75 protein-coding genes and 1 pseudogene (1 of these 76 running past the window's edge) are annotated in these 115,343 nt (G+C 47.9%); 26 read left to right on the forward strand and 50 right to left on the reverse strand.

Going from position 1 to position 115,343, the window contains the following annotated elements:
* Positions 1-3 precede the first annotated feature (3 nt).
* Positions 4-120: an Acyl-CoA dehydrogenase C-terminal domain-containing protein gene (locus B7991_RS08085; protein WP_254917908.1), complete on the forward strand. Its 117-nt coding sequence runs from the start codon at positions 4-6 to the stop codon at positions 118-120.
* 284 nt (positions 121-404) lie between these two features.
* On the forward strand, positions 405-1,034 hold the full coding sequence (locus B7991_RS08090) for a hypothetical protein (protein WP_088630368.1): 630 nt from the start codon (positions 405-407) through the stop codon (positions 1,032-1,034).
* 23 nt (positions 1,035-1,057) lie between these two features.
* Here the strand turns inward: B7991_RS08090 and B7991_RS08095 are convergent, their stop codons facing one another.
* Together B7991_RS08095 and B7991_RS08100 are read right to left on the reverse strand one after the other, a co-directional pair.
* Positions 1,058-1,735 (reverse strand): hypothetical protein, encoded by a 678-nt coding sequence (locus B7991_RS08095; protein ID WP_088630369.1) that lies wholly within the window; start codon positions 1,733-1,735, stop codon positions 1,058-1,060.
* 102 nt (positions 1,736-1,837) lie between these two features.
* Entirely contained in the window at positions 1,838-4,666 is a 2,829-nt protein-coding gene (locus B7991_RS08100) for a hypothetical protein (protein ID WP_088630370.1), read from the reverse strand.
* 502 nt (positions 4,667-5,168) lie between these two features.
* Here B7991_RS08100 and B7991_RS08105 point away from each other — a divergent pair.
* The 3 genes from B7991_RS08105 to B7991_RS08115 all read left to right on the forward strand — a co-directional run bounded on the left by B7991_RS08105 (position 5,169) and on the right by B7991_RS08115 (position 6,201).
* Entirely contained in the window at positions 5,169-5,381 is a 213-nt protein-coding gene (locus B7991_RS08105) for a DUF2281 domain-containing protein (RefSeq protein ID WP_100424726.1), read from the forward strand.
* On the forward strand, positions 5,381-5,785 hold the full coding sequence (locus tag B7991_RS08110) for a type II toxin-antitoxin system VapC family toxin (protein ID WP_088630372.1): 405 nt from the start codon (positions 5,381-5,383) through the stop codon (positions 5,783-5,785). The genes B7991_RS08105 and B7991_RS08110 overlap by 1 nt, the downstream gene beginning before the upstream one ends.
* Positions 5,786-6,039: 254 nt before the next feature.
* Complete coding sequence (locus B7991_RS08115; RefSeq protein ID WP_254917890.1) at positions 6,040-6,201, forward strand: Acyl-CoA dehydrogenase C-terminal domain-containing protein; 162 nt, start codon at positions 6,040-6,042, stop codon at positions 6,199-6,201.
* Positions 6,202-6,284: 83 nt separating this feature from the next.
* Here the strand turns inward: B7991_RS08115 and B7991_RS14845 are convergent, their stop codons facing one another.
* Positions 6,285-6,437, reverse strand: a complete 153-nt coding sequence (locus tag B7991_RS14845) for a hypothetical protein (RefSeq protein ID WP_176421784.1) — start codon at positions 6,435-6,437, stop codon at positions 6,285-6,287.
* Between the two features lie 363 nt (positions 6,438-6,800).
* Between B7991_RS14845 and B7991_RS08125 the strand changes: the two genes are divergently transcribed.
* The 3 genes from B7991_RS08125 (at position 6,801) to B7991_RS08135 (ending at position 9,018) form a co-directional block, all read left to right on the forward strand.
* Positions 6,801-7,676, forward strand: a complete 876-nt coding sequence (locus B7991_RS08125) for a TIGR02172 family protein (RefSeq protein ID WP_088630373.1) — start codon at positions 6,801-6,803, stop codon at positions 7,674-7,676.
* Positions 7,677-7,678: 2 nt separating this feature from the next.
* Entirely contained in the window at positions 7,679-8,308 is a 630-nt protein-coding gene (locus B7991_RS08130) for a GNAT family N-acetyltransferase (RefSeq protein ID WP_073424915.1), read from the forward strand.
* Between the two features lie 143 nt (positions 8,309-8,451).
* Positions 8,452-9,018, forward strand: a complete 567-nt coding sequence (locus B7991_RS08135; protein ID WP_254917891.1) for a DUF4230 domain-containing protein — start codon at positions 8,452-8,454, stop codon at positions 9,016-9,018.
* A 1-nt stretch (position 9,019) separates the two neighbouring features.
* On the opposite strand, the gene B7991_RS08140 is transcribed toward B7991_RS08135, so the two are convergent.
* The 6 genes from B7991_RS08140 to B7991_RS08165 form a co-directional block, all read right to left on the reverse strand.
* Positions 9,020-10,093, reverse strand: coding sequence for a hypothetical protein (locus B7991_RS08140; RefSeq protein WP_088630375.1), 1,074 nt, complete (start codon positions 10,091-10,093; stop codon positions 9,020-9,022).
* Positions 10,094-10,173: 80 nt separating this feature from the next.
* Positions 10,174-11,244, reverse strand: coding sequence for a hypothetical protein (locus B7991_RS08145; RefSeq protein WP_088630376.1), 1,071 nt, complete (start codon positions 11,242-11,244; stop codon positions 10,174-10,176).
* 178 nt (positions 11,245-11,422) lie between these two features.
* Positions 11,423-12,304, reverse strand: a complete 882-nt coding sequence (gene tsf / locus B7991_RS08150; RefSeq protein ID WP_088630377.1) for a translation elongation factor Ts — start codon at positions 12,302-12,304, stop codon at positions 11,423-11,425.
* Between the two features lies 1 nt (position 12,305).
* Positions 12,306-13,046 (reverse strand): 30S ribosomal protein S2, encoded by a 741-nt coding sequence (gene rpsB / locus B7991_RS08155; RefSeq protein ID WP_015731872.1) that lies wholly within the window; start codon positions 13,044-13,046, stop codon positions 12,306-12,308.
* A 404-nt stretch (positions 13,047-13,450) separates the two neighbouring features.
* Positions 13,451-14,260, reverse strand: coding sequence for an alpha/beta fold hydrolase (locus B7991_RS08160; RefSeq protein ID WP_088630378.1), 810 nt, complete (start codon positions 14,258-14,260; stop codon positions 13,451-13,453).
* Positions 14,261-14,272: 12 nt separating this feature from the next.
* Positions 14,273-14,971, reverse strand: coding sequence for a DNA alkylation repair protein (locus B7991_RS08165; RefSeq protein WP_088630379.1), 699 nt, complete (start codon positions 14,969-14,971; stop codon positions 14,273-14,275).
* Between the two features lie 148 nt (positions 14,972-15,119).
* Here B7991_RS08165 and B7991_RS08170 point away from each other — a divergent pair, with 148 nt between their 5' ends.
* Entirely contained in the window at positions 15,120-15,896 is a 777-nt protein-coding gene (locus tag B7991_RS08170; RefSeq protein ID WP_088630380.1) for a hypothetical protein, read from the forward strand.
* 82 nt (positions 15,897-15,978) lie between these two features.
* Here the strand turns inward: B7991_RS08170 and B7991_RS08175 are convergent, their stop codons facing one another.
* The 8 genes and pseudogenes from B7991_RS08175 to B7991_RS08205 form a co-directional block, all read right to left on the reverse strand.
* Entirely contained in the window at positions 15,979-16,698 is a 720-nt protein-coding gene (locus B7991_RS08175) for a DUF5915 domain-containing protein (RefSeq protein ID WP_369597610.1), read from the reverse strand.
* 21 nt (positions 16,699-16,719) lie between these two features.
* Positions 16,720-16,785 (reverse strand): annotated as a pseudogene (locus tag B7991_RS15115) (class I tRNA ligase family protein); the annotation flags it as partial.
* Between the two features lie 199 nt (positions 16,786-16,984).
* Positions 16,985-17,509 carry a hypothetical protein gene (locus tag B7991_RS08180; protein ID WP_088630382.1) on the reverse strand — a complete coding sequence of 175 codons (525 nt, stop codon included), beginning with the start codon at positions 17,507-17,509 and terminating at the stop codon, positions 16,985-16,987.
* Positions 17,510-17,600: 91 nt separating this feature from the next.
* Positions 17,601-21,092: an FISUMP domain-containing protein gene (locus B7991_RS15120; RefSeq protein ID WP_254917892.1), complete on the reverse strand. Its 3,492-nt coding sequence runs from the start codon at positions 21,090-21,092 to the stop codon at positions 17,601-17,603.
* Between the two features lie 438 nt (positions 21,093-21,530).
* Positions 21,531-22,031 carry a DUF3368 domain-containing protein gene (locus B7991_RS08190; RefSeq protein ID WP_088630383.1) on the reverse strand — a complete coding sequence of 167 codons (501 nt, stop codon included), beginning with the start codon at positions 22,029-22,031 and terminating at the stop codon, positions 21,531-21,533.
* The gene (locus B7991_RS08195; protein ID WP_073306418.1) at positions 22,028-22,303 is read right to left on the reverse strand and encodes a UPF0175 family protein; all 276 of its coding nucleotides are present in this window, start codon (positions 22,301-22,303) and stop codon (positions 22,028-22,030) included. The genes B7991_RS08190 and B7991_RS08195 overlap by 4 nt, the downstream gene beginning before the upstream one ends.
* A gap of 98 nt (positions 22,304-22,401) precedes the next feature.
* Positions 22,402-25,587: an isoleucine--tRNA ligase gene (gene ileS / locus B7991_RS08200; RefSeq protein ID WP_088630384.1), complete on the reverse strand. Its 3,186-nt coding sequence runs from the start codon at positions 25,585-25,587 to the stop codon at positions 22,402-22,404.
* 76 nt (positions 25,588-25,663) lie between these two features.
* Positions 25,664-26,404 (reverse strand): hypothetical protein, encoded by a 741-nt coding sequence (locus tag B7991_RS08205; RefSeq protein WP_088630385.1) that lies wholly within the window; start codon positions 26,402-26,404, stop codon positions 25,664-25,666.
* A gap of 372 nt (positions 26,405-26,776) precedes the next feature.
* Between B7991_RS08205 and B7991_RS08210 the strand changes: the two genes are divergently transcribed.
* The gene (locus B7991_RS08210; protein ID WP_088630386.1) at positions 26,777-28,171 is read left to right on the forward strand and encodes a sugar porter family MFS transporter; all 1,395 of its coding nucleotides are present in this window, start codon (positions 26,777-26,779) and stop codon (positions 28,169-28,171) included.
* Between the two features lie 113 nt (positions 28,172-28,284).
* Positions 28,285-29,556: a polysaccharide deacetylase family protein gene (locus B7991_RS08215; protein ID WP_088630387.1), complete on the forward strand. Its 1,272-nt coding sequence runs from the start codon at positions 28,285-28,287 to the stop codon at positions 29,554-29,556.
* A gap of 220 nt (positions 29,557-29,776) precedes the next feature.
* Here the strand turns inward: B7991_RS08215 and B7991_RS08220 are convergent, their stop codons facing one another.
* Together B7991_RS08220 and B7991_RS08225 are read right to left on the reverse strand one after the other, a co-directional pair.
* Positions 29,777-31,960, reverse strand: a complete 2,184-nt coding sequence (locus tag B7991_RS08220; RefSeq protein WP_088630388.1) for a glycosyl hydrolase family 8 — start codon at positions 31,958-31,960, stop codon at positions 29,777-29,779.
* Between the two features lie 144 nt (positions 31,961-32,104).
* Entirely contained in the window at positions 32,105-34,315 is a 2,211-nt protein-coding gene (locus B7991_RS08225) for a response regulator (protein WP_176421785.1), read from the reverse strand.
* Between the two features lie 306 nt (positions 34,316-34,621).
* On the opposite strand from B7991_RS08225, the gene B7991_RS08230 reads away from it, so the two are divergent.
* Together B7991_RS08230 and B7991_RS08235 are read left to right on the forward strand one after the other, a co-directional pair.
* Positions 34,622-36,151, forward strand: coding sequence for an HD-GYP domain-containing protein (locus tag B7991_RS08230; RefSeq protein WP_088630390.1), 1,530 nt, complete (start codon positions 34,622-34,624; stop codon positions 36,149-36,151).
* A gap of 15 nt (positions 36,152-36,166) precedes the next feature.
* Positions 36,167-36,517 carry an Hpt domain-containing protein gene (locus tag B7991_RS08235; RefSeq protein WP_088630391.1) on the forward strand — a complete coding sequence of 117 codons (351 nt, stop codon included), beginning with the start codon at positions 36,167-36,169 and terminating at the stop codon, positions 36,515-36,517.
* A 78-nt stretch (positions 36,518-36,595) separates the two neighbouring features.
* On the opposite strand, the gene B7991_RS08240 is transcribed toward B7991_RS08235, so the two are convergent.
* Positions 36,596-38,980 (reverse strand): hybrid sensor histidine kinase/response regulator, encoded by a 2,385-nt coding sequence (locus tag B7991_RS08240; protein WP_088630392.1) that lies wholly within the window; start codon positions 38,978-38,980, stop codon positions 36,596-36,598.
* A 116-nt stretch (positions 38,981-39,096) separates the two neighbouring features.
* Entirely contained in the window at positions 39,097-40,245 is a 1,149-nt protein-coding gene (locus B7991_RS08245) for an acyltransferase (RefSeq protein ID WP_088630393.1), read from the reverse strand.
* 154 nt (positions 40,246-40,399) lie between these two features.
* On the opposite strand from B7991_RS08245, the gene B7991_RS08250 reads away from it, so the two are divergent.
* Complete coding sequence (locus B7991_RS08250) at positions 40,400-41,917, forward strand: HD-GYP domain-containing protein (RefSeq protein ID WP_088630394.1); 1,518 nt, start codon at positions 40,400-40,402, stop codon at positions 41,915-41,917.
* 147 nt (positions 41,918-42,064) lie between these two features.
* Here B7991_RS08250 and B7991_RS08255 read toward each other — a convergent pair whose 3' ends face one another.
* The 12 genes from B7991_RS08255 to B7991_RS08315 all read right to left on the reverse strand — a co-directional run bounded on the left by B7991_RS08255 (position 42,065) and on the right by B7991_RS08315 (position 72,836).
* Positions 42,065-45,700, reverse strand: a complete 3,636-nt coding sequence (locus tag B7991_RS08255; RefSeq protein WP_088630395.1) for a response regulator — start codon at positions 45,698-45,700, stop codon at positions 42,065-42,067.
* Positions 45,701-46,109: 409 nt separating this feature from the next.
* Positions 46,110-47,879: an endo-1,4-beta-xylanase gene (locus B7991_RS08260; RefSeq protein WP_088630497.1), complete on the reverse strand. Its 1,770-nt coding sequence runs from the start codon at positions 47,877-47,879 to the stop codon at positions 46,110-46,112.
* A 349-nt stretch (positions 47,880-48,228) separates the two neighbouring features.
* Positions 48,229-50,055, reverse strand: a complete 1,827-nt coding sequence (locus B7991_RS08265; RefSeq protein WP_088630396.1) for an endo-1,4-beta-xylanase — start codon at positions 50,053-50,055, stop codon at positions 48,229-48,231.
* Positions 50,056-50,484: 429 nt separating this feature from the next.
* On the reverse strand, positions 50,485-52,362 hold the full coding sequence (locus B7991_RS08275; protein ID WP_088630398.1) for an endo-1,4-beta-xylanase: 1,878 nt from the start codon (positions 52,360-52,362) through the stop codon (positions 50,485-50,487).
* A gap of 197 nt (positions 52,363-52,559) precedes the next feature.
* On the reverse strand, positions 52,560-54,218 hold the full coding sequence (locus B7991_RS08280) for a carbohydrate-binding protein (protein WP_088630399.1): 1,659 nt from the start codon (positions 54,216-54,218) through the stop codon (positions 52,560-52,562).
* 314 nt (positions 54,219-54,532) lie between these two features.
* Positions 54,533-57,532, reverse strand: a complete 3,000-nt coding sequence (locus B7991_RS08285; RefSeq protein WP_088630400.1) for a glycoside hydrolase N-terminal domain-containing protein — start codon at positions 57,530-57,532, stop codon at positions 54,533-54,535.
* 293 nt (positions 57,533-57,825) lie between these two features.
* A complete protein-coding gene (locus tag B7991_RS08290) occupies positions 57,826-61,320 on the reverse strand; it encodes a glycoside hydrolase family 2 TIM barrel-domain containing protein (protein ID WP_088630401.1) in 3,495 nt (1,164 codons plus the stop codon).
* A 274-nt stretch (positions 61,321-61,594) separates the two neighbouring features.
* Positions 61,595-63,661, reverse strand: coding sequence for a family 43 glycosylhydrolase (locus tag B7991_RS08295; protein ID WP_088630402.1), 2,067 nt, complete (start codon positions 63,659-63,661; stop codon positions 61,595-61,597).
* 18 nt (positions 63,662-63,679) lie between these two features.
* A complete protein-coding gene (locus B7991_RS08300; protein ID WP_088630403.1) occupies positions 63,680-66,277 on the reverse strand; it encodes a carbohydrate-binding protein in 2,598 nt (865 codons plus the stop codon).
* 263 nt (positions 66,278-66,540) lie between these two features.
* Entirely contained in the window at positions 66,541-68,433 is a 1,893-nt protein-coding gene (locus B7991_RS08305) for a carbohydrate-binding protein (RefSeq protein ID WP_088630404.1), read from the reverse strand.
* 239 nt (positions 68,434-68,672) lie between these two features.
* Positions 68,673-70,169: a carbohydrate binding domain-containing protein gene (locus B7991_RS08310; RefSeq protein WP_088630405.1), complete on the reverse strand. Its 1,497-nt coding sequence runs from the start codon at positions 70,167-70,169 to the stop codon at positions 68,673-68,675.
* Between the two features lie 330 nt (positions 70,170-70,499).
* Positions 70,500-72,836: a family 43 glycosylhydrolase gene (locus B7991_RS08315; protein WP_088630406.1), complete on the reverse strand. Its 2,337-nt coding sequence runs from the start codon at positions 72,834-72,836 to the stop codon at positions 70,500-70,502.
* Between the two features lie 332 nt (positions 72,837-73,168).
* On the opposite strand from B7991_RS08315, the gene B7991_RS08320 reads away from it, so the two are divergent.
* Positions 73,169-74,671, forward strand: coding sequence for a prolyl oligopeptidase family serine peptidase (locus B7991_RS08320; RefSeq protein ID WP_088630407.1), 1,503 nt, complete (start codon positions 73,169-73,171; stop codon positions 74,669-74,671).
* A 480-nt stretch (positions 74,672-75,151) separates the two neighbouring features.
* Here the strand turns inward: B7991_RS08320 and B7991_RS08325 are convergent, their stop codons facing one another.
* The 8 genes from B7991_RS08325 to B7991_RS08360 all read right to left on the reverse strand — a co-directional run bounded on the left by B7991_RS08325 (position 75,152) and on the right by B7991_RS08360 (position 90,572).
* Positions 75,152-76,792, reverse strand: coding sequence for a sialate O-acetylesterase (locus B7991_RS08325; RefSeq protein ID WP_235003010.1), 1,641 nt, complete (start codon positions 76,790-76,792; stop codon positions 75,152-75,154).
* 198 nt (positions 76,793-76,990) lie between these two features.
* Positions 76,991-78,601 (reverse strand): sialate O-acetylesterase, encoded by a 1,611-nt coding sequence (locus tag B7991_RS08330; RefSeq protein WP_254917894.1) that lies wholly within the window; start codon positions 78,599-78,601, stop codon positions 76,991-76,993.
* Between the two features lie 85 nt (positions 78,602-78,686).
* Positions 78,687-80,762 (reverse strand): carbohydrate-binding protein, encoded by a 2,076-nt coding sequence (locus B7991_RS08335; RefSeq protein ID WP_088630410.1) that lies wholly within the window; start codon positions 80,760-80,762, stop codon positions 78,687-78,689.
* Between the two features lie 525 nt (positions 80,763-81,287).
* Complete coding sequence (locus tag B7991_RS08340; RefSeq protein WP_088630411.1) at positions 81,288-83,480, reverse strand: carbohydrate-binding protein; 2,193 nt, start codon at positions 83,478-83,480, stop codon at positions 81,288-81,290.
* Between the two features lie 157 nt (positions 83,481-83,637).
* Entirely contained in the window at positions 83,638-85,860 is a 2,223-nt protein-coding gene (locus B7991_RS08345; RefSeq protein WP_088630412.1) for a carbohydrate-binding protein, read from the reverse strand.
* Positions 85,861-86,134: 274 nt separating this feature from the next.
* Positions 86,135-88,366, reverse strand: a complete 2,232-nt coding sequence (locus B7991_RS08350) for a carbohydrate-binding protein (RefSeq protein ID WP_254917895.1) — start codon at positions 88,364-88,366, stop codon at positions 86,135-86,137.
* 122 nt (positions 88,367-88,488) lie between these two features.
* Complete coding sequence (locus B7991_RS08355) at positions 88,489-89,709, reverse strand: hypothetical protein (protein WP_088630414.1); 1,221 nt, start codon at positions 89,707-89,709, stop codon at positions 88,489-88,491.
* Positions 89,706-90,572, reverse strand: a complete 867-nt coding sequence (locus B7991_RS08360; protein WP_073424853.1) for a DUF4423 domain-containing protein — start codon at positions 90,570-90,572, stop codon at positions 89,706-89,708. Before B7991_RS08360 ends, B7991_RS08355 begins: the two co-directional genes overlap by 4 nt.
* Before the next feature lie 363 nt (positions 90,573-90,935).
* Here B7991_RS08360 and B7991_RS08365 point away from each other — a divergent pair, with 363 nt between their 5' ends.
* Entirely contained in the window at positions 90,936-91,427 is a 492-nt protein-coding gene (locus B7991_RS08365) for a hypothetical protein (RefSeq protein WP_141099855.1), read from the forward strand.
* Positions 91,428-91,496: 69 nt separating this feature from the next.
* On the opposite strand, the gene B7991_RS08370 is transcribed toward B7991_RS08365, so the two are convergent.
* Positions 91,497-92,687 carry an FKBP-type peptidyl-prolyl cis-trans isomerase gene (locus B7991_RS08370; protein ID WP_088630416.1) on the reverse strand — a complete coding sequence of 397 codons (1,191 nt, stop codon included), beginning with the start codon at positions 92,685-92,687 and terminating at the stop codon, positions 91,497-91,499.
* A 72-nt stretch (positions 92,688-92,759) separates the two neighbouring features.
* On the opposite strand from B7991_RS08370, the gene B7991_RS08375 reads away from it, so the two are divergent.
* Both B7991_RS08375 and B7991_RS08380 read left to right on the forward strand, forming a co-directional pair.
* Positions 92,760-93,323 (forward strand): hypothetical protein, encoded by a 564-nt coding sequence (locus tag B7991_RS08375; RefSeq protein ID WP_088630417.1) that lies wholly within the window; start codon positions 92,760-92,762, stop codon positions 93,321-93,323.
* Positions 93,316-95,484 (forward strand): PorV/PorQ family protein, encoded by a 2,169-nt coding sequence (locus tag B7991_RS08380; RefSeq protein WP_088630418.1) that lies wholly within the window; start codon positions 93,316-93,318, stop codon positions 95,482-95,484. The genes B7991_RS08375 and B7991_RS08380 overlap by 8 nt, the downstream gene beginning before the upstream one ends.
* 156 nt (positions 95,485-95,640) lie before the next feature.
* On the opposite strand, the gene rsmG is transcribed toward B7991_RS08380, so the two are convergent.
* Complete coding sequence (gene rsmG, locus B7991_RS08385; protein ID WP_235003007.1) at positions 95,641-96,408, reverse strand: 16S rRNA (guanine(527)-N(7))-methyltransferase RsmG; 768 nt, start codon at positions 96,406-96,408, stop codon at positions 95,641-95,643.
* 82 nt (positions 96,409-96,490) lie between these two features.
* Between rsmG and B7991_RS08390 the strand changes: the two genes are divergently transcribed.
* The 5 genes from B7991_RS08390 to B7991_RS08410 all read left to right on the forward strand — a co-directional run bounded on the left by B7991_RS08390 (position 96,491) and on the right by B7991_RS08410 (position 102,529).
* A complete protein-coding gene (locus tag B7991_RS08390; protein WP_088630419.1) occupies positions 96,491-97,828 on the forward strand; it encodes a hypothetical protein in 1,338 nt (445 codons plus the stop codon).
* Between the two features lie 180 nt (positions 97,829-98,008).
* The gene (locus tag B7991_RS08395; protein WP_088630420.1) at positions 98,009-98,398 is read left to right on the forward strand and encodes a hypothetical protein; all 390 of its coding nucleotides are present in this window, start codon (positions 98,009-98,011) and stop codon (positions 98,396-98,398) included.
* Between the two features lie 54 nt (positions 98,399-98,452).
* Entirely contained in the window at positions 98,453-99,130 is a 678-nt protein-coding gene (locus tag B7991_RS08400; RefSeq protein ID WP_088630499.1) for an epoxyqueuosine reductase QueH, read from the forward strand.
* 50 nt (positions 99,131-99,180) lie between these two features.
* A complete protein-coding gene (locus B7991_RS08405; RefSeq protein WP_254917898.1) occupies positions 99,181-100,155 on the forward strand; it encodes an FISUMP domain-containing protein in 975 nt (324 codons plus the stop codon).
* A 76-nt stretch (positions 100,156-100,231) separates the two neighbouring features.
* Complete coding sequence (locus B7991_RS08410; protein WP_088630422.1) at positions 100,232-102,529, forward strand: YgiQ family radical SAM protein; 2,298 nt, start codon at positions 100,232-100,234, stop codon at positions 102,527-102,529.
* A 180-nt stretch (positions 102,530-102,709) separates the two neighbouring features.
* Here B7991_RS08410 and B7991_RS08415 read toward each other — a convergent pair whose 3' ends face one another.
* Complete coding sequence (locus B7991_RS08415) at positions 102,710-103,552, reverse strand: 50S ribosomal protein L11 methyltransferase (RefSeq protein ID WP_088630423.1); 843 nt, start codon at positions 103,550-103,552, stop codon at positions 102,710-102,712.
* 84 nt (positions 103,553-103,636) lie between these two features.
* Between B7991_RS08415 and B7991_RS08420 the strand changes: the two genes are divergently transcribed.
* Positions 103,637-104,695: a Fic family protein gene (locus B7991_RS08420; RefSeq protein ID WP_088630424.1), complete on the forward strand. Its 1,059-nt coding sequence runs from the start codon at positions 103,637-103,639 to the stop codon at positions 104,693-104,695.
* 96 nt (positions 104,696-104,791) lie between these two features.
* On the opposite strand, the gene B7991_RS08425 is transcribed toward B7991_RS08420, so the two are convergent.
* The 6 genes from B7991_RS08425 to B7991_RS08450 all read right to left on the reverse strand — a co-directional run bounded on the left by B7991_RS08425 (position 104,792) and on the right by B7991_RS08450 (position 112,834).
* Positions 104,792-105,949, reverse strand: coding sequence for a hypothetical protein (locus B7991_RS08425; RefSeq protein WP_088630425.1), 1,158 nt, complete (start codon positions 105,947-105,949; stop codon positions 104,792-104,794).
* A gap of 313 nt (positions 105,950-106,262) precedes the next feature.
* A complete protein-coding gene (locus B7991_RS08430) occupies positions 106,263-107,732 on the reverse strand; it encodes an McrC family protein (protein WP_088630426.1) in 1,470 nt (489 codons plus the stop codon).
* Entirely contained in the window at positions 107,729-109,630 is a 1,902-nt protein-coding gene (locus B7991_RS08435) for an McrB family protein (RefSeq protein WP_088630427.1), read from the reverse strand. The genes B7991_RS08430 and B7991_RS08435 overlap by 4 nt, the downstream gene beginning before the upstream one ends.
* A 184-nt stretch (positions 109,631-109,814) precedes the next feature.
* Positions 109,815-110,498: a hypothetical protein gene (locus B7991_RS08440; protein ID WP_088630428.1), complete on the reverse strand. Its 684-nt coding sequence runs from the start codon at positions 110,496-110,498 to the stop codon at positions 109,815-109,817.
* A 22-nt stretch (positions 110,499-110,520) separates the two neighbouring features.
* Positions 110,521-112,398, reverse strand: coding sequence for an NACHT domain-containing NTPase (locus B7991_RS08445; protein ID WP_141099856.1), 1,878 nt, complete (start codon positions 112,396-112,398; stop codon positions 110,521-110,523).
* 31 nt (positions 112,399-112,429) lie between these two features.
* The gene (locus B7991_RS08450; RefSeq protein ID WP_088630430.1) at positions 112,430-112,834 is read right to left on the reverse strand and encodes a hypothetical protein; all 405 of its coding nucleotides are present in this window, start codon (positions 112,832-112,834) and stop codon (positions 112,430-112,432) included.
* Positions 112,835-112,989: 155 nt separating this feature from the next.
* Between B7991_RS08450 and B7991_RS08455 the strand changes: the two genes are divergently transcribed.
* Complete coding sequence (locus B7991_RS08455) at positions 112,990-114,726, forward strand: class I SAM-dependent DNA methyltransferase (RefSeq protein WP_088630431.1); 1,737 nt, start codon at positions 112,990-112,992, stop codon at positions 114,724-114,726.
* Between the two features lie 135 nt (positions 114,727-114,861).
* Positions 114,862-115,343: the beginning of a restriction endonuclease subunit S gene (locus B7991_RS08460; RefSeq protein WP_088630432.1), read on the forward strand. Its footprint extends 658 nt past the window's final position; 482 of the gene's 1,140 nt are visible here — the first part of the coding sequence; the start codon lies at positions 114,862-114,864; its stop codon lies beyond the right edge, outside the window.

The raw sequence follows: 115,343 nt of genomic DNA on the forward strand, positions 1-115,343 counted from the left end.
GAACTGTTCGACAAGAGCATGAAGGTGTACTTGAACCTCGCCGAAGCCGAAGTCGCAAAGCACTACAACTTTGTGAAGAGCCTCCGCGTGGAATCGATGGAGAGCTACAAGCAGGCGTAATTGACGGTAGGGCGGTCGCGCGCCCTGGTGTCAGCCATAAAACTTAAAGGCCTCGGTGATGAACCGAGGTCTTTATTTGTTTATGGGCATTTTTCATACCCACAAGTTTCTCCACTCGAATCATTCTTTTGGACATATATTTTACAATCCACATTCCATCTTGACCTTTCCTCTCTTTTTTATTACGTTAAGTTGAGGTGGAAAACATCTGCTATTCAATAAAAAACATACAAACTCTTTTCAAAAAGATTGTATTAAATATCATTTAGACGAGGTAATTAATTATGAGTACAAGCAAAACAATAACAACAATTACAGAATTGACTCAATACATAAATGAACTGGCAAAAGGATCCGGAGTTCCAGGCATCAGCTTAGTTGGGCATGTCAGCGACATACTTTTTCATATCCATCTAAAATCACGTTTTAATGATTTCATAAGAAACGCCAATATCGATATTGAATTCTTAAAAAAAATTATAAACAATGAGGATTATACAAATTGTTTTTACTCATCTCTCGAAACGGTTCGGCGAACCCATTCAAAAATCGGTTTAGTTGTTCTAGCCTTACTCTACAAAGATTATTGGGACGAACCTGATTTTCTATCCTCCGCAATGAGATCTTTCGCAGAAATATCTGATAGAACGATAAGAACTTTTGTTAAATTGTATGAATCGATTTCCCCAAATGAAGGATTTTTAAAATTAACTGTCACCAAAGACAATAGTGAATATTTTCACGACAACTATAATGAAGCTGTAGAACTGATAAATAGAAATATTTTCGTACAAACAGCTTATACTGGGATGGCAAACAACATGCCCATACAAGGAATGATTTGGGAGCATACAAAAGAATATTATAAATACTGCAAAGAAGCTATCGCTATTATAGACAATCCCCTATTATAAGAATGATCGAATTTACCTATTCTTCAGCGATTCAATTTTTCGGATAGCTTTTCTTTTTCTTCTACCCAATATGTTTTTGCGTCGTGTCCCCAAGCTATTGCTTTATCACAAACACTTATGGCTTCGTCAAACCTTTTTTGTTCCATGTACAATGATTTCAGTTCTCGAAACGCGATTATATTTCCTAAAAAGCCCTCTTGTTTTATTCGACGAACATTCTCCCGAAACTCTTTTGCAGAAATGACATCACGCAAATCTTCGTATCTTTTTATTTCTCTTGCAATTTCTTGTTTTTCCATATCATAGATACTTGCGATATCATCCAAGCAATATTTTTCACAGAGTTTCGCGTATTTATTATCTAATTTTCTATATCTATAGTAAAAGCGAAGAATATCATTGTAAACAAAGTGTCTTTCTACAAGATCCCTCTTTTCTTCAGATTCGGCCAGCTTTCTAATTAGACTATTTTCTAGTATTTCATCAAATACGGGTATAGGCTTAACAGTCTTTTCTTTTTTCTGTTTCTTCTCGGAGGACCTTCGCTTTGTCGCTTTTTTTGCCGAAACAGAATTTTTTACCAACGAATCCTCGACATTAGATTCCTGTATCCTAAAAGACTCTTCTTGTTTAACCCGTGTATCAACGGATTTTTCAGACTCTTTTTTGAATATGCTTTTGAATATTCTTAAAATTCCCATATAATACTTATTTTTCGAATTTTCATTATATAATATAGTCAATAAGTTTAGAACCTAAATAGAACTACATTCCATCTGAACCATATGTATGGAATCGTACAATCACTTTATCCTAACAATTCTAATCTGACTTCCTATTCGTATGAAGAAGGAACCCGCACGCGGTGCTACGATACTGAAATTTGCAGAGTCAACGCGCCCCTTTTGCAATACACGACCTTGCATATCTAAGAGTGCATAAGCCTTACCTACCGGAGCCGCAGAAATTTGAATATTTCTCGAATTCACTTTTATCAGTAGATTTGAATTAACTAGACGAGAAACAAGTATTCCAGTTAATTTTGTACTATCGAAAACAGCCTTGTAAACAGCATCCTCTGTCACCGCAGCCAACTTCGGTGACCATCCTGAAAAATTAAATTCATATTTATCTGAACTTGTTTTTGTTGGAGTTTTACCTTTATATTCAGGAGTATTGCCATAAGAAACAGCTGTCGATTGCAAGGTATCTTTTCCATTCATAAATGTTACGACAAATGTCTTTGCAACACTATCAAAGACTGCGGTATATACAGCCTTATCTTTAACCATTGCAACAGACGGATTCCAGCCCTTAAATGAATAAGTAAAGCCTTTAGATTCTTTCTTTGACGGCTCATTCCCCTCAAATTTGGGCAACGTTCCATATTCATATTCTTTAGCCAGCAAAGTTTCGCCCTCGCTGACAAAGGAGACTTCATAACTTCTTAAAGTGCTATCAAACAAAGCTGTATATGTCGCCTCATCGGTCACTTTAGTCAAAGCCGGAGACCAACTAGAGAACGAATAATCATATTTTGCAGTTGAAGTCTTTTTAGGTGTTTCGCCTTCATAAACCGGGACCTTTCCATACTCAATCTCAGAACCTTGTAAAACTTTTGCACCATTCTGGAACACGACCATATACTTATTTAATGAACTATCAAATTTTGCAGTATAAGATGTTGCTTCGGTCACCTTAGCGATTTCCGGTTCCCATCCAGCAAAGGAGTACGAATACGCCTTTGTAGCAGGTTTTGTTGGAGTCGCATCCTCATACTTCGGAACAGAGCCATAATCATAATCCTTAGAAAGCAGAGTTTCTCCATTTGCCTTAAATTCAATTGAATACTTCTGCAATACAGAATCATAAACAGCTTTATAAACCGCTTCACCCGAAACATTCTCTACAGCTGGCGACCATCCTGCAAAGGAATAAAGATATGCAACTGTATTTGTTTTCTTAGGTATTGTTGAATAAGTTGGTTTTGTGCCGTAATCAAACATTGAAGAGAACAATTCCGTTCCATCATAATCAACATAGCTCACTTTATACTGATTGATTGTCGAATCAAACATAACAGTGTAGTCCGTATGCCACACAGCAGGAGCTATTTCAGGAGACCAGCCTACGAAGGCATAGGTATAGGCAACAGTAGCCTTCTTTGTTGGCTCAGAACCACCATATACAGGAATTTCACCCGAATGAACGGATTGCATATCAAGGACATTTCCTTTTTCATCAAGGAATCTAATGGAATAAACAACATTTTCCCAATCCAAGAACTTCGCTGTAACCGTTTGATCCTTCAAGAAAATCGTTGTCAAATTAATCTCTTTGCCATCGCTATTAAACCATCCTGCAAACGCCTTGCCTTCAGGTGCACGCGGAATTTCTGGAAATTCTGGAACAATTCCTTTATAATTTGTGTAGAAAATAGTTGAATTTTCGCCATCATCAAAAACAATTCTTCGAGTAGGCAAAAGTGAGTCATTTGCGAAAACAGGATACCCATCATATCGGCTCCAAGCACCACTATTTTCATCTGAACCATTTGTTGTGTTCAAAATCCAAGCAAATTGGTCTTTTTGCATAGATTCAGTTTGCTTTCCACTTGAATTTACGACTTTTCCGCTTGCCGCAGAGAAAAAAACTTTCAAAGTTTCATCAAAAGATAAATCGTAATAGGAATTATTCACAACCGCAAGTGTCGTATCGACTCCGGCAATGCCACCTCTTAGATTGCTGCTATTACCTACAGTGTGACAACCATTTATTTGCTCTGCGACACTAAATGAATTAACCAACAGTGCAGTTTTTGATTGGTTCAAGCCAACAAGACCTCCTGCAAAACAAGTGTGGTCAGCAGAGTTTGAGCTAACATTTCCCGAATTGAATCCATCAGAAACGACTCCATTATTTACAGCAACAAGTCCTCCTGCATATGATGAATACAATCCATAAGTCGCGGCTGAAACTTTTCCGTTATTCATACTTCTATTTATAGTCCCATGATTGACCGAGACAAGTCCTCCTGCACGACATACGGAATTGTGCATACTGCAACTTACAAAACCATAATTATGACAGTTTTCAATCACTCCGTTATTACTAACAACTATTCCAGCAGCATAATGTCCGCTTGAAACGTTCACAGTAGAATAATTGAAACTATTTCTTATCATTCCGCTATTACTTATAGCTACACTTGCGGCGCTCCATGTATCATTAAAACTTGAAGATTTTATAGTGACATTTTGCACTATTCCGTTTTTTTCAACAGTTCCAAACAACGCACGTCCTATTATACCATATATTACATGACCATTCCCCTCAAACAAGCCCTCATAACTATTTTCAATTCCAATGGAAGTCCATGTCAATTTAGATTGAGAATCCTTATCCGCCCCCATAACAATGTCATCACCGATGTACACATTTATATCTGTATTACCAATATTCACTTGATTTGCAATCCAAGCCAATTCATCAGGCGTAGAAACGACATAGAATTTTTTACCATCAATGGTCTTTGTAGAAGCAGGTTCAACATTCGCCCCGGTCCATTCTGCAAAAGCATTTAAGGCAAATGCAAGAAGAAGCGTAAGGACCTTATTCTTGGAGGTCATCATATTAACTCCTTGGTTAATTTTCTCGAGGTTAGCCCCACTCCGCAAAGAACTTCGCCAAATTTTGTATGGATACAAGAAAGGCGTAGATCGTTGCATTTACCTAAGTGGGGCTCTCGACTGCCTCTGAACGATAAACACAAACGACCCTCGCCCCAAAAGGGCTTTTGCTCTTTGGCTATACGACCAAAGACCGGCTAAAAGGCCGGTACAGCAAACCGAGATACACCGCAAAACGGCATACCTGCGTGAGCGTTCGCCTTATTCTCGTTCAGGGAAACTGTTGAGATTTCACTTAGAGAACAAGAGCTAAACTCTCTAATATGTCCAATTTAAAAATAACTTAAATGCAACCCAGACGCACGGAAAATTTACAGAAATGCCCAGTTTTGTGACGAAAACGGCTTTTTTGAGCTAAATTGTAAAGGAAGAGGGGTATTCCAAGATGGAAGGGGGTTGCCTTTTTAGCGAGCAAAAAGGTATATTTAGAGTGGAGGATGCTCTTATGCCTATCGAACTACTGGAAAGAATCAAGACCCTTCCCGAGGGATACGAACAAGAAATCGTCGATTTCTTGGAGTCTATCCTATTGAAAGCTGCTCAAGACCACAGGGCATCCAGCAGTCGCAGGATTGGCATTGCCAAGGGTGAATTGAAGTATCCTGACGATATTGACTTCTGCAACGACGAAATCGCAGAACTGTTTGGAGTGAATTAATGAAGGTGCTGCTAGACACCCATATTGCTCTTTGGGCTTTGAACGACGACGAAAAGTTATCCGAAAAAGCAAGAGCCATTATCAGCGATTGGCGAAACGTTATCTACTTCAGCAGTGTTTCCATTTGGGAAATCGAGATTAAGCACATCATTCATCCCAATGAAATGATTAGTTCCGGTTCCGAAGTTGCCGCAAAATGCAGGCGAGCCGAATTTGTCGAACTGCCACTACGAAGCAGCCATATACAGCAACTGCACACCCTGAATAGAAAGGAAGGATGCCCTTCACACAAAGACCCTTTCGACAGGATTCTTATCACGCAAGCTAAATCAGAAGATATGGTTTTCCTAACGCATGATTCTTTGCTCGCCGATTACGAAGAACCTTGCGTAACTCTTGTCTGACAATTCATCAAACAACCGACAAATAAAAAAGAGTCCCAACAGCGGCTAGGTTTCCAAAGAAACGTACGGCATGGAGCCGACCTTCACCTACCAAGGACTCTAAAATCACAATGTCCCCTCTGGGACACTTCTGCGAGAGGTGCGAGGGGTCCTGTTGATGCAAATATACATTCTCTTGTTCTCGGATGCAATGGGAGGAAGCTTCAGCTGATTTCTGCATATGAGCCGAACGGTCTTATAAGGCCGCCAACTGCGTGATGACCCAGTTGCTCCTCCGCGACGCCACCAAGGCACCAGAACTGTTCGACAAGAGCATGAAGGTGTACTTGAACCTCGCCGAAGCCGAAGTCGCAAAGCACTACAACTTCGTGAAGAGCCTCCGCGTGGAATCGCTCGAAAGCTACAAGCAGGCATAAGCCTGCAGGATGTCATCCCCGCGAAGGCGGGGATCTCCCTTTACAAAAGAACCTCGGTGATAAACCGAGGTTTTTTCTTTAATTCACAAATCGGAGAAAACATCTTCCATCGGTTTTCCACAGCCTTCTATAGCATCGGCATAACCGCGTTCCATTTTGCGTTCGAACACTTCGTCTGTTTCTAATAGAGCATCGCAACGCAGTTCATCGCTTGTATTATTTTCAGCATCACTCATACAACAACTACTTGGGAAAATCCCTAAAATAAAAATGTCTCCCACTGGGACACATCAACGAGAGGTGCGGGGAGTCCTGTCGCTACAAATATACCCCCATTTATCATTACACGCAAGAGGGCTTGCATTACGAAAAGGCGCCGACGAACATTGGAGCAGCGTTGTTTCTTTTCTAGGGGCGGGTGGGCGGGACAAGCCGGGCGTTGCGGGTGCGGCACCTGAGCACCCGCTCGAAGGGGTAGCGTAAGACCCGGCCGGGGCGGGGCTGAAGCGAGGGGGATTCCTCCCCCCTTCAAAAAAGTTCCATCTCACGCGCTATCACCCGAAAAATTGTATAGCTTTATAAATAGATGGAGAAATTTTATGGGAGCGAACAACGATTTTCAGAAGATTGATCTGAATGATTACATCCAGACGGGCGAAGGCGGGACTGCGCTCGCGTATACGCATAGGAACGGCAAATCGCTTGCAAAGTTGTACAATCCGGATTTTGACGCAAACACAATAAAAAATGAATTTTGGGCATCGCGGACGGCTTTCGAGTTGGGCATTTCTACACCGGAACCGTTTCGTTTGATTACAGACGGCAAGCGTTTTGGCGGTGAGTACGAGCTCATTGAAGGCAAGCGTTCTTTTTCGCGAATCATTTCGCAGGAGCCCGAACGGCTAGAAGAGATTTCCTTGGAATTTGCACGCATGGCACGAGAGCTTCATGCGACAAAAGCAGATACTTTGCGGCTCAAGTCTTACAAGCAGATGATTACGCAGTTCTATTCCGAAAGGGATTTTGTACCGGAAGACTACAGAAACCGCATCTTGAAATTTTTGGATAAAGTTCCAGATACCGAGACTTGCCTCCATGGCGATTTGCAGATTGGCAACGCCATCACCGACGGAAAGAGGACTCTCTGGATTGACTTGGGCGGGTTCGGTTACGGCGCTCCGGAATGGGACCTTGCACTAATGTGGAACTTGGCTCACATGCCAGATGCAGACAAACTAGACTTTCTTTTCCATCTGCCATCTGAAACGATGAAGGCCCACTGGAACATTTTCTTTTCGGCCTATCTCGGGACTAACGACAAACAGCAAATCGAAGAAGCGACCCGCCGGCTTCCGCTATTTGCTGCAGCGAAAATTCCGTACATGTTCGGAATAGCGTTCCATAAAAATGTGCCCGAGGAATTTTTCGCTCTTCTCACTCAGATGTTGGACCAGTCAGACACAGGTAAGGAGTAACCATGAAACTCGAATTCGGTTTACAGACTCGCGAGGAACTCGACGAAGCGAGCGCAATTATGGCCAGGGCATACGAGGATTACGACTATGTCACACTCTATTTCCGTGATGCAGAAAAAAGCCGAAAGGGGGTGCAGATTTTCATGAACTGCGTCCTAAAAGCAAATTATGGAAAAGCAGATTTACTGGCAGCGCATCGGGACGGCAAGCTGGTTGCCCGCGCAACACTGGAGGCACCCGGCTTCAAGAAACCTTCCGCATTCCAATACATCATACACGGTTTTTGGCGAGTATACCTTAACACGAAATGGAGCGAAATCAATGGATTCGTGGCCATGGACGAAGGCGCCAGCAAGCCCTGCCACGATTTTCAGAAATCAGGGCCGGACATCTGGTATCTCAGCATGCTCGAAGTAGACCCGTCCGCACAGGGGCAGGGCGTCGGTTCGCAATTTTTAACTTATATAGAAGATTATGTACGAGAACGCGGCGGCAAGCAGTTGGCGCTATTCACAAATTCAAAAGAAAACCTCGCTTTTTACAGCAAGCGAGGATACGAGGTTTTCCACGAATGTGAAATCGAGCACGACGGCCGAAAAATCGGCAGCTGGAGCATGAAGAAGACGCTATAGACGAAAGAAATGATGACAAGAAAAAACCGATGAGCTTTACCTTTCGCATCTTTTTTGCATAAATTTATAGCATGAAACCCGCTCTAAAAATAATTGCAATTTTGCTCATCATTTGCGTTACAAGTGTAACGACTGCGCTTGTCATGAAAAAGCTGTACTCCGACACAAAACGGACGAGCATCACAAGCGAGTTTGTGGAGCAGCAAATTAGCGAGATTTCGGAGCTTGCGACGCTCCACCACCACTACCGCAAAAACGCGAACTACCAGGACGCCAAAAAGCTTCTCGAATACATGCCTGACTGGAGAATCAACAAGTCCATCAAAGAATTTTCGCTTGTTTATGAGGGCGATGTCAAGCTGGGTTATGACTTGAAGGATATCAAGATTCTTGTCGAACCGAACTCGCAGAACATTTTCATTTATCTGCCGGAGCCCAAGATTCTGAGCCACAGCATTGATTTCGAGAGCATACAAATTCTTTGGGAAAGGCAGGGCTGGTTCAACAACATCCGTTTTGAGGACTTCAAGCAGTTCTTTATTTCTGAACAAAAGAAATACGAACAGGAGAACAGCGCCGAACTCAAGCGCAGGGCCCGCGAACACGCGATGAAGTTAATCCAGTTGCGGCTCGGGACAACCATAGAACACGGCTACAAGGTCAATCTGGAACAGCGCGACCCCGTACAAGAAATTCCGATTTCAGAATAAATCAATCTTTGCTTAATTCTGTCGGCTTTTCGCCGTCGAGAATGCACCAAACATCGCTCTGTCTATACCTATGAGGTTCAGGACGGCATAACCTTGCGAACATATATTTCGACAAGCCCATATTGCGTTGGATACATTTAGCGCCTTCGTTATAGTGCTCAATAAAGGCTCTACAAGATTCTGCCGGGGTTATCCCAGGGGCAGCTTTATAACCCAATTTGGTACAGGTTTCATTTTCAAAGATCCATGTCTTTTCGAAATCAGTGATTTTCAGATTGTATTTTTCAATGAAAATGGTATCCACATAGTCGGAGTTCGGATTTGCGCCGACAAAGGTCACCATTGAATCGTCCTCGAACCAGCTCTTTTTCCAGCCATGAATAGTCGTATCTTGAGCAGGCGGAACATAGCTGGGATTTTTCACTGTCCACTGAGTAATTGTAGAATCGGTCAGTTTATTCAGAATCAATAGGGATTCATACACTCCATAATAGAAGGTGTCTGCGCCAACCGTAATTTTTTGTGAGTAGGCATACTCATCTCTATGGCAGTCCCCCCATTCATAGGTAGAACAGTACTGATATTCAGTAAACAGAAGTGAATCATTTTGTTCGATAATTATATATTGATACGGTGCATTAGTTATATAACCACCGCCCAATTCTCCTTCCGGTTCATCGATGGTGTAGCAATAGCCATCATCTTCAGGCTGGACCCAGAAAGCGTCCTTTACTTTTTCGCCAAAGATTTCTTTAAAATAGGTCGAATCCTCATCTTCTAGAAGAGGTCCATAGTGATAAATATCGGGTTCAACGCCCGTGGTATCGAAAGGCAGCTTATCGAAATGCGTTTTTTTGGCAGTCGTATCTTGAAGAGGCAATTCCTCGGACGAGGAACTTTCAGTCACATTTTGCGAAGAGGAACTTATTACAGAGGCTTCAGAAGATGAACTTTCCGTGCTGACTTGCGGCAGGTTTCGTTCCGGAGCCTGAACCGAATTAGAATCATCATCACAGGCAAAAAGAGCTAAAGAGACAAGCCCCGTTACGGACAAAGACAAAAACTTTTTCAGCATAAAATTCTCCCGTTTCACAAAATATAATTTATTTAAAACTTTAATGGATGGGGCTAAAGCCCCATGACGCCGAGACTTTCCTATTCATCCGCGGTTGGCATTTCGCTATCGAGAATACACCAGACGGTGTAATGGTCTATTTTACTTGGACGGCACAATCTAGGATAAACGCCTTTGGGAGTTTTCATGTTGCGGGCGGTGCAATCGACAAAACTATTGCGGTAATTTTCCCAGTCCTTGCACTGTTCCTCCGGAGTTCTCGCAGCGTCACGTACAAAATCTTCGGTCGTGCAAGTTTCATTTTCAAAAATCCATGTACTGCCCCAATCCGTAATAGTCAAGCCGTACTTTTTAATGGAAATTGTATCGACATAACTTGAATCAACTTTATTCGCAACAGATGTCACCATGGTATCTTTTTCGAAGACGCTTTTTTTCCATGTACTTGGCGTAGTTTCCTTGGGTTCATAAGACGGATTTGCGGCAATCCAAATAGTCATCGTCGAATCCGTCAACTGCGTTAGCTGCAACTGCTTTTCAGATACGCCAAAGTAGTATTCATCATCTCCGACCTTAATTTTTCGCGAGTATGCTTCCGCATTTTGGCACGATCCCCAAATTGGGACATTTCTGCAATTCCGGATATTCGAGAACATAAGCGAATCCTCTCGAACGACAAGTACGCAATTCGAAACATCACGAACGCCCATATAATCTGTAACGATTTTGCCGTTTTCATAAACATGCATGACCATGCAGTACGGATTAACTATTTCATCGGTCGTGATGAAATGTCCAAGGAACTGACCTGCTTTTTCTCTGGTTTCATTCGAGAATGTATCCGGGTCGATCGTATATTTTATAAGCTGAGGTCTGATTCCCGTCGTGTCAAAGGGAAGCGTTTCGGATACAGAGCTTTGCAATACAGATTCTTCGGACGAAGAGCTTTCTGCCACATCTTGCGATGAAGAACTTGCAGCCGAATTTTGTGAAGAGGAACTTATTTCAGTGGCTTCAGAAGAAGAACTTTCCGTGCCGACTTGCGGCGGGTCTTGTTCCGGTGCTTGGAACGAATTAGAATCATCATCACAAGCAAAAAGTGCGAGAGCGACATAACCCGTTAACGCGAAAGACAAGAACTTTTTCAGCATAAACTTCTCCTGTTTCACAAAATATAGTTTATTTAAAACTTCACTGGATCCTTCGCTACGCTCAGGATGACGCTGAAGTTCAATAAAAAAACTGGCCGCCCCGCGAGGGACGACCAATTTAATTTTCGGTCTGGATCCTATCGCCTCTATCGAGGCTCCAGGATGACAGCAGGCGAACTTAGTTACCGCGTTCGAAGCGGATGAAGTTCACGACCTTCAAGCTGGTAAGGCCGAGCTGCTTTGCAACGACTTCCTGGAGGTAGTCCTTGACAGAGAGCTTCTTCGGGTTCTTTTCAGACATGAAGAATTCCTGGTCTTCGAGAACGATTTCCTTAAGGACCTTAGCCACGCGGCCATCAATCTGGCGCTGCATGAATTCAGGCTTGGTCTGCTTGCCAGAAGCTTCGATCTGAGCCTTGGCAATTTCCTTTTCCTTTTCGATCGTTTCAGCCGGAACTGCAGCATCGTTCAATGCAACCGGAGCAAAAGCAGCGGCCTGCATAGCGATGTCCTTAGCAGCCTGCTTGAGAGCAGCTTCGTCAGCAGAGCCTTCGAAAGCGAGTTCAGTGATAACACCGATCTTGCCCTTCATGTGGCTGTAAACGCCAAACACGGAGTTCGGGACCTTCTTGATTACTGCAAACTTGCGGAAGTCAATGTTTTCCTGAATCTTCACGAGGACGTCCTGGAGGCGGTCATTGATCTTGACGCCATCGACGACAGCGTTCTTGAGATCTTCGACGGAAGCGATATCCTGCGTTTCAACAGCCTTGGTGGCCATAGCAGCGAGGGCAACGAAGTCGTCGTTGTTGGAAACCGGTTCAGTTTCGCAGGTGAGTTCGAAAGCGGCAGCCTTGTCAGCAGTTTCGATAAGGTAAACGCGGCCTTCCTTAGCAGCCTTGTCTGCGCGCTTTGCAGCGACAGCAGCACCGTGCTTGCGGAGGAGTTCAACGGCCTTGTCCATGTCACCGTCAGTTTCGACGAGTGCCTTCTTGCACTGCATCATGCCGACGCCAGTCTTCTGGCGGAGTTCGTTAACGAGGGATGCGGTAATCTGCATATTACTTGTCCTCGCCGTTGTCGAACTTCTTCACTTCTTCCTTGGATTCCTTCTTGTCAGCAGCGACGCGCGGCTTGACGTTAGCAGCGATGTAGTCCACAATGAGCTTGAGGGACTTCACAGCGTCGTCGTTTGCCGGAATCGGGTAGTCCACGAGGGTCGGATCGACGTTCGTGTCGCAGATGCCGATGATAGGAATGTGGAGACGGCGAGCTTCTGCAACAGCGATCTTTTCGTGAGCGAGGTCGGTCACGACGAGAAGGCCCGGGAGGTTCACCATTTCGCGGATACCACCGAACACGTCGAGGAGCTTGGCGCGTTCACGAGTCTTGTCGAGGACTTCCTTCTTGGAGAGAGCCTGGAAGGTGCCGTCCTGTTCCATGGTGTCGATCTTGTCAATCTTCTTGATGGACTTGCGGACAGTCTGGAAGTTCGTGAGCATACCACCCAACCAACGGTTGGTGACGGAGAACTGGTTGCAGGTAGCAGCAGCGTCGAGCACGCACTGACGTGCAGTCGGCTTCGTGCCAACGAAGAGCACGGTCTTGCCAGATTCAGAAATCTTGGCAGCAGCCTTAGCAGCTTCTTCGAGGAGGTCACGAGTCTTGGAGAGGTTGAGAACGTAGATGCCGTTCTTTTCTGCCAAGATGTACGGTTTCATTTTCGGATTCCAGCGCTGAGTCTGGTGACCAAAGTGGGAGCCTGCAGCAAGCAGATCTTCGACGGAAGGCAAATTAGCCATAGTATATTTTCCTTTTCGGTTGTTACTACCCGGACTGCAATTAAGCCACAAAGCGAAGTCAATATTAATTGTACTGCGCCACCGAAGCGACTCTTGCAAGCCGGTGATTGTTTACGCCCAGGCGATATTGCCTGAGCTAGCGCAAAGATAGAAAAGATAGACGAAAGACGAAAGACGAGAGACGAAAGAATATGCTTAAAAACAATGAAAATAGTTGGAAGTAGGAAGGAAATGCAGGAAAAAGGCCGTTTTAGGGGGTAGGAAGTGCGCAAAAATACGCTTTTTATTTTATTGGAGGGGGAAGAATCCCCCTGATTGCAGCCCCATGTCATCCCCGCGAAAGCGGGGATCTCCATTGGTCTTACATCACCCCCACGAGCGGGGAGTTCCCCGCAACGCCCCCACTACTTTTTCAAGAACTCCAAAATCCTTGCACGGTAATCCGGGGCTTCGTCATAAGCTGCGTGGCCGTAGTTCTCGTAAACGTAGAGTTCCACCGGTACGCCATTTTGCTTTAGCACTTCGGCAATTTCACGGGATGCAATTACGCCCAGAACCTGGTCAAGTTCGGCGCCCAAAACAAACGTCGGGCACTTGAGCTTTTCGAGTCCTGCAAAAGCATCGTATTCAAGGCAGGCCTTTGCCAAAACGCAAAATCGAGCCATGTCCTGTTCAGTCGCATTCGTATTCATGCGCATCAGGCTCTTTTTGTACTTGCGGATTGTTTCAGCAGAAAAAACTTTATCTATAAAATTCGAGCAGAGGGCTTCGATATCGCGAGCTTCGGCGAGGCGTTTCCATTCCGTCATCACCGCGCGAGACATTTCGTTCAAGCGAGCAGCACTGCAACCGAGCGCCAAGCGTTCGACCTTCTGCGGGTATTGTTCAGCAATGATTTGCGAAATCATGCCACCCTGCGAAATTCCAATGAAGCAGGCGCATTCAATGCCAAGAGCATCCATCGCTTCGGCAGTGTCAGCAGCCATCTGTTCCATCGGATACGATTCACCGAAATTCTTTTTGCGGTCGAATAGGTAAACCGTAAAATCGTCTGCGAATATTTTGTACGAATCCACCACCATCGAGGCGAGGCCCATCGTACTCTTAAGACTCATCCCCGGCAGCAACACGAGCGTACGCGCGCCCGTGCCAAACTTGAGGTAGTCCATTTCAAAATTGTCAGTTTTTACGGTCTGTACGGTATAATCAATCATATTTTAAAGATACTATAATTTTAAGGTCTTCAGATACGCTTTTTGCTCATCCGTGATGCGATAGCTTTCAATCGCCTTCTGGATAGTCTTGTTATGCGTCCATGTATCGAGCGCATGTTTTTCAATGAACGGGAGTGTCGCCTCGTACTGCTTTGCAAGTGCCGTCGCAAAGAACCACGCCACCATCATATTGAGGTAATATTCCTCGCTGCGGATTTTCGCAACCCATTTCAAAAATTTCGGATCAAAGTCATCGTCCAAAAAGAACGACATCAAAGTTTCAATGCCAAAACGTACCGTGTAGACATCGGTCACGGGAGCTTTCATCCAGCGCTCAACATCTTTCAAAAGTCGCTTGCGGTTCGCAGCCTTCGCAAAAACCTTGGGGCGCATCTGGTCACACGTTGCCCAGTTATCCACGTACGGCAAAAAAGCATCGATATGCGATACACAATCATCATAATCTTTAATTAAAGACAAAATAAACGCATGTATTTGATTTTCGTCGTAATACTTATGCGGGAGCGTGGTCAAGAATTTTTCCACATCGGGGTGATTTGCAAATTCCTTTGCAATCGCACGCAAGTCGGGAGTGCGCACGCCGATAATCGACTTTGCATCCGTCGTCGGGATCAGCTTGCTATGGAAAGCCTTGAACTTCAAATCCTGTTTTTCAAAAAGTGCTTTTTGAATTTCGTTGATGATAGACATAAATTCTCCTCGAACCACAAGATAAAAATTTTCTGAAACGACATTTTATGACACTCGATATTTGTATATTAAGTTTTAGATTTATGCATAAATACACATACATGCATAAATCTAAAAAAAATAGGATTCCATTAGCAGGAGGCTTCCAATGGCGACCATCAAAATAGACGACACAAAACCATTCCCAAACTTCGTAAAAGAACCGGAAAACAAACGCGAATCAGCCCTAGATTTCTTCAAGCGGCAATCGAACGGTCTAAAGCTGATCAGTGATGAAATGGAACAGGAGAAAAAGGAACAAGACGAGATTCGCGAAATCCAGAAAAAAAGCTTCGAACGCAAGCGCAAGCTGTTCTATGACAATTTGGACCTTATTTTGCGGCATAAGGACGAAATTCTTGCATCACCTCGGTATGCAAATATCGACGTGCACTACGCCATCAAGGGTGGCGGTCTTTACGTGGGCCCACTACAGACTTCAAGGCGATTCTGCATCGCAGGCAGCATCGTTACCGTCAACCTCAGGTTAGCAACGCTCCTCCGCATTTGGGAAACCGACCAATTCCGCGTGGACTGTTCATGCGGCGGGACCGCCCTTATCCGCAGCTTTACAGGTTCACCGCTTTCAGGAGGCTCGCAAGCAACATCGTATTGTCCCGAATGCAAAAAAGAAACGCGCGTTGCGAACCGCAATTTCGGCAAGTATTTCTGGTTTCTACAGACCAGACTTTCCGAAGATGTCGAAACTGTCGCGAAAGATTTCATCGGCAAATGGGCACTTGCCGAAGTAGAATACGGGAAGAAGATTGCCGAAGGCAAAACAATAGACCCGAAACCCGGAGCCGAATTTCACGGCGATGAGCAATACTGCAACCTAGAAACAATGATCCAAGAGCTCAAGCTAAAGGAGTTCGAGGAAGGTTAATTCATTTTTGCTAGACAAAGGAACAAAAAAAAGAGGCGCCCCGTTTGGAACGTCTCTTTTAAATTGCGCGACTTTCGCCTTATTAAGCGCGGACCGTCGTGAAGCTGAAAGCTTCGCCGTCGGCGTCGTTGGCTTCGAGGCCATCGACGGCGGCAGCCCAAGCAATCTTCACAGCTTGCGTCTCTCCGGCGATGTAAGCCTCGTTCTCCGCAACAGCCTGCTTGAAGACGTCACTTGCAGAGAACAGCGTCACTTCGATCTTGTCGGTGATGGCGTAGTTCTGGTCCTTACGGCGGTTCTGGATGCGGTTCACGAGTTCGCGGGCCACGCAGGCGCGGCGGAGTTCGTCCGTAATCTTCAAGTCCAGAGCCACGGTGAAGTGCTGGTTGGCTTCCACAGCCATACCGTCGGCCACGATGCGGTTGAGCATCAGGCAGTCGGCACCGACTTCACCAAAGTCGAACTTGATGGTTTCGCCATTCTGCAGAGCCTTGATTTCATCGACGCTCAACGAATTCAGCTTGGCAGAAATCACCTTCATGTTCTTGGCATAATCCGGGCCCTTCGCCTTGATGGCAAGGAAGTTCGGCTTGGCGGAGAGCTTCACGAGCTTCGTCTCATCTTCGAGGAACTTCATTTCACGAACGTTGAGTTCTTCGAGGATCAAGTCCTTCATGGTCTCGGCAACGTTCTTTTCTTCGGTGCCGTGAGCAACCACCGTCATGCTGGCAATCGGCATACGGTTCTTTACGTTGTTCGTAGTGCAAATCACGCGGCCCATTTCGACCATGCCACGCACCATGGCGATGCGTTCCACGAGATCCTTGTTTTCGAACGGATAATGGCGGCTAGCATACGGCATAGAACCGGATTCAAACCAGCAGTCGAAAACTTCAGGCGTTCCCTTGCCTTCGGCAAGGTCGGGCTATATTGCAAGGCAACCCGTGCGCATCTGCGGCACACCCGCGTCGCTCTTACAACCAAGCCTCGCTTCGCGAGTCTTGTCCCCAAGGGGTCACTATCCCTAACGCAGAAGCGATAATTTGTTCACTCAGCACTGTTCAAATTAGAAATACTCTCCGCATTTATTATGGAACTCTTGTGATTTCTTTGGCTCTTGTAAAGGTAAAGAAGCCATTTTTACAATCACTTTTGTACCTTGACAATTTCTTTAAACCACAACTACTGAATGCAAATTCAAGAAATTTTTTTAGGTTTTCCTCTGATAATGAACTCAAATAGAGGGTTTTACCCTCATTACTAAAGCCATAATTTGTTCCAAATTTAACATTTACCGCATTAAGAATTGCTTGACAATTTTTTGTATCTGTAGGACAATCTATTTTATGGTTGTCTTTTCGTTTAAAGCCCAAATTAAAGAACGTTCCCCTAGGTTCTTCCCTACTAACACAAATATCAAATTTGTATTCATTTTCACCATATTCAAAATAGTAGGCCAAGTAAAGTCTTCGATTGTCTTTACAATCTGAAACAAAGGTCCCTATTTCAGAATCACAGGCAATTTCAAGCTTATCCCTCAAATTGCAAAGGGTTAGTAAGTGCTCGTGACAAAGCAATATATATGCCATAGCAAGTTCAGCGTCAGTACTCAAAATCGCACCTCATTTTTTATGAATTTTATAAAGATTCAGATTCTATTTTATCTTTTCATTATAAGTCTTTAGCATATTAATGATTGCAGGCTTAATCCTTGAGGCAACGAACAAAAACTTTGCCAGACTTTTCTGCGCCACTAAAAGTCACTCGATCCGTTGCCAAGTATAGGTAAAGAGCTGTAGTTTTCCCATTACTGAAAGTCGTAACCTGAGTTGTACTCCAAAAGCGAGCATAATACTCATCACGATCTCTGCCGATAGGAAGTGCTGAAAAGCCATAAGCATCTGTTGCATCGGGCCACTTTTCAAGACCTTTTATTTGCAAAGCGTATGGAGAAGATTCTACAGATGAATACAATCTACTCCATTCTTCACCTGTAGGCAAATGCCATCCTTCAGGGCAAACTCCACGCACAGGATGTGTAGGCGTGCAAAAATTTCCATATCCGCATTCTTTCCCGTTGGTACTAAATGTTCCTGCACTATCCATAGCAATAGCCCATGAATAAAGGCGTCCATACTTTACGCAACTATCTGCAGAATTGCCGAGACACGAAGACCGTCCCGTCATGCTCGGATACGCCGAACTGTCAGCATAATTCAGGTTTTCAGCCATCCATGTTTGCGTTCCGATAACAATAGTCTTATAAATTTTACCATCTCTTGAATCAGTTAAAAAGCCATAAGTAAACTCTATAGAAATATTCCACAAACTTTTATTGCAATGAAATACAGAATCCCGAGCAACTGACACATTTTTCCTTATTTCGGTTCCTTCAGTATAGCTGACACAACCTTTATCAAGAGAGATTTCAATGTCAGTAGCAGTTCTGAAGGAACCTCCATCGCAAACATATCTATTAGACGATTCAATTTCACCATCAACAATTGTACCATCCATCAAACAAGTTTTGCCGTATGTATCATACTCCAAAGCAGTTGCCGTTTTCCAGTTTTTTGACTTACAAATGTAATAAATACCCTTAGACTCGCCAACTTCTTTTTCTCGGCTAAGAACGCAACCGCCCAAGTCAATTTCAGCACTAGTCGCAGTAGTCCAAATTTTCGACTTACAGATATAATATGCACTACCGTCTTTAGCAACCTCACTTTCGCGGGCAGTTGTGCACCCTCCCAAATCTTTTTCCACACTTGTCGCAGTTTGCCATTTGTCATTTTTATAGATGTAATAATTACTTGTATTTACGCTTCCAGCCTTTACTTCGCCTTCAGTTCCAGCGTTCCAGCCATAAGTATCATACTCAAACGCAGTTGATTTTGCCCATACAGAAGACTTACACGTGTAATACATTTCAGCAGATTTGCCAACCTCGCCCTCACGACTTGTTACGCAAGCACCCAAATCATATTCAACATCATTTTTACACGCTCTCCAAGTTCCATTCTCATAAACATAATGATTGTCCACATACACATTTCCGGGCTTTACTTCGCCCTCGGTTCCTGCCGCCCAACCATAGGTATCATATTCCAACACACTCGCTTCTTCCCAATTTTTCGATCTACAGATGTAGTATACACCACTAGCCTTGCCAATCTCGTCTTCACGACTAACTAGACATGCACCAAGGGTATTTTCAGCTTCATTTTTCGCAGCACGCCAAGATCCATTTTCGTACACATAGTATTTACTTGTGTTCACTTTACCTTTGCGAACTTCACCTTCTTTGCCCGCACCAAATTGATAAGTATCATACTGCAATTCTGTTGCTACTGACCATTTTCCACTAGAACAAACATAATACGTTTCATTAATCTTTCCGATTTCGCCACTACGTTTGGAATCACATATACCCAATGCCGTTTCATTTTTCGCAACACCCCATTTCCCATTTTCAAACACATAGTAGGTTTCCGTCACATTACCTTTTTTGACTTCACCCGACTTTCCATCACTCCATTCGTATGTATCTTTTTCAAAGTCCGTAGCCTTACGCCAGCCATTGGCTTCGCAAATGTAATGAACATTGTAGTTTTGGCTGGACTTATTCGTATTCAGAGAGACCACGCCATAACGCGTCGAAGCACAACCGCCCAAGCCATACGCATTATTCCAGAAGATTGTCAGGTAATTTTCGTAGCTAGGAATATCCACAATGTTCCAGGTTTTCACATTGGCACGCACTGGAGTTGCGTCGAAGCTTTCCGCCCAGTCTGCCATTTTCGCCTTGGTCGCTCCAGCACTTGCACCGTTCCATTCGCCATCATCCGCAACATCTTTGCGGAATTCATCCACAACCTTCTGAATTTCGGCTTCACTACGGTTGCCAATGAACAAAAGCGATATCGCCATCAGCGTAGAGTTCGCATCGTAATAGGAATTCGTCGATGCAACGAAGGTTTTTAGATTTTCGGAATATTCCACCGTTGTCGCAAAACCGAGAGCAGTCATAATTTCATAATCTGCCTGTTTCTTGGCGGCATACACGCTATAGCCCTTATTCACAAGAGTCACGGCACGATCATATTCAAGATGCGTGAGCAAGTTGATATTCACATCGGTACGTTTGGTCAAATCAGTCAATACACGAAGCGTCATTGAATCTTTGGACCAGTCGCCAGTAATTTCGTTACGCCACAAACCACGTACTTCTAATTCCGCATAAGGGTAAACCATATTCACCTTCGGAATCACGAAGTCGCCCTTGTTGCTGGAGATTTCATCGACATATTCGCGTCCCGAATAAATCAGCGAATCATTTCGCAGTAGCATTTCACGCAACAGGAGCGGAGAATCAAATTTGAACGGACCCTTGTGAGCCGCACCTAGAATAGAGGCGTTCTGGACAAGATATCCTTCAGCAAGTTCAGGCTCCCATTTCACGGAATCGCAAACAAAGAAAACAGAATCCTTCTTTGCAAGAACCCTCTGTTTGGCGTTACCCACATTACATAATGGAAGATTTTCTCTGTCAGCGACAACATCGTAGCCGAGGTAACCTTCATCCTTTTCCCACTCCTTCGTATTGCATGTGTAATACGAAGAATCTGCAAGTATCAAAGCACGAACATCTTTGTTGGACGAATTGCATTCAATTAGATCAGATTTTGCCTTTACCACAACATAGCTTGTTTTCGCCGAAGAACTGCTAGAACCATTTTCTGAACCCTCGTCAACATCACCAGATGAACTCGGCGAAACCGATGACGAACTTTCTTTAGGTTCATCTGAACTAATAGGAGTTTGTTTTTGCCATTTTTCATTCTTACAGACAACAAAGCCCTCGGTTGAACTCAAGTAAGCAACCGAACCCTCGCGTTTGTCCGTACAACTCGGCAAATCTTCCACTTCATCTTCCGTATAGTCAATTTTCTTCCACGAATCATCGTAGCAGACATACATCTTGCCATCTTCAGTCGATTCAACTTCGGCCATGCGCTTGGAAGTACAACTCGGCAAGTCTTCTTTTGACGCATAAGATGTCTCCATAGATGGTTCGGCAGCACTCGACTTGTCGCTGTCATCACCACCGCATCCGGCGAGAACAGCAAGTACGGAACCCGCCAGGAGAAAGCCCATCCAAGAATACTTTGCAAGAGAAACTGTCCGCTTTTTCATAGTGCATCCCTTTGACCGACATCTTTCGGCAGCCCCAAATTGCACAATCACAACGACCTCGTTAATGTTTAGAATTTGTACTAAACAAAAAGCGTGAGCCGTTGTCAGTGCAATTCCACTTGAGGCTCTGGAAAACCCATCTTCGAAATGCACAAACGGCCCATGCCCAGAGGGCGTGAACCTTTGCGACTTATTCTCGAAGATTTCGAAATTTTCCAGATTTCCAAGTGGAGAACAAGGGCAATGCTCAAACTATGTCAATTCGGTTTATTCTATAAACACCTCGTTAAAATTCTACCAATTTAAAAGTAACTTAAAAATGGGCCAAACTCTCAAAAAGTTTACAAAAACGAGCGTTTTTGTCATAAAAATGGCGAACTCGGGCCAATTTGTAAAGAGGAAAGGGTGTTTTTAGGGAGAAAAAGGAATAGAAAGGGCCTATTTCTTATTGTGAACCAGCGACAACAGAAGGTTGAAAAGTTTTTCGCCGATAAAGCGGTTCATGCCCCTAAGCATCGTAACACTTTGGTCAATTTCATCTGCAGTAAGCAACTTTTTCTGATATGCTGCAAAGAGAATGCCTATACTTCCGGTAATCGTTAGTTTCATGCTCTCTGCAACAACACGGCCCTTGCTTTCATCAATCAGCAAAAGACTCGGTTGCTTTTCGTCTGCCAAGATAATCGCTTCGCTTTCGCCCAGGTCCAACCCCGTCGCCCGCAGCAATAGGGAAACTCTATCTGCTGAAAGGTCCGAATGGACTTCTAAAAACGGGCAATTCCTAAAATACTCCGCTTCTTCAGGGTATTCAGTATTGCGAGTCAATTCTTCAAACACAGCAAAAGGGATGTGTACGGAATTATATAGTTTATTTAAAACATCAATCCGTCCAATTTTGAACAGAGTCAATAATGGAGTCGTGTCAGAGACAACTATCACTTAGACTCTCCGCAAGCAGCTAAAGCGTTTGCAATATCGCGTTCAAGTTCCGCTTCGTCCATGTCAATATACGGGATGCCCATAGAGCCATACAGCTGGATAAGAGACCACTTGTCCATTTCAAGAATCTCGGCAGCACGGCCATGCGAAATAGTCCCATTTTGAATATAGGGGTACAGGAGCATCGCACGTTGTTTCAGCCACATATCACGCTTATTTACATAAGGTTCCATTGCAGCTGTTATTTCAATTGTAGCGGTTTGCATATTCATACCTCACCCATAAATATACACTTTTTAAAACAAAAGACCAAATAAAGAAAGCGCCCTTTCACAAGGAAAGAGCGTTTTTAGAATCTTTTTGAGAGTATTTAGGCTTTTACCGTCGTGAATGCGAAAGCCTCTCCATCGGCGTCGTTTGCTTCGAGGCCATCGGCAGCGGCAGCCCACTTGATGGCGACAGCTTGCGTCTCTCCGGCGATGTAAGCTTCATTCTCGGCAACAGCCTGCTTGAAGACGTCGCTTGCAGAGAACAGCGTCACTTCGATCTTGTCGGTGATGGCGTAGTTCTGGTCCTTACGGCGGTTCTGGATGCGGTTCACGAGTTCGCGGGCCACGCAGGCGCGGCGGAGTTCGTCCGTAATCTTCAAGTCCAGAGCCACGGTGAAGTGCTGGTTGGCTTCCACGGCCATGCCATCGGCCACGATGCGGTTGAGCATCAGGCAGTCTGCACCGACTTCACCGAAGTCGAACTTGATGGTTTCACCATTCTGCAGAGCCTTGATTTCATCGACGCTCAGCGAATTCAGCTTCGCAGAAATCACCTTCATGTTCTTCGCGTAATCCGGGCCCTTCGCCTTGATGGCGAGGAAGTTCGGCTTGGCGGAGAGCTTCACGAGCTTCGTCTCATCTTCGAGGAACTTCATTTCGCGAACGTTGAGTTCTTCGAGGATCAAGTCCTTCATGGTCTCGGCGACGTTCTTTTCTTCGTTACCGTGAGCAACGACCGTCATGCTAGCAATCGGCATACGGTTCTTTACGTTGTTCGTTGCACGAATCACGCGGCCCATTTCGACCATGCCACGCACCATGGCGATGCGTTCCACAAGCTTTTCGTCCATGAGGGACTTGTCAGCGCTCGGGAATTCGCAGAGGTGTACGCTCACCGGAGCGTTATCATCGACTTCGCGAACGAGAATCTGGTAGATTTCTTCGGCGAGGAGCGGGAGGAACGGAGCGAGAATCTTGGAGAAGTCCACCAAGACCTTGTACATGGTGGCGTAGGCGGCGTTCTTGTCGCCATCGTTTTCGGACTTCCAGAAGCGGCGACGGCTGCGACGCACGTACCAGTTCGTGAGGTCATCAACTGCGGCAATCACGGCAGGCACCACGTTGTACAGGCGGTAAGCCTTCATTTCGACTTCAACCTTGGCAGCGAGATCCTGCAGCGTTGCAAGCATCCAGCGGTCAAGTTCATTGTCGCTCTTTACTTCCTGACCCGGCTTCCACGTGAGCTGGCCCTTGGCGGCGTCAGCATTGTGGTTCGAGACAAAGAATGCAACAGCGTTCCAAAGCGGGAGCATCACCTGCTTCACGATGCCCTTCACGCCTTCTTCGCTGAAGCGGAGATCTTCGGCCTTCAAAGCGGCGGAGTTGATCATGAACAAGCGGATGGCGTCGGCACCCGTGCGTTCGATAAGATCGTTCGGGTCCGGGTAGTTGCGCTTGGACTTACTCATCTTGGAGCCGTCTTCGGCCAAGATAATACCGTTCACAATCACGTTCTTGAATGCCGGCTTCTGGAACAATGCGTTAGAAAGTACGGTCAAGGTGTAGAACCAACCACGAGTCTGGTCGAGGCCTTCGGCAATGAAGTCGGCCGGGAAGCTGCGTTCCACGAGTTCCTTGTTTTCGAACGGGTAATGGCGGCTGGCATACGGCATGGAGCCGGATTCAAACCAGCAGTCGAACACTTCAGGCGTGCGGCGGTAAACCTTGCCGTCCTTTTCAATCGTGAGCTTGTCCACAAAGTGCTTGTGCAAGTCGTCGAGCTTCACGCCGGTGAGCTGCTGCAGTTCTTCGATGCTGCCCACGGCAATCATGTCGCCGTCGTCGCTGAGCCACACCGGAATCGGCGTACCCCAGAAGCGGTTACGGGAAAGGTTCCAGTCGCGGGCGCCTTCGAGCCACTTGCCAAAGCGTCCGTTCTTGATGTGATCCGGAACCCAGTTCACAGTCTGGTTGTTTTCGACCATCCATTCCTTCAGAGTCTTGGTCACGCCGTCCTTGCTAGTAACAGGCGCATCAATCTTGAGGAACCAAGTCTTGAGGGCGCGGTAAATCAGAGGAACGCCGGTACGCCAGCAGTGCGGATAGCTATGCACAATCGTGTCCTGCTTGAACACGCGGCCCTGTTCCTTGAAGAAGCGGATAATTTCCTTGTCGGCTTCCTTAGCGCCAAGGCCCTTCCACATCGGGACCTTGTCCGTGAACTTGCCTTCGGTATCGAGCGGGTCGAAAAGGCCGAGGTCGAGTTCTGCGCCCTTCTGGAAGTCTTCTTCACCGAAGGAAGGAGCGGTATGCACGGCACCGGTACCGTCTTCGGTACTCACGTAGTCGGCGGGGTAAATCTTGTAGTGGCGGGACAGCTGGTCCGGCGTCACGAATGCGTCGGAGATACGGGAAAGCGGCTCGTAGTCCTTGCCCACGAGTTCAGAACCCTTGCAGGTATCGACGATGTTCGGGTTCTTGAAGTAGGCCGCGGTACGGCTTGCGGCAATCCAGTACTTCTTGCCATCCTGTTCCACAAGGTTGTAGTCCATGTCCGGACCCACAACAATGCAGAAGTTGGAATAAAGTGTCCACGGAGTCGTCGTCCACACGAGGATGCTCGTGTCCTTGAACTTGGCTTCGTCCGTGTTGAGCGGGAAGATGAGCGTCAGAGACGGGTCCTGACGGTCCTTATAGCCCTGGTTCGTTTCGAAGTTCGAAAGCGGAGTGGCAAGCGCCGGGCTGTACGGCTGGATGCGGTAGCCCTGGTAGATGAGGCCCTTGTCGAAGCACTGCTTGAACACCCACCACACAGATTCCATGAAGTTCTTGTCCATGGTCTTGTAGCCCTTGTCGAAGTCCACCCAACGGCCCATGCGGCGAACGGTCTTCTTCCATTCGCTCGTGTACTTGAGCACCTTGCCGCGGCAAGTTTCGTTGAACTTGTCGACGCCGAGCTTCTGGATTTCGGCAACGCCAGCGAGACCAAGTTCGTTCTGCACGAGAGATTCAATCGGAAGACCGTGGCAGTCCCAACCGAAACCACGCGGAACCTTCTTGCCCTTCATGGTCCAGTAACGCGGAACGATGTCCTTGATGGTACCGGCAAGCAAGTGACCATAGTGCGGAAGGCCCGTTGCAAACGGAGGGCCATCATAGAATGTATACGGTTCGGTTTCCGGACGGGAGTCCAGCGACTTCTTGAACGATTCATCCTTATCCCACAAGCCGAGCACACGCTCTTCAATCTGCGGGAAGGTCTCTTCTTTCTTTACTTCACGAAACATGATTGAACCTCAGGGGCAAACGCCCCACATTAAATTTTCGAGAGCAAATTTAGCAAATTCCCCTTTTATTATCAAATCAATACAAGAAAATCCAGCCACCCTGAAGCTTACCGCGCTTGTCATTTAGCGGGATTTCTTCCGGTGCATATTCCAAATACAAACCCCAGGGATGTTTCTTTTCCCAAAAAGCGCTGATGCCAAACGTCAACACATTCGTTCGATGCGCATACCCCGGGTAGTTTTCCCTGCCCTTATCGCTCGTCCAATCCGAAAATATCTCGTTTTTAGCATTCGATCCGCCGCTATTGAAAGCGACCCGTTCGTAATTGACGTAAGCTCCCAAAGAAAACACTTCACCGAGATCAAACATTGCACCGCCGCCAATGTTGTACAAAATAAAGCCGTCAAAACGTCCCTTCGGATTATTCACTTTAGGCTCATAATTTTCTTTTTGTTCATTGGAATAATAGCCACCAACAAAAGAGACTCCCGCCCCTAAATATGCAGGGCCAATCCATTGCACAACACTCGGACGCACCCCAATATCCATCGGAATGGAAATCGGGACAGACAAGAACAATCCCCCTTTTTGCCCAGCCAACGAGTAATCAAATGACAAAAGTTCAACTTTCGCATTGACAGCAAGCCCTATCATAGATTTCGAATGATGCGGCGACGAAACTTCCCTACTTTCATCACCAGCATAGACTCCCCCCGCTTCCACATAATGGTACTTTTTCTGGTCCGTTGAATACTTGAGGACAGCGGCTTCTCCCAGCAAGTTTCCAGACGAAGTCGCAGCGCATCCCGAGAACATCAAAGACGACAAACACAAAAACAAAAATTCCGCACAAATTCTTTTTATACTAGACAAATTCATTTATTTTTCCTTCCGCAAAAAGGCGTTTTTTTTACAAACCACAAAATAAAAATTCATCGGCCACATATTCCAAGTTGGAATATATAAAAAAGGCCGCTTTTAAAAAATTCTGTTCCAATGTAAGAAAATTATATATATCTATTTACAAATAGGACGGGAGCAGTGAAGCTACAACTTTCGACTTATGTAAGAAAACCGTTAGTCCTTTTTGGACTATCGAGATTAATTGTAAACCTTGAATTTACAATTTCTTGATAGCTATATTAGCGGCTAATCCATTTGAAAAATTCAAAAAACAGAGGTACGAAAATGGCAGTAGAAGACAATTACAAAGTTGGACATGTCATCATGATAACCCTTTCCGCCGCCATCGGAGGGTTCCTATTCGGTTTTGACTCGTCCGTGATTAACGGCGCCAACGTTGCACTTAAAGGTTACTTCAATTGTAACGACATGCAGCTTGGTCTTGCGGTTTCTCTCGCATTGATTGGCGCTGCCATCGGTGCATATTTCGCCGGCCGTCTGGCAGATAAATTTGGACGTGTACGTTGCATGCTCGCAGCGTCCGTCCTTTTCTTTATCAGTGCAATCGGTTCCGGTCTCCCGTTCACCATCTACGATTTCATCGCCTGGCGTGTCATCGGTGGTGTCGGTATCGGTGTGGCATCCATCATCGCCCCGATTTACATTGCCGAAACTTCACCGGCGCATTTGCGTGGGCGTCTAGGATCCATGCAGCAGTTCGCCATCGTTATCGGTATCTTCGTGGCGCTGCTTTCGAACTACATCATCGTCCGCATTTCGGGTTCCGCAAGCAACTTGATTATGGGCATTGAATCCTGGAAGGTGATGTTCTGGGTCGAAGCTATCCCGGCATTCCTCTACGGTGTCGCCGCCTGGCAGCTCCCGGAATCCCCGCGTTTCCTCGTGAGCAAGGGCCGCATGGAAGAAGCTCAGAAAGTGCTTTCGATGATTGCATCCGTCGGCATCAAGGAAAAGGCTCAGGAAATTGAAGACTCCTTCAAGACTCACAAGCCGGCTATGCTTTCAGACCTTCTCGAAACGGTCGCTGGTAAAAAGCGCATCGCTCCGATTGTCTGGGCAGGTCTCGGTCTTGCCATCCTCCAGCAACTCGTGGGTATTAACGTGATTTTCTACTATGGTTCCATGCTTTGGCAGAGTGTCGGTTTCGGTGAAAGCGACGCCTTCCTTACGAGCGTGATTTCCAGTGCTATTAACTTGACCATGACTATCGCTGCTATTCTCCTCATCGATAAGATTGGTCGTAAGCCGCTCTTGCTCATCGGTTCTGCAGGCATGACGCTAACGCTTGGCATTCTCGCGTGCTGCTTCATCTTCGGTTCCGACGCAAGCGGCAACCTCGTTGGCAATAGCGGTATTTTCGCCCTCCTCGCAGCAAACTTCTACGTGGCATTCTTTGCCGCTACATGGGGTCCGGTGATGTGGGTGATGCTCGGCGAAATGTTCAACAACCGCATTCGTGCCGTGGCTATCGCAATATGCGGCCTTGCCCAGTGGGGTGCAAACTTCTTGGTCAGCTGGTCTTTCCCGGTTCTCGTCGGCAAGGACGGCATCGGCATTGGCCCGACCTATTTGATTTACACGACTTTCGCAGCAATAAGCTTTGTGTTCGTCGCCAAGTTGGTGAACGAAACCAAGGGCAAGAAGCTCGAAGCCATGTAATCACAAGATTTGCTATAAATCAACCCATCGAAGGTCTCGGATTTTCCGGGACCTTTCCTTATATAACTATTTTGATTTTTATTGGGTATTTTAATTGTTGTTGGACTAGGATTATGAATTACAAAACATTAGCACTTACTTCTGGACTCGCATTCGGACTCGCAGGCATTACCATGGCAAACCCCATCAAAACCATTCCCTGGAACGGCCATGTCGGTGCCGTGAGCTTCACTTTCGATGACGCCCTCGAAAACCAAATTGAAAATCTAAAGCCTGTGCTAGACAAGCAGCCCGATGTGCATGTCACGTTTTTCCTCACTAGCATGGGGAGCGGCTATAGGCAAAAGGCCGACGGTTTTGCGGCACTCGCAAACAATGGCCATGAAATAGGCAACCACACCGAATCGCACGGACATTTGACTTCGATTAGCGACAACAGCGAATTGGAAAAAGAAATCGTCCAGTTCGCCGAAGACATCGAAAAGACACTCGCAAAGAACGGAGCCAAAATACACGTGATTTCATTCGCCACTCCGTTCTGCGAAAACAACGCCAAAGTTAAAGACATCATCAACTCGCGACACTTCATCAACCGCGACTGCGGTTGGCACGGTCGTAATGAATGGGACGTGGAACCGGACTGGTTAAGCCTCAAGGCCAAAATCTGGACGCGTTCAGGCGCCACGGTAGAAGAAATGCTATCGTCGCTTGACACGGCAGCCTTCATCGGTAACTTCGAAGGGGCGAATCCGTGGGATGTTCAAGTGCAAGGCGGTTCCTGGCTCGTCGTCTTGAACCATGGCGTCACCAACGATCAGGGTGACGATTACGCCATCGACCCTGTGGATATCGAAAAGCAGTTCAAGCACGCCATCGAAAACAATCTTTGGATAGCCCCCTTCGGCACCGTAGGCGCCTATTATCGAGCCCACTTCATCGTCGATGCTGCAAAAGAAACCGCAACAGATGACGGATTCACGGTAGAATGGGCCATTCCAAATGAGCACATGCCCGCAAGCATCCCGCTCCGCGTGAACATCGACACCAAAAGCGTTAGTGAAAATGCAATCGTAGAACAGGGCGGTAAAGCTATCAAGCGCGAAAGCGACGGCAGCTATGTTATCGAATTCACGGAAAAGAGCCTCAAAGTTCGAAAGCCAAAACCTGGCGAGAATCCCGATTCGGTAACGTCAATTCCGGGTTCAGCGACACGCGCACTTGCAACGGCCCCAAACTACACAAAGTACACGCTTTTTGACCTGAACGGGAATAATCTTGGGAACGTCAGTGGCTTTGAAGTGCCTGCAAAATTTCCAAAAGGCACATATATCATCCGCGCCGAAGCGGCCGGTCAAACACCTTTAATCAAAAAAGTTCATCGATAGCCTTCTTGACCTAACGAAAATACAAGAAATAACTGGATCCTTCGGGCTTAAGCCCTCAGGATGACAGGCCGGAATGACAATGTGAAAAGAATTGTGTAAGACGCCCCCGGCACCCTTCGACTGCGCTCAGGGCAGGCTCCAGGATGACAGGCCGGGATGACAAAGCAAAAAGCCGAGGCATTCGCCTCGGCTTTTCGCTTTTTAGGAATTCAAAGTTGAATTACTTGACGTTGACGCGGTTCATTTCGGAACCAACGCGAACGATGTAAGAACCCGTGGTCGGGACGCGAACCGTCATATTGCTGCTCATGAGCATGCCACCGGCAATTGCCTTGCCCTGCATGTTGTAGACAGCGAACACGCTACCAGCCTTAGCACCGTTGATTTCGACCTGCATGCCGTTTGCACGGACGCTGAAGGTCGGCATCATGGAGACCTTGTAGAGGCTGACCGGCTTGATTTCCACGCCAGTGAGCTTGACCGGGTCAATAGCAGTCTTGCTTGCATCGAGGAATTCGATAGCCTTGATGGAGATTTCACCAATGCCACCCTTAGCATCCTTGACTTCCCACTTGAGACCCTTGATCTTCTTGATGATTTCAACACCTTCCGGAGCATTGTTTCTGCTAACCCAGTCGAGAATGTCGATTTCGAGGCCAGCACCAGCACCCTTGAAGCCGTAGTCGCTCGGGGTCATATCGTAGAGCACTTCCTTGTAGTCTTCGGTGTTGTCAACATAGACACCCGGTTCAGAACCAGCACCAGCATTTTCGACCTTCTTTTCTTCGTTTTCATCCGTGATGGTATTGAGGATAGCCATGCGGATCGGGCCAGTAGACTTAGCCGTCACGCGGATGTACTTGATACCGAGAGCAGAGAAGTCCACACCGCAGCTCTTGTCCTTCTTGCAATCATCCTTCTTGAAGGAAACTGCGATACCAGCAGACGGGTACTTGAGCGTGCCAGCGGCAGCTGCTTCAGCAGTCCATTCCGGTTCCGGACCAATTTCCATAGAAGCACGAGCAATGACAGTGCCGTCATCCAATCTGTAAAGCGGAGAATCGCCAGAATCCGGGACCATCTTGGTGCCGATACCGAGCTTGTCGTGGTATGCACCCCAGTTCCAGAGGCCAGAAACGCCAACAGTCGTATCACCGAATGCCAAGTGTTCACCGGCGCCTTCCTTGATGGACGGAGCCTTGCTCGGATCCGGAGTGAACGGAGTGAAACCAGTGGTATTGTAGAGGTTAGGCATGTTACCCGTCACGAGGAGGAGGTAAATCATGTTCAAAGTTGCCGGATAGTACTTTTCACCGGCGACAGAGCCTTCACCGCAACCCTGAGCGGTAGAGCAGCTCTTCTTTTCCTTGAGAACCTTGTAAACGGTACCGAGGTAGGTCTTTGCTTCAGCACTTTCGATAGAAGAAGTAGCAAGGCCGAGACCACCAGAGAACGTAGAAGAAACAAAGTTGCGAATATCGCTTTCATCAGCATAGTACTGACCACCGTCGTACTTATAACCAGAATTCACGCCACTAGCAGTACGAGTTGTCGGGAGGAGCCATTCCACAACTTTCTTGTTGAAAGCCTGAGCCTTGGTATCACCGTACCAGTAATAAGCCATAGCCATACGCCACGGAGTACGGGCAGCGTCATCGTAGAAACCGATATCGTTAGAAACGGCAGCAGACGTCAAAATCGGCTTGTGAGAATTCCAGTCGCACCAGTCCGGAACGAGACCAGTCTTAGAATCCTGGCAACCGTTCAAGTCAGTGTAAGCCTGGGAGATAACGCTAGACCAAGAACCGCCAGCAACATCCTGGAAGAGCTGGAAGTTAGCAGTCGTTGCATAGCTCGGGTTGAAACCGTCATTCCACTGGTTACCCGGCTTAATCTTGTTGCTTGCGATATCGTTGGAAGCAATCCAAGAAATGAGGGACTTACCTGCAGTGAGGTAAGAAGCGTCATTCCACTGCTTGGAAGCCATCACGAGAGCAAGAGCAGCGTCGAAGTCAGCGTCAGATGCAGTACCAGTACCGCCTTGGCAACCGATACGCCAGTTCATACCGCCATTGGCACCAGCGCTGTTGCCCGTCCAAGTCTTATAAAGATTTTTGAAAACTTCCTGATCGTCCATGTAGACGGAAATCAACATACCGTATGCAATAGCTTCGGAAACAGTAGAGCAAGTTCCTTCTGGAGCGAGCACCCAACCATTGCTAGCCTGGTACCAAGCCTGTTTCCACAGCTTATAATGTTCCTTGATCATGTCCGTATCGGCATATTCAATGATATGACCGTGCGGGTACTTCATGTTCTGCGGGAACGGGAACTGTCCTGCAGCAGAAGCCGTCACTGCAGCAGCTGCAGCAACGCCAAACATAACTTTTGCCAAATTCTTCATATGAATTCCTTTTAAAAAAAGATTTCACCCATCCAAGTTAAAAGATAGTTTGATAGCATATAAAAAATCAACCCTTCTTTTGTAAAAGGATTGACATAATGCGGTAAATCACATCAAAAGTGTTCTTAAAATGTTCCTAAACTACTATTTTTCGTTAATTTTTCTTTGCATTAAAGAATACATTGAATCAAAGACTCTCGCAACAACAATCGGCTTTGCCAAATGGTCATCCATTCCCGCGGCCAACGACTTTTGCCGATCTTCTTCAAACGCATTTGCCGACACCGCAATAATCGGAATTTTCGCCTGCGGGAAAGCCTGGCGAATTGCCCGAGTCGCCTCATAGCCATCCATGACAGGCATTTGAATATCCATCAGGATACAGTCATAATAATCAGGGGCGTGTTCCTTGACTTTTGCCACAGCTTCCAAACCATTTTCGGCAATTTCGACCGTCATCTGCGCATCCTGCAAGAAATCCAGGGCGACTTCCCTATTAAATTCATTATCTTCAACAAGCAAGACGCGCTTACCTTTCAGGAAATCCCCAACTTCAACAGAATTGTGTTCGCAGCCGTCAATGGAAACATCGCTTTCGGTCGCAATCTTGAACTGGGTCCGCACACGTACAGTAGTGCCAAGCCCAACCTCGCTCTGGATGGAAATTTCAGCGCCCATCATATCGACAAGGTGCTTGACAATGGACATGCCAAGGCCAGTCCCTTGCACACCGCTCTGCGTCGAAGACTGCTCGCGAGAGAATTCATCATAGATGTGGTCCAAAAACTCCTTGGACATGCCAAGGCCATTATCGCTTATTTCAAAATCATATACAGCATAGCCATCGACTCGGCAAGGCAATTCCTCAATCGTAAAAACAACGCGTCCGCCATAAGGCGTAAACTTTTGGGCATTCGAAATAATGTTATATAGAATCTGGCGCAAGCTACTGACATTCGCTATTACAAATTTATTCTTGATGACCGAGAAATCCCAAATAAATGAAATATTCTTATGATTCATCATGGGCATGCAGCCCTCGCAAAATTCAGTCATGCAAGAGGTGATGTTCATCATGCGTTCTTTCAGCAAAACCCGTCCAGACTCAATTTTTGCCATATCCAGAACTTCTTCAATCAGCTGGAGCAAATATCCGCCCGAAATACGGATCTTTTTCAAAGCATCCAAGACATCCGTCTTGTTTTCGAGATGGCGTTCAGCACGTTCCGAATAGCCGATAATGGCGTTCATCGGCGTACGAATATCATGGCTCATGTTGAGCAAGAACTTCGACTTCGCCTCTTTAGCTTCTGCAGCAAAGGCTTCGGCATCGCGCAACCTGGAATCCAGCACTTCTTGACGATTTTTCAGTTTGCGCCTGACCGCAATCCAGACGAGAGAGGCAATCAGGGCTAGCCCAAGAATTCCCAAAACGGCACCAAACACGGCAGCAGCACGAGAGTGAATTCGCAAAAGCTCTCCGGAATAGTTCGGCATACGGAACCCCGCATACTTGACTACATATTCACGCATGCTCTTTGGCGAAAGCATCAAAACGCCCTTTGTCAGGATAGACGCAACTTCACGTGGAGCATCACGCGGCACAGCGATACGCATCCCGTAAAGCAAACTATCGTAACCGTCGAGCACTAGGTCCCGCAAGTACAACGGAGTAAACACCCACCCGTCATCGCCACCGGCCATGCCATAATGACCATCAAGGACAATATGCCATTTTTTTATTTTCGTCACATTGTCCGTATCGTTTGCCGCCGGTACCACAAATTCATATTTCAGGTCATGCGGACGCGCAATTTCAGCAAAAATATCTAAAAGGATTCCCTTGGCTACCCCGTTTTCTACGTAAGCATACGGAGCCTTGGCATTTTGTACGGTAACCTTGAGCGTTCTATTTTGGCGAAGAAAATCCTTCAAGAAAACACGTTCACGCTCGTTAAAAACTGAATACGCCAAATTTTCAGAGCCATAATATTTGAGGTAAAGCCTGTTTTTCCAGTTCGGTTCCACCATATCCATTTGGCGAATGCCATAATTGATTTCATCAAGCAGCGCCTTATCGGACTTGCGGACGACGATATAATTGGAGTCCGGTCCCACCGGCAACGAATAGTCAAAAGGAGTTCCATCCTTAATTTTTTTCTGCGCCGACGAGACTAGATCAATTTCACCTTTCCGGAGCATCTCCAACATATCATCCCAGTTTTTGTCGTAGCCGACAAACTCGTAATTCAAGTCTGCAAACCGGGATATTTCGGAAAGCAATTCATAACCGTAACCACTTTTTTGGCCATTCGACAAGATTTCGTGATAGCCAGAATTAGCGAAAAACCCCACTTTTACAGAACGTGGAGAGGCGCATGCATAACTAACCAGCAGCAGGGCAAACAAAAAAATCAGTTTTTTCGCACGCATAAACATTAGCCTGCCTAAGCTTATTATATTTATATTACAATATATATACAATTTTTATATATATTGCAATACTGATTAATTTTGAATACTACAATTTGGTCTAATAAAACCCCAAAAACAGTGATTATGAGCAACAATCCCAAAGAAGTTATAATTTTCTTACGTTCCGTTTTTAAAATTATATACATTTAAAATGTATTGTATTTGGGACCTAAAGGAATGTGTGGTATGGTTGAAAAGCGACCTCTTATACTGATTGTTGACGATGTGGCTTTAAATAGAGCCCTGTTATCGGACATACTCAGCGACAAATACAATATTATCGAAGCGGAAAACGGCAACGAAGCTTTGCTTTTACTCAGGGAAAAGACCTCTGAAATTTCGCTCGTGCTACTCGACATGGTCATGCCCGAAAAAGACGGCCTGGAAGTGCTCGCTATCATGAACAAAAACGGTTGGATCAATGAAATACCGGTCATCATGATTTCAGCAGAAAACGCACACGCCCTGATCGAAGGCGCCTACATGCTCGGAGTCACGGACTTTATTGCACGACCTTTTGACGAGATGGTTCTCAAGAATCGCGTGAACAACACCATCCGCCTGTACAAAAAGCAAAAAAGTCTCTCCGACCTCGTTTTAAACCAGATTTACGAAAAGACGCGCAACAACAGCATGATGGTGACCATGCTGAGCCACATCGTGGAATTCCGCAATGGAGAAAGCGGAATGCACGTGCTGCACATCAACACCATCACAGAAATGCTTTTGCGAGAGCTCCTGCACCGCACAAAAAAATACCAGATCAACAGAAACGACATAGGCATTATCTGTACGGCATCGTCCATGCACGACATCGGGAAAATCACAATCCCCGATGAAATCCTGAACAAGCCAGGCAAGCTCACGCCAGAAGAATTCAACATCATGAAAGGGCACACAATCAATTGCGCCCAGATGCTGAATGCAGTGCCGGTCGGTAACGACGAGCCCCTGATGAAATACGCCTACGAGATTTGCCGTTGGCATCATGAACGCTGGGACGGCAGGGGTTATCCGGATGGACTCAAGGGCGACGAAATCCCCATAGCGGCACAGATTGTTTCTATCGCAGACGTTTACGACGCGCTCACGAGCGAACGTTGCTACAAGCATGCATTCTCTCACGAAAAAGCGCTCGAGATGATCCACAACAACGAATGCGGCGTGTTCAATCCGGTTTTGATTGAATGCCTTGATGCCATCGCTGACAAGCTTGTTGTCTCGCTCCAGACATTCGACTGGAGCAAGCAGGCAGACAAGGACTTTTTCTACATCGCCGATGCGATGATGAACGACCACAAGTACCCGATTTACAACCAAGCGTTTAGGCAGTTCATTGACGAGCGCAAGAAAAGCCACTTCTACGAGTCCATGATAAACGGCATTCTTTTTGAATACACTTACTCGCCTTCGGTCATTAAGCTTTCGCCAAAAGCATCACAATTGCTCGGGCTTCCAAAGACAATCGTTGACGAAGATGGCAACATAGGCAGCCTTGCACATGACGCAACAGCAGACGAAAACCTGTTGAAAATCAGGAAAATTCTGCACCGCAAAACCGCCCCCAAGGACAAGCCGGTCCTTATCAAACAAACTTTCAACATAGACGGCAAGAGTACCCCCTGCACAGTCAGGTTGCTTCAGATCTGGAACCAATCGACAAAAGAAAATCCCGTACTCGAATCCGCTTATGGACACATCGACATTTTACATTAAGGTTAGGATGAACTTATGACACTCTCTGAATTTTACAGCTCTCTCGGTGAATCGTTGAACGAAGTTCTTGAAAGACTCCGCATGGAATCTCGAGTTGCAAAATATTTGGGACTTTTTTTGAACGACCCGAGCTTTAACGAACTCAAAGCAGCCTTTGCAAACAATGATGCAAAGACTGCATTCCGTGCAGCACACACGCTTAAGGGCGTTGCCGCCAATCTAGGGCTGAACAAGCTCTCCGCATCGAGCAGCGAACTCACCGAAGACCTGCGTCCGGAAGCATTCACCGCAAACTCGCAAGCACTCTTGGAAAAAGTCGAAGCGGACTACAATGTTGCAGTCAATGGGATAAAGCAATTGGAATAATTACTTAGATTCACTGGATCCTTCCGCTTTCAGCGTCAGGATGACGGAGACGTTTTCAGCGTCAGGATGACGGAGACATTATTTCTTGAGATATTTTTTTAACGAGTCTTCGAGTTGGGCAATGACGATGGGCTTTGCCAAATGTCCATCCATGCCCGCTTCAAGGGACTTACGACGGTCTTCATCAAATGCATTTGCAGAAAGCGCAATAATCGGAATGCGCTTGTCCGGGAACATCTTGCGGATGGTGCGTGTCGCTTCAAAGCCATCCATCACCGGCATCTGGATGTCCATCAAAATGCAATCGTAATAGTCCGGGCCTTTTTCTTTTAAACGTTCTACAGCGATAGAGCCGTCTTCGGCAGATTCTACGACGACACCTGCACTTTCCAAAATATCCTTGGATATTTCGAGATTCAGTTCGTTGTCCTCGACAACTAAAATCTTGAACCCTTCGAATGAAACAGGCTCTTCTTCCGAATGAGCAAAACGCACCTGTTCAACATTTTCGGGATGTTCCTGAATGCGCATCGGGATACGGATAGTAAACTTGGATCCCTCACCCACCTTGCTTTCCACTTCGATAGAGCCTTCCATCATATCGATAATGCGCTTGGTAATGGCAAGCCCAAGGCCTGTTCCCTGCTGCTTACTCACCGTAGAAGTCCGCTCGCGGGAGAACTCGTCAAAAAGGTGCTGCTGGTATTCGGCGCTCATGCCGATTCCCGTATCCTGAATGACAAACTGGTATAGTCCAAAGCCTTCGCGATCCGATGGGATTTGGCATACGTCAACAGTGACCGAGCCGCCCGACGGCGTATATTTCACCGCATTCGAAACCACATTGATAATCACCTGGTTCATGCGCAGAAAGTCTACATACACATAGGCATTCGTGATATCGTGGTGACTGAACTCGAAATGCACGTTTTTCTTTTCGGCAAGGGAACGGAGCATCGGAACATAGTCTTCGCCATTCTCGTTCAAGTTGACCGGATTCAAGTCCAGTTCCACCTTGCCGCTTTCAATGCGCGACATATCCAGCACATCGTTGATCAAGGACAAAAGGTGTTCACTCGAAAGTTTCGACTTGCTGAGGCAATCCAGCGCCTTGGCCTTGTCATCAATATTCTTGACCGCCATATCGGTAAAGCCAATCATCGCGTTAAGCGGCGTGCGGATGTCATGAGACATGTTGAAGAGGAACGCGCTCTTCGCCTTGTTTGCAAGTTCGGCTTTTTCAAGGCTCGCCATTTCGCGTTTTGTTTCGGCATCGACGCTATGGAAACCGGCAATTACATGGTTCTTGAAATTTTCGTCCTTGACAAATTTAATCTGGTAATAAACATCTTCACCATTGACCTGCAATCTGAAGTTGACGAAGTACATGTGTTCATGTTCGACCATGTCAAGTACTTTTGCAGGTTCAGTCGCGGCGCAGAACGATTCGCGATCGCTCGGGTGAACAACGGTATTAACAAGCACTTCCAGACGTTTACCGAAGTTGTCGATTTTGGACCACCCCGGAACCATCTCATCAAACATGGGGTCAAAGCGGTAATGCACCTCGGAAAGCGTCTCGTAATCCACGTACACCACGCAGCCGAAGTCATCGGACAAGCCTGAAATCACAGCCATGTCGCGGTTTGCAATCGCCTTGCGTTCGGCCTTGGCGGATTCCTCTTCATCGACGTTTTCAAGCGTCACGACGATGTGATTTTCTGAATCAGGAGTCTTCGCCGCTTTTAAACGGTAATATACTAGACGCCCGTCAAACGAAAAACGGAAAGAGACAGACACCGCTCGGTCTTTTTCCAAGCCGTGCAACAGCTTTTCCTTGTCTACAAAATTCTTGACTGCATCCCAGTCTTCCCTGTACACAACCTTTTCAAGAGCCTGTTCAAAACCCACAAAAAAGTCATTGCAGTTCTTGGCATCGAGAGTCTTCACGACACCTTGGGCGTTAAATTCAATGAACGAGTTGTCGTTGATATCGACGTAATAAATATTATCGAAACCATCGCCAAGCGTGTTTGCAATATCGGAATACTGGTCGAGTTCGCGCACGTGCATCTTGAATTCGACCTGTTCCGTCACGTCGGTGCAACAGCCTTCAAGACGCATGCCGCGCGTGTACTTGTCATTTCGCTTGCCATGATTTTGCAGGAATATCACTCCACGAGTCTGGTGATTCCAGGCGTACTCCAGTTCGGACATTTCACCGCGAGTCATCTGGTCCACAAATTCAGCATAAGCCTCGTAATATGAGAGGTCTACGTTATTGCACCATAAATTGTAGAGGTCTTCAGGGAGAGTTTCTTCAGGGAATCCAAGAATCTGGAGAAGAGCTTTATCGGCATACATTCGTGGAGGGCGGCCTTCATCTACTTCGATGACCCATAAGCCAACGCCTGCACTAGACAGAATCGCATGAGTCAAGTCTGACGATTCAAGACAGTCCATGATTTGTTGATCCTCCAACAAGAATTCCCTTCCAACGGGCGTCTCCAGTCGCCCTAGTGTATAAAATACACATATTTTTAGGACTTGTTTGAGAAAAGACGAATAAAGTCTCGGATTTAGGCCTTCGCTTTTGCTTTTTTACGGCGCCAGATTTTAAATTCCATGTAAAACGTGCTGACCGTATAGACAAAGAGGAGCAAAAGGATGGTATTCTTCGGACGGTTCAGGTTGCAAATGCCCCATGCAAACGTGATGATGGGCAGATGGATCAAGTACGGGTAGAAAGACGCACGGCCAACACGACGCACAAGCGGGATGCAGAAAAACCTTGCCAAGAAACCTTTACCCGAAAGAAGGCTCACCACAAACATGCCGTAAATGAAAATCGGAAGGCTGTGGTGGATAAAGTAATTATACCCAGGGTTAATATCCGGACGCATGAGGAAGAGGCTTCCGTAAAGTGCGAGGAGCAAAAGCGCCTGAGCAACGCCACTTACATAATCCTTTTTGAAGACCTCAAAAACGCCCTCGTTGTAAAGGCGGTAAAGCACCATGCCAAACAAATATTCAAAAACGCGTACAGGCGCAAACATGTGGAAAAAGCGGTACTTGGCATCGAAACCATCAAACCATAAATTGCCCGAATTGCCATATACAACCGCCCAAAGAATTCCCGGAACAAACACACCGCCAAAGAGAATCCAGAGCGTACGACGGTTCTGCTTGATAAGCCAACGGCTGAACCACGGCGTAATCGCATAGCAGAGGAAAAAGCTCGTCAAGGACCAGGACGGTTCATTCAACTTCATGCCAAGATCCGGGGCGATCGACCACGTGAGCGTGAGGTGCATGAGCAAGCTCCGCCACGGGTGGAACATCTTAGCTAATCCCGCCGAAGCACAATCACCAATTTCGGAAAACGCAGGCAAATGCGTGTAGCCACTCATCTTGAATACAATCAGCACAAACATGAGAAGCGTCATGAAGAAGTGCAAGCGGTAAAGTTTTGCGATGCGACTGAACATGAACGGGATCACCGGAATGCTGCGGTCCGGGTCGCTATACTTGCTTGCAAAGAGGAAACCGGCCAACACGTAGAAGATGCCCGCAGCAAAGGCAGGCGCCGAGATAATGGGCATCACCCACTTGCAATCGGACATGTACATAAGGGCGTTAGAACTGCCCAAATGGAGCATGACAATATTCAGGCTTGCGAGGAGACGGAGACCGTCTATTGCGGGGAAGTAATTTGCTGGTTTCGGCATTTCGAGAAAAATTTAGAAAAACATGGTGATTTTGCGCAAATGGAAGGGGTATTTTGATTTTTCAAGAGATAAAACGCCCTTTTTCGTTACATTTTTCTTAAATTAGAGAGGTACAACCACTTAAGAAAGAGAAAATAAAATTGGTGCTTCGACCATGAGCAACGAACGTGCAAAAATTTTGATTGTCGATGATGACGCCATGAACAGAGTCGTACTTTCGGATCTGCTCTGTGACGAATATGATATCATCGAAGCAAAAGACGGTGACGAAGCCATCGAGATTCTCGGTACAAAAGCCAAAGATATTACGCTTGTCCTGTTGGACATGATTATGCCCGGGCGCGATGGACTCGAAGTTCTCGAAGTCATGAACGATAAAGGATGGATCAAAGGAACCCCAGTCGTCATGATTTCGGCAGAGACATCTACGCCACAAGTAGAAAGAGCATTTTCGCTCGGCGTGACCGACTTTATTTACCGCCCGTTCGACCAGATGGTCGTGCAAACGCGAGTCCGCAACACAATCAATCTATACGTGAAGCAGATGCAGCTTTCGGAACTCGTAACTGACAAGATTTACGAGAGAACTCGAAACAGCGACATGCTGATTTCCATTCTGAGCCACATCGTTGAATTCCGTAACGGCGAAAGCGGCCAGCACGTCTTGCACATCAAAAAGATTACCGATATTCTTTTACGCGCGCTCCTCAAGCGAACCAACGAATACAACATCACCGAAGAAGAAATCGGCACCATAGCAACGGCTTCTTCGATGCACGACATCGGGAAGATTACAATTCCTGACGAAATTTTGAACAAGCCCGGCAAGCTCACGAAAGAAGAATTCGAAATCATGAAGCAACACTCCATGAACGGCGCCAAGATGCTTGACGCCATCCAGTTCTTCAAGAACGAGCCTCTGATGAAATTTGCTTATAACATTTGTCGTTGGCATCACGAACGTTGGGATGGACGCGGTTACCCAGACGGCCTCAAAGGGAACGAAATCCCCATCAGCGCCCAAGTTGTTTCAATCGCCGATGTGTACGACGCACTTACTAGCGAACGTTGCTACAAGAAGGCGTTCAGCCACGAGAAGGCTCTTGAGATGATTCGCAATAACGAATGCGGCGTCTTCAACCCGCTCCTCCTGGAATGCCTCGGCGATGTCGCCGACACGCTGCCTAAGGAACTGAACGACCAACGCACGAGCAAGTTGAGCGATGCGGACTTTGCTAAAATCGCACGTTCCATTTTCGAAAGTACCGAAGACACAGAAAGCCACATTTTCCAGCAATATGTCAACGAGCGTAAAAAAAGCAAGTTCTTTGCATCACTGCAAAGAGGAGTTACGTTCGAATACACGTATGAACCGCCCCTACTCAAGCTTGAAGCCAAAAATGCCAAGTCCTTGAGTTTTCCCAAGACTATGACCGAGCCTGAAAACAACAGCGAATTCTGGAATATCTTTGGGCGCGAGAACTGGGATGAATTTGTAAAACTGCTGCACGACCCGCAATTGAACAACGATTCGTTCACGTTCAACAGCGAGATGCTCGTCAAGGGCGAAAAGCGCCCGTGCAAGATTAGGGTCCAACAGTGCTGGAATAGGCGCGACCCGGAGCACCCAGAGCTCATTTCGGTGTACGGGTGCGTGGAATTCTTTAAATAATGGCGATCCCGGCACAGAGGCCGGAATGACAACGGAGCCGAGCGATGCAGAAATATGCTTGCATGTTTCTATATCCGAGGCGAACAAGTCAAGCCCCGTTAGGGGAATGACATTGTAAAAAGCACGGGCATGACAATGCGCGAGAATTTATCCTAAGAATTTACGAAGGACTTTCTTTAGTTTTTCAACGTCAATGGGCTTTGCGATATGCTCGTTCATGCCAGCATCCATAGCAGCCTTGCGGTCTTCTTCAAACGCATTCGCGGTCATCGCTATAATTGGGACATTCTTGAAGTAATCGTCGCGCAAAGACCTAATCTGGCGAGTGGCTTCGAGGCCATCCATCACAGGCATCTGCACATCCATCAAAATCAAGTCATAGGCGCCCTGCTTTGCCATTTTGAGCATTCCTAAAGCGACACAGCCGTCTTCGGCACAATTAACAACAAAGCCCAATTCTTCAAGGACGCTTTGTGCAATTTCACGATTGAGCTCATTGTCTTCGACAAGAAGGATTTTCTTACCGACAAAATTCTCAGATTTAACGCACTCCACTTTCACATCGTCTTTCAGAACACCTGTGGCACGGGCCAAAACATCATGCATTTCCGTGAGGAATAGCGGTTTACTTATAAACGCAGTCACACCCGCTTCGCGCGCACTTTTTTCAATATTTGCACAGTCATAGGACGCCATAACGATAATCGGATTATCATTCCCTGGAATCATGCGCAATTGTTCCACGGCGTCAATACTTTCCATATCGAGCAACAAGTCGTCAAGAACAATGACTGAATAGCATTCGTGACGGTCAACAGCTTCTTTTGCACGCAGCACCGCTTCACGGCCATACATTGTCCATTCTGCACGCATTCCCAATCGACGCAAAAGGTTTGTCGCACTGGAGCATGCATTATAATCGCTAGCGACAACGAGAGCGCGGGCATTCTGCAACGCATCGAGGTTCGTCAAATCCGCAGAAGTATCCTGGATTTTCAGTTTCAGATGAATGATGAATTCCGTTCCCTGATTAGGGGCGCTCACAACATCTATAGAGCCTCCCATCATATCGACAATTTTCTTGGTAATGGACATGCCAAGCCCAGTCCCTTGCGTCTTGGAAATCGTCGAAGTGCGTTCGCGTTCAAACGGTTGGTACAGGACTTTCATGAATTCCGGGCTCATGCCGATGCCATCATCCTTGACATGGAACTCGTACGTTCCCGTTTTTTCATCACTAGCGGTCTGACGGACAAACACGTGGATATTACCGCCCACCGGCGTAAACTTGACCGCATTTGAAAGTAGGTTGATCAGCATCTGATGCAAGCGCAGCTTGTCACAAATAACAAGTTCGTTCTCGATATTGAACGTATCCATGTAAAGGTTTTGCTGTTTTTCACTCGCCTGACCTAAGACAATCGTATTCAGGTCATGCATGATTTCGGACAAGTTGCAGTTTACCTCTTCAAGGCGAATCTTGCCCGACTCAATGCGGCTCATATCGAGAATATCATTGATGAGCGAGAGCAAATGCGTACTCGAAACAACAGTCTTGTTCAAATAATTCTTGACCAGCACAGGGTCATCCAAATTATTCAGCGCAAGGTTTGTAAAACCGATAATGGCATTCATCGGCGTGCGGATGTCATGCGACATGTTCGAAAGGAACATCGTCTTTGCATTGTTCGCCTTTTCAGCCTGCACAAGAGCCTGTTCCAGAAGTTTCTGCTGTTTCTCAAGTTCCTGCTTTTGTTCCGCAATCTTTGCGTCCAGTTCCATCTTTTGAGCGGTTATATTGTCAATGAACATGAACGCCATAATAAAGGTCACCGGCACGCCATTTCTACGTTCCAGGACAAACGTCGTCACGCGACGCCATTCACCCTTGAGCGCACGGTAGCTGTACTCGCGCTTATCGACATCTGCCAAGTATGAACGCATAAAATCAACGTTCGCCATGTTTTCCCAAGTTTCGCGGAACTCCGGCAAGACCTCCTTGCTGAACTCAAGAATAGCGCTACTGTACTTGATAAAGCCGCCATAAGTTTTACCTTTCTCGTAAACCGCCGATTCACGGATACTGCGGACAGTATCGTCTTCGAGATTCACAAAATAAACGCCAAAATAATCTTCATAAAGCTTGCTATCAACATAGCGGTTTAGAATTTCGGCATCCTTGTCGGCAAAGCAAACTACAACAGCACGCGGCGTTTCATTTTGCGAACCGACTTTCACAAACTTTATCTCGCTAAAACGGGTTCCTCCAGTATCGTATTTTCTGTAGTGCGCTATAAACGATTTTTGGCCTTCAAGCAATTTCTTGATATGTTCAATAGAAGCAAAATCACCAATTCTTTTCTTATCGAGTTCATGGACAAATCCGTTGACATACGCCTTGAACACTTTAGAATAACATTTATCGTGTTGATACAGCTTTCCGTAATTGACTTCAGCATAGTCGCTCACCGTGTAAGGCGTAAACGTATCCGTATCAAGATCGACATAGTAGACTGAGGTGAATTCCGTCGCAAGCACATTGATAATGTCGAAGTTGCGTTCCATGTTGCGTTCGCGCTCTTTACGGGCAAGGACTTCCTTGTGGATATTGGCAACAGCGATAATAATGTGGTCATCAGCAGCTTTGGACCAAAGCGCCTTGAGGCGGTAGTATTGAGGCTCGCCATTGACCATAAGCCTGTATTCGGTTGAAAAGGTTTTGTCGCCCTCAAGCTGAGAGAGCAAAAAATCCTTATTCATGACCGAAGTCAACCGTTCAACATCTTGCGGGTAGATAATCTTCTTGATGTCTCTCGTACATTCTTCAAAAAAGTTTTGGCGGCTCATCAGGAGCTTGAGCTTGATATAGCTACTTTCCTGGTTGAACACGTCGTACGAATTGTCATTCAAGTTCACATAGTAAATAATTTCGTATTCAATGCTCAACGCATTTGCAATTTCGGAAAATTCGCGGTTCATCACGTCCGAACGTTTTTCTTCGTCGCGGTCTGCAATGCCAAGCACTACCACAGGCGATTTTTCATCGGAAACCCGGACGAATTTCATCTGGAAATAGCGTCCATCCTTATTTTTGTAGTCCACCTCGAAGTGGCTCTGCCTCGAAAATCTTTCACGAATGCTCTCAATAGACGCCAATGTCAAGACTCGCTTGGCATCTTCGCTACTTACAATTTCTCTTGCGTATTTCTCTAAAGCCTCGGAATAGAGCATCTCGCCGCGAAGCTCTTTTTCAAAAATGCGTGCCGTCTGCGACTTGACATAGGAATGCATTTTTTCCGAATCCAAATCGATGCGATAAAGCGCATTGAATTCCATGGCAAGGGCCTGGATGACGCGGTAGCCTTCCTCGACCTTCATGCGTTTACGGATTTCGTCATCGACATTCAAGAAGCAGATGGCCATGTGGTCTTCATCGCGGCCACGGGTAACCTGGAGCTTGCAATAGCGTTCCTTGCCGGTCACAATTTCACGCACTACAAACGAGAAACTGCTTTCTTTTTTAAGGCGGCCACGGACATAAGCTACAGATAGCATATCCTTCAGCACATCGCGGTCATCGGGATGGACATCTTCGGAAATAAACTTCTGGAGAGCGGATACGGCATTTTCGCCATTGCCATACTTTTTTTCAAGGCCTTTTTTGCAATAGTAAACGACATACGAAAAATCCAGCAAATTGACATAATATGCGGAAATGAACTGTTCGTAAAATATTTCCGAGAACAGTTCAGCGTATGCAACCTGATTTTCACTATCACTCATAATTGCTCCCTTTCTGCAATTAATTAAAATACATCAATTTTATGGATTAAGGTAATATGAGCCCTAGAAAATCCCGATTTTTCGGATTTTTTGCGTTTGCTCACAAAACGAGAGGGAGAAGTCCTCCCCATACGCGGATCATGACTACTAAGCAGCATAGCTGCAAGTAGTCAAAGAGATCAAGTCGGGCATGACACATATGGCAATTCCAGAATAACGAGAATTCAAGAAATAACTGGATCCTTCGCTTCGCTCAGGATGACAAGCCGGAGTGATAGGCCGGGGTGACAGGTCGAGAATGACGTATTTCGGGGTGACACTGCAAAAAAAGAACCTTCGAGGGGGGAACCTCGAAGGCCTTTGGGTGTAATAGGCTCCCTATTGGGGAGTTATGGATTAGGAATTCTAGTTAGCGGGCGACACGGACCGACTTTACTTCACCATTCTTGACAGAACGGAGCATATAGATGCCCTGGACCTTGATGGCACTCGAGTTCTTGAGCGTCGTCACGGCTTCGTCCATGGTATAAGCACTCATACGACCGATACGAACACCATTCACGTCAAAGACGTAGTAGTCGCTGACTTCCGGGTATTCGTAGCGGATCTGAGTCTGGATAGCGATAGGCGGTTCATCACTAGTACCCTTTGTGAAGTTGATATAGTCGATATCGAAGTATTGTGCCGTCACATCCAAACGGAGAGTATGCTTACCGGCCGGGAGCGTCACCTTTTTCTTCACGTCAATGAAATCATCGTAGCTTGTGCCAGTCACATCGAATTCGCCGACAGACTTTCCATCAATGGAGAGCTTAAAAGAGCCTGATCCATTTGCGGCAACAGATGCCGTAGCCGTGTAGTCGCCCGCGTCCGCGATGTCGACAGAGTATTCCAGCCAATCACCAGTCGTATTATAGCCGACAATGTTTCCAGTTGCCTTCTTGTAGATATCGACATCCGCCGCATCGGTCTTGCGGTAGTCGGAGTCGCCGTGGTTTTCCGGGTCGCCATCGCTGTAAGTAACATTGCTTACACCATCCGTTTCACCGACGCCGGTAATATCAAAGTCTTCAACTTCAATCTTGCCCGGGATTGCCAAAGCAGAGCCCTTGAACGGCTTGCGCGGCACCGGCTCAGGCGGGACATACGGAGCAAAAAGGCCCGTATTGTCCTTACCGTCCTTGAGGTGTTCCTTGAAATACTGCTTGAGCCAGGTCATTGCCGGACGGTCGCTACCATTCTTGATAAGACCGGAGTTACCGTTCGTGGTCCAAGTGGCACCGTAAATGTATCCCCAGAGGGTAATGCCTGCGACCTGCGGAGATTCCCAGAATGCGGGAATCTGTTCGGAGTAGCGCTGTTTCTGCTGGTTGTCATTATCCGTACCGATATCGTATTCGGTAATGAAGAGCGGCATCGGTTCGCCCTTCGCGTTTTTGACGCTGTTCTGGATCTTGTTCAAGGCGCTCTTGAAATCGTTGGCGTTCATGTCGGTCAAGTCATGGGCCTGCTGACCATAAGCATCGACCGGAGCACCCTGCTTCACGAGCTTGTTCACGAGGTCGATACCTTCGTTAATCTGCCACCTGAACGTGTTATAGTCATTATAGATAAGGATAGCCTTCGGCCAACGTTCGCGCGCCATCTTAAAGGCAGTCGCCACGAATTCGTAGTTGCCGTTATCGCCGCCGAGAGCAGGAATAATATTATTGTTTCTGCCATAACCGGAATGGTAGCTGCCACCCGACTTGATAGCTTCATTCACCACGTCAATCATTTCGAGATCGGGGTAATGAGCGGCAACGGCATCGAACCATGCGGTAATCGCCTTCTTGGTTTCGTCCGTGCTAAGGCCATTGAGCCAGTTCGGGTACTGGGAGCCCCACACAAGAGCGTGGAACTTGAACTTGCCACCATTCTTTTTTGCCCAGTTATAGCAAGCATCGCAGCCCGACCAATTGTAACGACCGCGAGTGCCTTCGATGGACGCCCACTTGCATTCGTTTTCGGCGGTAATCTGGTTCCAGTAAGTCCCGAAATCGGACTGAACCTGGCCGCGAGTTGTAATATTTCCTAGAAACTTTGCACCGCCATCGGCCATGCCGGGGCCTGCAAACGAATTAACTGCTCCACCCATAAGTGCAGCATACAATATACCCTTAATGAAATTTGATTTCATTTCCAACCATCCTCTTAGGTTAGTACTCTAACACCACTATAAACTTATTCTCAGTTTATCCAAATAGGAGAAAATTTATCATTGCCAAAATGTCTAGATGGAGATGCCCGGTCAAGCCGGGCATGACAAAGTAATAGGAAGATTGAAAAACGAGATGGTGACCCCGGCACGGAGGCCGGGGTGACAGGCCGGGGGGACAAAGCAATCGCAAGTGTGTATGCCGCCCCCACCCGGAACGGAGGCCGGGGTGACAAAGTACAAAAAAAGAACCTTCGAGTGTTACCTCGAAGGCCTTTGGGTATTTAAGGCTCCCCGTTTGGTTTAGGGGAGTTATGGATTAGGATTCCTTTTAGCGAGAGATACGAACAGACTTCACAGCGCCATTCTGGACGGAGCGGAGCATGTAGATGCCGTTGTTCTTGACTTCGTTAGAGCTCTTGAGAATCTGCATGGCTTCGTTCATGGAGTATGCGTTCATACGGCCAAGACGGACACCATTTGCGTCGAAGACGTCGTAGCTGCCAATTCTCGGAGCCTGATACTGAATCTTCTGGTTGATGGAAATCGGCGGTTCATTGCCACCACCCGGATTATCGGCAACTTCGCCCTTCACAAAGTTGATGTAGTCGATGTCGAAGTACTGCTGGGTCACATCGAGGCGGAGCACGTGCTTACCGGCCGGGAGCGTCACCTTCTTCTTCACGTCGGAGAAGTCGTCGTAGCTTGTGCCAGTGACTTCGAATTCAGCGAGAGACTTGCCATCGAGGGAGAGCGTGAATGCGCCCGTGCCTTCGGTAGCAACAGAAGCGATTGCGGTGTAGTCGCCAGCTTCGGCAATGTTGATGGTGTATTCGTACCAGTCACCCGTAGTGTTGTAGCCGAGAGCAACGCCAGTAGCCTTCTTGTAAAGGTCTGCACCGGTATCCTTGCGGTAGTCGGAGTCGCCATGGTTTTCGGAATCGTCGCCATAGGATTCGTTGCTCGTACCGTCTTCGTTCTTGCCCTGGCCCGGCTTATCGAAATCTTCGACTTCAATCTTGCCCGGAACAGCGAGAGCTTCGCCCTTGAACGGTTCCTGCGGAACAGGGTCAACCGGAGTGAGAACACCAGTATTGAGGCCAGTCGTGTTCACGCCCTTGTTGCTCTTGAGGTACTCCCTCATCCACTTCAAAGCGGCGCGGTCCTGGCCATTCTTGACAATGCCGGAGCAGCCACTCGCAGTGCCGTTACAGTCGAGCCAAGTGCGACCATAAATGTAGCCCCAGATGGTAATGCCGGCAATGTGTTCGTTTTCCATGAAGTGAGAAATCTGTTCGGAGTAGCACTGCTTCTGGATATTGTCGTCGGTAGTTGCAATGTCGTATTCGCTGATGAACATCGGGGTCTGGGTCTTGTCCCAGATTTCCTTGAGAACACTCTTGAGCGTATTGATGCTCAAGCAGGAGCCACCACCACCAGTACCACCAGCGCCACCGCCCTGGCTCATCATGTCGTGGGCCTGCAAGCCGTATGCGTCAACCGGAGCACCGTTTTTCTTGATGGTCTGGATAAGCTGAATGCCCTGATCCTTGTTCCACTGAACCGTGTTATAGTCGTTATAAATGAGGATAGCCTTCGGCCAACGTTCGCGCGCCATCTTGAAGGCGGTCGTTACGAACTGGTAATTGCCACCATTATCGCCACCGAGTGCCGGAATGATGTTGTTGTTCTTGCCATAAGGAGAATGATAGCTGTTGTTGCCCGTGCGGATAGCTTCGTTCACCACGTCGATCATTTCGAGATCGGGGTAATGTTCCTTGACCGCATCGAACCAGGCGGTAATCGCCTTCTTCGTTTCGTCTGTGCTAAGGCCATTGAGCCAGTTCGGATACTGGGAGCCCCACACCAAAGCGTGGAACTTGAAGTGACCCCCGTTCTGCTTTGCCCAGTTATAGGCAGCATCGCAGGCACCCCAGTTGTAACGGCCACGAGTACCTTCGACGGAACCCCACTTACAGCCGTTTTCGGCCGTAGCCTGGTTCCAGAGCGCAGTAAAGTCTGAGCCGACACTATTACTCTGGGTAATGTTACCAATGAACTTGGCTGCGCCATCGGCAAGGCCTGGACCTGCGTAAGAACTTACTGCGCCACCCAAAAGTGCAGCAGCCAATAAACCTTTCAAACATTTTGATTTCATATTCCACATCCTCATAGGTTAAGAGTCCCATACAACCATTATAAACATATCTTTGTTTTTAAAAATTGCCCCAAAAAGTCCAAAATTTATCATTGACAAAATGTCCATAATGGAATTTTTACAAAAACATGTTTTTTAAGTTAAAACCTTTTAAAATTCCATTACTATTCAAAAAGTACGTCATGCGGGCGGGGCCCCAGCTCGGAGTTGCGAAGGCCGCACGGGCCCCTCCCTGCACCCTCCCCATCCTTGGCCGACGCTTTATTCTCACAACGACAATAAGCAATCATTTAATTACACAAAAATCTCGCATTATACCGAAAAAAAATGTTTTGTAATTAACGCAAAAAAAGGACCTTCGAGGGTGAGCTCGAAGGCCTTTGGGTATTTAAGGCTCCCCCATTCGGGGAAGTTATGGATTAGGATATTTTAACGGGTCACGCGGACGGACTTTACCATGCCGCTCTTGACGGAACGAAGCAGGTAGATTCCCTGGACCTTGATGGCGCTCGTATTCTTGAGGGTCATCACGGCTTCGTCTACGGAGTAGGCGCTCATGCGGCCGAGACGGACGCCGTTCATGTCAAAGACATCGTAATCGCTGAGAACCGGGTAATTCATGCGGAGGTTCGACTGAATGGCATCCGGAATTTCTTCTTCGATCGGTTCGGGGTCGGTAGCGTCCTTGCCCTTCACGAAGGTGAAGTAGTCCACGTCAAACCAGGCGCCGGTTACATCCATGCGGAGAACATGTTTGCCTTCCGGGAGAGTCACGTTGGCCTTGACCTTGTTGTAGTCGTCGTAATTTTCTTCACCTTCCTTGGCAGCGGGGACAGTAATCTTTTCGGTAAGCGCCTTGCCATCGAGAGAGAGTTGGAAGCTGGAGGTAGAACCCGCGGCAGCCACGGCGGCAAACATCGTGTAGTCGCCCGCTTCCTTCACGTTCACGGTCCATTCGAGCCAGTCGCCTTCACTGTTGTAGCCCACGATTACGCCGGTCGCCTTCTTGTAAAGGTCAACGCCCGTGTCCTTGCGGTAATCGCTATCGCCGTGATTTTCGGAATCGTCGCTATAGGACTGGTTGCTCGTACCGTCTTCGTTGACGCCCACACCCGGAATATCGAAATCTTCGGCTTCGACCTTACCCGGAATGGCAATCGCTTCACCCTTGAACGGAAGCTGCGGTTCGGGTTCAACCGGAGTGAAGGTCACATCGTTCTTGCCCTTGCTCAAGTTCTTGGCGAAGTAGTCTTCGAGCCAATTCATGGAAGCGCGCTTGCGACCATCCTTTTCGATAAGACCCGTGTTCTGGACCCAGGTAGAGCCGTTGATGTAGCCCCAGATGGTGATGCCAGCAACCCACGGCGTTTCCCACATGAACGGAATCTGGTTTGCGTAATCGTTTTTCTGCTTGGTATCGTCCGCTTCGCCGATATCGTATTCCGAAACGAGGAGCGGAAGGCCCGTCTCGTTATGGATACGGGTCATCTTGCTTTCGAAATCGGACTTGCTCATGCCCTTACAGTCGTGAGCCTGCTGACCGTAGGCATCGACCGGAGCGCCATTCTTGACGATGGTCTGGATAAGTTCGATACCTTCGTTGATCTGCCAGGAGAGCGTGTTGTAGTCGTTATAGATAAGTACAGCCTTCGGCCAACGTTCGCGGGCCATTTTGAAGGCATTCGTGATAAAGTCGTACTGGTGCTTGCCATTCACCACGCGGTCACCGCCAAGGGCTTCGATAATGTAGGAGCCGCCGCATTCGGTATCGTCGGTGCTGTGCCCTTCGGCACCTGCAGCAGGCTTGCCGTAACCAGAGTGGTAGTTGTTACCCGCCCAAATAGCTTCGTTCACCACGTCAATGTATTCGAGGTCCGGGAACTTCGCGGCAACGGCATCAAACCATTCGGTGATGTACTTTTTGGTGAGTTCTACGGTAATGCCCGGATTTTTCTTTTTGCAGAGGAAGTTCGGGTATTGGGAACCCCAAACGAGAGCGTGGAACTTGAAGTGGCGTTCGCCCGGTTTTTCCTTGGCCCACTTGTAGGCGCTTTCGCACTTGTCGAAGTTGTCCCAGGCGAACTTGCTTGTACCGCTGTTGCCGTTAGAAAGGGAATGGATGGAGCCCCATTTACAACCATTTTCGGGTGTAATCTGGTTCCAATATTGAGCAAAGTCGCTACGGATTTGGCCACCCGTAGTAATATTGCCCAGGAATTTTGCACCGCCATCGGCAAGGGCAGCGTTAGCAACGGAGACAAAACCAGCAACGGCTACTGCAGCCAAAGAGAGAGACAGTTTTCTCATATACCTAATCCTCGTACACGGTTAATACCCATAACCATTCTAAACTTATCCTCTTTTTTGAAAAGTGCTCCAAAAAAGCAAATACTTATCATTGATAAAAAGTCCATAATGGAATATTCGTAATGGAGATGCCCGATCATCCCCGTCAAGCGAGGACAGGCGTCGGGCATGAGAGGCTTCGGCGGGCATGACAATGCTTACTTGATGCGGTGGCCGGTGAGGTCGAAGTGGCGGCCGTTTTTCTCGACGAAAAGCTTGTTGTTTTGGACGCGGAGGCGCGGGGAGGAGTTTTCGAGAGTGCGCACGGAGGAAGCGCGATTTGCGCGGATTCCGACCGTTTCTTCGCATTTTTCACCTTCGCAGAAGCGAATATTGTCGATATTCACGTAATTGCCCACAATTTGCATCTTGAAGACGTGTTCTCCGGCTGCAATTTCACCCAATTGGGCTTGCACAGCGGTATAAGTGGACCAATCCTCGCCCTGTTTTGCGATGATGCTGTCAGAAACAGCCTTGTTGTCGACGAAAAGTTGTACACCGGCCTTTTCGGAAGCGGTCGCCATCTGGACGGCAACGCTGTATTCAGCCGTTTTTGCCACATTGACGGTATATTCAAGCCATTCGCCATCCTGCGTGTAGCCTAAAGCGTAGCCCTTCGAGAGATCCGCGGAATCAAGGACAACGATGTCCACAGCATCCTTGCGGTAAGCACCGCCTTCATTTGCGGAAGACTTGTCGTAGAACGAGACGCGGCTACCGCCGAGGTCATAGTTTTCGGCTTCGATTTTACCAGGGATTGCGGCAGGCTTGCCTGCGATTGCTTTTCCATCCGCATCAAAACCGCCAAACGGATCCTGTTGAGGAGGCGTTGTTTCAACAGTATCGGCCCAGGCCATCTGCATGCGGTCCACGCCAGACTGGTTCACTATCTGGAGCTTGGTGTTTACGCCTTCCCCGCTGCGCTTGGTCATACTGTACCAGTCGCCATCGCGGAGACCCGGCCAGTAGAAACTGCCCATTTCCCATTCGCGGAGCTGATCGGACATGCCGCGGATGTAAGCGGTGAAGTAGTTGGTCGGAGCCTTGTTGTAATCCTGATAGTCGTAATGCACGCCCGCCTTGTCGCCAGGACTCATGGCGCCGCCCCATTCCGTGCAAACGGTGCGGTCAATGTACTTGCCAACCTTGCCCTTGAAGCTGTTTTTCCAACCCTGTTCGGTAGTGATGCTCATGTTCCAGAACGTGTATTCGTGAACGGCAAAGAGGCAGCCTTCAAAGCGCGGGTCGTCAGCGATGTCCGGAACGTTCCAAGCGAGGCCGGAGCCATCGAGCAAAATGTGGTCGCGAGGGACGTTCGGGAATTTCTTGAGCCAGTCCGCATAGAGATTGCGAAGGTCCGTCTTGTTATACATGTGCGGTTCGTTGAAAATTTCAAAGTAGGCGTTCGGATGGTCGCCGTATGTTTCGACGAGTTTCGCCCACATTTTCCACCAATCGTCCATGTTTTTGGGGCCCGCAGGCTGCGCAGGGCCCCAGTAGCCCATAGCCACTCGACCATGTTCAAGAGCAGCATCCAAAGCACCCGAATACATGTCAAAAGCTTTAAGAATGGTCGGTTCGTTCACCGGCATGCGCACGCTGTTTGTACCAAGCACTTCCTGGAACTGCCCGACAATACGGTCGGCAATGGCATAAGCCGATTCATGATTGTCGGAAAGGCTTAAGCCCGAAAGTACGAGAACGTCCGAGACGAAGTTGTCGCGCTTATCAGCCCAATTGACGCCGCGGAATTGGCTTGTAACGGCGAATGAGTTTGCACAAAGAAGAAAAGCTAAACCAAGAACTCTCTTTTTCATGAGATCCTCCCTTTTTTTATTAACCTACTATCCCCACCCATAAATGTATGCTATTGGATGTGGAATGTCGTATGCGTGAATGCAAATTGTTTTGTCAATTTATCAATAGGAAGAATCTGTAATTGCGAGTGTGTATGGCGACCCCGGAATAAATCCGGGGAGACATAACACGAAAAAGCCCGGGGCTACGAGAGTCCCAGGCTTTGTGAGTGAGGAGGAAAGTGTGTAAGGTGCCCCCGTCCCCATTCGCGGATCATGACTACTAAGCAGCAAAGCTGCAAGTAGTCAAAGACAACAAGTGCGGGGTGACAAGCTTAATGAACGGTGAGTTTCATGGTCTTTTGCAGGGAGCCGCTCTTGACGATGGCAAAGTACATGCCGGGTGCAAGAGGAGCGTTCTTGCCGAATTCGGCGAGGCCTTCGCCGTGGCCGCGCTGCGAGCCAATGAACTTGCCGTTCACACCGACGAGATGGACAACGTAATCATTTGCAGGGGCATTCACCATCAGCGCAATGGAGGCGTGAGAGTACGGAACACGACTTACGGAAAGCGAAGCATTATGCATTTTGACCTGCGGGAGTGCCGTCAGATCAGACTTCAAATTATACCAGTCTACGTTGCCAAGGTAAGTATCTTCGCCTGTGTACGTGAACGTAAGCTTTTGCTTGCCCGCCGGGAGCGTAATCTTCGTAGAAGTTTCGTACCAGTCGTTCCAGCCCTTAGACTTTGCCGGGTCCACAGAGAGTGTTCCGAGAATCTTGCCCGAAGAATCCGTGACCGTGATGACACTTTCTTTTTCGGAGCCTGTCGCAACGCGACCCGTCAAGGTGTAACTGCCAGCCGTTGGGATATTCACGTAATACTGCGTCCAGTCGCCGTCATTGATCCAGCCGATGTTCGGAGTACCCAAAGAATCTTCTTCGATCTGCACGCCATCCATAGCCACATAGTTTTCGGCCTGAATCTTGTCAGTAATTTCAAGCGGTTCGAACGGAGCGTTCGTCACCTTGAGATTGCCATCGAATTCATAAACCTTGCCCGCAACCGTTGCAGTCGAGTACTTGTTAGAGCCGGACACGACATTCAATGTTCCACCAACGAGAGACTTGATAGCGACATACGTGAGCTTGCCACCCTTCCATGCCATGGAATCAATTTCGAAACCACCGCGAGCGCGGATGCCCTTCACGGAGCCGTTTGCCCACTGCGACGGGAGTGCCGGAAGAAGATTAATTCTGTTGTTGTGGCTCTGCATGAGCATTTCGTTCACGCCAGAGACTGCACCGAAGTTACCATCAATTTGGAACGGCGGATGCGCATCGAACAAGTTATTGTAAGTCTTGCTCGGCGTGAGAAGCATGCGAATCATTCTGTAAGCATGGTCGCCATCGTGCATGCGCGCCCAGAAGTTGATTTTCCAAGCCAAGGACCAACCGGTAGCATCATCGCCGCGCTGTTGGAGCGTAACGCCTGCACCCTTGATCAAGTCCGGAGTTTCTTCCGGAGTAATCTGAGAACTCGGGAAAAGGCCGTACAAGTGAGAAATGTGACGATTCTTGTTGTTCGGATCATCCCAATCTTGGAGCCATTCCGTAATTTGTCCGTACTTACCCGTCTTTGTCGGTGGGAGGCGCTTGACGGTTGCTTCCATCTTGGCTCGGACATCTTCGTCAACGCCGAGAATCTTGGAAGCTTCAATCGTGTAGTTCAAAACGTCGCGGATAATCTGGTTGTCCATCGTCGGGCCAAAGCAAACGTTGTATCCACTGTGGTCATTTTCCGGAGAATCGCTCGGAGCGGTGACTAAATACTTGTTGCCCGTAGTCGGTTCTTCGACGAGGCTGTTCACGAAGAAGAGTGCGGCACCCTTCATCGTCGGGTAAACATCCTTGAGGTATTCCTTGTCGGTCGGATTGTAGAGGAAGTGTTCCCAAAGGTGCGTGCTGAGCCAACCAGCGCCACTCGGCCAAAGACCCCATGCGCCATCAATCGGAGCAGAACGGTTCCAAAGGTCGGTATTGTGGTGTTCGACCCAGCCTTCGTCAACGCCCCAGTGGACCTTAGCGGTCTTTTCGCCCTGCGGCACCATGGACTTGATTTTGTCAATGAGCGGCCAAACGCATTCATCAAGGTTGCCGGATTCTGCCGGCCAGTAGTTCATTTCGAGGTTGATGTTCGTGGTGTACTTACTACCCCAAATCGGGTTCGTGTCCTTGTTCCAGATGCCCTGCAAGTTGGCCGGCTGGCCACCCTTACGGGAGCTTGCGATGAGCAAGTAACGACCATATTGGTAATGAAGCTCTACAAGAGACGGGTCATTTGTGGAATTGAAATTTTTCACGCGAGTGGAGGTGATGTCGCCTGCGCTCTTGTCAGCCGTGCCAAGGTCGAGCTTAACGCGGTTGAAAATGGTCTGGTAATCCTTGAGATGTGCTGCAAGCAAATCTTCATAGGACTTCTTAGCAACTTTCGACATGATATCGGAAGCGATGGCACCCGGATCACCGCTCACATCGTTATAGGACTTGAAGTTTGTAGCGGTCGTGAGGATAAGCGTTGCGCTGTTTGCACCTTCGACATTGATGTTGCCGTTTACGACGCTGACCTTGCCGCCATCGGTAACAACAGTCAAGCGATTCTGAAACTTGATGGAATTGACGGTAACATCGTAAATGAGCGTGTTGCCGCTGTTCGACATTTTATTATTGCGATGCGGCGTGGTCATGGTTGCACCAAAACTCACCGAGCCATCCTTGTCCGCAGACAAATGAACGACAATCACATGGTCCGGGTAGCTAGCGAAATATTCACGGGTATGCTTGACGCCGCCCACCGTGTAGGTTGTCTTTGCGATTGCAGTCTTAAGATCAAGTTCACGGCGGTAATTGGAAGAACCCTTGTGCGAAGTAGAAATCACAAGATCGCCCACCGGCTGGAAACTTGCAGGCCCCGGTCCAATCATGTACTGGCTCACGATGGATTCTGCCGTGCGATAGTCGCCACGCCACAAGGCATCACGGGCATCTTTCAAGTGGTTTGCAGCACCCTGCTTATTGTTGTCGCCAGGGCCGCCCGACCAAACCGTACTTTCGTTAAGGCCGATGTAATCCTTTTCAACACCACCGTAAATAAGGCCACCCATGTAGCCGTTACCAATCGGAAGCGCGTTCGTGAATTCAGAACCAGCATCGCTATTATACCAAAGCGTAAGCGGATTGTCCGTTGTTGCAAAAGTGCTTGTAAAGCCGACAGCGCAAACAAGCGCTGCAGTACCAAGGATTCGGCTTGCTAAAGATTTCTTTGTTTTAAACATAGTATTCTCCTCATAACCAAAACACACTGTATTCTTTTCCCTTATAAAAAATACCCCTCGGAGAGGGGTTTTCATATAGGTTTAGAATTCTTCTCATTGATTTTTTATCAATGCATTTTCTATAAAAAATTTCACTGGATCTTCTTAAATGGTGACCCCGGAATAAATCCGGGGTGACATCAAAAAAGTCTCAAGAAGGTGACCCCGCAACAAGTGCGGGGTGACATAATAAAAAAGTCATCGCGGGGCGCTGTTGGAAGCCTCGCGATGACAGTTCTTCAATCGATTATTTCTTACTTCTTAACGGTGATGCGGAAAGCTTGGCCGCCGTTTTGAGACTTCACGATATACACGCCGGAGTTCTTCACAAGTCCAGATGTAATCGCATGGAGGTCCTCGACACCGCGAGTCGTAAATGCACCGACCTTCTTGCCCTGAGCATCAAAGACATTGTAGTTCTTTTCTGCGACAGAGAGGTCACGAATCTTGCCCGGGAGCGCTACAGGAATAAGCCCTTCCGTATCAGGATTTGCACCTTCCGTAATGTCCTTATCCGGCTGATTTTCGTAAATCTTATTGATTTCATCCAGGCCGTACTTAGCAGGTGGAATTTCCTTGTTCCAGCCAAAGTTCTTGAAACCAAGCAGCGAGTATTCTGTCGGATCGTTCAACTGCTTACGAATCGGAGCTATGCGGAACTTGTGAGAGTATTCGCGATTGGCATTCAGGCGGTAAGCGTTGAGCGGTTCGGCTCCCCAGGAGTTGATGCCACCGACACCCATCTGGTGCAAGTCCACGCGGAGCGTGATATCCTTGTCGCGCTTGAGTTCCCACGGCAGCTTCACATTGGTGAGCTGTTCCGGAGTGTAGTGCTGGGCGCTGAATTCCATGCGCGGGTTACCCACAATCATAAGGCCCTTGCCGGTCTTTTCGTTTGTAAGCGTAGCCCACTTGACATCGGTGCGCTGGCCCGTTTCGCCAATTTCCATGTACATGACGGTCATAGAGTCTGCATACGTCGAATAAAGTCCCATAAAGCTACCGCGGTTACGGCCGATGTAGTTTTCGTCCGGGCCACGTCCAAAGTAACGGACCTTTTCATAGCCGCCCGGAACCGTGAAGAGCGTACCCACGTTCGGCAAATAGCTCTTGGTGCCATCCGGGTTGAGCGTGTATTCCACAACGATATCGCCACTGCCGTAAACCGTGTACGTAAGCTTCATGCGGGTGCTGCCGACATCCGGGAAACCGAAATTGAACGTCACCTGCGTTTCGCGAGCGGAAACTTCCTTGACTTCGGAAGTGACAGAGCGGTTGTTGCTTGCCTTGCGCCATTCGCCATGGCCGCGTTCCATGTTGAAGCCCTTGTCGTTATCAATCGGGGCGCGCCAGAAGTTCGGACGGCCGCCGTTCTTGATAATCGTATCGCCATCAAGAACGTAGCTTGCAAGCGTACCGGACTTTTCGTCAAACTTAATCTTGAAATCAGAGCCTTCAATCGTGAGACCATTGTTCTTAGTGACCTTGTGGGCCTCCATGGTGCTCACATCAATTTCAGTAGACCAGAGCTGGCCTAAATCAATGCCGAACTGTTCATGACCGATGCTGTAGCCCGCCTTAGCCCAGAGTTCATCTTTTTTGAGGCGGAAATCGATATCCAGGAAGTACTCGGCACCGACTGTCGTTTCAATCTTTGGCATGTCAATCGTTACGGTTTTCTTCTGGTTCGGACCGATGTTCATCTGGGAACCGTCAATCTTGCCTTCCTTAATCACCTTACCGTTTTCCTTGATCTGCCAGAAGGCATCGAGGAAGTCGCCAAGATTCTTGTAGAGGTAGCGGCTTTCAATTTCAATCTTGCCCTTTGCGGCGTCTACGTTGTGGACGCGAACTTGACTGTACTGGTACTTGACTTCCCACATTTCCGGCTGGATTTTACGATCGGGGAACACAAGGCCGTTTGCACAGAAGTTGTCGTCGTTCTGCCAGTCGCCCCACATGCCACCAAATTCGAAGTACGGAGTTCCCTTGTGACGGAGACCCTGGTCGATGAAGTCCCAAATGAAGCCACCGAAAGCACGCGGGTTGCCATAGAAGGCATCCATGTATTCCTGCAAATCACCCACGGAGTTGCCCATAGCGTGCTCGTATTCGCACAACATAATCGGCTTGTTAGCATCCCTATAATTTTGAATTGCATCCGGACCGAAGTACATCCAGCTGTTCACATCGGCGTTGTTCCAGTCGCCTTCGTAATGCACAAAGCGAGTGGAGTCAATCTGGTGGGCGCGTTCACGTTCCGAGGCAAACACATTACCGTTACCCGCTTCGTTACCGAGGGACCAGAGAATAATGGACGGATGGTTCTTGTCGCGCTGCACCATGGAATTCATGCGGTCCACAGCGGGGGCGCGCCAGTCGTCGCTATTTTTCGGAAGGTCGTTGTTGGCGCCATGGCTTTCGACGTTCGCTTCGTCAATCACGTAGATACCATACTTGTCGCACAAATCATACATCACCGGGTTGTTCGGGTAATGGGACATGCGGAGCGCATTGATATTGAAACGCTTCATGAGAATCACGTCTTTTTCCATGCGGTCGTAAGTGACTGCACGGCCATCATCCGGATCGAGTTCGTGGCGGTCAACACCGTGGAACTTCACCGGCATGCCGTTCACGAGCAAACGCGGAGCGCCGTTTTCTTTCTTGATTTCAATCTTGCGGAAGCCAATCTTGTTACTTTCAACCTGGATAATCTTGCCGGACCCGTCCTTGAACGTGAGCACTGCGGAATAGAGGTCCGGAGTTTCGGCAGACCAGCGCTTCGGAGAAGAAAGCGGGAGATCGAAATGCACGCTCTTTTCACCAGCAGCACCAATGCCAGAAACCTTCTGGGCAGAGGGCTTGATGACTTCGGCACCGGAAGCATCGTACAAGGAAAGCTCGACAGTGTATTCGCCAGACTGCTTACCTGTAGAATTATAGACCCAAACGGTCGTCTTCAAGAGGCCATCTTTATAATTATTCGTGAGAGTAGCATCAATCTGGAAGTCCTGAATGTGGACCTCAGGCACTGCGTAAATATAAACGTCACGCATAATGCCAGAAAGACGGATAAAGTCCTGGTCTTCGAGCCAGGAGCCGTCGCACCAGCGGAACACCTGTACGGAAATGTTATTCTCGCCCTTGCGGAGGTACTTGTTGATATCAAATTCATGGCCCGTGAAAGTATCTTCACTATAGCCAACGTAATTGCCGTTCACCCATACGTAATAAGCGGATTCAACGCCTTCGAAATGCAAACGGATGCGCTTGCCGTTCCAGCTTTCGGGAACCGTAAAGTTGCGGCGATAATGGCCGACCGGGTTAAAGTCTGTCGGGGCATAAGGCGCAGAAACGCGGTTATTCTGGGACCACGGATAAATAACGTTGGTATAAATCGGATGGTCATAGCCTAAAAGCTGCCAAGAACTCGGAACCTTGATTTTATCCCACTTGGAAACATCATAGTTGTCCTTGTAGAAATCATTGTTACGCTGGCTAGGCTTATCGACATGGTAAAATCTCCATTCGCCCGAAAGCGTCTGGTACCATTCCGAAGCGTGACGGTCGCCCTTCACAGCTTCTTCGACTGTCGTATATGGCATCGAAGTCACGTGCGGATTCAACCTATTCACACCAAAAATTCTTGGCTTGCCATTCCATTCATCGTTGGGCTGGGCAAACAAAGATACTGCGGACAATAGTCCAGCAGACAAAACCAAAGACAAACTAGAACCAAAGTTCATAAGTCCTCCCTTATCATATTCCTAATTCAAAGATACCCCCAAAAACGAATTTTTTTTCACCTCTAAAACAAGGTTCTGTGGACATTTTATCAAAGGTCGAACGCGCAGGAAAGTTTTTATTTATTGCGATTTGGAATGTTCTAATTCGAGATGTCAGGACTTTTTATGACAAAAAAATGGCGGCCCGGAGGTCGCCATTTTGGAATGTTACTGGATCCTTCGCTTCGCTCAGGATGACGTGGTCGCTAACGGGTTCAGGATGACACTTTCTGTGTCACTTCACGAGGACGCGGAAGGTCTTGGACTGACCAACGCTGCGGACCATGTACACACCCGGCACAAAGCCTGCGGCGCGGATGGACTTTGCAACGCTCTGACCGTTCACTTCAACATTGCCGAGGAACTTGCCCGTCATGCCAAAGACTGCGTAAATCTTTTTAGGAATCTGGAGTTCCACGCGAGATTTCGGGAGAGCAATCGAGCTTTCTTCGCAATCAAAGCCCATGCAGAATTTGAACCAGTCTACGTTCACGAAGTTCCCGACAATCTGCATTCTGAGTACATGTTCGCCCTTCGGGATTTCCTTGGTCTTTGCTTCAACCGTAGAATAATGATCCCAATCTTCGCCCTTTTCGGCCTTGATGACATCGGTAATTTCCTTGTCGTCAATGAAGAACTGGACGCCGACATCATCAGATGCCGTAGCCATGTTCAATACAATGGTGTATTCCGAAGCAAGCTGGTTATTGATGGTATATTCCACCCATTCGCCATCTTCGGTGTAACCGAGAGCGTAGCCCTTAGACTTGTCCGTAGAATCAATCTGCACGATGTCCACTTCGTCTTCGCGATAGGCGCCGCCCTTGTTTTCGCGGTCGTTATCGTAGAAGGCCTTGTTGTGACCACCGACATCGTAATCTTCTGCTTCAATCTTGCCTGGGATTGCAGATGCGACTTCCTTAAACGGGGTCTGCGGAACAGCAGTCTTTTCGCTTTCCATGTACCAATAGTCGAAATCGAAACCACCCTGCTTGACAACAAAGAACAAGTCTTCAACGCCTGCAGCATCCTTCAAGTCGAAGGTGTTTTCTTGCCAGCTAGAACTTGCCGGAATATTCATCGTTGCAAGCGTTGCACCTGTTTCGGACTTGGCGTGGAGTTCAATCTTACCGCCATTACCTCTCGTGCAAACGATGATGCGGTCTGCGCCATCACCCATATCCACGGAGCGAACCTTTGTATAGAAGTTCGAGCCCATGTTGGTAAGGTAGACATTATCGCCCTGCTTTGCCACATGCTTGATGATGGTGTATCCACCGCTCTTGTCGACGTTGATGCCACCGACCCAAGACTTCGTTTCGGCTTCAACGCGCGTGAACGGGTCAAGGTTCTTAATCGGTTTCTTGACGCCATCATTCGTAGACTTGATGGTCGGAATCGAACCGTCAGCATTCCAGGTAAATTCTTCAACCGCAGTAGAACGGCTATAGCCACCGCCACTCACGTTCTTCTGGTTGTGATAGAAGAAGAAGCTACGGCCCTTGAAGTCAATGAGACCGGAATGGTTTGTGAACGCAGTCCCGTTGCCCTGATCCATGATGACGCCGCCCCACTTCCACGGACCCGTCGGAGAATCACTTGTCGAATATGAAATCTTTTCGGGCACGCCATGGGAAGCGTAAATCATGTAATACTTCTTATCGCGCTTGTGAATCCACGGACCTTCAGTGTAAACGGAGTTTCCGCTCGGAGAGAAGCCACGACTCATGTCCGTCACCTTGATGTCGCCATCGAACTCAATCATGTTTTCTTTGAGCTTGGCGTAATAGAGCTTCGGGTTACCCCAGTAGAGCCAAGCCTGGCCATCATCGTCAATCCAAACGGTCGGGTCAATGTAATCCCAGTTTGGGCCAGCGAGATGCTGTCCATTGCGCGCATCCTTGAACGGGCCTTCGGGCTTGTCGGCCACGGCAACGTTGATAGCGCGGCCACCGCGAGTCGATTCTACAGTCACGTAGTAGTAATACTTGCCATTGCGACGAACAACTTGAGCAGCCCAGTCACCGTTTTTCTTGGCATTGCCACCAAAGCTTTCATTCGTGAGGATGAGTTCGCCCATATCGGTCCAGTTCACCATATCGGTGGTGCAAGAGACGCGCCAACCGTGCATGGTAAAGAAGGAACCGCCTTCGTCGTTTCCCGTGTACACGCAAACGGTATCGCCAAACACGACCGGAGCCGGGTCCGGCGAATAGTACGTCTGGATAATCGGATTTTCAGCAAGCGCATTGGACGCAAAACCAAGTCCAAACGCGAGCAAAAGTTTATTTGTAAGTTTCATAGTCATCCCACTCCAAAATTATTTTACCTGAATCATTTTGCCAAATGCCTTGTTCACGCTCTGGACAAAGTAGACACCAGACTTGAAGTTCTTTGCATGCATAGCCTGCATTACAGAGCTCGTTGTCGGCATGCCCATCACGCGGATGACGCCCATGTGCTGACCACGGACATCAAACACGTTCAGCGTGGAACTGCGAGAGATATCCATGTTCAAACCGTAACGGACGCTCGGCTTGATGGAAATGATTTCATCCTTGGACTTGCCGAACTTGATCCAGTCGATGTTCAAGTAAGCACCCGTGATGGCCACACGAAGCACATGTTCACCAGCTTCAAGAGCGGTGGTCTTACCTTCAACCGTGCCGTAAGTATTCCAGTCTTCGCCCTTCGGGGCAACAATCGTATCGCTGATAGCCTTGCCATCCATGAAGAGCTGGAAGCTAGAGCCTTCGAGACCGGTAGCCACGTTTGCAAGGAACACGTATTCACCAGCTGTGACATTCACGGTGTATTCCATCCATTCGCCAGCTTGCGTGTAACCCACAGCGTAGCCCTTAGTCTTGTCGGTAGAATCAATCTGAGTGATGTCCACGCCATCTTCGCGGTAGACGCCGCCTTCGTTCACAAAGTCCTTATCGTTGAAGGAAACGCTCTGGCCACCTTCATCGTAGTTTTCCATTTCGATGGTGCCCGGGATTGTCATGTTTTCGACAAACGGAGCCTGCGGAACCACGTTGGAGAAATCCGGAAGCGGGATAGTGTTGATGCGATCCCCGATGTTCTTGAATTCGCCCTGAAGGCCAGCAGCTTCGGCAACAGAAGCGATGTAGCCATTGTTGTTCTTTTCGGTAAACTGACCCGGAGCGTTACGGCCAACGCCGCTCGGAGCGTTTTTGTAAGAGTTGTTTTCGACAGCAAAGCCACTAGAGCCTTCGTCAAGATAAATCGGCAAAATCCAGTAATCCGACCACTTGGACTGGGACATATCATGGATGTAGTTTTCCTTGATTTCGCTACCCGTGCCCTGGTTACTCAATGTATAAATCGGACCGGAGTCGCAAAGCAAACGGGCAATGTGGTGGATGTTGTTCTTATTAATTTTGTTGTTCGTCATGGCTGTCTGCTGCTTGGTCCAACCATAGCCCACAGAGATACCGGAATAGTTTGTATAAGACACTTCGTTATTTTCGATGACGACATAACGCGGATAGCCAGCGGCAATACCCACAGCACCCTGATGTTCGTTGGTAACGTTTGTCACGAGGTTGTAACGGATTGTATCGCGGGTACTGATTTCTTCCTTGTCGGTCGGATTGTACGGGATGTGAATTTCGGTCGTGGAGTCTTGAGAGAACTTGCCGAGCATAATGCCGCAGCCGCCGATTTCATAGAATACGTTGCCTTCAATCACGTCATCATTTGTACCAGAGACAAAGTCAAGACCAGTTGCAGCCATCTGCGTGAACGTGCAATTCTTGATTTTGAAATGGTGCGCATTTTCGACGCGGAAACCAGCATCCGGACGCCAGAGGAGGAACTTATTGCTGCCGAGGCGGCCATTTTCCGGGAGCACGTCAATGTTGAACATACTTGCCTGCAAATCCAGGAAGCCTTCTTCGCTCGGACGCAAGAAATTGGAGTTTGCAAAGGTTATGCCTTCAAAAGACATGTAACCAACTTTGTTCTTAGTATCCTTACCGAGAATGCTGAAGAGCGTATTGACGCGCGGAACGACGACATTTGCGGTCGCCATGTTTTCGCCTGCGCGGGCCTTGTAATAAAGCGTACCGGTCGATTCGTCCAAGTACCATTCGCCCGGTTGGTCGATAAATTCGTAAGCATTTTCAAGGTAGTAGACCTGCTGCTTCGGCGGATTGCTCATGAAAGCCGTGCCAAGCATCGGGTATTTGCGCTTAAAGAGCTTTGTTCTTTCAGGGTCGCGCGGTTCAAGCTTTGTGACATTGCCGTTCTTTGTAGCCGATTCAAGGCGCAAAATGCTTTCGGCCCAGGCAATCATCAAGTGGATTTCAACTTTGTTCAAGTTCTTCCAGTTGGCTTCGCCAATATCGCTGTTGTTGACGAGGAAGGCGCTGCCGGCAGAGTCCACTTTGTTCAAGCGGAAGAAGTTATGGTCGCCGTTATCGAGCAAGTTCGGCATACGCGCGCGAATTGCCTTTTTGCCGTTCACGTACATCTGGCGGAAACGGGCATCGACACCTTCGACCTTCCAGATATTGTTCTTTTCATCGTGAATCGTCCAGCCAGACATCGGGATACCGCCCGTAATAAGCGGAGTTTCGTTCGGATAGGCTTTATAGCGGACGTAGAAACCATCCTTACCGCCATCAGCCTCAGTAAAATTGACCGTAGACGAAAGCTGGTAGGTACCGCCACGGAGAATGACCGAAATATCGCCCGTCATGGTGCCGTTGATGGCGCGCACAGCCTTTTGTGCCTGCGTAATGGTCTTGAACGGGGCCTCTTCGGTACCCTTGTTGGAATCGCTACCATTGGGAGCGACATAGAATGTAGCCTGATCAGCGGCTGTAGCAACAGTTGCACCAAGGAAGAGTGCTGAGACTGCGATAAGATGGCCAATTTTTTGGAAGCTCATACCTAACCTCACGTTTAAAAACCAAACATAGTTTGCCCTAACAACACTTTAAAATTATTCTCGAAAAGCTTATTTTTTTATGGTTTTGAGGAAGATATTGTGGACTGTTTATCCATAGCTATGAGAGGGTGGAATATTCTTTTTTAGAGTTAGGAATTACACAAAATGCCTCGCGGAAGCGCGAGGCATTTTGAATGTGTTTGTGAGGAGAAATCTCAATGCTGCCCCGGCACAAAGGCCGGGGATACAACGCAAAGTGCTATTTAGCGAACGTTCACACGCTGGATTTGGTTACCCTTGACAGAGCGCACCATGTACGTGCCACGTGCATACCCAGCGTTCTTGAGCGCCTGCGACATGCTTGCGCCGTTCAAGTCCACGCGGCCGAGGTGCTTACCCGTTGCGCTGAACACGTTGTAGGAATTCTCGGATTCAAACGACGTGAGACGAGTTTTTGCAAGCCCAACCTTTTCATCAACGAACTCGATGTAGTCAATATCCATCCAGTCGCCGGTTACAGTAAAGCGGAGAATGTGTTCACCCTCGGTCAAGTTCACGTCGGCCTTGACCTCGTTGTATTCGTCATAATTGTCTTCGCCCTCAGTTGCAGCAGGAACCGGGATTTCATCAGTAATGTCCTTGCCATCCATGGAGAGCTTGAAGCTCGAAGTGCTATTGGCCGAAGCCACGGAAGCCTTCATGGTGTATTTTCCAGATGCGGCAACGTTCACGGTGTATTCAAGCCATTCGCCTGCCTGGTTGTAGCCAACAATGACACCGGTAGCCTTCTTGTAAAGGTCCACGCCAGTACCCGGGCGGTAATCGGAATCGCCGTGATTTTCTGTATCGCTTTCGTTGTAAGTGGTGTTGCCCTGACCCACGCCGTTCACATCGAAATCTTCCACTTCGATCTTACCCGGAATGTCAAGAGGCTTGCCCTTGAACGGTTCGCGCGGAACCGGCTTTAAAACCAAGCGGAGCAGTGCAGAACCATGAGCCGGGAGTTCAATAGAAACACTAGAGACCGGTCCCAAATCCTTCTTTTTCCAGGCATCGCGGACTTCTACTTCGCCTTCTACGCCAATGTCTTTAAAGTTGCATTCGACGGTCTGGGTAGAATTGTTATTGTTGAGAAGCGCCACGGCGATATCGCCATTTTTCAAAGGCTTGGTCCAAACCTGCTTGCCATTCTTGTCAGAAATGCGGTGGCCCTGAACGCCCAAGGAGTCCTGGTTAATGGCAATCATGTCCTTGTTCAGGTAGAGTTCCTTAGTCTCGTTGCTCATGTTGCGCACATCGGAACTGATCATGATGGGAGCAGCCATGATGGACCACATCGTCATCTGGGAGCGCTGTTCCTCGTAAGAGAGGCCTCTGTTACCCACTTCGAGCATGTCCGGGTCATTCCAGTGACCGGGCTTTGCAATCTGCCAATACTTGTTGTTCGCATCGATAATTTCGTAGACGCCGCGGTACCACGAAGTCGAAATCCATTCGGGACCAATGTCGAAAGTGGTGCGCCAGAGGTTAGCAATTTTCGGCATCCAGTCCTTGTATTCCCACATGCAAATGCTGAACACGATGTCGCGTCCGGAATTGCGGAGAGCGTTGGACATTGCAGTGTAATCTTTTTCCTGCGTTCTCGGATCCGAGTCGCAGTTATCGTACTTCCAGTAATCAACGCCCCATTCGGCGAGCTTCTTGGCATCCTGTTCTTCGTGGCCGTTGGAACCACTTTCGCTTTGCCAGTTGCTATTGTAATGGTGGCAGGTGCGTTTGCCACGGTCGCCGTAAAGGCCGAACTTCAGGCCCTTCTTATGCACGTAATCAGCGATGGCCTTCATGCCACTCGGGAAAGTCTTCGGGTTGTTCTGGAGGTTGCCCTGGGCATCGCGCTTGGTGTCCATCCAGTTATCGTCTAGGTTCAGGTAGATGTAGCCCGCATCCTTCAGGCCGGAATTGACCATCGCGTCGGCAATTTCCTGAATCTGCTTTTCGTTGATGTTTTCGTGGAAAACGTTCCAGCTGTTCCACCCGAGCGGGGGCGTAAGCACCAAGCTATCCGGATGCGCAAAGGCCTGGGAAACCAATCCCGCTAAAGCCAAAGAAGCTAGCACTCCAAACTTGCGACCATTTTTCTTGTTCAAACCAAACATAAGCACTCCTGTATCCTAAGTATTAATCATCCCCAAACTAAAAATACCCCCTAAAAAACAAAAAAATTAAAGGAATTACACATGTTCCTTTGACATTTTATCCACGATGGATAATTAGTTATTATTTATTAGTCAAGAGTCATTGGTTTCTAGTGGTTAGTTATTGAGAGATGTAAAAAAAGAGCGTCCCCGAAGCCAGGGAGCGCTCTTGGTGAGAGAGAACGAAACTTTTTAGCCTTTTACCGGTCCACGGGCATCATGAATGAACGGGCTTTATCACGCAAGATGTAAACGCCCTTGCCATAGCCTGCATTTTTCATCGCTTTTTGCAGATTCGGCACGTCGTTTTCGATGATTTCGACAAATCCGAGGCGTTTGCCCGCGAGGTTATAGACACCGAACTTGCCGCTTGCCGTTTTGAGGCGGAGAGATGGCGCTAACGCAATTGTTCCCGGGTCCGGTTCCGCAATTTTCTTGAGCGTGACATTATCAAGCGTGAGCGTGCCTGTCGAGGCGCCCGCATTGAAGCTCAAGCGTGAATCCTTGTCGGTGGCGGCGGTCATCTGGAACTGGAAAGAATACTTCTTGGATTCCTTGCCGATTTCAAAATTCTTCTTTTCGGTGAGGTAGCTTGCCCACGGATCGACGTGCTGTTCCACGTTTACTTCGAGCGTGCGAGAGGCGCCAGCGCTAGCTTCAAAACTCACTTCGTACCACTGGCCTTTTTCGAGATGCAAGTCATGCTGAATCACCTGCACCTGGTAATTTTCCGTGCCAATGGCAGAAATGTCAAGCTGATACTTGCCATTTTTCACGTCACCTGTAGCAGCAGCACTGCCGTGAGTCTGTAAAGTCCAGGCCACGTCGGTCGAATCGAAGCCACCGTTAAAAATGCTGTCGCGGTCGGTCGGGACTTCAATCGGCGGCAGAAGCGAAGAGCCGTCCAGCGAATAATTCTTGACGAAATTCCAGATTTCAACGCTCGTGTTGACACTGACCGCCTCGTCCATGGAATACCAGTGGCCCTTGCCTGCAATGGTGAGCAAGCGGACTTCGACGTTATCCTTGCAGCCGCTCCAGACTTCGAGAGAGGCGGCAGAACCCGGCTTGCTTGATGGATACGGCTTTGTGACTTTGGAACTTGAAGAGCATTTTTGCGCAGAGACCCAGCCCTTGAGGGTATTCACGGTGCTGTTGTAATTTACCACGTCATCGGAAGTGCCGTGGGTATGCATAATCGGCATGGCGCGCTTGGGAGAATTCACCCCACCGCCACCAGAAACCGGGGCAATGGCAGCAATCATATCGCCCATCTTGTTTGCCGCATGGTAGCTCATCATGCCGCCCATCGAGAATCCCGAAACATACACTCGATTTTTGTCAATGCCGTACTTGTTGTACATTTCGTTGATAATCGCCTTGAGGAAATTGATGTCCTTGTCGCCACCGATGTCCCAGGCCTTGTTTTGACCGTTCGGGAACACGACCACAAATCGTGCGGTATCGGCAATCGGCTCCCACTTGGCGGCGTTCTGCTGATACGGGGCATCCTGATTCATACCGTGCATCTGGATGATGAGCGGGCGGCCCTTTTCAATATTTTTCGGCGCATACACATTCATGGTACGGTTCGTGCCGTTCACATTAATGTTGTCTGCAAATGAAAATGTAGTGAGACTCGCCAATACGGCAAGAGAAAGGACGCAATGCGCCTTCTTAAAAATTTTACCAAACATACCTCTTACTCCTTGAGGTTTATTTCCCATTTTACCTATGAAGAAAATACCTTTTGGATTGGCGATTATCACTTAGCGGTAAACATTTTCCATTGCGGTTTTGACAATGGGTTGAGGGGATAAAATGTGTAATAGGGGTGTTTACAGAACACAAAAACGGTCAGGATATACACGCTTAAAAATACTTGCGTATTTCAGCGTGTGCATCCTGACCTTGGGGGTGTTTACAGAACACAAAACGGGCTGGAAATGCATATTTGAAAACTTCGTTTTCAATATGCGCTTCCAGCCCTTGGGGGTGTTTGAGGAACTATGAATTAATATGAAGAATTACTTTGTTACGGAGAGGCGGTGGGTGGTGCCGGTGGTGAGGGACTTGACGAGGTACACGCCGCTTTCCTTCACGAGGCTGTTCACCTTGCTACGCACATCGAAGTTGTTGGATGCATCAACGCGACCGATGAACTTACCGTTCAAGCCGTAGACGCCGTAAGTCTGCACGCCCTGCACATTATAGCGAATGCCCTTTGTGATGCCGATCGTCTCTTCCGGATCCTTAGCATCCGCACCCTTCACGAACGTAAAGTAGTCGATATCAAGCCAAGAGCCAACAACCGTGAAGCGGAGTACATGTTCGCCTTCCGGGAGTTTTACGTTTGCTTTTACCTTGTTATAATCGTCATAATTTTCTTCGCCAGAACTTGCCGCCGGCACAGAGAGTTCTTCAGTAATGTCCTTGCCATCCAAGGAGAGCTTGAAGCTCGAGGTGTTGCCCGCTGCTGCGACAGCCGCAAACATGGTGTAATCTCCCGCTTCCTTTACGTTCACGGTATATTCGAGCCAGTCGCCTTCGCTGTTGTAGCCCACAATGACGCCAGTTGCCTTCTTGTAAAGGTCAACGCCCGTGCCCTTGCGGTAGTCGCTATCGCCATGGTTTTCGGAATCGCCATCATAGTAAGAGGAACCATCCTTGCCCTTGCCCGGCACGTCAAAGTTTTCAGCTTCAATCTTGCCCGGGATTGCATTTGCAGGGCAGTTTTCGCCTGCAGCACAGAACGGAGTCTGCGGAACAGGTTCAGAACCAGCGCCGTCGAGATAAATTTCATCGTTCACATCGGTACCGACCTTGAACCAGTCGAAGTCTGCATAGCCGCCCGCCTGCTTGGTTGCAAAGTTGAAGAGGCCCCAGCGCACGCCCACGAACATGTGGAGGTCATAATTGAGCTTCACATCGTTGCCAATCTTTTTCCAAGAGCTACCATCGGTGCTGTAATAGAAATATGCAGTACCACGGTCAATCGGCAAGTCAAAATCGATTCGCAGATAAACCTTGGAGTCCGAAAGATTTTCACTTGTTACAAGTCTTTCGCCATCCTTGTTTCCGCTGTACATCACAACCTTGTAGTTACCGCCATCTTTAGCAAGCGCGACAAAGCCCTTGTCATCCTGCAAAGCAACGAGGCCCGCCATGTCTCCATCCTTCATGCCCTTGCCGTCAACAAGCGTACGGCCAGAACTCTTAGGGCCAAAGGAACGCTGTGTCAAAGTGTTCTTTGCATTCACGACACGGCTATCCGTGCGGCCCGTGGTAATGCGGAAAAATCCCGGATTTGCAGACAAGCTCCAGTTTTTGTTATCGGGGTTATGGTTGAACTGCCATTCGAGAGCAAGTTCGCCAGATTCAAAATCGTCACTCGTGACCATGCCGTAGCCCGGGAGCGGAGATTCCGGCAAGTCGATTGTCGAAGGGGCCTTGGAGCCGCTCGTAGGCACTGGCCAACCGTCTTTCCATTCCATCGTCACCAAGTGCGACATACGGCCAACCGGGCCGGAATCGCGGAACAAAAGCGCATACCACTTGCCATCGGGAGTATCGAAAATGCCACCCTGCGCAACACCGTTATCAGAGAGGAAAACTCTTCCTGTATATCCACTCAAGAGGTTCTTAGAACGGTAAACCACTTCGGTACGGCAGGAACCGTTCGGCCAAGAAATCGTGAACAGATAGTATTCGCCGTTTACCTTTTCCATGTGCGAGCCTTCCTGCTGCACGATATAGCCGCTCTTGCCGGTCGCCTGGTTCACGCTCACGCCGCCGAGCTTACCGCTACGGCCACCAGCCTTCACGCCGCTAGCATCGTCGTTCAACTGCACGTAGCTAATCTGGTCACCACTGCCGTAGAACACCCACACGGTGCCATCGTCATCAAAGAACAAAGAAGGGTCATGGTAGAACGGGAGCTGCACTTCGGACCACTGGCCACTTTCCACATCGGCGGTCTTGTACAAATGAGTTTTGCCCGTCGTGTAAGACGGGGTCAGCACGTAGAAAAATCCCTTGTGGTAGCGGATGCTCGATGCCCAGGAGCCCTTACCGTAGGCATCCTTGCCGCCATTCAAATTCTGCTGGTCATTGTTGGCAAGCGTCTGGTAGGCATAACCCACAGTACGCCACTGCGCCAAATCCGTGCTCTTGAAAACAGGCACGCCAGGCGCAAAGTGCATGGTCGTCGTGACCATGTAATAAGCATCGTCAACACGGACAATGGAAGGGTCCGGGCTATCGACATACATGATCGGGTTATTAACCTTAACGGCTGCACTATTCACTACAGCAAAAGCGGCCAAAACCACAGCCGACTTCGCCATTTTACTAAACAATCCCATAATCACTCCTTTTCCAACCAAGGCTAGATAAGATTAACAATCATAATTTATCCCATTTACATGGTTTTAACCCGCAATCGCACGCCCTTTTTATGGATTTTTTATCAATAACACCCCATTACGGCCCCGAAAATGTGTCGAAAACCGCGCCTCTTTTGTAAAAATTCCTTTTCGCAATTTTCACAACGCTTTATAATTTTTCACAACACCAATTCACAACACCCCAAGAACTTCCATTTATATTTTGTTCAGGTCTAGCGAAGTTCGGGGGATTTGGTTGGACCCGGTGGATGAATAGAGTTTGGAATGTTTAACTATAAAAAGGAGTCGCTATGACCATGTTTAAATCCATGGCATTCGCAGGTACAGTAGCAGCGCTTAGCTCTCTGTCTTTCGCTTGGAGTATCGATGGCACAATCACCTCAGAAGGTTCGGGCCGAGCACTTTCCGGCGTCAAGATTACATCGTTCAACTATGCGGGTATAGAATCCACATCAGGTGCAGACGGTACATTTACAATCTCTAACGAGAAAGCAGGTTTGCACTCCGCTATGGTAGCCAAGGCTTTCATCGGTTTCAGCAACAACATCATTACCATTTCCGGCGTAAAGGCCCAAACGATTACCGTGTCCGTGATGGATGCACTCGGCAAAGTTTGCGCCTCCAAGACGGAACATAACATCGACGGCTTTATGCAGGTCGACTTGAACAAGACTATGGCTAAGGGCGCCAAGTTCCTCCGCATTAACGCCGACGGAAACCGCGCTACCTACCAGATAGGCAAGACAGTCACCCTCATGAAGGAAGGTGATCCGCTGCCGTTCTTGCAGTTCTCACTGGAAGGCTACCAGAACGCCACCTACCAGGCTAAGGCCGAAGTTGAAACGGGCGTCATCGTCAAGATGGCCAAGGCTAGTGCTCAGTCCAGTTCTAGCAAAAAGATTGAATCTAGTTCTTCCGCAAAGGTTTCTTCTTCTAGCGTTGAAGAATCTTCTAGCAGCGCCAAGATTGAACAAATCATCGTTGACTGCGCCGGCAAGACGGTAAAGCCCGTAGATAGACAGAACATGGACGTGACCGTCGATGGCAAGAAACGTACATTCATTATGCACGTGCCGAGCGCCTACAAGGGTGACAAGCCCGTACCGCTCGTTATTGACTACCACCCGATTGGCGGTAGCGGTTCAGGCGAATTTGGCAGTTCTCCGTACAAGGCCAAGACTGACCCCGAAGGCGTAATCACGCTTTATCCGGACGGCACTGGCAAACCGGGTGGAATGGGTAACGGCTGGAACGTCGGCCCCTGCTGCTCCAACGACGATGACGTCAAGTTCTCTTACGCAATGATTGATAAGCTCAAAGAAATCGCCTGCATCGACCCGCAGCGCATCTACGCTACCGGCTTCTCGATGGGTGGCGGTATGAGTAACCACGTGGCTTGCATGATGTCCGATGTCTTCGCCGCAGTTGCTCCAGCAGCTATGGACTTGAACAAGACCAACAGTGCTCAATGCAAGATGTCTCGTCCGATTTCTGTCATCAACTTCCGCGGCACGAATGACCCGGTCTGCCGTTACCAAGGTGGCGATAGCGGCTTCAACGACGGTTTGAACTTCCTTGGCGCCGAAGGCACCTTCAAGTTCTGGGCCGAAAAGAACGGCTGCACAGGCTCTCCGACCAAGAACTCCAATGGTTGCCAGGAATACTCCAACTGCAAGGACGGCACGAAGGTCGTGCTCTGCACCAAGCAGGGCGGTGGTCACGACTACGGTGACGCTAGCATTGGCTGGCCGTTCCTCAAGCAGTTCACGCTTCCGGCAAGCTTCGTGAAGTAATAAATCAAATTTGATTTCATAATTCATCCTATAGACACTACAAATCGCTCCGAGTCCATCGGAGCGATTCTTTTATCTTGTATAGTTGTCAGCTACTGAAATTTTGAAAAACACCCCAAAACCAGCTTTTCCACATTCAAAACTACAGACAACGTTTAAATATTACGTGAAAGCCACGTATTTTCAAACCTTTTTCACGTAAATTTCACCATTTTCTAAAAATTTCATTTTTTTTCACACACCAACAGGCATTCAAACCACCGATTACTTTTTATAAATGCAGACCATTGCGCATTCTTGATAACGCGCCGCGATCTCCATCTCCATACGAAAAGAGCCCCGGCATTCGCCGAGGCTCCATAGGAGTCACACTAATTTTTCCCGTGTATTATTCTCTCATTTTATTAGCCGTAGATGAAGCCAAGAGCAACAGCGACGACAAAGAAGAAAGCAATTTGCTTTACGATTACCAACTCGTTTTTATTCATGTATCACCACCTTCTTGGTTAGAGATTTACTTCCGTTTTTGCGGACAAAGAACACGCCCTTTGCCTGCTTACGGAGTTTTGCGTTTTCCCTCACTAGATTCATGGCTTCGTTCATGCCCTTTGCGGTAAACGAACTCAGCTTAATGCCCTGCATGTCGAACACGCTATAGTTGCTTTCGGCTTCGGTCATGCTAAGGCGGATATTCTTAAGTCCGATAGGCGGCTGTGCGCTGATTTCCTTGAACTCAACATAGTCGATATCGATCCAGTCGTTGGTGATTTCAATCTTCAGTTCGTGTTCGCCCTTGGTGAGCGTAGCCTTGCCACCGTCCACTTCGGTAAATGTATCAAAGCCCTTGCCTTCGTTTGCGATTTCCGTACCGACCTTCTTGTCATCGATGTAGAGGACAAAGCTACCGGTTCCGTTTTCGCCAGCGACATTGGCTGTAATTCCGTAGTCGCCATCGGCTTCAACATTCACAGTGTACTTGAGCCATTCGCCCTTCTGGCAGTGGCCCACGGTAATACCCATGTTCGGCTGGTAAATGTCGACGTCATCCTTGCGGAGTTTGCCGCCTTCGTTACCCTTGCTTTCGTCATGGTAGGCTTTTTCGGCACCGCCCTTGTTGTAGTTTTCAGCCTGCACCTTGCCCGGGATAGCGATAGCTTCGGTGTACGGGCCATATTCCTCGGGCGGTTCATCCGGAACCGTAGACTGGCTCGGGTCCACAAGGTTTACCGGCGGAGCATCCGGATCAATCGTCTTGTCGATAAGCTTGAGCATTTCGGAGCAGTAGCGCTTGCCAAGTTCAATCACGCCCGCACGACCAAAATGGTACGGATCCTTGCCGTTACCCTGCAAGCCCTTGGAAGAGGCAAGTCCGAACTTCTTGAAATTTTGCTTGAGCTGGGCAATGCCGCCGTTTTTGCTAGAGCAGCAGTTCTGGCCTTCCTGGAGGAGTTCGCCCGCCACAAACGGCACTTCGTTTTCGTCCAAGCCAAGCGCATCAATCACGTCCTTGTAGGTCTTGTAAACGGTCTTGCGCCAGTTGGCATCGGTACCGTCACTTTCGCCCTGGTGGAAGATGAAGCCCTTGATGACGCCCACTTCCTTTGCCTTCTTGGCAAGTTCCAGAATGCGTCCCGGAGGGTTGTTGTCGTAATCCTTGGGCCAGCCCCAGTTCATGATGTCCTTGCCATCGCCCCTGAAATAAGCTTCGTACTGATCCTTGTCGAAGGCGCGGATGCTCACAGCACCGATGGCAACCGGGATAATGCCCACGGTCACGCCCGGCAAGGAATCGGCCATAGCGCGGCCAAAGTAGTCCGCCGGGGAGAGGTTTTCGAACGGATGGAACATCGGAGGAATTGCCGGGTACCATTCGCCCGTCTTGATAGACTGATTCGTCTTGCCGCTGCGTTGGCTTGCATTTGCATTGTGCGAAGCAAGCATGATAAAGTTCTTGGGCGGATTTGCCTGGTCCTCGGACGGTACGATATCGCCGTTGCCCGCCATGTTGGACTGCCCGTAAGCAATGTAAATATGGAAGTTCGGGTTCGGAGCCGCATTCGCCCCCACCGCAAACATAGAAAGCCCAGCAGCAACACCTGCATAGGCCAGGATTTTTTTCAATTCTCTTTCCACGCTCATTTTTATATCCCTTAATCCAAAATTTCTATAAAGAATCTACCCTAAAAAAGCCGTTTTGTAACACAGCAGGGCTCCATATAATATGGACGTTTTGTCAATGATTTGCGAAATTCGCTCAAAAACCGCATTTTGTAAAAAAAGAGTCCTAGCATCCGCCAGGACCCTTCATGGAGTCTAGAATTATTCGAAAACTACAACCTTCTTGCTCATGAGTTTGGCGCCATTTTTGCGGATGAAGAACACTCCCTGAGCCTGCTTGCGGAGGTTGGCATCCGTCTTGACGAGGTTCATAGCGTCGGCCATTCCCCTTGCGGTAAACGTTCCGAGCTTTTGGCCCTGCATGCTGTACACGCTATAGCTGCTTTCGGCTTCGGTCATGTCAAAGCGGACCTTTGCAATAGCGCTCGGCGGTTCAGCCTTTTTCGGTTCGCTGAACTGGATCCAGTCGATGTTCACGTAGTTAGCCGTGATTTCGAGCTTGAGCACGTGCTTGCCAGCCGAGAGCTTGACGCCTTCCTTGACGGTAATCGTCTCGTAGGTATCCCAGGAATTGTCAGCAGTCTGCGGCACGGAAATTTCATCCGTAATAGCCTTGTCATCCATGTAGAGCTTGAACGCAGAAGTGGAATTGCCTGCGGCCACGCTAGCTTCGACGTTGTATTCGCCATCGGCCTTGACTTCGACCGTGTATTCGAGCCATTCGCCAGTCTGCGTATAGCCAAGAGCAACGCCATCGCCCGCCTTGTACAAGTCTACGCCCGTATCCTTGCGGTAATCGCTATCACCGTGGTTTTCGGAATCTTCGTCACTGTAAGAGGCGTTACTCGTACCGTCTTCGTTACGGCCCTTACCCGGCTTGTCAAAATCTTCGACTTCAACCTTGCCCGGAATTTCAATGGCCTTGCCGCTGAACGGTTCCTGCGGTTCGGGGTCCACCGGAGTCACATTCACGAGCTTGAGCATTTCCTGGGCGTAACGGAGGCCCATGCCGCGATAGCCTTCCACGGTAAAGTGGAGACCGTCGCCCTTAGAGCCGTAGCCCTTGGAGCTTGCAACACCAAAGTTTGCGATGTACTTGGAAAGTCCACGCACACGGCTGCTAAAGCCAGCGCAAGAACCGCCATCGACCATTTCACCGGCGACAAACGGGGTCTCTTCGGCATTCAGGCCGAGTTGCTTGAGCATGTATTCGTAAGTCTTCTTGACGATCTGTTCCCAGTTGCTCATGCCGCCATCGGTTTCGCCCTGGTGGAAGATGATACCCTTGATGACGCCCTTTTCCTGAGCCTTTTTTGCAACCTCGATGATACGGCCCATGGCATTGCCATCGTCACCGTATGCCTTGGCGCCGTTTTTCAGCCAGCTTTCGGCAGAATTGAGGTAATTCTTGTAGTCGTCCGGGTCAAACAAGCGGATACTCGTACCGCCCTGAGCGACCGGGATAATGCCGATGGTCACATCCGGGAGAGAGTCCGCCATGTGGCGCCCAAACCAGTCCGCCACAGAAAGGCCCTGATTGCACTTGAACATCGGAGGAACAGCCGGGTACATCTCACCTACCGTCGGGCGACCGAGATTCGAGCAAGACGTAGTCGCGAACATCTTGACACGTGGATGTTCCTTACCATCGATATTTTTGTCGAAGTTCGTAGCGTTACCTTCCATGTTCGACTGCCCGTAAGCAATGTAAATATGGAAGTTCGGATCCGGAGCCGCATTTACACCCGTTACCGCGAACATGGAGAGGCCAGCAGCAACACCTGCAATGCCCATAAGCTTTTTGAAACTCATTTCCACACTCATTTTTATCTCCTTTTTACAAACTCTAAAAAAAACGGAAGCCAATTGCTCGACTCCCGCTTTTAGGAATATGAAATTATTTCGTCACAGAAATGCGGTAAGCATTGCCGGACTTGAGAGACTTCACAAAGTAAATGCCATTCTGACGCGCCACGCTCTTAGTCATGCGCTGGACATCGGCCTTGGTCATGGCTTCGAACTTGCCGACAAGCACGCCATTCACGTCAAAGACGCTGTAATTTTCGGCTTCGGTCGGCAGGCGCAAATCAGCACCGTGCAAACCAATTGTGGCTTCGTCCGGATCGGCGGCATCCTTGCCCTTTGCAAAGTTGAAGTAGTCGATATCGAACCAGGAACCCGTCACCGTCATACGGAGGATATGTTCGCCAGCCGGGAGAGTCACGTTGGCCTTGACCTTCGTAAATTCATCAAAGCTCGTTCCCGAAAGTGCGACATTTTCCACAAGCGTTTCGCCATCCAAGGAGAGCGAGAAACCGGACGTCGAATTGCTCGTAGCGACAGAAGCAAACATTGTGTAATCACCGGCTTCCTTCACATTCACGGAGTATTCGAGCCATTCGCCTTCTTCGTTATAGCCGACCACATAGCCAGTAGCCTTCTTGTAAATGTCAACGCCGGTTCCTTCGCGGTAGTTGGTTTCGCCACGGTCTTCGGAATCGTTTTCGCTATAAGACTTGTTGCCCTTGCCCGTACCCGGAATGTCGAAGTTCTCGGCTTCAACCTTGCCCGGGATTTCAGCGACCTTGCCACCAAACGGTTCGCGAGGTACAGGATCTGCCGGAGTACCAACGCCCACGAGCGTCACGATGCAGTCCTTGTTGCTTGCATTACCAGCATCCATCGTAATCGTCACGGAGCCATTCTTGACCTCGACTTCGCCTTCATCCTTGGCGTTCTTTGCTTCGCTGGTGGTGTACATGTGGAAGGTCTGAACATCGGCGCCTTGCACCTTCACGGTTACAGTCTTGCTATTCTTGTAGTCGCGGTTCACGAGCACCACAATCACGGAGTCGCCATCGGCACTCTTGTAAGCACTTGCAAAGACTTCCTTTTCGGGATTTGCCGTTGCACCCACGCGGACCGCACCCGGGCGGACAAAGCGTGCGAACTGGCTCATCACATAACCGCGCTTCGAGACCTTGCCGATTTCGTTCTGCGGAATCTGGAGCTTGTTGCCAAAGTCCTTTTCCATAATCAGGCCATAGCAACGACGGATGTACCACCAGGTGTACTGATTGAAGTTGCCTACGACCATGGCGCGGTGAATTTCGTAAGCCACATCCATGGCGTTCACAGTATCGCGCTTGTTGGCGTTCGCCTGGTCACCCGTATTCGTAACCGTGCGCCAGTAGTTACCGCTTCCCTGGCTTTCGGTGTAGTGTTCCGTCATCCAGCGTTCGACCTTCTTCTGGTCAGCAAGGCTGTACTGGAAGAAGTTGTCCCCAGTCCTTCGGTCACTTGCGTAGAAGTGCGCACCGAGAATGTCCCAGTTCTTGAGGGCATTGGCATCGTTCAAGACCTTGTTGTAAAGATTCTTGTCGTAGCGGAACGATTCCGTCGAAATCACCTTCGCGCCATTCTTGCGCATTTTATCGGCGTAGCCCTTGGTGAAGTTGTAAATTTCGTCAGCGCTCCAGCAAGCCCATTCACCGCACCAGTCCGGTTCGTTACTGATGGAGATGGCGTACAGGGGAACACCCTGGTTCTTCATGTAATCATTAAAGCTATTCAGGTGGTCCACATACTTCTGGTAGTTCGAAGAAGCCATATGCTGGTTTTTGCCTGCATACGGAGAAGTCCACGGAGTTGCATACAAAATAAAGTCATCGCCGGCATACTTCTTGGCATACTTTGCCGCCTGCACTTCTTTATTAAAATCGCTGGAATTCGCGTATACCGGAATACGGAGCGTGTTGAGGCCGATTGTGCCATCGCCCGTACCAAAAGCAATCTTCGCATCGGCTTCGGAAAGGCCGCCACCGCCCTGCCACTGGTTATGCACCATGCCGCCAAACCCGCGAATCACCTGGTGTTCTTCGGTCACGTCAACGTTGACCGTCGAGGCAAAAGCAGGTATAGCAAAAGCCAAACCAAACGAAGCAATCTTCAGGACTTCACCCATACACTTCATAAATATCTCCCATAATTATCCCATGCCCTTTGCATGAGGGTACATTCTAAATTTATACCCCTCGCGCAATCATTTTACACCCCCAGAAAAATTTTCCATTGTCAATTTGGTAATGAGTTTGACAATGCCGCAGCCGCAAAATAAACAAATGCGTAGGCCGAGCGTCGTGGCCAAGCTTGCTTGGACTAAAAACACCTCGGAACGTTCGTCCCGAGGCGTAATGGCACCATTCAGCGCCATTAGGGTGTGTGGTTTAGGAGGATCGTTTGGGCTTCAGGCGCCCTACAAGGCCGTAAACAATAGCCTATCGCAAACTCAAAAACATCCCAAATTTTTCGCCTGCAAAACAGCAAGGCTTTCCAATATGGAATTTAGAAACTCCAGACGCCCAAAAGGCATTTTTCCAAATATTTATCATTGACATTTTGGTAATGGGGGGGGATTAGGAAAGTTGCGAGTCATTTGCAAAAACACCCCGGGATGCCCGAGGTGTTCCTGTTATTTGGTTTCGGAATTATATGAATTTTATCTTGCGACAGAGGTCATGAAAGTCTTGTGACCGTCAACGCTCTTGAGCATGTAAACGCCCTTGTTGAAACCTGCACTCTGGAGAGCTTCGCCAGCCTTCTTTCCGGTGAGGTCCACAGTGCCAAGCAGCTTGCCGCTCACGCTATACACGCGGAATTCGCGGGAACCGCTCGTCTGGAACCTCACTGCGTTCCTGATTCCCATCTTTTCCACATCGCCAAGGGAGAACCAGTCCACGTTCACATTGTCGCCCGTAATCACGAGACGAATCACGTGCGTGCCCTTGGTAAGTTTCGCCTTGCCGCCGTCAAATTCCTTATAGACGCTCCAGTCTTCACCGGTCTGCGGAACCGTAATGGTATCGCCAATAGCCTTTCCGTCGACCAAGAAGCAGAAGCTTGCGCTTTCCATGCCAGTAGAAGCCGAGGCCTTGATGGCATAATCGCCATCTTCCGGAACTTCGACCGTATATTCGAGCCATTCGCCAGAAGCGGTATAGCCAATCGCCATGCCCGTACCGCCTTCGACAATGTCAACGCCCTGGTCTTCGCGGAACTTGGCATCGCCCTGGTTTGCCTTTTCGTTATCGCTGTAAGAATCCACATCGCCACCGCGGCCAACGCCCGGGATGTCGTAATGTTCAGCTTCAATCTTTGCCGGGAGCGTCACAGCCTTTTCGCCATACGGTTTCTGCGGTTCCGGAGGAGTCGTGCCGCTACCTTCAAAGCCCCATGCCTTAATTGCCATCGTGGAGTCCTGAGAGCCCTTGAACACGAGGAAAATTTCATCTACGATGCCCTTGAGGCCGGTCACTTCGCAGGAATTTTCTGCAAAAGTGTTCTTGTTGCCGGTATTCTTGAGCGTACAAGTGCCAGCGAGCGTACCTGTAGCAGAGCCCGAATGAATTTCAATCTTGTTGCCATCAGCAGCGCTTGCCGCCTGAACCACAAAGCCCGTTGCCGCCGTACCAAAGTCCACGCCACTCACGCGAATCCAGGATTCCTTCGTGGAAAGCGGGAGCAAGAGGTGTTCTGCGACCTTGCCCGGAGTCCAGTTCGAACGGCTGCGGATGCCTTTCTGCTTGGAACTCGTGAGTGCCGGATACCAGTCATACGGATCGAAGTTTTCAATCTGCTTCGGGCCTTCCTTCGTGAAGGTCAGTTCCTTCATGGTGCCGTCACCGTTGTAATAGAATTCATCGACGCTTACGCTGCGGTGGAATGCCGGCACCGGATTCGCCTTACCGTCATCGGCAGGAATCTTTTCCAAGCCGTCGTAACCGTTGGCAATGCGACGGTCATGATAAGCTACGTACCAATGGCCCTTGAATTCGGCAATGCCATGGTGGTTATTGTTGTTGGCGTTGATGTTCTGACCGCCAATGTTCGGGTTCCCCATGAAGATACCCTTGTATTCGTAAGGACCCATCGGGTTCTTGGACATACCATAGGCAATGCGCAAATCCGCCGTACTGTAAGAGAGATAGTAATTACCCTTATACTTGTGGATGTAAGAGGCTTCCATCGCCTTCGGGCCACCAATCTTCAGGTGAGTCTTGGTGCTCACATCGAAGCCCTTCATGTCCTTGTTGAGCTTGTAGATGTTGAAAATGTCGTTATTGTTGTTATTTGCCGGGCGGCTATCGCTGCTACCGCCACCAAAGGTGAAGTAGCCTGTACCGTCGTCATCGAAGAAGATTGCCGGGTCAAAACACCAGCCGATGCCGTCGCAATCCGAGATGCCGCCACCCCAGTTGTTGATGAGTTTCTTGTTGCCAGAGACCGGGTTTGTCCACGGGCCTGCAATGCTATCGGCACCGATAAGGCCGACACCGCCGCCACCGCCATCCGGGAACACAATGTAAAGTCTGTGGTCATTCGGGTTCACCGCAATGCCAGACGCCCAGATATCGCCAATGCCATCGACCTTGCGGGCATCGTAAATGATACCGAAGTCGGTCCAGTTCTTCATATCCTTCGTGCGGAAACCGTAAAGGGCCTTGATATTATAGCCATTGGCATTCGATGCAGCAGGGTCATCCGAGTCGGTTATGACATAGAAATAAGTATCATCGGCAGCGGCACCCGGGTCGGCCAAGTAATGGTAAGCCGAAATCGGGTTATCGGCAAGTGCTCCCACACCAAAACCGGCGAGCAAGCCTGCCATCGTTAAACGTTTCAGTAATCTCATTGTTCACTCCTTGGGATCGACCAAACACACCGCCATCCCGTTTTTTATAAAACTACCCTCAGAAACGCCAAAAGACCCACGAAAAATCGTAGGTCTCATGGATAAAAAGTCAATAGTTACTAAAAGGAGATGCCCGATCAAGTCGGGCATGACATCCTTAGCGAGTGGTGCGAACTCTTGCCACCGCGCCGTTGTGACGGTTACGGATGATGCAAACGCCCTGCACATTCCTGGACTGCGGATTTTCGCGCCACAGCTTCTTCGCTTCGTGGATATTGCGGGCCGTGAAGCTAGAAACCTTCTTGCCGGTCAAATCGAACACGTCGAAGTTTGCGACTGCATCTGCACCAAGCACCCTGAAGCCCTTGATACCAATCGTTTTGTCGTCCGGATCCGTAGCATTCTTGCCTTTAGCAAACGTCATATAGTCGATATCGAACCAGTCACCCGTAATGGCAAAACGGAGGATATGTTCACCGGCCGGGAGCGTCACGTTGGCCTTGACCTTCACAAAGTCATCCCAGCTATCGCCCGACACCGGAACTTCAGCAATGGACTTGCCGTCAATGGAAAGCGTAAAGCCAGCCGTAGAATTGTCCGTCGCTACAGAAGCAAACATCGTGTAGTCGCCAGCTTCCTTCACGTTCACGGTGTATTCGAGCCATTCGCCGGACTGGTTGTAGCCCACGACATAGCCTGTAGCCTTCTTGTAGATATCGACGCCTGTGTCTTCGCGGTAGCTCTTGCCACCATTTTCGACGCCATGGTCTTCGGAATCGTTTTCACTGTAGGACTTGATTTCGCTACCGCGGCCAGACCCCGGAATGTCGAAGTCTTCCATTTCAATCTTGCCCGGAATTTCCCAAGCCTTGCCACTAAACGGCTTCTGCGGTTCCGGCGGAGTCGTGCCGCTGCCTTCAAAGCCCCAGGCCTTGATAGCCATGGTAGAGTCCCTGTCGCCCTTGAACACGAGGAACAACTGCTTTACAATGCCCTTGAGGCCTTCAACTTCGCACTTGTTTTCGGCATAAGTATTCTTGTTGCCAGTATTCTTAAGCGTGCAAGTACCAGCGAGCGTACCCGTTGCAGAACCAGTGCGGATTTCAATCTTGTTGTTATCGGCAGCGCTTGCAGCTTCGACTGTGAAGCCCGTTGCAGCCGTACCAAAATCAACACCCGAAACGCGGAGCCAGGATTCCTTAGAGGAAAGCGGGAGCAACACGTGTTCGGCAGCCTTGCCCTGCACAAAGTTAGAGCGGCTGCGGATGCCCTTCTGCTTGGAGCTCGTGAGTGCCGGATACCAATCGTACGGGTCAAAGTTTTCAATCTGTGCCGGACCTTCATCCGTCACCTTCACCGTCTGAATGGTGCCGTCAGCATTGTAGAACATTTCGTCTACAGAAACGCTACGGTGGTAACCCTCGTTCGGTTTTGCCTTGCCATCATCTGCCGGGATAATTTCCAAGCCGTTGTGGCCCTTCGCGATACGGCGGTCATGATAGACAACGTAAGAATGTCCCTTGAATTCGGCAATACCATGATGGTTGTTGTTGCCGTTGATGCTACGGCCGTTCATGCTCGGGTCGCCAAGAATCGTACCCTTCCAGGTGTACGGGCCCATAACGTTGTTCGATATACCGTAGTCAATCGTCGGAGCGCCCTGCTGCCAGCCAGTACTGTAAGAGAAGTAGTAAGTACCCTTGTGCTTGTGGATATAAGAAGCTTCGAGCATTTTGCGGGTCGGCAAGTTGTTCACCTTCACATGGGAACCGTTGCCCACCGGGGCGTTCTTGGCATCGTTCAATTTCACAATGTCAAAGTTGTCTGTATTCGGACGGCTAGTGCTTTCGCCGCCGCCCCATGTCACGTAGGTGGTTCCGTCGTCATCGATAAAGATACCCGGGTCAAAGCACCACGAAACGCCATCGCAACCGATAATGCCTCGGCCACCGACAAGCTTATCCTTGCCCTGGCCCACAGCGTTTGTCCAAGGACCTTCAATTGCAGGCGCCTTGATGTAGCCAATGCCGCCGCCACCGCCATCCGGGAACACAATGTAGAACGTGCCGTTGTGGACAGCAATGCCAGATGCCCAAATGTCGTTAATGCCGCTCACCTTGCGGGCATCGTAAATAATGCCGTAGTCGGTCCAGTTCTGCATATCCCTACTGCGGAATGCATAAAGGGCGTAAATTTTGTAACCGTCAGAATTGTACGGAGCCGGGTCATCGGAGTCCGTGATGATGTAGAAGTAATCATCGTCGGCGGCTGCACCCGGGTCAGCCAAGTAGTGGTAAGTAGAAATCGGGTTGTCAGCGAGAGCGCTTACTCCAAAGCCCGCCAAAAGTCCAAACATCGTTACTTTCTTAAGTAGTTTCATAACACTCCTTAGGATCGACCATACACTGCCAATCCATCCAATCTAAAAGTACCTCCAAAAAAACAAAACAGCCCTGAACACGTCAAAAGATTTATGGACAAAACGTCAACGCATTAGACGAGAGACTAGAGACGAAAGACGCGACCAACGAAGTTGGGCATGGCCGAGCCGATTGGTTGGGACTTGAGCGAAGCGAAAGTCCAAAGACGAGAGGATACAAAAAAGGCCCCTCTTGCGAGAAGCCCTTTTAGATGGAGGTGTGAGTGAGGAAAATCTAGCGCGTCGTGCGGACCTTAGCCATCATGCCGTTTGCACGGTTGCGGATGATGCACACGCCCTGCACCTTCTTAGCTTGAACACCATCACGCCAAAGGTTCTTCGCTTCGGCCATGTTGTGCGCCGTGATGCTAGTCACCTTCTTGCCGGTCAAGTCGAACACGTCGAAACTCTTGAGAGAGGTCGTTTCCAAGCGGAATCCCTTATGGAGTGCAACCGTCTCGTCGTCCGGATCTTTTGCATCCTTGCCCGTTGCAAACTGAATGTAGTCGATGTCCATCCAGTCGCCCGTAACGGTAAAGCGGAGGATATGCTTGCCAGCCGGGAGCTTCACATTTGCCTTCACCTTGCTGTAGTCGTCATAGTTTTCTTCGCCATCGTTCTTCGGGACAGAAATCGATTCCGTAATATCGTCGCCATCAAGGGAGAGCTTAAAGCCAGAGGTCGCATTGGCAGAAGCCACCGCCGCAAACATCGTGTAGTCGCCTTCTGCAGCCACATCCACAGTGTATTCCAGCCATTCATCCGTCTGGTTGTAACCGACGACATAGCCCGTAGCCTTCTTGTAGATATCTACGCCAGTGCCTTCGCGGTAGCTCTTGCCACCATTGCTTTCGGCACCGTGGTCATCAGAATCGTTATCAGCGTAAGAATCGTTACCTGCGCCATAGCCCGGTTCATCGAAGTTTTCCATTTCAATCTTGCCCGGGATCGCCCAAGCCTTGCCGCCAAACGGCTGCGGCGGCTCCGGTTCGCGCTTCGTGCCCTGGAATTCCCATTCGAGAACGCCCATGGTAGAATCCTTGCCATTATTCTTGAACACGAAGAACACCTGGTCGACAACGCCCGTAAGGCCCTTCATTTCGCAATCGTTATCCACGAAGGTCATGTTATTGGCGGTCTTTGCCAGTTCGCAAGTACCGGCAAGGGTACCCGTTGCGCTACCCGTATGGATTTCAATCTTGTTGCCATCGCCCACGTTTGCGGCCTTGATGCGGAGGTTTTCAGCACCTTTACCGAAGTCCACACCAGTCACGCGGATCCAGGATTCGCTACGGCTCGTAAGCGGCAAGAGCACGTGCTTGACCGGCTGGCCCTTGGTCCAGTCGGTACGGCTACGGATGTTCATCTGCTTGGAGCTCGTCGTTGCCTTGTAGGTCTTGTACGGGTCAAAGTTCTTGATTTGCTTCGGTCCTTCACGTGTGAAGGTGAGCTTGTTCATCTTGTCGCCATTCCAGGTGAGTTCGTCGATGGACACACTTCTGTGGTTTTCGTAGTTCGGATTTTCGGAACGCACGCCCGCCTGAGTCGTTGCAGCCGGGTGGTTATCAGAGGTCACCAAGCGACGATCGTGGTACACAGCATACCACTTGTCCTTGAACGGAGCAAAGCCCTGGTGGTTGTTACCACCTTCGCCATGAGCATCAGGCACAGAGCCAATTCCCGGAATGACCGTACCCACAAAGGTATACGGACCCCAAATATTGTTGGACATACCATAGTCAATAATCTGGCTACGGTTGTTGAAGCTCAAGTAATAAGTGTTACCCTTCTTGTGCAAGTAAGGAGCTTCGAAGGAGTTCGGCAAAGAGACCTTCTTCAGGGAATTCTTGTCGAAAGTAATCTTGCCATTGCTTTCGGTAAAGCTGATAATGTCAAAGTTGTTGCCATAGGGGCGGCTAGAGCTTTCGCCACCACCAAAAATCACGTAACCCTTACCATCGTCATCAATCAAGATGCCCGGGTCAAAGCAGTGAGCAATGCCGTCGCAACTACCAATCAAGCTACCGCCACCTGCAATTCTATTGACACCATGAGTTTCCTTAACCGGGTCGGTATAAGGACCATCGATAGCCGGGGCGGTAATCATGCCCACGCCGCTTGCACCATCGGGGTAAACAATGTAAACCTTGCCGTTCTTGACGGCAATGCCCGAAGCCCAGGTGTTGTTCGGATAGTTCCCGAATTCACGCCTGGAGCGGAAAATCATGCCGTGATCAGTCCAGTTCTTCATGTCTTCAGACGTGAAGGCGTAAAGGCCGACAATATCGTAGTTCCAGTTCGTCTGGTTGTTATAGTCATCCACATCGGTCAAGATGTAGAAGGTATCACCGTCAGAGGCGCAAGAAGGGTCCGCCAGATAGTGATAGCTAGAAATAGGGTTGTCAGCAAGCGCACTTACACCAAAGCCAGCAAATAAGCCCAGTGCAGCCAAACGTTTCATGTTCATACACACTCCTTCGGACCAGCCATACACCGCCAATCCATCCATTATTAATCTACCTCCAAACAACAAAAAAAGACCTGCAAAGCGATGCAGGTCCATTGATAAAATGTCAATAGTGGATAAATCTACTCTTCTTTCCGGACAACGCTCTTCTTCACAACCGGGGCGAACGGGTCAAAGATGCCGTAGCCAAAGACTTCGATATCGTCCACCCAGACTTCCGTATCCATAGCGCCGAAGATGCCAATCTTTGTGACACTGTCCTTCACCGCTTCCCAGCCGTAGTTACCGCCATTGCTGTCGGCCGTATCCAGTTCCGCCGGAATCACGGTAAACTGAGTCCAGACCGTATCCGCCTCGAAATGGCGCCAAGACTTGATATTATCGGAACTCGTCACGGAATCGTCATTCACGAACCTGTCGAACGAGAACGAAATTCGCGACGGAGTCGAGACGCGGACCCAGAAGCGAATAGAATCCAAATCGCTCAAGTTGACATAGCCACCCAGTTCACGACCGATAAGCGCCCAGTCCCACTGAGCCGCAGAATCGCGTTTACAGATAAAGTGAGCGGCCTTGCCTTCGCGACCAAAGCCCGCAGAATCAATATCAAAGCTGACCTCTGCATTAAGCGATGCTGCAGCGTCCCATACGCCGGGGCCATTTTCAAAGTCTTCAAATACAAAGTATTTCTTGACGTATGCGGAGTCGCCAAGGTAAAGGGCACTTTCACCGGACTGCGCACCGACGTCTGCCTCAATGCGGCCATATTCCGTAACCGAATCAGCGTCAGCATCGTTCACGAATGCGACAATCTCGACATTGCCGTTCGGCAAGGATTCAAATTCAAAGTAGCCCGTGGAATCCATCGGGACCTGGTAGTCCAAGCCTTGCACAGAAACGGTTGCAGAACGGCGGACCAACTGCGGAAGACCGACACGACCAGAGACCTTGGTCGGTTCAGAAACTTCGACTGTCAAAGGAGTCGTAGAATCCGATTCAACGTACGCTATCTTTTCAAAACCCTTCAAGTTCAAGGAATCACTACGAGCTTCAATCACGTAGGAGCCCGATGGAACATCGCGCAAAACAACGCGACCGTACTTGTCGGTTTCAAAGTGCAACTGGTAAATGGAGTCCGACCCAAGTTCGGAAGCACCGGACAAATAAGAATCAGGGCGAACAATAACGTCCATTCGTGCAGCAGGCGTGCCATCGGCCAACTGCACCTGTAACGCGATAGAGTTCTCAGTCTCCATCGACGATCCAGCAGTACGACCGCTATCGCAGGCGACATAGCACAGCGCCAATGTCGCCAACCCATATGTCCACGCCCGTTTAATCATTTTTTATCTCCTGCACCTTCCCCTACTATTATAGTATTTTCCGAAGCCCCTCCTTTACGGGCAACCGGATAAAAGGCCATAGAAAGCTGCATAACACGATCAGGATTCTTGGCTCCGTCTACTCTTTTTTGAACCAGACGGCGGAATTCCCTCAACATGTCGCCCAAATCCTCGAAGCAGGACTGGTCCACAGAAAGGGTCAGTGTAGAAATATTGCGTTCATTGACGGGGACGTTTTCAAGCGCATCGCTCGCAAGGCTAAGCACCTGGCGCTGGAAATTGCGCACAGCCTTGGCCTTTTCGGGGCCCCCTACTGTCAAATGGGCTTCGGTAAGCGCGAGCTTGCCCGACGCAAGCTTTTTCACGAGACCGACGCTCTTCAAAGTTTCAATGGCTTCGAGAGCCTGTTCCTCAGTGATCGGCGGGCAGATATCCTTAGCAATCTGCTTGACGTTTACAACGCCACCGTTCAATTCCAGGTAGGCGCGTACCGCAGGAATCCACCAGTTTTCGAGGAGTTTAAGTTCAGCAGCCTGCAAAGAATGGCGTTCCACGTCGCGGAGCGACAGTGCCTTCGCCATGAGTTCTTCGCGCTTAGTCTTATCCTTGCTGACAGCAGCAGAATAAAGGAGGTCGAAGTATTCGGCCTCGCGACCACTCAGCGCAAGGATTTCCTTTGCCGCAGGTAAAGCATGAGCAGGCAAGTGCTGCTTCTTTTGCAATACGCGATAGAGATAGCTGGAGTCTAGCCCGAGCTTATCACCCATCATGCGGTAGCTGTAGAAGGGCATCTCGACCTTGCGCCTGTCGTAGAATTCCTTCAAGAAGTCGCGGTAATCCGCTATGTCAGAAAAAGTAACCATCAATATCTAAAATATTTAAAACTTACCGCCGATGCCCTACTCTGTAAACATTTGGTATGGATATTTTGTCAACGGGGGGCGGCGGAGCCGCAGTTTCTTGAACTTCGGGAGGAATATAGTAATTAGACGAAAGAACGGGCTCCGCCCTATAGACGACAAATGCGTAAGGCGAGCGAAGCGGGACCACTTGTGAGACCATTTTCGAGCCTAGCATTGGGGATTAGAGCGTAGCGATAATCCAAAGACGAGAGAGAGAAGTAGACAGTAGACAGTAGGAAGTAGGAAGTGGTTAGTGGTTGGTGGTTAGGAATGCGTCATCCTGAACGAATGTGAAGGATCTAGTCAATTTATTACATTATGGGCATGAAATGCCCTCATTGCCATAAATCTATAGAAAACGAATCTCAGAGCACAAAAGACTGGAACTCGTTCGGTTACCAGTCCCCGTTAATAACTTGCCCAAAATGCAGCAAGGATTTTCTTTGCAAAGCCTTCCACGAACCCGCAGCGGAAGGCATCGACAAGAAATGGCTCAATGTCGGCATTCCTCTAAAACGCGCACTCATTTACACAGCAATTTGGGCCGTTTGCTGGGGTGCCATTTATTTTATTCCAAATTTAACAATTCCGGAAAAATTCAAAGTATTCCTATTAGGATTAAGCGGTCTTTTCATGCTGTATGGATTGCTCGATTGGTGGACTGTAATCCGCATCAAGTCAGGGAAAGAAGCCAAACTTCTGCTAAAACTCGTTCAAGAATCCGAAAAGCGCTTGCAAGACGAGAGCTATGCACGAAGGCTCCACAACTTAGGCTACAAAGTGCCGGAAAAATATTTGCCCAAGGATTTACAATAAAACGAAAAAAGCCCGACATTACGCCGGGCAAATAACACTTGTTTTTTATGGATTCTATCGGCTCAGCCGCTAGTCTTCCCCGAGGTATTCCACAGCGAAGATGAGCGTTGCGCCACCCGGAATCGGACCTGCGCCGCGGCTGCCGTAGCCAAGGCCAGGCGGCACCACGAGGATTCTCTTTTCGCCCGGGAGCATGCCCTGCACGCCGAGTTCCCAGCCGCGGATCACGTTCCCTGCGCCAAGTTCAAATGCAAACGGCTGTCCGCGGTCGCGGGAGCTGTCGAACTTGTAGCCGTTCACCATCCAGCCCGTGTAATGCACAATCGCGCGGTGGCCAGAACGGGCCGGTTCACCTTCGCCCTGTTTCACGACCGCATAGCGGAGTCCTTCGGGACCGTTTTCATACTTGAGGAGAGTCGTATCCGGGAAGAAGTCCATGTGCTTTGCCAGTTCCGGATCCACATCGCTAGAGACCATCTCGACACGGAACACGAGCGTGGAGTTCGGCGGAATCATCGAGAATGCCGTAGCCCCATAGCCCATTGCCGGCGACACGCGCAACCAGCGGACACCGCCTTCGCGCATACCTTCAAGACCCGTTTCCCAGCCCTTGATCATCTTGCCGGCGCCCATTACCGCTTCGAGCGGCTTGCCCAGATCCTTGGAGCTACCAAACTTGCGGCCAGAAAGGAGCCAACCCGTGTAATGAACCTTTATTACGTTACCTGCAACATTCTGTTTGCCATTGCCAGCCTTTTCGTCGTAAACCTTGAGCCCGCGGCCCATATCACGCCACTTGAGCTTTTCGATATCGGCAGGGAATTTGTCTGCTTCGAGCGGCTTTTCAGCATGAACAAGTTCAACAACGAACATCAAGTCGCTATTAGGCGGGATGCCTTCAAGAGAATTGTCGCCATAAGCCATCACGGACGGCACCGAGAGCTTGCGGACTTCGCCAACTTTCATGCCGACAAGTCCCTTGTCCCAGCCTTCAATCACTTGGCCCACGCCAACGGTGAATTCCAACGGCTGTTCGCTATAGTAGGAATTTGCAAAATAAGGAGCTTCGACCGTAGAATCGGTAGCGGCCTTGTTCACTGTAGCGCTATCGACAGCCAAGTAACCTTTATAATGGACCTTAATCAACTGACCTGCACGAATGGGCTCTCCACTGCCATCTTTGACCGTTTCTACCTTGAACGGAACAGCAAACGCGACACTACAAGCAAGCAACACTATAAAAAACTTTAATTTTGACATAATATCTCCTGTCTTATAAAATAGAAAATGCTAGTTTTTGAGAGTAAGGATTTATCGTAAACGGATTTAAATATGCTATCAATCATCATCGTCATTGCGATTGTGCTATTGTCCATCGTCCTCGCCGGTATCGGAATTTACGTGGGCATGCACAATTCCGATGAAAAAGAAGTCTCAAAACCGATTATCGACGTATCGGGACAATATGCCGCCATCGGACGCCCCGCCCGCGAGACGCTCACCGCCGTGAAGCCCTCCGAAGCATCGATCAGGGCTTGGCTTGAGACCCAGAACTTGACGCCAGAACAAAGGCTAGCATACATCGAGCAGTGGAATAGGACTCTCGAAGAAACAATCAAGACTATTGACGAAGGGGACAAGCAAGGTGTCGCGACTTACAGAATCGTGATTGGTCCCAAAGGCAAGAATTATTGTAAATTCGTCAGCGAGGAAAATTTCATCACCCGCGAACAGATTCGCAATCACGCGGAAATTTTACCACCCTACGTATTGGGCTGCGACTGTAAGCTTTTACCGAAACAGCCCTGGGAAAACCCGAGCAAGTCCGGATGGAAGGCTGTGATCCCGACACACGGAAACACATACAACGTCCCGGATTGGAGGCAACTTGCGTAAGTCACTATTATCTGCTATTCTTTTGGCACCGGCCATGGCGCTCGCCGCCGGTTCGGCCATTATCACCCTCCAGATGCCTGTTGGCGCACGCCAGCTAGGTATGGGCGAAGTCGGAGCAGCACTCGCCGATGATGCAACCGCCATGTACTACAACCCGGCAGGTCTTGCATTCGGACCTCTAGCCGACGAATGGCGCAGCTCCTACAGCGCAGATGCGAAAAAGACGCCGTTCTTTACGCACATGGCATCCCGCTCCAAGAACGGATTCTTCGACAAAAGCGAACTTTGGGCTGGTACAACCCAGGGCATTCTCAAGTTCGACGGAGAACAGTGGGTCGACTACTACTCTGTCACGTTGCAGGGCAACGCCAAGATCAAGGACGCCGTCCGCACCTACATCGGAACCGAACGCGGCCTCGATGAATACACCCGAGTTGTGAAGGCTTTCAACGACGTGAAGAACGCCGATGACGAATCCCACGTAGTCGAAGTCAAGATGCCTTGGAACCTGGTCGTCAAGGACACCATTACAGCAGTCCTCTACGAGAGCCTGACCGAAAAGCTCTGGGTCGGAACTCCGAAGGGTCTCTTCCGTTTTGACGGCAAGGGCTGGAAAACATTCGACAAGGAACTCGGCGAACATCGTGTGACCGCACTCGCCAAGCAGGGCGCCTCGCTTTGGATCGGTACGGACAACGGCCTTTTCGTCTACCGCAATGGTGCCTTCGAACAGAAGGGCAAGGTTCTCCCGAGCCAAAAGATTAACGCACTCGTCTGGTCCGAAAACCGCAAAGAACTTTACGTGGCAGTCGATGGTGCTGGAGTCGCCCGCCTCACCCCCAAAAAGAGCGCCAACGACAAGGACCGCTGGAGCCTGTTCAACCAGGAAGACGGCATCATGGACTTGAATCCGACTGCTCTCGCCGTCGATAGCTCGGGCCACGTCTGGGCAACCCACAAGGGCGGTCTCTCCCACTTCACGCTCCGCAAGTGGGAACAGGTGCAGTTTGCCAACAACACTGTAAACGATGTTTCCGTGGACCGCAAGGGCGCCATCTGGATTGCAACCGATCTCGGTGTCTGGCGTCACCTGCCGGACTACGCCACCGCTAGTGGCCGTAAGGCAGAACTCGAACGCAGCTCCAAGGAAGATCCAGAAGCCACCAAGCGCGATGACGAATGGACGCACTACCACCAGGGCAACGGCCTTTCGACCAACAAGGTCTGGGCAGTGCTCCCCGAAGGAAACGACGTGTGGTTCAGCACCGCAAACGGCATGGAACAGTACAAGGACGCTGACTACCAGCTCACTGCCTTCTACGAAAAGCTTTTGCCTGTTTTGAACATTCCGGACCTTTACCACCTCTACGGCGGTATGACCATTCCGCTGAACGACTGGGGAACGCTCGGTGTTCATGTGAACTTCGTCTCGTTCGGTTCGACAGTCGTTTCTGGCGACCTCGACGCCGATGACCTCGTGGCCTACAACAGTTCCGAAATCGTCGGTGGCGTGAGCTACGGTACCCGCTTCCCGAACGACTGGGGCCTCGGCCTCTCCATCAAGTTCTTCTATTCTGACCTGAGTTCTGGCGCATCCGCCGGCGAAGAAGAAGCTACCACGTTTGGTTACGCATTCGACATCGGCGTTTTGAAAAAGAACTTCATCGTGCCGAAGCTCAACATCGCACTCGTTCTTGCAAACATCGGTCCGAGCGTTTACTACGTGGACAAGACGATTGAAGACCCGATTCCGCTCACTTGGCGCTTTGGACTTTCTTACGAAATTCTCAGCATGGCCGATTACAAGTGGACCGTCGCATTCGACTACAACCGCGAAGTCGTGATTGACGATGACAAGGGCGATCCGGAACCGTTCTACATCGCCTGCTGGAAGTCGATTGTCGATCCTGAAGACCAGACCGTTAATTCGTTCCTTCAGGGCGTATTCAACTTCGGTACGGAATTCATTTATTCTAACACGATTGCGCTCCGTCTGGGTTACCTCTATGACCGCATGGGCAAGCGCAACGAAGTAGACTTCGGCGTGGGCGTGATGCTCTCCGACGTTCTCCAGTTCGACTGGGCAACAATCAAGAACGTGGGCAAATCGGACGGCGTACGCGACGGCCAGATGAGATTCGGTTTGCTGTTTAAGTTCTAGGCTGCTAGTTATCAGTCTTTAGTCACTGGTCATTAGTTAAAACTTGGCGGCTTCGCCGCATTACAACGAACGAAAAAAGTCAGGTGATGAGCCTGACTTTTTTTCATTTAGAAGTCATGCCGAAACAGAGTCCGGCATCGCCATTTTAAAACCGCCCTATTCCACGCGTTCGAGGATAATCAGCGCACGGTCCTGAGTGCTGTTCGGGATGGTATAGAAATGCTTCCCGACAAACTTGTAGCCGAAATCTTCTGGATAGAACGTCTTGAGTTCGTCCGCTACGGCAGGGCCCTTCATGAAGAACACGCGACCACCAACCTTGAGGGAATTTGCGATACGCGGGAGCGTCTTTTCCATGAGTTCGAACGCGCGGCTAATCACGCCATCGACAGGGATCGTCATGCTGCGGCTCGTGACCTTATGACCGAACACGTCAATTCCCTTGAGGCCCATCTTTTCGATGACCATGTTGAGGAAGTTGATGCGGTTCGGGCGCGGTTCACACAACGTAAGGCGAATGGACGGATTTACAATCTTGAGCGGGATTCCCGGGAAACCGGCACCGCTACCGACGTCAATCATGCGGGCAGGCCACTTTGGCACGTAAGCATTGATGAGCGTGCAGTCGGCATAATGGCGTTCCACCATCGTTTCAAAAGCATTGAGGCGAGTCAAATCCTGGTCATCGTTGTTTGCACGGAGCAACTGATGGAATTCCCAAATCTGCTTGAGCGTCGGTTCCTGGAGTTCCACACCGTAGTAATGCAACAGCTTGTCGAGCCCAGCAAGCGAGGGCGTCACGCGCTTTCCGTTAAACAGCGGGAACTCGGTGCGAGGAGCCTTCATGTGAGGAATAAAGTCCTTGCCAAGCGCACTGGCGCCACCACGGGGTTTAGAATTTTTTGACCAAGATGAATTTGCCATATCTCAAAAGTTAGAAAAGTTTTGCAATAAAAATAGGGTATAAAACCTCCGCTCGTGCGTGTATATATAGTGGAGGTATCGCTTGAAAAAAATACTTTTAATATTTGCGTTCATAGTTTTCACGACAAGCACAGCAGCAGAAGATCCCGCCCACGCCCCATTTGATGCCGCACAAGTCTTTGAATGGTGGGACGACGGCATCATCACCGCCGAAGAAGCCGACGAAATCTTTTCTAGACTCGAAGAAGAGAACTACGACGAAGCGTGCCTGCTTGCCGAAGTCTACGCGCAAGAGCCATGTTCAAAGCCCGCGCCATCCAAATCAAAGCAACCGCAAAGCGCGCAAAAAACGCCAACCAAAATTCCGCATGGCCACGCATCATGGAAAGGCAGGTACGATTCCGACGGGCACCTGAAAAAACGCCACGAAGAATTGCAAATCCAATTCTACTACTTCAAATTACGTCTCGGTTCGCAAGAACTCCTGTCTTACCATCGCGACAAGTCCGAAGCTCATTTCGGACAAATTTCTACAATCGAATTACACAGCCATATACCCCTTGATACTTTATGGGGTGCTGCCCTTTTCTACCCCATTGGCAAACTAAGATTCGGAGCATTCATCGACTCCAGCAAAACGATCAATGCGCATATCGGTTTCAAGCCGAATCGCGAAAACGAACTTGATGCCACATTCTGGAAGTTTACTGATGCAGGCGCCATCGCCTTGCAAGCCCGCACAACGCTCGGGCAAATTTCCACATGGTACCAGTTCGGGCAAGACCACCCCCTCATCAAGATCCAACTGCAAAGCGTCAAGAAACATCTTTCATGGAAGACCACCGCCTACCTCCACGGAGACAGCATTCCACAAGGTCTGAACTTGAGCAAGGGCATCACCGAAAACTGGCTCTGGGCATCTCAAACCATCACTGCCAGGTGGCCCGAGACATTGAACTCAGAGTTTTCCTTCAAGGCCCGCCTCCTAAGCCCTACTGCAACAGATTCCGTGAGCGCCCGATTCAAGGCAACCCTCACCTCAGGTCCAGAACAATTCCGTCCAAGCTTAAGCGTGACCTGCCTCGAAGCAAGCGACAATTGCAATACAACCGAATGGAAAGGAGCCGTAGAATCCACCTGGGAACCATTTTCGTTCAAGGCGGGCACGAAATTTCGCTACGACCGCAACCCCAAGCCTCCACGAATCGAACTCGGCGCCACCTACCGTTCAAGCACAGCCTTAGCCAAATTGACCATCGCATTCCCCGAAACCACCCCCGCCAAAGGCTTTTCTGTCCAAAACGAAATCAAAGTCGATGCAGAACCGCTCGGCTGTGACTTCGCATTCGCGTTCAAAAAGACCAAAACCAAACCATTCAAGCCAAATTTCGCCCACATCCAGGCAAACCTCAAATTTTGAGACATTTTGTCCCAACGCCCCCCTTTTACATAGGGGTGGACACAATTGTAACCACAAATTTTTGGAATATTCTAATCTATTCCCTTTAAGAAATCTATTATTAATAATACCCAAACACTCTCAGACTCCTTTAGGTTACCTCCTTTGCCTGAAGGAGTCCTTTTTTTTATCTTAAGAGATATGTTTTACATAGCTGCAATTATCGGATCCATTGTCTTTTTGCCCTCCATCGCACTGAACATCGCCCTTGCACTCGGGGCGCCGCTTGGAATGTACGCCATGAACGGCCGCCACAAGGTCGTGCCGCAGGAGGTCCGCAAGGCATTCATTTTGCCGATTATCATGCAATTTGTGGCCCTTTTTACGATTCTGAGTGCCGGGCATGTGCTCCCGGAAACGATTCCGTTCGGGATTGTGCGCATTCTCGCCTTTTTCTATTCCGTTTACCTGACATTCTACACGGCAACGGTATTCTTTAGCCTGAGCGCCAAGGAGCGCCATGTAATGGGACCGCTCGCTGTAGCCTCGGCCATCTGCTTCTGGATTACTGCTTTTGGCACTTTAAGCTAGGAGTAATATATGGCCGAAAAGGATCAAACGCACATTGTTCAGCGCGAAAAGGAGATGCCCAATCAAGTCGGGCATGACAAAGGCCATCCCAAGCATAATTACCAGCGCGACCTGGATTTCATCATTCGCAGGCTTGAGCGCACGGGTGAAGTGCCGACGCTTTTGCTGCACGCTTGTTGCGCGCCATGTAGCAGCTACACAATTGAATACCTTTCGCAGTATTTCAAAATCACACTTTTCTATTACAATCCAAACATCGCCCCCGCCGAAGAATACCAGCACCGCGTGAACGAAATCAAGCGATTCGTTGCGGAGTTCAAGACAAAGTACCCAGTTACGCTCGTCGAAGGCGAGTACGACCCGAAAAAATTTTACGATGTCGCCCGCGGACTCGAAAAAGAACCCGAAGGGGGCAAGCGCTGCCGCAAATGCTTTGAGCTCCGCCTTGCCGAATCAGCGAAACTTGCCAAGGAACTGAACTGCGACTACTTCACGACGACGCTCACCATCAGCCCGATGAAGGACGCCCAGGTCCTCAACGAGGTCGTGCAGGAACAGTGCGATATTTACGGCATCAAGCGGCTTCCGAGCGACTTCAAGAAGAAGGGCGGCTACAAGCGCTCCATCCAATTGTCTCACGAATACAACCTTTACCGCCAGAATTTCTGCGGGTGCGTCTACTCTATGCGAGAAGCGGAGGAACGCGAATTGAAGAAAGAGCGTGACATTTAGAGCTTTATTATATATAATTCTATAGGATGCATAGAATTTGGATTTACGTCATGGCATTTATCGGGGGGATCGTCGCTGCATGCAGTAACGACGTCACCGGAGCACATGACGAAAACAATTCTTCAAGCGATACCGACATCGTTATCATAGAACTGTCATCCTCTAGCAAAAGCTCTTCGAGTACTTTTTTCCATTCGAACAAGACCGACATTTTCTTTTTCATCAAAAGTTCATCATCGACAGAGCCATCGTCTTCAAGCAAAGAAAAAAGTCCGTCAAGCAGTTCCAAGACGGCCAAGTCCTCATCCAGTTCCAAGGAATTTTCCTCTAGCTCAGAACCGCCCGAATCTAGTTCGAGCGCAAACAAGCCCAAATCGAGCGCATCACTCCGTTTTTACGACTGCGGCAAATACGACTGCGTCACGTTGGACTATCTAAATCCAGAAATCTCTTACGGCGAACTTTTGGATAAACGAGACAACAAAGTCTACCGCACTCTCTTTATCAGCAATCACATCTGGACGGCGCAGAACATGAACTACGCCGTAGAAACAGACCCGTCAACAAGCTGGTGCTACAACAAGAAATCTGAAAACTGTAAAAAATACGGAAGGCTCTACACTTGGGAAGCCGCACAGAAAGCTTGTCCGGAAGGCTGGCACTTGCCCACAGTCGATGATTGGAAAGAACTCCTTGAAGAGCAATCCTGCCACACAGAACGTTTAGATGATGGCACCTGGGCTTACGATTGCGCAGGCACAAAATTAAAAGCGACGGATTCCTGGGATAGCAAAGAAGAGGAGAGAGAAAACGCCCTTGGTTTTTCTGTCACTGGTGCAGGCATACTCTTCGACGAGACCGATGTCGGCCTCAATGAAGCTACATTTTTCTGGTCTGCAACGGACACGCTCTCGTTATACGCCTTTGCTGCCTTATTCCAAGACAACGAAAATACAACACTCCTTGGTGCAACCGAAAAAGAGAACGGGTATTCCGTCCGTTGCGTCAAAGGGAAAGCGGAATAAGACGAAAATAAATTTCACAAGTGCGCGCGTTTTCTATCTTTAGGCTTATAAACTTTTTAACCCCATAAGTTCCATTATGTACGATCCTCGATTTTTACCCATTTGCAAAGAAGACCTGGATGAACTCGGTTGGGATTACGTTGACGTGATTATCATCAGCGCCGACGCTTACGTGGACCACCCCTGCTTTGGGCATGCGGTTGTCGGGCGACTTTTGGAACATGAGGGTTTGCGCGTTGCGATTTTGCCACAGCCGAACTGGCGCGACGACTTGCGCGATTTCAAGAAGCTCGGGAAGCCGAGACTTTTCTTTGCGATTTCGAGCGGCATGGATTCCATGGTGAACCACTACACCGCCGCAAAGCGCCTCCGCAGTGACGACGCCTTTACGCCGGGGAACAAGGCGGGATTCCGCCCCGATTACGCGACATACACGTACGCCAAGATTTTAAAGAAACTCTACCCCGATGTGCCGCTGCTCATTGGCGGTCTCGAATCGAGCCTTCGCCGCGTGACACATTACGACTACTGGAGCAACAGACTCAAGCCGAGCATTCTGTTCGATACACAAGCCGATATTCTCGTTTACGGCATGGGCGAAAAACCGCTCAAGGAAATCGTTCGCTTGCTCAAAAAAGGCGTTCCGTTCTCGAGCCTGAATTCCGTTCCGCAAACTGCCTACTTGGCGCCCAAGGGGAATGTTCCGAAGAACAGCAAGTGGGAAGACTTACGACTGTACAGCTACGAAGAATGTCTGGAAAGCAAGAGGAACCAAATTGAGAACTGCCGCAGGGTGGACATCGAATGTAACAAGTGGTTCCAGCACCGCATTCTGCAAGATGTCGCCGAACAGACCGTGGTGATTAATCCCGCATACCCGCCGATGGAATACGGCGAGCTCGACGAAAGTTTTGAATACCCCTACGCCCGCGAACCGCACCCGCGTTACAAGAAGCGCGGCAACATTCCGGCGTTCGACATGATCAAGTTCAGCATCAACACGCACCGTGGCTGTTTTGGCGGTTGCAGTTTTTGCGCCATCAATGCGCACCAGGGCAAGTTCATCGCAAGCCGTAGCCGCGAAAGCATCCTGCGCGAAGTCGAAATCGTGACGAATATGGAAGGCTTTGCCGGAACGATTACAGACCTTGGCGGCCCGAGCGCAAACATGTACAACATGCGTGGCCGCGATCCGAGCCGTTGCCAAAAGTGCGCCCGTGCAAGTTGCCTCACGCCCAAGATTTGCGACAACATGGACACGCACCACGCTGAAATCTTGAGCCTTTATCGCGAAGTGCGCAACCATCCGAAAGTGAAGCATCTGTTCATCGGAAGTGGTGTGCGTTACGACATGCTCTTGCAGGAGACGGATGACGAAGAACTCCGCAAGGACCACGAAGAATACGCCCGCGAGCTCATCGACTACCATGTGAGCGGTCGATTGAAAGTCGCGCCGGAACACACGAGCGACGCTGTTTTGAAACTGATGCGCAAGCCGAGCTTTACGCTGTTCCACAAGTTCAAGGAATTCTTTGACGACGAATGCAAGCGCATCGGCAAAAAACAGCAGTTGATTCCGTACTTTATCAGTAGCCATCCGGGATGCACCGAAGCCGACATGGCTGAACTTGCACTCGAAACAAAGCAATTGGGTTTCCAATTGGAACAAGTGCAAGACTTTACGCCAACGCCGATGACCATCGCGACCGAGATGTTCTACGCCGAAATGACACCGGACGGAAAGCCGCTCTTTGTCGCGAAAACGCCCGAAGAAAAAGCAAACCAGAAGCAGTTCTTCTTCTGGTACATTCCGGCAAACCGCCCGCACTTGCGAGAAGTTTTGGAACGCCTCAAGATGGGTAAGGTCAGCCGTTTGTTGCTAAGCCGTACTGCAATGGCGGAGGGCAAGGAATACTTCCCGAGCAAGGAACGCGAAGAAAACGAAGACTTCCGCAACCGCGAAATGCAAAAGCGCGATGAACGCACGAATGCGTTGCGCCCCAAAAAAGAGAAAGTCAAGAACCGCTGGCGAGATGATGGGTACGGCGAAGAAGGTCGCGGGTTCCGAGATAATCGCGACCGCTTTGGCGAAAATCGCGGAGACCATTTTGAACGTAATGGAGAAGGTCGCGAGAATTGGCGAAACGAGAATCGCGACCGCTTTGACCGCGAAGGAGAACGCCGTGGATTCCATAGTGAGCGAGACCGCCGCGATTTCGATCGCAATGGGGATCGCCGCGGGAATCAGCAAAATGCGCCGTTCCGTGAACACCGCAATATCGAAGACAAGAACCGCTTCAACAGCGGCGAGATAAACCTCGCCAGCCGCCGCACCCATGGCAAGGGATTTAAGAAGCCGACGTTTAAGAAATAGCAGCGGGACCGCCGCAGTAGGCACAACGCGTCATTCTGAGCGAAGCGCCAGCGAAGTCGAAGGATCCAGTGACAGTTCTACTAAAAACGGCGATGCCGGCACAAAGGCCGGCATGACATATTAATTAAGCGAGCTTGGCTGCAACACTCGCCTTATGCGTTTGTCTCCTTTCCGGCTCATTTAGGAGCGTGCAAGCACGCTCCACCATTCGCCTTTGGTGCGTTCGACGGAAACTTTGAAGCCGGTTTCTTCGAACCATTTGAGGATGTAATCCTTTTCCGTGACAAGCTGACCGCTGATAATCAGTTCGCCACCTTCGGCGAGCAAATCTTCGATGTCGTCGCGGAGCGGCCAAAGCTCGCTGCGGATCATGTTGCAGAGAATCACGTCGAACTTCGTTCCGTCCTTGAACGCGTCCAAGAATCCGAGCACGCAGTCGCTTTCACCAAAACCATTGCGTTCAAAGTTTTCCGCAATGCAGGGAATCGTGAGCGGGTCGATTTCCGTACCCACCGCGAGGCTTGCGCCCTTGCGACGAGCAAACATCGCGAGAATGCCCGTTCCCGTTCCAATGTCGAGAACAGTCTTGCCCTTAAAATCGATATTTTCCATGAGCGCAGCACAGCTACTCGTAGTCTCGTGCTCGCCCGTTCCAAATGCAGTCTTTGCCTCAAGTTCCAAGACAACTGCTTCAGGATCTTCCGGCGTGAACTCCACCCAAGGTGGACGCACCCAGAGGTGTTCGCTCACAGCCACCGGCTGCGCACGGTCACGCCACCACTTGTCCCAATCCTTTGCAGGCTCTTCGGTGACCTTGAAATTGTACTGCGGAAATTCCGCCACGATGCGGTCGCGTTCCGCCTTGTCGCCCGTGTAAAAACAGAACTCCGTGCGGCCAGCGGTCACCGGGTCGAGTTCTTCGAGCGTCGCAACACCCGCCTCGAAAAGCAGGTAGCTTGCAATTTCATATTCTTCATCGGGGCAATTGCCCTGAGCCTTGTACCAAGTATCAATTTTCTGCATAGCTTAAATTTATGAAATTCAACGGAGCAATGAAACGCGCGCGCCAAATAACGCTGGAAAAAGAAATATATTTGAGAAAAGACAATGCTTTACATCCACCAATTCCCAGACTGGACGCGATTCCGCTTCGATTCTCCCAAGGTGCTCCAAGCGCTTGGGCAGACACGCCTTGAAGAAGGCAAGCTCATCGGAATCATGCAGATCTGCGGATTGAAGGACATTGAAGCCAAGCTCCTCGCCGAAGACATCGTCGCCAACTACGCCATTGACGGCTACACGCTGGACTCCGCGCACACACTTGCCGAAGTGGAACTAAAAAGCAAGGGCTCGCAAAACTACATCAAGAACTATCTAGGCGCCATCCAGAACGCCTCACAGCCCCTCACCGAAGAACGCCTTTTCAACTGGCATTCCGCGATGGGTCAGAACAAAGTCTTAAAGTTCCGCGAGTCACCCAGCGAAGTGCAAACGACCATCGACGCGACCGCCCCCGATTCCGCTCCCAAGACGCTCCATTTTGTAGGCCCGAATCCGGAACGCATCCAAAGCGAAATGGAAAACTTTTTAACGTGGTTCGAGAGCGCAAATATAGACGGGGTGATTAAAGCAGCAATTGCACATTTTTGGTTCATCACGATTCGCCCCTTCGCCGACGCAAACGGCAGACTCGCCCGCGCCATCACGGCCATGCAACTCGCCCGTGCCGAAAACACGACGCATTGTCAACACGCATTAAACAAACAAATTAACATTCACAAAAGCGAATACTTCAAGATTCTCGCACGCACGCAGGCCGCAAGCGGTGACCTCACCGAATGGATTTTATGGTTCCTGCAAATGATGCGAGACGCCATCAAGGATAGCGAACAACTTTTCGCCGCAGAAATCAGCCGCATCCAGTTCCGCAGCGCCCACGCAAACGACACATTCAGCGCCCGCGAACAACAGCTCATTGACGAAATCATGGCAGGCCGCCTCGCGCAACCCTTCACCGCCAAAGAAGCGGCCGCCCTTTTCAACGCCAGCCACGACACCGCCCTCCGCGAAATTCAGAGCCTTATGGACAAAGGGATTTTGCAAACAAACAACAAAGGCGGCCGCAGCATGCGGTACAGACTGAAGGATGAAAGGGAAGAAGGGTAAGGCGGGAAAAGTGCAACTATCAGTGTCTGTTTTGAACTTTTAAGTATTTCTTAATGGTTGCACGGCATTGGCAAAGGAAATACTTAGCTTTGTCAACTACCCGGAAATTCCCAACGCTTTCATCCCCTCTAAAATACGATCATATGTGTCTTCATTCAAAAGATAATCAATATAACGCATTCCCTCTTCACAATATTTTTCTGGTTTTTCAACAACATCATATAATGTTCCTGGATCAAATTCTGTTGCATGAACACCTAAATAAGCCAAAGCATATGCAAACGCAACATCATCAGAATCCTCACTATTTATTAATTCACTATATTTTTTATTTAAACCATTTAACGCTGCGATTCGTTTAGTGCTTTTAGAATCAAAACCTAACCCAAGCCCTCCATCAGGAATTAACGCTCGTTCTTTTCTATAACCATCCATTAGATCTAGAAATTTTTTTATAAAGCATTGGCGTTGTAACATTTTAGTGCTATCATCTAATGGAGCAGACAAATCTTTTGAATTCTTTATTTCATCTAGCACAGCTTGCAACTGAGAATTACTTAAACAAAACTTTTTTTTCAAGGCATCTTTTTTTCCTTTCAGCACAGCATTTGTCCATTTACTCAATGGAGGGAGATCCTCAACAACTTTCTTCAAAAAAGAATTAGAAAGAAAATACATATAAGATTGGTGACCTTTTTCCTTTTGTCTATTAAAATCAGAAACTACTTCATTCGATAAATCTATCGCATTATCAATTTGACGAAAAACTTCACGTGCTTTTTCGCAAGCCAAACCAACATCCAATCTAGATTGTCCCTGAAAATGAGGCACCCCATCAACATCACTTCTGTAGCGAAAAACCTGAGCGGTCGGATCAACAGCATCAAATTCTAAAATTGATGTTCTCATACCGTCAAACAAAGCCCTATATCTCGGTTCTACAGAAACAAGATGATTTTCACACTCTTCAAATAATTCACGCAATGAGTGGCCTTTAGAATCAAGATTCGCTGTAACAACCTTTTGTATTTGAGACAAACATATTTTCAAACCCAATTCAATTGAATGGCGAATGCTATACAGAACAGAATATACTAAAGTATCTGGATTGTATACAAAATTTTTTTCAACGAGTTCTACAGTTTTTTTATACCCTTCATAGTAATGTCTTTGCGTAGCATAACCATTTTCTCCAATACAAGCAACCATCATAACATCTTTAGGATTGCTGTTATCAACAAAAGAAACAGACATATATTTTTCCCTAAAAAAATTATAGGAGGGGATTTTCTCTTATAATCGACATTACAAATTTATACAAATTCATCAACTAAAGGATTACTTCTAAAACTTTTTTATTTATTACGCTTAAATTTGTTCAATCCGAGAATATAAAACTCAAGCAACCGTAGAGAATACAGAAACGTCGTCCGCGAAGCATTTGAACAGCTCAAGTACAACAGTGGCCTGCCGAAAGTCAACTAGTTAAAAAAATGGTTGAACCGGTTCAAAAATCACTCGGCAATGAATGACGAACCGGATAGGATTTAGCATACCCCTGCCGTGTTCAAGACGGCATCACGTTTTGAAGTAGTTTCAACGTTTCATTTATCAGACCAGCGAAAGACGCTTCTAACTGTTCCAATTGAGCTTGATCACTAGCTCTTTCTATTTCCACATTGACAAGACCGATTTTATGTAAAGGGTTGTGCTCTAATTTCTTAATTTCCATATTGACAAAGCTGTTTTCTTGTCTCATATTTTGAATATTTTCGCCTTTATCGCAATTCGCTGGAGAAACAAATAAACCATAAATAGGCTGATTATCCTTGCCGTAATGGTATAGATATGTTGTCATTTGGTATAAATCTTCACGGCTTACCGCATACGGATCTTTAGAGGTCTTACCTAACGTCTTGTACCGCTTATATTTTGCATCAATAATCATGACAGCGCGGTTGTCTTTTTCAATAATTATATCCGGGCGAATGGCTCGGTTTTCATCTTCCAACAAAAAAGCTCCTGCGGAAAGATTCGGCGAATATACATTGTAATCATCATCCAATTTTTTTTGTAAGACTCGCAAAAGAAACATTTCCCACAATTCGGCCATATCAACAAAGAATGCTGTTTCCGCCATTTTTTGACTATTCGTCAAAGATTCTGCTAAATGACGAGATATTATAGCCTTACTAAATTCCATTACAGGCTTATAAACAAAATTCATTTTTGTGTACTTAATTCTGTCTATATGGCGGGAATCTATTTCTGGACAAGTAACGCCAAAAGAAGCCAATTTATTATCATACGAAGCAAGATCGCTTAAAACAGAACCCAAGCCTTTCTCTTTTAAAATTGAAAAGGCATACCGAATGGTTTGATTGATAATGTTATCCATTGTCAACTTTCTGTAAGTACAGAAGAACCTACTCTGGTTAACAAGATTTGCCTTTATATGTTTTTGTATATGCAGGCGTCCCTTGAATGTTTTGATATTTTTGGTTTCTGTCTTGTATTCCTTTGGTATTTGGCCAGAAGTCAAAGCCCTTTCTAACATCGCTTTCCAAAGAAGTCCTATAAGCCAATATGCATTACCAACATTTCCTTCAGCATAGTTTGCATTTCCTTTGGGAAGATAGATATTACAAGCTTCTCCCAAAAAATAATTAAACAATCTATCACCAAAACGAGGCTGTATTGCAATTGAGACTTCATTAATTGTACAATTTCCAATGTAATGCGATGTATAAAACGTAATTTTTTCTTGACCCGAGCGAAGTTTTCTTTCAGCATCTTTAGTACGGCACCAAACAGGGCTTTCATTCAAATCATTTGCCGTAACAGAGTGCCGAAGAGGTAGTATTTTTATTTCACCCGTTTCAAATTGATTTTGAAGGGAGTCTATCGCAGAATGCACTAAGGAGGCAATCGTTGAATTATAGACCCATTCATGATTAACGCCCTTCTTTTTAGATTCTTCACTAACATAAAGCGGGTCCGAAAAATGACTATCTTCAAGATTTAATTTAAGAGTCATGCTTTAAGTTCTTCTGTAAAAGCCTTTCTAAGAGCTGCTAATTTTTTCCTTGTGTCTTCATCATCAATTTTATTACCAAGATACTCTTCTAGAAGAGGTTCTATATGGTATACCCATAATTTTTCCAATTCAAAAATAGTCAAATTAGGCAATACAAAGTCTTCTTCCCGCGTTTCAGATTGCTGTTCCTTCTTAGGCAAGAAATCTTTTATCTTTAGAAAATACGCTTGTCCAATTTGATAATCCTCTCCAAGTCCTAAACTATTTTTATCCGATATGCTCACATTAAGATTTTCGCATCTTTTAATATACACGGATAAAGATTCTTCATTTATATACTTTGACAGATTTTCCAAAACCTTCATGTTTGGCATCACTTTAAAGAAACCAAAACGTCGACGCAAGGCAAGATCAAAAGATACAAGACTTTTGTCTACATTATTCATCGTTCCTACTATATAGACATTGGAAGGTATTTTGAAAGAGGTTGAAAAATTAGGAATGGCAATGGGATTATCTCTATATTCCAACGCATATAGAAGCTCTCCAAAAACAGCCGACAAGTCCGCCCTATTAATTTCATCAATGATGAAAATGAATTTTTTCTTGCTGTTTTCGGAGCCGGCAGCTTTATCACAGAAATCCTTAAATCGTCCCGTCTTTAAAGTATAGCTTAAAGTGGTACCATCTAATTTTGGACTAATTCCGCCAACAAAATCTTCATATGTGTAGTTAGGATGAAACTGTACTATATCGTACGAACCCGAAGGCCCTTCTTTCGGAAATTGGTATTTTCTTAGTTCTTCTTCATTTTCCTCTTTCGTTTCTTTCTCAGGAATATCCAGCATTTCTCTAACAAGCGTCATTGCCTGATATGTTTTTCCCGTTCCTGGAGGTCCCCATAGAATGATTGCCTTATTTCCCGTTTCAACAAGGTCACGAATATTTCTGATATCCGATTCTTTCGCCATTATGATCGAAATGAGTTTTGAAAGGTCTGCGATAGTAGCAACGAGATTTGAAGATGCAGAAGGATCAATATCTGTAATTACTTTCACAATACCATCAGAATACTCTTTCCATTTTTCAGCAAAGTCACTGTATTTCTGATTCATCTCCTGGTCTGCATCATATCGTAAAGCAACATCTTTCTGAGTAATAAAGTTCTTGTAAGCCTTCAAGCTGAAAGGATGGATAACCTCATCCTTGTGAGTCCACATATAAAAGAACTTATAAGGAAATCTTCTTTCTAGTATTGCCCTCTGTTTTTCTTCATTATCCAAGGCCTTCGAATTTGGATATGACAGAACTAAATGCGAATCTTGCGGAGCAAAAGAACCAGTCCTAATTTCCGCAATTGTTTTCAAAACCCAAAAGAAATAATTATTTCCCGACAACTGTGAAGATGCAGCTTGATACTGACCTCCCGTTAGCAAAGATCCGTTATCATCATGAGCAACTTTATTATTTGATAACAAGCGATATTCTTCCATCATTTTATATCTATCAAGGAGCGTAGAAGAGAAGTCATAACCACTAAGTAAACAGCCAATATCCTGAATAAGATTTATCCAATAAATCTTATCGCTAGACAGCAATTTTGCCATAAGATTCACAGGTTCCTGCCCTTTTGTACGATCTAGGCAAAATTGCCGTTCATCTTTAGTTATACCAAAATAGGAGCAATCAATACCTTGTATTTCCAGATCATTTTCTTTCTCATTTGCTTTTTTGACTACAACTTTTTTCTGGGCTGCGTCGATTTCTACCCCTATAATCTGAAATTCATTAAATAATTCATCGACCTTATCAAATCTTTTTATAAGATTTTCATTTTCAGCAAATATCTCTTCTCGTTTATTCCATAAAGCAACAAGCTTTTCTTTAGTTAGATTCATAACACAACCTTTTTTATATGGTTTAGAAAACGTTTTTACTATAGTGTTTACTTTCGCCGTTTAACAGACAAAGTTACTTTACACAATCACCCTGTCTAATCGCCCGAACTGACATATTATATCTTCTCTTTTTAGTAGCGTATATACAAAAACATTTTTCTCCAATTGAGTATTAATAATTTCACTATGGCCAACAGTTTAAAGCATCTTTAACTTTTTTTCCATACCCTTCATCTGGAGAAAGCCACACAGATGGGTGCTTCGTATACATAACTTCGTATACTTTATCCCCAATTTCTTTTTGTTTAAATTTCAAATATTTAAATGATGGATTACCTTCTATTATTGATTCAAACATAGCTTGTGCAATCCTTCCACAAACAACTATTCTTCTAAGATTTGGACTTTTTTGCAAAAAAAACATTAATGAGTTTTTATATTCTAAATAGTAGCTCTTGCAGAACCTATTACTGTTTATGGTATTAATTTCTCTTTTCAGTGTTGCTATTTCTTTATCCTCATCATTTTTTAAACCACACCATGGCATTTTAGATTTAGACCATAAATCATATTTTTTGCCAGCTTTAATCATCCTTACTGCAACTGCAACGTCTAGTGGAAATTTAAATGTATTAAAAACGGCATATTCTTTAGCCATCTGATTTCTGTCATTCAGCATTTTCCCTAAAGCATCATCGGATTGTAGACCCAATATTTTGGTCATTTTTTTTCCCGTTTTTCCGACACATGCACAATCTTCCAAAAGTTCTGAATCAAAAGGGGATTCTAGAATAAACAAAGTTTTTGCAGAACTTTTTCCATTAGAACCTTTTATACATAATTCATGAAACCTTAATTCTTTTACCATAAAACAATCTCTAAAATTTAATTTACATTATTTTTTTCTTCAAGGGTTCTTCATATAATATTTTTAAATAATCTGCAGCTACATATTTTGTTTTTTTCACTAAAGACTTAGTCTTCAATTTATTTGATATTTTTCTCATAAAAATTAAAGCATTTTTTGACAATTCCGGTTCCGACATTTTTTTACTAGCTTTATCCTTTTCCGCAGATATTTCATGATATAAACCTAATTTGATTGGCGTTGGCAATTTATCCTGATTTTCAAAAATAAAATCCATTGGAGCATTTAATTTCAATGTTGTTCGAATCATTGAAATAAAGAATGCTGTATACGCATCTTTTTCATTTAAAGAATATCCCTCAAAATCTTTAATGCATTTTTCAAAATATTTTACAAAGAAATTGTATGAGTAGCAGTCCCTCATGATAATTTGGAAGAACCACAAAAAATTCATTTCAGACAAGTTTAATAATGGACATTCTGCATCATTTTTCATACTCAAATAAACGCTTCCCGCATCACCGATTGTTTTTTTTAATACGCTTTGAATATCATCATAAGGTGTATTGTATGCAGCCAACAAAAATGAAGGTGCACAACTCAACTTCATCATATTTTCCACATTATTTTCGCATTTCAAATCACCAAATTGCAAAATTTCAGTAGAGCAGTCTTTCAAGCAACCATAATAGAAATAATAGACTGTTTGCCATTTCAGAGTAAGCATTTTATTTTCTATCGGCAAACTTCTATTTTTTGACATTTTTTTTGCATAAAGAAATTCCATGATTGAACGATGCTTAAATGATAAACAGCCATCATACAACGCTACTAAACCGGTTTCATTGACAAAGCGAGAAAATATTTTTTCTACATCCAACCCAATATTACGTTTGTCAATATAATCCTTAAAAAACATTTTTATTTCGCTTTCACCGATTCTTGACAAACCATTGATAAACATGAACTCGGCTATTTCAGAAGCTACCGTATCCATTGTTTCATATTCTTTTTGACCCAAAAAACCTTTATCGACATCCCACTTACCCAATGACAATTCTGTAAACTTTGAGAACAATTCAGGGAGTGTTGACGGTAAATCCTGTACATTTTCTTTTAGAATTCTTGCAAGCAAGATGGCTGTTATTGGAATTTTTGCTAAATCTTTAAAAAGATCATTGTCGTTAATATCAGAATAAATTCTATTTGATAATTTTTCTTTTTTACACACCTGCATTATATATTTTATGATTTCAGTCGTTGACAACGGTTGAATTTCAAGCATTTTACAATCAAATTTTAATCGTTCGTCTTTTCTAAATAAAGGAGCAATATTTCTAGTAGTCAATAATGCATGAATATTTTTCGCTTCAATTTGTTTAGAAAATTCAAATATTTTCGCAGATTTATCATAATCGTTAATATTAGCCTCATCAACACCATCTACCAAAAAAACATATTGTATATTATTTTGATTTTCCTTTTGAACATCTTCATTAACAACGTCTTCTATGATACATTCAACATTTAAACCATATTTAGTACATAAATCCTCAAAAGTGACATAGACTGGAATAAAAGTTTCCCCAACACCATCATCTACGCACAAATCTATACCAAGCTGATTTAAAATTCTAGTTTTCCCAGAACCAAAGCCACCTTCAAGAAGCATTATCTTCTTTGTTTTTACATATTCGAGAATATTGATTTTTTGAGTAGGTTTATTCTTTGATTTATTTTGATTATAAGATGCATGTCTTTCCAAAATTGTTTGACGTAAAGGAAAATCTTCCATAGCAGGACAAAATGAATACTTTTTTATAGCTTCAACAAAAAATTTTCTTCTTTCTGTTAAGAAATTTTTTGTTGAATGATGAGGCGATAACCAATCATTACCCAAAAACTTATTACATGTAGCTTCAATCTTTGAATCATCCCAAAAAAACAATATTCTGATTCTTAAACTTATCTTGAATCAAAGTCCTCGCATTGTTAGAAATCGTTGAATTCGTGACGACCCAAAATTCTCGAACAAAAATATTATTTCCATTAATATCTTTTCTAGGGGCCTTTGATTCGTCAATTTGCCGTTCAACATCACCCAATGCATTTCTTAATGAACCTGTTTTCACAATTACCGATATGGCAGTATTTTCATCAAGAATTGGGTCCCTCTTGATCAATATAAAATCAGCACCGACTTCATTTGGGCCATGCGTATAATCAACATTAACTAACACATCTTTATTCACCATAGCCATAAATAACCTTTTAAGAAAAGGATGAAATTGCTTTACCTCATCTTTCAAAGATTGGATATATTCCTGCTTATTCATATGATACCATTTTGTTTAATATTTTCCCGCCACTTTTCAGCACGCACAAACTTAATATAGCCTTTTCACCCCTAAACGAGCACGGAATCCCGCAAAAACAACCTTATTTCGCCCTCAAATAATCTATATTCCCCTAGAGATCCCCAAGGACCCCTATGACCGACATTGAACTCAAGAATTTGAAAGATCGCCTTTGGCATTCCGCAGACATTCTCCGCGCTGGAGCACACCTCGCCGCTAACAAATACGGCCAGCCCATTCTGGGCCTAATCTTCCTACGCTATGCGGACATTCTTTACAAACAGCATAAAGACGAAATCAACGCTGAGTTCGAAAAGCTCAAGGGCACCCGTCGTGCACGCACGCTCAAAGAAATCTCCATCGAAAAGTGCGGTTTCTACTTGCCGGAATGCGCCTACTTCGACTTTATCAACGATGCCCCGGATGACGCCAAGAAAGCGACTCTCGTCAAGCGCGCGATGAAGGCCATCGAAGACGAAAACGAAAAGATGGAAGGGGTCCTCCCCAAGGATGTTTACGCGCAGCTCGTTCCCGAAGAAGAGCCCGATTTGCTTTCGAAGATTGTCCGCATTTTCAAGGACATCCCCGAAGATATCGGCATCGACCTGTTCGGCGAAATCTACGAATACTTCCTGGGTAATTTCGCTTTGTCCGAAGGCAAGGACGGCGGAACATTCTATACGCCCGCGACAGTCGTGCGTTACATGGTCGAAGTCTTGCAACCGAGCGGCCACGACAAGAAATTCCTTGATCCGGCTTGCGGTTCGGGCGGCATGTTCGTGCAGGCGGCACGCTACATGCACAAGCACAACAAAAGCGAAGACGACACGATGTCTTTCCGTTGCTACGGCGTGGAAAAGGAACCCGATACGGTCAAACTCGCCAAGATGAATTTGCTCCTGAACAATGTCCGCGGAGACATCACCGAAGCAAACTCCTTCTACAGCGACCCATACAACGCATTCGGCGCATTCGATTATGTGATGGCAAATCCCCCGTTCAACGTAGACGAAGTTGTTGTCGATAAAGTCAAGGAAGACGAACGTTTCAGCACATATGGTGTTCCCAGAAACAAATCCAAGGCAGGCAGCAAAAAAGCATCGGACAAGAAAGAAACCGTCCCCAACGCAAACTACCTATGGATAGGCTACTTCGCGACAGCACTGAACGAAAACGGCAAGGCGGCACTCGTCATGGCAAATTCCGCAAGCGATGCCGGTGGTAGCGAACTCGAAATCCGTAAGAAGATGATTGAAGAAGGCGTCATCAGCCAAATGGTCACTCTGCCCTCGAACATGTTCAACTCGGTCACGCTCCCCGCAACGCTCTGGTTCTTCGACAAGCAAAAAGCGGGCGGCAAGAAAAAAGACGAAATCCTTTTCATCGACGCACGAAACGTGTTCACCCAAGTTGACAGGGCTCACCGCAAGTTCAGCGACGAACAAATCAAGAACCTCGCCATCATCAGCCGCCTATACGAAGGCGACACGCAAGCGTTCAAGGACTTGGTCAAAGAATACAAGGAAAACCACAAGAACGCTCCCGTAAACAGCAACGACAAAGAAGTCAAAATCAAGGATTATTGGCAGGCTCAAATCAACTGGCTCACCGAACGGTTCCCTGACGGAAAATACCAAGACGTGATCGGCCTTTGCAAGGTCGCAAAAATCGAGGGCGAAGACGGGATCAAAGACCAGGATTATTCGCTCAACGCGGGCCGATATGTGGGCGTTGTCATTAAAGACGACGGCATGACCGCCGAAGAATTCAAGGAAACGATGCTCGGGCTGAACGACGATTTCGCCAAGCTGAGCGCCGAAGCGAAGAAACTGGAAAAACAGATTGCTGAAAATATGAATGCATTATTTTAGGGAAAAAGGGGAAAGCCTTCCCCTCGCTACAGCCACTTGTCATTCCCGCGAAGGCGGGAATCTCCAGGTATCTTACGCTACCCCTTCTGCGGGGACACCCCGCAACGCCCCAAAACTCTCAAAGGATATTTGTTCATGACATTAGAAAAAAAACGATTTGATGATTTTGTTAAACTAAATCGTGGTTTTGATTTGCCAGACTCACAAATTGTTGAAGGCGAATATCCTGTTGTTGCATCAACAAATATAAAAGCGTATCACAACTCTTACAAGATTAATGGTCCTGCCGTCGTAACAGGACGCTCTGGAAGTTTGGGCTCTGTTCAGTTTATTGAAGGAAAATGCTGGCCTCTTAATACATCGTTATATGTTAAAGATTTTAAAGGCAACAATCCAAGATATGTTTATTATTTCTTGAAAACAATGCATTTGGAACAATACAACGCAGGTGCTGGAGTTCCTACGCTCAACCAAAATCATCTTCATTCTTTGAAAATAAATGTTCATGATTCCAAAGACCAAAAAGAAATCTCATCTATCCTTTCCGCATACGACAACCTGATAGAAAACAACAATAAACGCATCAAAATCTTGGAACAAATGGCGGAGAACCTATA

The sequence above is a fragment of the Fibrobacter sp. UWB3 genome (assembly GCF_002210405.1).
Taxonomy (GTDB): domain Bacteria; phylum Fibrobacterota; class Fibrobacteria; order Fibrobacterales; family Fibrobacteraceae; genus Fibrobacter.

Excerpts from the sequence above, each read along its gene's own strand:
- B7991_RS08090 (WP_088630368.1), top strand. The coding sequence starts at position 405 with ATGAGTACAAGCAAAACAATAACAACAATTACAGAATTGACTCAATAC.
- B7991_RS08095 (WP_088630369.1), bottom strand. The coding sequence starts at position 1,735 with ATGGGAATTTTAAGAATATTCAAAAGCATATTCAAAAAAGAGTCTGAA.
- B7991_RS08100 (WP_088630370.1), bottom strand. The coding sequence starts at position 4,666 with ATGATGACCTCCAAGAATAAGGTCCTTACGCTTCTTCTTGCATTTGCC.
- B7991_RS08105 (WP_100424726.1), top strand. The coding sequence starts at position 5,169 with ATGCCTATCGAACTACTGGAAAGAATCAAGACCCTTCCCGAGGGATAC.
- B7991_RS08110 (WP_088630372.1), top strand. The coding sequence starts at position 5,381 with ATGAAGGTGCTGCTAGACACCCATATTGCTCTTTGGGCTTTGAACGAC.
- B7991_RS14845 (WP_176421784.1), bottom strand. The coding sequence starts at position 6,437 with ATGAGTGATGCTGAAAATAATACAAGCGATGAACTGCGTTGCGATGCT.
- B7991_RS08125 (WP_088630373.1), top strand. The coding sequence starts at position 6,801 with ATGGGAGCGAACAACGATTTTCAGAAGATTGATCTGAATGATTACATC.
- B7991_RS08130 (WP_073424915.1), top strand. The coding sequence starts at position 7,679 with ATGAAACTCGAATTCGGTTTACAGACTCGCGAGGAACTCGACGAAGCG.
- B7991_RS08135 (WP_254917891.1), top strand. The coding sequence starts at position 8,452 with ATGAAAAAGCTGTACTCCGACACAAAACGGACGAGCATCACAAGCGAG.
- B7991_RS08140 (WP_088630375.1), bottom strand. The coding sequence starts at position 10,093 with ATGCTGAAAAAGTTTTTGTCTTTGTCCGTAACGGGGCTTGTCTCTTTA.
- B7991_RS08145 (WP_088630376.1), bottom strand. The coding sequence starts at position 11,244 with ATGCTGAAAAAGTTCTTGTCTTTCGCGTTAACGGGTTATGTCGCTCTC.
- tsf (WP_088630377.1), bottom strand. The coding sequence starts at position 12,304 with ATGCAGATTACCGCATCCCTCGTTAACGAACTCCGCCAGAAGACTGGC.
- rpsB (WP_015731872.1), bottom strand. The coding sequence starts at position 13,046 with ATGGCTAATTTGCCTTCCGTCGAAGATCTGCTTGCTGCAGGCTCCCAC.
- B7991_RS08160 (WP_088630378.1), bottom strand. The coding sequence starts at position 14,260 with ATGATTGATTATACCGTACAGACCGTAAAAACTGACAATTTTGAAATG.
- B7991_RS08165 (WP_088630379.1), bottom strand. The coding sequence starts at position 14,971 with ATGTCTATCATCAACGAAATTCAAAAAGCACTTTTTGAAAAACAGGAT.
- B7991_RS08170 (WP_088630380.1), top strand. The coding sequence starts at position 15,120 with ATGGCGACCATCAAAATAGACGACACAAAACCATTCCCAAACTTCGTA.
- B7991_RS08175 (WP_369597610.1), bottom strand. The coding sequence starts at position 16,698 with ATGGTGCGTGGCATGGTCGAAATGGGCCGCGTGATTTGCACTACGAAC.
- B7991_RS15120 (WP_254917892.1), bottom strand. The coding sequence starts at position 21,092 with ATGAAAAAGCGGACAGTTTCTCTTGCAAAGTATTCTTGGATGGGCTTT.
- B7991_RS08195 (WP_073306418.1), bottom strand. The coding sequence starts at position 22,303 with ATGAATATGCAAACCGCTACAATTGAAATAACAGCTGCAATGGAACCT.
- ileS (WP_088630384.1), bottom strand. The coding sequence starts at position 25,587 with ATGTTTCGTGAAGTAAAGAAAGAAGAGACCTTCCCGCAGATTGAAGAG.
- B7991_RS08205 (WP_088630385.1), bottom strand. The coding sequence starts at position 26,404 with ATGTTCTCGGGATGCGCTGCGACTTCGTCTGGAAACTTGCTGGGAGAA.
- B7991_RS08210 (WP_088630386.1), top strand. The coding sequence starts at position 26,777 with ATGGCAGTAGAAGACAATTACAAAGTTGGACATGTCATCATGATAACC.
- B7991_RS08215 (WP_088630387.1), top strand. The coding sequence starts at position 28,285 with ATGAATTACAAAACATTAGCACTTACTTCTGGACTCGCATTCGGACTC.
- B7991_RS08220 (WP_088630388.1), bottom strand. The coding sequence starts at position 31,960 with ATGAAGAATTTGGCAAAAGTTATGTTTGGCGTTGCTGCAGCTGCTGCA.
- B7991_RS08230 (WP_088630390.1), top strand. The coding sequence starts at position 34,622 with ATGGTTGAAAAGCGACCTCTTATACTGATTGTTGACGATGTGGCTTTA.
- B7991_RS08235 (WP_088630391.1), top strand. The coding sequence starts at position 36,167 with ATGACACTCTCTGAATTTTACAGCTCTCTCGGTGAATCGTTGAACGAA.
- B7991_RS08240 (WP_088630392.1), bottom strand. The coding sequence starts at position 38,980 with ATGGACTGTCTTGAATCGTCAGACTTGACTCATGCGATTCTGTCTAGT.
- B7991_RS08245 (WP_088630393.1), bottom strand. The coding sequence starts at position 40,245 with ATGCCGAAACCAGCAAATTACTTCCCCGCAATAGACGGTCTCCGTCTC.
- B7991_RS08250 (WP_088630394.1), top strand. The coding sequence starts at position 40,400 with ATGAGCAACGAACGTGCAAAAATTTTGATTGTCGATGATGACGCCATG.
- B7991_RS08255 (WP_088630395.1), bottom strand. The coding sequence starts at position 45,700 with ATGAGTGATAGTGAAAATCAGGTTGCATACGCTGAACTGTTCTCGGAA.
- B7991_RS08260 (WP_088630497.1), bottom strand. The coding sequence starts at position 47,879 with ATGAAATCAAATTTCATTAAGGGTATATTGTATGCTGCACTTATGGGT.
- B7991_RS08265 (WP_088630396.1), bottom strand. The coding sequence starts at position 50,055 with ATGAAATCAAAATGTTTGAAAGGTTTATTGGCTGCTGCACTTTTGGGT.
- B7991_RS08275 (WP_088630398.1), bottom strand. The coding sequence starts at position 52,362 with ATGAGAAAACTGTCTCTCTCTTTGGCTGCAGTAGCCGTTGCTGGTTTT.
- B7991_RS08280 (WP_088630399.1), bottom strand. The coding sequence starts at position 54,218 with ATGAAAAAGAGAGTTCTTGGTTTAGCTTTTCTTCTTTGTGCAAACTCA.
- B7991_RS08285 (WP_088630400.1), bottom strand. The coding sequence starts at position 57,532 with ATGTTTAAAACAAAGAAATCTTTAGCAAGCCGAATCCTTGGTACTGCA.
- B7991_RS08290 (WP_088630401.1), bottom strand. The coding sequence starts at position 61,320 with ATGAACTTTGGTTCTAGTTTGTCTTTGGTTTTGTCTGCTGGACTATTG.
- B7991_RS08295 (WP_088630402.1), bottom strand. The coding sequence starts at position 63,661 with ATGAAACTTACAAATAAACTTTTGCTCGCGTTTGGACTTGGTTTTGCG.
- B7991_RS08300 (WP_088630403.1), bottom strand. The coding sequence starts at position 66,277 with ATGAGCTTCCAAAAAATTGGCCATCTTATCGCAGTCTCAGCACTCTTC.
- B7991_RS08305 (WP_088630404.1), bottom strand. The coding sequence starts at position 68,433 with ATGTTTGGTTTGAACAAGAAAAATGGTCGCAAGTTTGGAGTGCTAGCT.
- B7991_RS08310 (WP_088630405.1), bottom strand. The coding sequence starts at position 70,169 with ATGTTTGGTAAAATTTTTAAGAAGGCGCATTGCGTCCTTTCTCTTGCC.
- B7991_RS08315 (WP_088630406.1), bottom strand. The coding sequence starts at position 72,836 with ATGGGATTGTTTAGTAAAATGGCGAAGTCGGCTGTGGTTTTGGCCGCT.
- B7991_RS08320 (WP_088630407.1), top strand. The coding sequence starts at position 73,169 with ATGACCATGTTTAAATCCATGGCATTCGCAGGTACAGTAGCAGCGCTT.
- B7991_RS08330 (WP_254917894.1), bottom strand. The coding sequence starts at position 78,601 with ATGAGTTTCAAAAAGCTTATGGGCATTGCAGGTGTTGCTGCTGGCCTC.
- B7991_RS08335 (WP_088630410.1), bottom strand. The coding sequence starts at position 80,762 with ATGAAGTGTATGGGTGAAGTCCTGAAGATTGCTTCGTTTGGTTTGGCT.
- B7991_RS08340 (WP_088630411.1), bottom strand. The coding sequence starts at position 83,480 with ATGAGATTACTGAAACGTTTAACGATGGCAGGCTTGCTCGCCGGTTTT.
- B7991_RS08345 (WP_088630412.1), bottom strand. The coding sequence starts at position 85,860 with ATGAAACTACTTAAGAAAGTAACGATGTTTGGACTTTTGGCGGGCTTT.
- B7991_RS08350 (WP_254917895.1), bottom strand. The coding sequence starts at position 88,366 with ATGAACATGAAACGTTTGGCTGCACTGGGCTTATTTGCTGGCTTTGGT.
- B7991_RS08355 (WP_088630414.1), bottom strand. The coding sequence starts at position 89,709 with ATGATTAAACGGGCGTGGACATATGGGTTGGCGACATTGGCGCTGTGC.
- B7991_RS08360 (WP_073424853.1), bottom strand. The coding sequence starts at position 90,572 with ATGGTTACTTTTTCTGACATAGCGGATTACCGCGACTTCTTGAAGGAA.
- B7991_RS08365 (WP_141099855.1), top strand. The coding sequence starts at position 90,936 with ATGAAATGCCCTCATTGCCATAAATCTATAGAAAACGAATCTCAGAGC.
- B7991_RS08370 (WP_088630416.1), bottom strand. The coding sequence starts at position 92,687 with ATGTCAAAATTAAAGTTTTTTATAGTGTTGCTTGCTTGTAGTGTCGCG.
- B7991_RS08375 (WP_088630417.1), top strand. The coding sequence starts at position 92,760 with ATGCTATCAATCATCATCGTCATTGCGATTGTGCTATTGTCCATCGTC.
- rsmG (WP_235003007.1), bottom strand. The coding sequence starts at position 96,408 with ATGGCAAATTCATCTTGGTCAAAAAATTCTAAACCCCGTGGTGGCGCC.
- B7991_RS08395 (WP_088630420.1), top strand. The coding sequence starts at position 98,009 with ATGTTTTACATAGCTGCAATTATCGGATCCATTGTCTTTTTGCCCTCC.
- B7991_RS08400 (WP_088630499.1), top strand. The coding sequence starts at position 98,453 with ATGCCCAATCAAGTCGGGCATGACAAAGGCCATCCCAAGCATAATTAC.
- B7991_RS08405 (WP_254917898.1), top strand. The coding sequence starts at position 99,181 with ATGGCATTTATCGGGGGGATCGTCGCTGCATGCAGTAACGACGTCACC.
- B7991_RS08410 (WP_088630422.1), top strand. The coding sequence starts at position 100,232 with ATGTACGATCCTCGATTTTTACCCATTTGCAAAGAAGACCTGGATGAA.
- B7991_RS08415 (WP_088630423.1), bottom strand. The coding sequence starts at position 103,552 with ATGCAGAAAATTGATACTTGGTACAAGGCTCAGGGCAATTGCCCCGAT.
- B7991_RS08420 (WP_088630424.1), top strand. The coding sequence starts at position 103,637 with ATGCTTTACATCCACCAATTCCCAGACTGGACGCGATTCCGCTTCGAT.
- B7991_RS08425 (WP_088630425.1), bottom strand. The coding sequence starts at position 105,949 with ATGTCTGTTTCTTTTGTTGATAACAGCAATCCTAAAGATGTTATGATG.
- B7991_RS08430 (WP_088630426.1), bottom strand. The coding sequence starts at position 107,732 with ATGACTCTTAAATTAAATCTTGAAGATAGTCATTTTTCGGACCCGCTT.
- B7991_RS08435 (WP_088630427.1), bottom strand. The coding sequence starts at position 109,630 with ATGAATCTAACTAAAGAAAAGCTTGTTGCTTTATGGAATAAACGAGAA.
- B7991_RS08440 (WP_088630428.1), bottom strand. The coding sequence starts at position 110,498 with ATGGTAAAAGAATTAAGGTTTCATGAATTATGTATAAAAGGTTCTAAT.
- B7991_RS08450 (WP_088630430.1), bottom strand. The coding sequence starts at position 112,834 with ATGAATAAGCAGGAATATATCCAATCTTTGAAAGATGAGGTAAAGCAA.
- B7991_RS08455 (WP_088630431.1), top strand. The coding sequence starts at position 112,990 with ATGACCGACATTGAACTCAAGAATTTGAAAGATCGCCTTTGGCATTCC.